Origin of the sequence: Rhizobium sp. G187, from assembly GCF_051549525.1 — a bacterium.
Taxonomy (GTDB): Bacteria; Pseudomonadota; Alphaproteobacteria; order Rhizobiales; family Rhizobiaceae; genus Allorhizobium.
In genome coordinates, this window is sequence record NZ_JBPUGM010000007.1 from 57,672 (window position 1) to 173,014 (window position 115,343).

Genomic DNA, 115,343 nt, shown 5'->3' on the forward strand with positions numbered 1-115,343 from the left:
CTGGTTGCCAGGGTGAATGACGAGACACTGGCGGGTCAGCCGGAGCTCAAGGCCCGGCTTGAGGCTACCGACACGCTGGAGCGCATTTCGGAGGAGCGCCATGGCGCTATCCGCCTTGGAACGGCTGAGGAACTGGCGATGATGCGCCGGATCTTTGCTGTCATGGGCATGTTTCCGGTCGGTTACTATGATCTCTCCACCGCAGGCGTTCCGGTGCATTCCACCGCATTTCGCCCTGTCGGCGAGGAGGCGCTGAAGCGCAATCCGTTCCGCGTCTTTACCTCCCTTCTGCGCCTCGATCTGATCGCCGATGAAGCCTTTCGCGATGAGGCGAAGGCCATTCTCGCGGAGCGCCAGATCTTCACGGATGGTGCCATTGCGCTGACGGAAAAGTCGGAGAACGAAGGTGGCCTCGACAGTGACGATGCCGCACGTTTCGTGTCGGAAGTGCTGGAAACCTTCCGCTGGCACGACAAGGCCAATGTGTCGCTGGCGATGTATCATCGCCTGCATGATGCCCACCGGCTGATCGCCGACGTCGTGTCCTTCAAGGGACCCCATATCAACCATCTGACCCCGCGCACACTGGATATCGACAAGGTGCAGGCGTTGATGCCGGACTATGACATTGCGCCGAAGGCGGTGGTCGAAGGTCCGCCGACCCGCAAGTGCCCGATTTTGCTGCGCCAGACCTCCTTCAAGGCGCTGGAGGAAACTGTGTCGTTCCACGATGGCAAGGGTGGCTGGCAGGCGGGAACGCATACGGCCCGCTTTGGTGAAATCGAACAGCGCGGTGTGGCCCTGACGCCCAAGGGGCGTGCACTTTACGATGCTCTGCTGGACGATACACGCAAGCTCGTGCGGCCTGCGGCCGACGGCTCGAATGCCGTGGCCTATGAGGCAGCTCTGATCGAGACGTTCAAGGCGTTTCCGGATGACTGGGCGGCGATCCGCTCCGCCGGGCTTGGCTACTTTACCTATTCGCTGACCGAGAAGGGCGTGGCGGCTGGTTCGGCCTCCGGTGACATCGAAAGCCTGATCGCCGAAGGCTTCGTCCGCTTCGATCCGATCGTCTACGAAGATTTCCTGCCCGTCAGTGCCGCCGGCATCTTCCAGTCGAACCTCGGCGATGGCGCGCAGCAGGATTTTATCGCGAGCCCTAACCAGAAGCGGTTTGAAGCTGATCTCGGTGCGGTCGTGTTGAACGAATTCGACCATTATGAGGGGATCGAGAAGGCCTCACTCGAAGCCTGCCTCGATGCGCTGCAGACCCGCGCCGCTGCCGAGTGATCGGCCGACCCGACATTTTTCAAGGAGTTTCGACTGATGACTGCCACAACCCTTTCTATCCCCGCTGAAGCCTCTGCCATTCTGGAGCGGCTCGGGGTTCCCTCGTCCGTCTATACAGGCGGCGATCTCAAGGCCTTCTCGCCGGTTACGGGTGAGCAGACCGCAAGCCTCAAGACCGTGTCGGCCACGGAGGCTGCGGCTATGATCGAGCGAGCCGATGCAGCCTTCCGCGAGTGGCGCCTCGTGCCGGCGCCGAAGCGTGGCGAACTGGTGCGCCTGCTCGGTGAAGAGCTTCGGGCCGCCAAGGCCGATCTCGGCCGCCTCGTGTCGATCGAGGCCGGCAAGATCCCATCCGAAGGGCTGGGAGAAGTGCAGGAAATGATCGACATCTGCGACTTTGCCGTCGGTCTGTCGCGTCAGCTTTATGGCCTGACCATTGCAACCGAGCGCCCTGGCCACCGGATGATGGAAACCTGGCATCCGCTCGGCGTGATCGGTATCATCTCCGCGTTCAACTTCCCCGTCGCCGTCTGGGCGTGGAATGCGGCGCTGGCTCTGGTCTGCGGCAATAGCGTTGTCTGGAAGCCGTCCGAGAAGACTCCGCTCACGGCGCTGGCCTCGCAGGCCATTCTGGAACGGGCGCTCAAGCGCTTTGGCGATGCGCCGGAGGGCCTGTCGCAGGTGCTGATCGGTGATCGCGCCATTGGAGAAGTTCTGGTGGATCATGCCAAGGTGCCGCTGGTTTCGGCCACAGGCTCAACGCGCATGGGCCGGGATGTCGGTCCGCGGCTTGCCAAGCGGTTTGCCCGTGCCATTCTCGAACTCGGCGGCAATAATGGTGGTATCGTCTGCCCATCCGCCGATCTTGACATGGCCCTGCGCGCCATCGCTTTCGGTGCCATGGGGACGGCCGGTCAGCGCTGCACAACGCTGCGCCGTCTCTTTGTTCATGACAGTGTCTATGACCAGCTCGTACCGCGTCTGAAGAAGGCCTATGCCAGCGTTTCCGTCGGCAACCCGCTGGATGGCGCAGCCCTTGTCGGTCCGCTGATCGACAAGCTGGCCTTCGACGGCATGCAGAAGGCGCTTGCCGAAGCCAAGGCGCATGGCGGCGTGGTGCATGGCGGCGAGCGTGTCGATACCGGCAGCGCTGGTGCCTACTACGTCAAGCCGGCGCTGGTCGAAATGCCGTCGCATACAGGGCCCGTTCTCGAAGAGACCTTTGCACCCATTCTTTACGTGCTGAAGTACAGCGATTTCGATGCGGTTCTGGCCGATCACAATGCGGTGGGCGCTGGCCTTTCTTCGTCGATCTTTACGCTTGATATCCGTGAGGCGGAGCGCTTCCTGTCAGCTGACGGCTCGGATTGCGGTATTGCCAATGTGAACATCGGCACGTCCGGTGCCGAGATCGGCGGCGCATTCGGCGGCGAAAAGGAAACCGGTGGCGGTCGTGAATCTGGCTCGGACGCTTGGAAGGCCTATATGCGCCGGGCGACCAACACCGTGAATTATTCGCGCTCCCTGCCGCTGGCGCAGGGTGTATCCTTCGACATCGAATAAGGCTTAATGTCATGACCATCATAGCCAATATCGAGGAGGCGGGCTTTCGGCCCGCCGCGCGGATTGCTTCTGTCGGCGTCTCGAAAATCCTGCAGATCGGCGCCAAGGCGGCCGCGATGAAACGCGAAGGCCTGCCGGTCATCATTCTCGGCGCCGGCGAGCCGGATTTCGACACGCCTGACCATATCAAGGAAGCCGCCAAGGCTGCGATCGATGCCGGCGAGACCAAGTATACCGCGCTGGATGGCACGCCTCAGCTCAAGCAGGCGATCTCTGCCAAGTTCCGCCGCGAAAACGGTCTGGATTATGCGGTGGACGAGGTGACGGTGGCCACCGGAGCCAAGCAGATCCTGTTCAACGCCTTCATGGCGACGATCGATCCGGGCGACGAAGTGATTATCCCAACGCCGTACTGGACCTCGTATTCCGATATCGTCGAAGTCTGCGGCGGCACCTCTGTTCTGGTGCCTTGCGACGCCCAGTCGGGGTTTCGCCTTCAGGCCGAACAGCTGGAAAAGGCGATCACGCCGAAAACCCGCTGGGTGTTGTTGAACTCTCCGTCCAATCCATCCGGCGCCGCCTACAGCGCCAAGGACTATCAGCCGCTGATCGACGTGCTGCTCGCCCATCCGCATGTCTGGCTGATGGTCGACGACATGTACGAGCATATCATTTATGACGGTTTCACCTTCGTCACGCCGGTGGCGCTGGAGCCGCGGCTGAAGTCGCGGGCACTCACCATCAATGGTGTTTCGAAGGCCTATGCCATGACCGGCTGGCGTATCGGCTATGCCGGCGGGCCAAAGGCGCTGATCAAGGCTATGGCCGTCATCCAGAGCCAGGCGACATCTTGCCCCTCGTCGGTCAGCCAGGCAGCGGCCGTTGCGGCATTGAACGGGCCGCAGGCGTTCCTCAAGGATCGGCAGGAGAGCTTCAAGCGCCGCCGCGATCTGGTGGTCGGCCGCCTGAACGCCATAGAGGGGCTAGAGTGCCGGACCCCGGAGGGCGCGTTCTACACCTATGCGAGCTGTGCCGGCTTGCTGGACAAGGTGACGCCCAAGGGTCAGAAGATTGCCACGGATGCCAATTTTACCGACTACCTGTTGGAGGAAGCGCATGTCGCCGTGGTGCCCGGTTCGGCTTTCGGTCTGTCGCCCTTCTTCCGCATCTCCTATGCAACCTCGGAGGCGGAGCTAGTGGAGGCGCTCGACCGGATCGAGAAGGCTTGCGCGGCTTTGCAAGGATAAGATCGGCAGTGATACCCCGTCTCGCGCATCCTGCTTCCGTCGAAGCCATCCCGGCAGGTTTTGTCGAACACCTGATCGAGGCCGGTTTCAGGGGGGATATCGAGACGGGCGCTGCCTCACGCACCGTCTACTCGACCGATAACTCGATTTATCAGGTGGAGCCGCAGGCCATCCTCTTTCCCCGCGATGCTGCGGATCTGAAGATCATGGCGTGCCTCGTTTCCGATCCGGCGTACCGCCATGTCGTGATCGCCCCGCGTGGCGGCGGCACGGGGACCAATGGACAATCGCTGACGCATGGCATCGTCGTTGACTGTTCGCGCCACATGAACCGTATCCTGGAGATCGATCCCGTGCGGCGGATTGCACGCGTCGAGGCCGGTGTGGTCAAGGACCAGTTGAACCGGGCGCTGAAGCCGCACGGGCTTTTCTTTGCCCCGGAACTTTCCACCTCCAACCGCGCCACGATCGGCGGCATGATCTCGACGGATGCTTGCGGGCAGGGGTCCTGTCTCTATGGCAAGACCTCGAACCATGTGCTGGCGTTGCGCGTGGTGCTGACGGATGGCACGGATTTCTGGTCGCATCCGCTGGCTCGTGCGGGGCTCGACGAGGTCCTCGCGCGCGACGACAGGATCGGTCATGTCTATCGCACGGTCGAGCGGATCACCCGGGAGAAGCAGGCCCGGATCGGCGAGGTTTTTCCCAACCTCAATCGCTATATGACCGGTTATGATCTGGCGCATGTACGGCGCGACGACGGCGTATTCGATCTGAACGCCATCCTTTGCGGCTCCGAGGGAACGCTGGCGCTGATCGCAGAGGCCGAGGTCAATCTCCTGCCGATCCCGGCTGAGACTGCGCTCATCAACATTCGCTACAACGATTTCAACGCCGCGCTTAAAGATGCCCGTAACCTTGTGGCGCTCAAGGTGGCGTCCGTCGAGACGGTGGACGAAAAGGTGCTGGGGCTCGCCAAGGGGGATATCGTCTGGAATGCGATCAGCCGGTTTTTCCCAGAGGATGCGGCGGGGTCTGCCAACGGCATCAACATTGTCGAGGTGCTGGCCGACGACCGACCTTCGCTCGACTTGAAGGTGGCGCAGGTTATCGCAGCGCTTGAAAGCCTGGCGAATGTGAACCGGCTCGGCCATACGATTGCGCGCGGCCATGATGAGGCCGAAGCGATCTGGGCGATGCGCAAGCGTGCCGTTGGGTTGCTCGGCAATGTCGATGGGGCCGTGCGCCCTGTGCCATTCGTCGAAGACACGGCCGTGCCGCCTGAAAATCTGGCGGCCTATATCCGCGAGTTCCGCGCTCTCCTGGATGGGTTCGGGCTTTCCTACGGCATGTTTGGCCATGTGGATGCCGGCGTCCTGCATGTGCGCCCGGCGCTTGATCTCGTTCGTCCCGATCACGTGCCCCTGGTGCGGCAGATCAGCGATGCCGTTGTCGCGCTGACGCGCAAGCATGGCGGGGTTCTGTGGGGGGAGCATGGCAAGGGTGTGCGATCCGAATATGTGCCGGAGTTCTTTGGCGATCTCTATCCCTGTCTGCAGGAGATCAAGCGCGCCTTCGACCCGGAGAACCGGCTGAACCCGGGCAAGATTGCCAGCGGGAACGATACGCCGCTGATGAAAATCGATGACGTGCCGCTGCGGGGTGAGTTCGACCGCGTTATTGGTGACGAGCTACGCTTGCATTTCGACAATGCCGCCTATTGCAACGGCAACGGCGCCTGTTTCGATTTCAATGAGACAAGCCCGATGTGCCCTTCCTACAAGGCAACGGGTGACCGGCGGCAGTCGCCAAAGGGGCGCGCTTCCCTGATGCGCCAATGGCTGCGGCTTCTGGCGGAAAAGGGTACGGACCCACGTCAGGCGGCGGCGCGTGTGCGGCGTGCCGGTGTGCTTCGGTCGCTTCCTCAAAGGCTGCTGAATTCGTTGAATCCGGCGAATGCCAGTGACTTTTCGCATGAGATCAAGGCGGCGATGGACAGCTGTCTCTCCTGCAAGGCGTGCACCGGGCAGTGCCCGGTCAAGGTCAGCGTGCCGGCTTTCCGGTCTAAGTTTCTCGAAGTCTATCACGGGCGCTATCTGCGGCCGTTGAAAGATCCGCTGGTGGCCTCGATCGAGGTGCTGCTGCCCTGGTTCGCGCGTGTTCGGCCGCTCTACAACGTGGTGGCATCGACCCGCCTCGGCCAGGTGACCACGCGTCTTTTTGGCCTGACAGCGCTGCCGACAATGCCAGCACTTTCTCTCGCCCGTGAGGCAAGACGCATGGGTGTGGCTGTTGCTCGCGCCGAGGATCTTGGCCGACTGACGCCCGAGGAGCGTCGTTCCATCGTGGTCTTCGTGGTGGATGCTTTCACGGCGCATTTTGATCCTGACGTGGCGCTGGCCGCGATCCGGCTTGCCCGCAAGCTTGGCTTCGAGCCGTTGTTGGCCGGCCCACACGTCAACGGCAAGGCATTGCATGTGCATGGTTATCTGGCTCGCTTCGAAGCATCCGCACAGCGGACGGCGCGAGACTTGCAGGAAATCGCCGATCTCGGCATTCCGCTGGTGGGGCTCGATCCGTCGATGACACTCGCCTTTCGCAGCGAATACAGAACGCTTCCCGGCACGCCGCTCAAGGCCGTCGTGTCGCTGCCGCAAGAATGGCTTGTCAGCGTCTTGCCGGCGGCCGCGATCAAGCCTGCATCTTCAACAAAGACCTTCAGGCTGATGGCCCATTGCACCGAAAAGACGAATGCAGCGGCGAGCATGGGCGCGTGGACGTCCATCTTCAGGCGTCTGGGTGTCGATCTCTCTCTGGCGGAGACCGGATGTTGCGGCATGGCCGGTACGTTCGGGCACGAGACCCGCAATCGTGGGCTTTCCGAACAACTCTATGCGCTGAGTTGGAAGCCGGTGATCGACGGCCAGCTTGAGAGCGATGTCGTGATGGCGACGGGTTACTCCTGTCGGTCGCAGGTCAAGACCATTGACCGTCTGGCTGTTCCGCATCCACTGCAGATCCTGGAAACTCTCGTCTCGTGAGACTTGCCTTGACGATCGCTTGGCGCTGCCGACTACTGTTCGCGAAGCCTGTGCCCCCTTTCGCGAACGCAGTCCGACTTTGCAAACCGGTCCAATCCATGCGAATAAAGCGCCCGAAAGGGTAACAATGGATCGATCCTGGTTCAGGCGCGGCGTGCGTTTTCTGCGTGCATTCTCGCCTATCGCGACCTTAACAACCTTCGTTGTCATCTCGCTGCTGGGGCAGTCGGGAGCCGATACCCTGCGCCGCCTGCATCCCGTCGCGTCGGATACCGCATCCTATACACGTGTTCGTGGCGAGGCTTCGGCAGCCGCCGGGCAGCAGGAGAACCGGCTGCTTCTGGCATCGGACAGCTCGACCCGAAACAAGGCGCGGCCGGCCGATAGTTCCGGTGACGGGATTGTCCCGGTCATTTCCCTTTGGTTGCCCGATGGGTCTTCGGCCATTGGCGTAACACGCATTCCGCAGCGCCACGCCTTGCCTGTGCCCAGCGCTTACCGGCCCCGGGCGCCGCCGCTTTCCAGCCTTTGAGACCCGCAGCGGTCATACATTGACCCGAACACATCTCAGCCTGGTCGTCATGGCCAAGGCTTTCATTTGCTGGACCAAACTTATGAAAAACTCACTCTGGAAGGTGGCGGGCTATCTGCTCGTAATCCTTCTCGGTCTCCTGATCGCACTTCCCAACGTCCTTTCGGAGGCCACGCTTTCGAAGTTGCCGTCGTTTTTGCCGCATGAGCGCGTCTCGCTTGGGCTTGATCTCCGCGGCGGCTCGCATCTCGTTCTTGAAGTTGACCGGACGTCCCTTGAGGACGAGTGGCTTCAGAGCCTGACGCAGGAAAGTCGCCTTTCGCTTCGTGAAGCCAAGATCAGCACCCGTTCCGTCCGCCGCGAAGGCAAGGGCGTCGTCGTGGCGCTTGCCGATCCGGCCGGCCTCGATGCGGCCATGGAGGCGCTGGCGCCGCTCAATGGTCAGATCGCAACAGGCCTTGGCGCTGGACGATCCGAACTGGATGTTGCCACGCGCGGCAGCGACACGATCACCCTGACACCAAATGATGCCGGCATCACCGCGCGGATGAGCAATGCCGTCGAGCAGAGCCTTGAGGTCATCCGCCAGCGTGTCGACCAGGTCGGCGTTGCCGAACCCACAATCCAGCGTGTCGGCAGTGACCGTGTTCTCGTCCAGTTGCCGGGCGAGCAGGACCCGTCCAATCTCCGCGCGCTTCTCGGTTCTACAGCCAAGATGAGCTTCCACCTGCTCGGCCAGCAGGGACAGGCCGGCGTGCAGATGATGGAAGATGAGGAGGGGCGCAGCTATCCCGTCGAGAGCCGCATTCTTCTCTCCGGCGATCGCCTGACAGATGCGCGCGTCTCCTTCGAACAACAGTCCGGCCAGCCGGTCGTTTCCTTCCGCTTCGACCAGGCGGGTGCCAGCCGTTTTGCGCAGATCACGCGCGAGAATGTCGGCAATCCCTTCGCCATTGTGCTTGATGGCAAGGTGTTGAGTGCCCCGGTTATTCGCGAGCCGATCACCGGTGGATCTGGCCAGATTTCCGGCTCATTCACGGTTGAAGGCGCCAATACGCTGGCGGCGCTGCTGCGTGCCGGCGCGCTGCCGGCCAAGCTTACTGTCATTGAGGAACGTACGGTTGGTGCGGATCTCGGCGGTGATGCGATCGAGATGGGGATCATGTCGGGCCTCATTGGCTTCGGGCTCGTGGTCCTCTTCATCCTGGCGCTTTATGGCTCCTGGGGCTTGCTTGCGGTTCTTGCGCTGGCGCTCAATGTCATCCTGACCTTTGCCGGCCTGACGATCGTTGGCGCGACCCTGACCTTGCCCGGCATTGCCGGTATCGTGCTTGGCATCGGTCTTGCCGTGGATGCCAACGTTCTGATCAACGAGCGTATCCGGGAAGAAGTGGGCAAGGGCCGCGGCGCCTTTGCCGCGATCGACCACGGTTTTGCCAAGGCCTATTCAACGATTATCGATAGTAACGTGACGGCGCTGATCGCGACCGTGCTCCTCTTCTGGTTCGGCTCAGGCCCGGTGCGCGGCTTTGCCGTCACCATGGGCCTCGGCATCGCCATCTCGATGTTTACGGCGGTTTCCGTTGTGCGTGTCGCCATGGTCGCGATTGCCACACGCCGGAAGCTGAAGACGATCACGATCAAGCCGCTGCTGCCGTTCAAGCTGATCAAGGACGACACCCGCATCGACTTCATGAAGGCGCGGCTCTTCGGCATCGCCGTCTCGGCCTTCCTGTCGATCTCCTCGATCATCCTGTTCATCACCCCTGGCCTTAACTACGGCGTTGATTTCAAGGGCGGTATTCAGCTCGAGGTATCAACGAAAGGCGCGGCCAATCTCGGCGATTTCCGCACCGGACTTGAAACACTCGGCCTGGGTGAGGTTGCCTTGCAGGAGTTTGGCGATAGCAATCACGTCATGCTGCGTCTCGAGCGTCAGCCGGGTGGCGAGCAGGCACAGACCGATGCTGTTACGAAGGTGCGCGAGACGATCCAGAAGATCGATCAGACGGCCAAGATCGAGCGTACCGAAGTTGTTGGCCCGAAGGTCAGCGGCGAGCTGGCGACGGCAGGCATCACCTCCGTTGTTCTGGCCTCGCTTGCGATGCTCGCCTATATCTGGTTCCGCTTCGACTGGCCGTTTGCGGTGGGCGCAATCGCGACACTGATCCTGGACGTCACGAAAACCGTCGGGTTCTTCGCGCTGACTGGGCTCGACTTCAACCTCACGGCAATCGCTGCGCTGCTGACGCTGGTCGGCTATTCGGTGAACGACAAGGTCGTCGTCTATGACCGCATGCGTGAAAACATGCGTCTGTACAAGTCGATGCCTTTCCGGGACCTGATCAACCTCTCGATCAACGAGACATTGGCGCGAAGCCTCTACACCTCGGCGACGGCCTTCCTGGCCATGGTGCCCATGGCAATCTGGGGCGGCAGTGCCGTTGAGAGCTTCGCCATTCCGATGGTGGTCGGAATCTTCATCGCGGCGTCGTCTTCAGTCTTCATTGCCGCACCGATCCTGCTCTTCCTCGGCGACTGGCGCAGCCAGCGCCAGAAGGACCGGGCGCTCGCGGAAGCCCAGCAGGCAGCAGCCTGACGAGCATGGAACGGGCCGGTTTTCCGGCCCGTTCCATGCGGTCATTGATTGTCCTTGGCGGCGTAGACGCCCATGCAGTCGAATTCTTCCTTGGTGAAGGCAAGGCCGGAGCGCTCGAACGCGAGGCGCAACTGTGCCTCCGTCGATCTGTGGACGGGATGACGTCCGCCCTCGAAGTCTCGAATCGTGCTGCGGGATACTCCCGACTGTTCGGCGAGATCTGCCTGAGTCCAGTCCAGATAGCCGCGTGCGGCCCGGCACAGGGCCGGCGACAAAATTGGTCCGTTTACGGGTTGACCCATGTGTCTAAACTGCCCATATAAGTCTTAGTTGGCCATTTAGGGCATTTTTCAATGAATTTCTAGTCCGGCTCTTTTCGCCGCCGGGCCTTTGTCACATCAAGGAGGATGACGGCTTGGGATAACGACCGACGCCTGGATCTTGTTGTTGCTTGTGGCTTTGCCGTTTGTGGGAAGCCTCGCGTCTGCGTTCATCTTGAACACCACATCCCGGGACCTGCCGGTTTTCGTTGCCGGCGCCACGTCGATCTCCACCGTCATTCTGTCGGCTCTGGCCTATCCCTCCGTCACGGATGGAAATGTTCTGCGTTTCCAAGCCGAGTGGTTACCGCAGTTCGGGCTCGACTTCTCCCTGCGGATGGATGGATTTGCGTGGATCTTCTCCATGCTCGTTACCTCGATCGGTTTCCTCGTCGTCATCTATGCCCGGTACTACATGGGCAAGGACGATCCGATCCCGCGCTTCTTCTCCTTTCTGCTGGCTTTCAAGGGGGCGATGCTTGGCATCCTGATTTCAGGCAACGTCATCCTGATCTCGATCTTCTGGGAGCTGACAAGCATCTTTTCCTTCCTTCTGATCAGCTACTGGCACACCAGTGCTGCGGCGCGCGACGGCGCGCGCATGGCCCTGACGATCACCGGCATTGGCGGCTTCTGTCTTCTGATCGGCATGCTGCTCCTCGGCCATGTCGTCGGCAGCTACGATCTCGACAAGATCCTTGCCTCGGGCGACGTTATTCGCAGCCATCCGCTCTATCTGCCGACCCTGATCTTCATTCTGCTTGGGGCGCTTACCAAGAGTGCGCAGTTCCCGTTCCATTTCTGGCTGCCCAATGCCATGGCGGCGCCGACGCCGGTTTCGGCCTTTCTGCATTCGGCCACCCTGGTCAAGGCCGGCGTCTTTCTGCTGGTCCGCTTCTGGCCTGTCCTGTCTGGCACCTATGAGTGGTTCTATCTGCTGGGGCTTGCCGGGATCTCGACCCTGCTGCTCGGCGCCTTCTTCGCGCTCTTCCAACGCGATCTGAAAGGGCTCCTGGCCTATTCGACGATCAGCCATCTCGGTTTGATCGTGACGCTGCTCAGCCTCGGCAGTCCGCTGTCGACGGTGGCGGCGATCTTCCACATGCTGAACCATGCGACGTTCAAGGCCTCGCTGTTCATGGCAGCCGGCATCATCGACCACGAGACGGGTACCCGCGACATGCAGCGGTTGAGTGGGCTGTTCCGCTTCCTGCCTGCTACGGCGACGCTCGCCATGGTGGCAAGTGCAGCTATGGCTGGTGTTCCGCTGCTCAATGGCTTCCTCTCCAAGGAAATGTTCTTTGCCGAGGCGGTAGAGACCCATGCGGACTCGCTGCTGGATCGCGCGCTGCCTTATCTGGCGACGCTTGCTGGCGCCCTAAGCGTTGCCTATTCACTGCGCTTCATTCATGCGGTCTTCTTCGGACCGGCGCCTGTGGGCTTGCCCAAGGAGCATCCGCATGAGCCACCGCGCTGGATGCGGTTCCCAATCGAATTCCTCGTCGTCGTCTGTCTTATTGTCGGTGTCGTGCCGGCGATCTCCATCGGGCCGTTTCTTGATACGGCCGTTTTCAGTGTGCTTGGCGATCGAACACCGGAATACAGCCTCAGCATCTGGCACGGGTTCAACCTGCCGCTGATCATGAGCTTGCTCGCCATGATCGGCGGTGTGGCGCTCTATTTCGGGCTGCGGGACTATCTTTCCCATTGCGATGACGGGCCGCCATTTTTCCGGCGCTTGCGCGGGCAGCGTGTCTTCGAGCGTGTTCTCGTCGCTGTTTCTTGGCGCTGGGCGCGTCTCGCCGAAAGCCGTCTCGGTACCCGCAACCTGCAGCCGCAGTTGCGCTGGATCGTTGCCGTCGGTTTCGCTGCAGGCGTTTTGCCACTCCATCTCGCCGGCTTCGAACAGCGCCCCGTGGAGTTCTCAGCCATCGACCCGGCCTTCGTGTTGATCTGGGTTGCCGGCATCGCGATGGCGATTGGTGCTGCGGTCTCGGCCAAGTATCACCGCCTCGCGGCCTTGGTCATGCTTGGTGGCGTCGGGCTCGTGGTTTGCATGACCTTCGTATGGCTGTCCGCGCCGGATCTTGCGATTACGCAGCTGCTCGTCGAAATCGTTACGACTGTCCTCATCCTGCTGGGTCTCAGATGGCTGCCGAAGCGCAATCCTGATCTGGGCGAGCTCATGTCGTTACGCAGCCGTTTCCGGCGCTTCCGCGATCTGGTGCTGGCCATTGCCTGCGGGATCGGCATGTCGGTTGTTGCCTTCACCGTCATGACCATACCGGTGCCGGATGCGATCGCCACCTATTTCCTGCAGAACGCCTATTCCGAAGGCGGTGGGCGCAATGTGGTGAATGTCATTCTGGTGGATTTCCGTGGCTTCGATACGCTCGGCGAAATCGTGGTGCTGGGCATTGTCGGCCTGACGGTCTACGCGCTGCTACGCCGTTTCCGGCCGGCAGCCGACAGCATGGAGATGCCTGAGCAGCAGCAGATCCAGAACCGCTATGATGAGGAACGCCCCGAGCGTTCACCAGGCGACATGGTGCGCGACTATCTGCTGGTGCCTTCCGTGCTGATGCAGTGGTTGTTCCCGGTTATCCTGACATTCGCGGTCTATCTCTTCATGCGCGGGCACGACATGCCGGGTGGTGGTTTCTCTGCGGGCCTGACGCTTTCCATCGCCTTCCTGCTGCAATATCTGGCCGGCGGAACGCGCTGGGCAGAGGATCGCATTCGCATCCTTCCCCTGCGATGGATGGGAACGGGTATCCTCATTGCTGCTGCGACCGGCATGGGGGCCTGGGTGCTCGGCTATCCCTTCCTGACCTCGCATTTTCGCTATCTGGAGATCCCGCTTATCGGCAAGGTCCCGGCAGCCTCGGCGCTGCTCTTCGATCTCGGTGTCTTCCTGCTGGTCGTCGGTTCGACCGTGCTCATCCTTGTCGCCCTTGCGCACCAGTCCATCCGCATCAACCGTCTGAGGGCGCTGGATGCGGCCAAAGCGGAGGAGCGCTGATGGAACTCGTCCTGTCGATCGCAATTGGCGTGATGACGACCTGCGGCGTCTGGCTGATCTTGCGGCCGCGGACCTATCAGGTGATTGTTGGCCTCTCGCTGCTGTCCTATGCGGTAAACCTGTTCATTTTCGGCGTCGGTGGCGTGAAGAGCAACCGGCCTCCGGTGCTTGAGGATGGCGTGCTGTCCAGCACACTCACCGATCCGGTGCCGCAAGCCTTGGTGCTGACTGCGATTGTCATCGGATTTGCGACGACGGCTCTCTTCCTCGTCGTTCTTCTCGCCGCGCGCGGCCTGACTGGAAACGACCATGTCGACGGGAGGAACGAGAAGCCGTGACGTCGTTCAGCCATCATCTGATCATCACGCCCATACTGCTACCGATGCTGACAGCCGCTTTTCTGCTATTCATCGATGAGCGTAACAGGACAGTAAAGGCACTGATCAGCCTGACCTCGGTCGTGCTGCTCGTCCTCAATGCCGCGATCCTTTTTCGGATCGAGAGCGGGCCGAACGATTTCGACAATGTCTATCTGCTCGGCAATTGGGCAGCCCCCTTCGGCATCGTGCTGGTCATCGATGGATTGTCGGCATTGATGGTGCTTCTGGCCTCGGTTTTGGCGGTGGCGGCGCTGATCTTTTCTCTGGCGCGCTGGCATGCCGTCGGGGCACATTATCACAGTCTGTTCCAGCTGCTGCTCGTCGGCGTCAATGGCGCCTTCCTGACGGGGGATCTCTTCAACCTCTTCGTCTTCTTCGAGGTCATGCTGGCGGCATCTTATGGTCTTCTCCTGCATGGCACGGGCACGTTGCGGGTCAAGGCGGGCATGCACTACATTGCCGTCAACCTGGTGGGAGCCTTGTTCTTCCTGATCGGGGTCAGTCTGATCTATGGCACGGCCGGCACGCTCAACATGGCGGATCTCGCTACGCGCATGCCGGACATCGAGCCAGACCGACTGATACTGATGCAGGCCGGTGCCGCCGTTCTTGGCGTTGCCTTTCTGATCAAGGTCGGCATGTGGCCGCTCTGCTTCTGGCTACCGACTGCCTACAGTGCTGCATCTGCGCCGGTCGCGGGGATGTTCGCGATCCTCAGCAAGGTTGGCATCTATGTCATCCTGCGACTGACCATGCTGCTCTTTGGGGATGGTGTCTCTGCCGGCTTCGGTTCGCAGGTGCTTCTGTTCGGCGGTATCCTGACCCTGATCTTCGGCACGATCGGGGTGCTCGCATCACAGGCGCTCGGCCGGCTTGCCGGATATTCGGTGCTGGTGTCGTCAGGCACGCTCCTCATGGTCCTCGGCATCAATGATGGGATCGTCTCCTCCGGCGCGCTTCTCTACCTCGTGAGTTCGACGCTCACCATTGGCGCCTTCTTCATGCTGATCGAACTGGTGGAGCGGGGACAGGATGCGGGCGCAAACGTGCTGGCCGTGACCATGGAGGCTTATGGCGACGGCGAGGAGCACGACGTTGACGAGGGTGAAGGCGTTGCGATGCCGGGCACGCTTGCCATTCTCGGCATCTGTTTTGCCGCTTGCGGCATCCTTCTGTCCGGGCTCCCGCCGCTGTCCGGCTTCATCGCAAAGTTCGCCATGTTGTCGGCGATGATGGGAACCGGTTCGATTGGTACGACGCCCGGGCCTGCCGTCTGGATGCTGATCGTTCTTGTTATCTTTTCCGGAATTGCAGCCCTGATCTCCATGACGCGTGCGGGAATCCGCACCTTCTGGGGCTCGATCGAAGGCACGGTCCCGCGCGTTCTGGTCGTCGAAGTCGTGCCTGTGATGTTCCTTCTGTTCCTCACGCTGGTGCTGGCGATCCAGGCGGGTCCGGTCATGCACTATATGGACACGACCATTCGGAGCCTCGAGAATCCGAAGCAATACATTGATGCGGTGCGCAATGCGGTGGTTATCGAGAGCTCGGTGCCCGCTTTCGAAACCGAGACGGGCGAAACCGGGACAGGAGGATCGTGATGATACCCCATCCGGTGCTCAGCGCCTGCCTTGTCATCATGTGGCTGCTGCTGAACGACTTTACGCTTGGTCACTTGCTGCTCGGATCAGTCGTCGCCGTATTTGGTGGATGGGCGCTTGCGTCTCTGCGACCTGACAAGCCGAAGATCAGGAAATGGCATCTGATCCCGAAACTGGCTTTTCTCGTTTTTGTCGACATCATTCGCTCCAATGCAGCCGTTGCTCTGCTGATCGTCCAGGGCAAACGTCGGCCGCATACATCAGGCTTCATCCGGCTGCCGCTTGAGATCGAGCACCCGATGGCGCTGGCCGCGATGGCCGTGATCCTGACAAGCACGCCGGGCTCTGCCTGGCTGGCCTATGACAGCCGGAAAAAGACGGTGCTGATCCATGTCCTCGATCTTGTCGACGAGGAGGCCTGGATTGCGACGGTGAAGCATCGATATGAAGCCCTCTTGCTGGAGATCCTCGGATGAGTGTGATCATTCTTTTCACTGCCATATCGATCGCCAAGGTCCTTCTGGCGCTGGCCATGATGATTGCGGCTGTCCGGATCTTTATCGGACCGCGTGCGCAGGATCGGGTCATCGCGCTTGATGCCGTCTATATCATCGCCATGCTGCTTCTGGTGACCTTCGGGATTGGCAGCGGCACGACCATCTATTTCGAGGCAGCATTGGTAATCGGCCTGCTCGGCTTTGTCGCAACGGTGGCGCTCGCGAAGTTTCTCATGCGTGGGGAGGTCATCGAGTGAACATTCCCGTCACGGATCTGCCGCTCTGGCTTGTGATCGCGGTTTCAAGTCTGCTTCTCCTTGGATCCGTTCTAACGCTGATCGGCGCCATCGGGTTCTTGCGTCTCCCAAGCTTCTACGAGCGCATCCATGCACCAACGCTCGGGACCAGTTGGGGCGTTGGCGGGATCATGCTTGCCTCCATCCTCTATTTTTCCGTTATTGGCTCGCGACCTGTGCTGCACGAAATACTGATCGGTATCTTCGTCACCGTCACCACCCCTATCACCCTGATCTTGTTGGCGCGGGCCGCCTTGCATCGGGATCGATCGGAAGGACTTGGTCTGACGCAGGCGGATGAGGATGAGCAGCTGTAATTGTGTTTGGTGGTTGGGCCTGTGAGTGTCTGGCGCTGTCGCTTTGCTCAGAAGCCTCTCCGCGAACAGCAAGTCGCGGAACGGCTCGAGGTTTGTGTTTTCACGCAATTCCCGACGCAAAACCGCTGCGCACTTTTTCTGCAAATATTCTAGCATCGGCCTTTAAAACGAAAAGCCCTGCACGAGGAGCGTGCAGGGCTTGGCCGGGAGGCCCGGGCATGGGGTTGGATGTGACCATGCCCAATGGGGGTAGTGAGATCAGAGATCTGCCAAGAGCTCGTTGATCCGGGTTTCGGCAGAGGTCAGTGCCTCGTCGATCGGCTTGTCGCCGTTAACGGCGGCACCGATTTCTTCGCCGATGATGTCCTGGATCGGGAACTGCCGCTGGACCTCTGCCGGCAGCGAACGTCCGGTCTCCGCAATCTTGGCGATGTTGTCGCGATGCGGCAGGGCCTTGAACTCTGGCATGTCAAAGACCGCCTTGGCCGCCGGCAGGTGACCCGTGCGGGCCCACTGGAAGTCGTTATCGGCGAGGAACTTGAACAGCTTGCCCACGGCTGCGATCTGTTCGGGTGAGCGATCTTTCTTCGGCATCACCCAGCTATGGCCGTCGGCATAGGTGCTGTCCTGGCCGGGGAAGAGCTGAGGGATTGGATAGACGGTGTAACCCTTGGCAAGAGCAGTTCCGTCTTTCTCCGACTGGGCGACATAATCTCCGATCAGCCAGGTACCATTGACTGCGATGCCACCGTCACCGTTTGCAAATGCGGAGACCGCTGCAGCGTAGTCGAGGCCGGTTGTGGTGATGCCTTCGTCCTTGATCTGCTTTAGCAGTTCAACCGCGGCTTTGGCTTCCGGTGTGTTCAGCTTGATAGCGGTCGGATCGGCAAAGAAGTCAGCATTCTGCTGCTGGAGAAGCGTGTAGAGAACGCGGGCATAGGATGCCGTCTCATTGGCGAGGATCTGGACGAGATATGGCTTGCCGGTCTTTTCCTTGAACTGCTTGCCTTGGGCAACCAACTCTTCAGCCGATTTCGGCAGAATGGGCGTGCCGTCTGCGTTGACCAGTCCTGCTTCCTTCATCAGGTTCAGGTTGACGTGGAAGAGCATGGTCCAGTTGTCGAAGGGCAGGCCATAAAGCTTTCCGTCCTTGGTGACGCCGTTGAGGGCAGCATCCGTGAAACTGGCCGATGTAACGCCTTCGGCTGCCAGCACTTCATCAATCGGCTCGATCAGATCGCGGCTCTGGTAATCCGAGATTGCGGAATAGTGCATGGAGACGACATCGGGTGCAGCACCAGAGGCGAGCTGAGCATTGAGCTGGTCATAGCCCGGCCATTCGACCGTCGTGACACTGACGTCGATATCAGGATTGTCAGCTTCGAATTTGTTGACCAGTGCGGTGATGATACCGCATTCGCCGACTGCGGCAGAAACATCCGTTACCGTGCCGTAGTCCGCTTCGCAGGCGCCGAAAAAGCGCTGAAGTTCAATTTTCGTCTGTGCCTGTGCGCCGGCTCCATAGCCCAGCGCAATGACAGCAACAGTTGTCAGTAGAATGCGTTTCATGGTCTCACTCCCTCTAGTCGGGCGTCTTGGCCCTGTTGAACACGGCCGGCCGGCTCCTCCCCGGCCGGGGTAGGCTTTATTTCACTGCGCCACCCGAAACGGCTGTGACGATGTGTTTCTGGAAAATCAGATAGACGATCAGCGCAGGCAGGCTGGCAAAGACCGCCTGAGCCGCCAGGAAGCCGAGGCCTTCGCTTTGGGCAAAGTTCGACTGTGAGGAGGCGATTCCGATCGTCAGCGTGTACATTTCCTTCTTGGTCGCCGAGATCAGAGGCCACCAGTAGTCGTTCCAGGCATGCAGGAAGGTAAAGATGCCAAGAGTCGCCTGGGCAGGCAGTGTCAATGGCAGCATGATCTTCCAGAAGATCCGAAACTGGGAAGCATTGTCGAGCAGGGCTGCCTCGTCGATATCCTTCGGGATCGCCCGGAAGAACTGCGTCATCAGGAAGACGCCGAAGGCCGAAGACATGCCAGGCAGCATCAAGCCGAGATAGGTGTTGTGTAGGCCGAACCAATTGAACATCTGATGGCGGGCGATGATGACGGCCTGTTCCGGAACGGCGAGGCCGAACAGCACGATGACGAACAACGTGCGCCGGAAGGGGAATTCCAGGCGGGCAAAGCCGTAGCCAGCCAGAGAGGCCAGGACGAGCACCATCAATGTCTGGCCTGTCGCGACCACGAAACTGTTGAAGAACCAGCCGAAGACCTGCGAGGATTGCAGGATGTTGAGATAGTTGACGATGGTATAGGGCGCCCGGAAGACCGAGTCCGTACCGATCATCAGTTCCTGGTTGTTCTTGATCGAAAGGCCGACCAGCCAAGCCACCGGCGCCATCATCACGACCGACAGGAAGGCCGCACCCCAGAGAAGTGGCCGGTTTGCCGTCAGGACGTCCGGCTTGTAGGTTTCGTCAGGACGGCTCATGCTCCAGCCTCCGTCTTGCGCGTGGACACGACGTACTGGGCCATGGCCGCGATGAGGATGATCAAGAAGAGAACTTGCGAGGCTGCGGCTGCGCGGCCGACATCCCAGCGGATGAAGCCGACTTCGTAGATATACATGACCAGAGGACGTGAGCTGCCGTTTGGCCCGCCATTGGTCATCTGCTGTGCCTGCCCGAAAAGCTGAAACTGCATGACGATCTGGATGATCGTGACGAGCATGATGGTTCGGGCGATCGAGGGCAGGGTGATCCGTGTCAGCACGCGCCGCGGGCTGGCGTTGTCGAGGGCGGCGGCTTCGTAAAGGTCTTGCGGGACCTGTTGGAGGGCTGCAAGAAAAAGCATCATCGGCAGGCCGATGCACCACCAGACGGTGGCCACGCCGACCGAAAACAGGGACCAGCCCTTGGTCGAGAGAAAGTTGATCTGCTCGAGGCCGGTTTGTTCGAACAACACGGAAAGCAGACCGTCACCCGGGATGAAGACGAAGCGCCAGATCAGCGTCACGATGGTGACAGACAGCACCGAGGAGGAGAAGAACAGTCCCCGGAAGAAGCTGGTCGTGCGGGTGGTCCGATTGAGGGCAAGCGCCAGGAAAAGTCCGAGCGCGACCAGCGATGGCACGCTGAAGAGGACGAATATTACCGTGTTGCGCAGCGCCTGCAGGAAGACCGGATCGCCCAGGACCCGGACATAATTGGTGATGCCGACAAAACGACCGGGACCGAAGAGATCCACTTTATGCAGGCTGAGCCATATGCCCCAGAAAAGCGGAAAGGCCAGCAATGCGACGAAGACGAGCAGATAGGGCAGGATGAAAAGCCCATGGCTCCACTGGCTGCGGCGATAGCTCTCTGCCATGTCAGCCCTCCTGCCTTGCAAGCGCGTGTCCGTCCGCGCCGAAGAGATGGAAGGCATGGGCGTCGGCCTTTATGCTGACCGTGTCACCCGCCTTGACCAGCGACCGGCCGTCCGCTTCAACGACGAGCTTGGTGCCGTCGCCGAGTGCGCCATAGATCAGGGTCCTGTCGCCGAGGCGTTCGATGACGTCTGCCCTCAGGGGAACGCCCGCTTCGCCTGGAGCACAAACCGAAACGTCTTCGGCACGGATGCCGAGCACGGCGCCGTCAGGACCAAGATCGCTCGGGGCGATAAAGCCTGTTTCCACACGCCCTAGGCCTGCAGTCGTGACGACCAGGCCTGACGGACCGCGGGCCCAGCCTGAAACGGGCAGGAAGTTCATCGCCGGTGAGCCGATGAAGCCGGCGACGAAACGGGTCGCCGGGCGCTGATAGACCTCCATCGGCGTGCCGATCTGTTCGATCTTGCGGGCATTCATGATGACGATCCGATCGGCCAGCGTCATCGCCTCGACCTGATCATGGGTTACGAAGACCATTGTCGAGCCAAGCCGACCATGCAGTTGCGCCAGTTCCAGGCGTGTCCTGCCGCGCAGGGCTGCATCCAGGTTTGACAGTGGTTCATCGAACAGGAAGGCTTTTGGCTCCTTGACGATGGCACGCCCGATAGCGACGCGCTGGCGCTGTCCACCTGAGAGCTTCTGAGGCTTTCGATCGAGAAGGTGCCCGATTTCCAGCGTGTCTGCGGCCGCTACGACACGCCGCTCGATCTCATCCTGTGGCATGCGGATGTTTTCAAGCCCGAATGCCATGTTCTGCTTTACTGTCATATGCGGGTAGAGCGCATAGGACTGGAAGACCATGGCCACACCGCGTTTGCCAGGGGGCAGGGTATCCACCCGCTCCCCGGCCACACGGATCGTGCCTTGGGTGACATCCTCAAGCCCGGCGATCATGCGCAGAAGCGTCGACTTCCCGCAGCCCGAGGGTCCGAGGAATACGACGAATTCGCCTGCGTCTATCGAGAGCGAGATCTCGTCCAGAACGGTCAGCGCGCCGTAACGCTTGGTGACATTTTCGATTTCAATCGAAGCCGACATGGTTTCTCCTCCCCGTCGTCGATCGGTTTACTGGCCGAGCCGGATCATCCGATAGCTCAGCGGCGCGATCTCTCCCTTGAGGCGTCCGCTTACGACATCGAGCCCGGTCCCATCAGCGGGTGCGACGGTCTGATCAGCCGGTCCGTTGACTGTCCGAAGTCCATGGCCTGCGATCACCTTGTCCATGATCACGCGGCGGTCGCCGAAGCCTTCAAGCGCGACATCGAGCATGATCGCGTCGCTCTGGTGGCGATTGACGATAAAGAGTGTGAGCGCGCCGTCCTCGTCACTCTCGACGGCGGACACATCGAGATAAGGTACGTTGGCTGCAAAGTCGGTGGCGTAGCCCGGGCAATCCAGTGCCAGCTGATAGGAGGTGCCGCGGCCATAGCGTGAAGCGAAGAGGTAGGGGTAGTATGTCGTCTGGCGCCAGGCCGGGCCGCCCGGTACCGTCATGATTGGCGCGATGACGTTGACGAGCTGGGCAAGGCAGCCAACCTTCACGACGTCAGCGCGACGGATGAACGTGTTGAGAATGCAGCCGACCTGAAGCACGTCTTCGAAATTGTAGATGTCCTCCAGCAGCGCCGGGGCATGAGGCCAGCCGTCATTGCCTTCCAGCACCTTTCGGTCCGCTTCGCGGGAGTGATACCAGACGTTCCACTCGTCGAAGCTGATATAGACATCCTTCTTCGAGCGCTTCTTCGCCTTGGTAACGGTGATGACGCCGGCGATCGTGGCGATATAGTCGTCGAGCCGGGCGTTCTGGGCGAGATAGCTTGCGGTGTCGCCTTCATGATTGTCGAAATACATATGCAGGCTGATGAAATCGACGCTGTCATAGGTGTAGTCGAGGACCGTGGCTTCCCAGGCCGGATAGGTCGGCATCTTCGGTGAGGACGAACCGCAGACCACGAGCTCGATCGACTTGTCGAAAGCCCGCATGGCCTTGGCGGTTTCGAAGGCGATGCGGCCATATTCGTCGGCGGTCTTCTGGCCGATTTGCCAGGGGCCATCCATCTCGTTGCCCAGGCACCACATCTTGACGCCCCAGGGTTCCTCGCGGCCGTTCTTGCGGCGCAGGTCGGACCAGTAGCTGCCGCCGGGATGGTTGACATATTCGAGGAAGGCGCGGGCCTCGTCGAGGCCCCGCGAGCCGAGGTTCACGGCCAGCATCATCTCTGTGTTGGCGGCCTTTGCCCAGTCGGCGAATTCGTGGATGCCGACCTGGTTCGATTCCGATGTGTGCCAGGCGAGGTCTAGGCGCACCGGACGCTCCTCACGCGGGCCGATGCCGTCTTCCCAGTTATAGGCAGAGACGAAGTTGCCGCCGGGATAGCGAACGATCGGCACGTCGAGTTCACGTACAAGGTCGATTACATCCTGACGCATGCCGTTCTCGTCCGCTGTCGGATGATCCGGCTCATAGATGCCGGTGTAGACTGCGCGGCCAAGATGCTCGACGAAAGATCCGTAAAGACGCGGATCGATTTTGCTGATGGTGAAATCGCGGTGAACGGTGCCGACAGCCCGCATGTTTTACGCCTCCCTTGCATATCCGTTTTCCGGATATCTATCATGATTGGCGATATGTTACACGGGATCGACCGGAGGTCAATCCGGCAAAGCGAGGTGTGGAAAAAGAGTTCAATCAGGCCTTGATGCGCAGGACGATGTCCTGGTCATAGTTGCCGAATCCGCGGCCGAAGATATTCACGCCGCCCGGATGTTCAGCCGTATCGGGGATTTCGATCCGGAGGCGGATGGAGCGATGTTCGGTCAGTTCCAGGTCGTCGACGGTCGTTTCCGATACCTTGACGCCGTCGATGAAGGTGCCGCGATCGGTCACCCTGAAGCTCTTCAGCATGCCGTATTGGCTGCCACGCAACTTCCACCAGTCGGGCGTCAGTTTGCCGCGCCGATCGCCAAAGTCACCGGGCGAGGTCCAGACCGCGATCGGCTTGCCGTTGATCGAGATGGTGATGTCGGAAGGCCAGTTTTCCGATGTTCCGGGCACTTCTGAGGAGAGTTCCAGGAGGAGTTCCAGCTCCTTGATCGGGGCGCCTTTGATCTTGGCATTGTTGGGAAACTGATAGTCCACATAGCCACGGGTAAACCACAGAAGGCCGGCCTTCATCCGGTCCGGCGAGAGGAAGGTGTCGGGGTTGTCGAGGTATCCGATGATGGCGTCGTGCGAGCACATTCCGCAGGGGGCGAACACATCATATCCGCTGTAGAGCCCGACGGGCATTGCCACCTCGATCGCCTCATTCGTTTCGTCGTTCGGGCGGGCGAATGTCAGCACGATCTCGTCATGCACGGCATGACAGATCTTCTGGCTGCCTTTGCGCGCCTTCTGCACTTCTGTGCGGATCAGGCCTGCCTCTTCCATCTGATTGATATGGGTGGAGGTGGTCGATTGGGGCAGATCAAGCAGCTCTGCAATCTCGTTGACGTTCAGAGATCCCTTGGCATGCAGGATCTCAAGTATAGAGAGCCGGGCAGGGGCTGCCAAACACTTGAGCACATCCTTGCCGTCTTCCGGCGTGATCATCAGAAAACGGCTGCTCACGTCTCTCTCCCCCTGTTCGTCGATCTATATCGAGATTTTCGATTTAGTTCAATCGCAGTCTCACGCGTTTGTCATATTGAGTTCTTACCGGTTTCCGGATCAGTTGCGGTCGAGCCGACTTGCATCTGCCGAAGGTCGGGCAATGGGGGAGGGGCGGCATGCGTGATGTGCATCAGACGTCATTTGTCAGTGCGAAAATGGTTGCCGAACGCGCAGGCGTGTCGCGCTCTGCGGTGTCGCGGACTTTCACCGATGGTGCCAGCGTTTCGGACGAGACGCGCCGCAAGGTCATCGAGGCCGCTGAGGCTTTGGGTTATCACGTCAATCATCTCGCGCGGCAGCTGCGTGAACGCAGCAACATCGTCTGTCTGATCGTGTCCGACGTGACGACGCCGGTGCGGGCGGCGCTGCTCGACAGTCTGACGCGCAGGCTGCAGGCAGCGGGCAAGATTACGGTTGTCCTCAATACGGAGAGCGACGAGGCGAGTGTCGGTCGCGCGCTGAGACTGACCTTGCATTACCGGGCGGATGCGACCGTGGTCTTATCGGGCACACCATCATCCTCGCTGGTGCAGACGGCGCTTGCCAATGGGCAGCAGGTCATCCTGATCAACCGCGACGACCGGTTGAGCGGTTGCGACAATGTCGGCGTCGATAATGCGCTTGCGGCACGCGAGGCCTTGTTCCTGCTGCGGCGGGCCGGATGCCGGCATATCGGCGTTGTGACATCGAGTGCGAGGACGCCGAGCCTGATCGCCCGGGAGCGCCATTTCGTTGAGGCTGCCGAAGGAGAGGGCCTTTCGGTTGGCGTCTGGGAAGCGGGCCCAGCCTCCCATCGCTCCGGCGTCGAGGTGGCGCGGCGACTGTTTGCCCGATCCAACCAGCCAGATGGAGTCTTCTGCGTCACAGACCTTCTGGCGCTGGGCTTCATGGACGGCGCGCGCCATGAATTCGGACTGAAAATCCCCGAGGATCTCTGCATTGTCGGCTTCGACAACATTGAACAGTCTGGCTGGGAATCCTACCAGTTGACGACATTCGAACAGCCGCTCGACAGAATGGCGGGGCATGTTGTCGAGCTTTTGACCTTGCCGGATCAGTCGCCGAGCGGGCAGACCCGCGAAGCTGTCGTATTTGAGCCGGCGCCGATCTGGCGGCGTTCGGTGCGGCCACAGTCTGCTTGAGCGAATTTCATTGCACATGTGTGCATTGCGCCACTGTCATCAAAGCTTTGCGTTCGAACGGTAGTGAGGAGCGGCCGAGAGGGATTTGTCTGCAATCATGTGCAAGCGCATCCCTGGCTGGTGCCTTCCCTTTGATGTCCGGCCCTGAGCGTCCGGCGGAGGTGAGGTTCGTCGAGAGAAGTTGGCAGTGTCGGTCCGCTGTCATCCTTCGGCCGTCTGCCGTCTCTCCCTGTTTTTTGACCGTCGACCCGTGCCGTGAGCCTTTGCCCGGCCACCCTTGGAGAAGACGATGAAGCGTCGCGCCTTTTTGATCTCTACCGCCGGCTCCGTGGCCGGCATGATGCTCCTGCCGAAACTGTCTTTCGCGGCCGAAGGTCAGATCGACTGGTACACTGGTTCGGACAGCAATGTCCTTGATTTCTGGACCAACACCGTCAAGCCGGCCTTTGAGGCGGCGCATGCGGGCGTCAAGCTCAACCTGGTGGATGCCGGCGATAATGCGGGCGTTCAGGCGATCGCCGAACGTGCTGTTGCGGCCATGCAGACGAATACCGATCCGCAGGCCGACTACTTCGAGCACACCGATCCGCGCCTGCCGAAGGGCGCCATCGAAGCTGGTCTCTACGTCAACATGAAGGAAGCCGGTCTGTCGAATTATTCGAAGGTCAATCCGCTGGCCTTCGACAGCGATTACAGCCTGCCTTATCGCGGTTCGCAGGTTCTGCTTGCCTATGACACCACAAAGCTCTCGGCTGCCGATGCACCAAAGACCTGGGAGGCTCTCGTTTCCTGGATCAAGGCCAATCCCGGTCAGTTCGTCTATAACCGTCCCGACAAGGGCGGCTCCGGCGGCAATTTCGTCCGCCGCGCCATCCATCAGGCCAATGGTCTCGATCCCAAGGCTTTCACGGTCGACAACTATACCGACGCCTTCGGCACGGAAGCGCTCGGCAAGGCCTGGGAGATCCTGAAGGACATCGCGCCATCGCTTTATGACAATGGCGCGTACTCTTCTGGCAATACCCAGTCGATCCAGCTCCTGGCTCAGGGCGTCGTTACCATGACCCCCGTCTGGTCGGATCAGGTGCTGCAGGCGATTGCCCAGGGCGTTCTGCCCGAGACAACCGGCATCGTTCAGCTTCAGGATCTGGCACTGTGCGGAAACTTCTCGCGCGCTGTCGTGCTTGCCAATGGCAAGAACCGTGATGCGGCTCTGAAGCTTGCCGATTTCATCCTCACGGAAGAGATGCAGAATGCCATTTTGACGGAACTCGGTGGCTTTCCGGGTGTCGCCTGGGATTACGTCTCGGCCGATCTGCGCGAAAAATTCGCCGATATCATCCCGGCTTCGATCCCGACCTTCCCGGCGGGCGCCTGGGAAGCTGCCGTCAATGACGGTTGGTATCGTAACGTTGCGCCGACTATCGACCGCAAGGCGTGAGCGGTTCCGTGCCATCATCTCTGTCCGTGCACACTGACGCAGGCAGGAGGCCCATCGGCCTCCTGCTCGTCGCCATTCCGGTGTTGCTCGTCGGCTGGCTGGTCATCTGGCCGATCGTCAGTGCGGTGCTGCGCACCGTCTGGCGACGGCAGGCAGATGGCGCGATGGCCTTCGATCTGTCGAGCTATGCCTTCTTCTTCGGTGATGCCTATAGCCTCAACAATCTGTCGCTGACACTGTGGACTACAGCCCTCTGCGCGATCCTCCTGCTGATCGTCTGTCTGCCGATCGCGCTGTACCTGCGTTTTGCCGAGGGCAAGGTGGCAGCCTATGTGCAGGCGCTTGCCATTCTTCCGATGTTTGTGCCTTCGATCATCCTGGCTTACGCCTTCATCCGCGTGCTTGGGCCGAATGGCATGGTCGATCTTCTCCTCAATTTCGCGGGGCTTCCCAAGATCCGCACGCCCTATCTCACACCATTGGGGCCAGTGATTGGTCTTGTCTGGGACAATATTCCGCTGACCGTTCTCATCCTTCTGTCTGGCCTCGGCTCAGTCAGCAATATGGCGGTCGAGGCGGCGCGAGATGTCGGAGCAAACCGGTTGCAGGTTCTCTGGCACATCATCCTGCCCAGGATCGGCAATTCCATTCTCGTTGCGCTGTCCTTTGCCGTGCTTGGCATCTTTTCGGCCTTCACCCTGCCTTATCTGCTGGGGCCCGCATCGCCGGAGATGATGGGGCCGTTCATGCAGCGCACCTTCCGTGATCTGAACGATCCGGTTGGCGCGATTACGCAGGCGGTGATCACCTTCGGTTTCTGCATCGTCTTCGGGCTGTTCTATGTGCGGTCCGTTGCCCGCAATCAGGGAAAGTAAGCTGTCCATGACCAAGCTTGCTTTTATCCGCCGGCCCATTGATGGCACAGGTCTATTGCTGGCCACCCTGCTGACGATCGTCATCATCATGCCGCTGCTTGTCGTCGGTATCTGGGCCTTTACCGAGGTCTGGCGGTATCCAAACCTCATGCCGCAGCAATTTGGTCTCCGGTTCTGGGAACAGACGCTCAACCGCTCCGATGTCTGGAGCGCGCTGAGGCTCAGCCTTTTGCTCTCGGGCTTTGTTACGCTCGCCTCTGCGGTCATTTGCCTGCCGGCGGCCTATGCCTTTGCCCGGATGCGATTTCCGGGGCGTGACCTGCTGTTCTTCTCCTTCCTTGCCGGTCATGCCTTTCCGAAGTTTGGCTTGCTGGTCGCGATTGCCGCGATCTTCCTGCAGCTCGATCTGATCGGTACCTTCTGGGGCGTGGCGCTGATCCAGTTGGTCAACACGCTGATGTTCATGATCTGGATCCCGGTGGCTGCTTTCCAGGCTGTTGACACGCGGATGGAGGAAGCGGCGCGTGATGTTGGCGCTGGCCCATTTCGCGTGTTCTGGTCGATCACTTTGCCGCAGGCTGCTCCGACGATTGCTGCGGCCGTGCTGCTGACCTTCGTTGGTACATTCTACGAGACCGAAGGCGCCTGGCTGATCGGTGCGCCGGGCATCCGCACCATGCCGGTACTGATGATCAGCTTCATCAATAATCAGATGGTGATCCAGTTCGGTGCCGTGCTTTCGGTCATGCTGTGGGTGCCATCCTTCCTCGCGCTCATTTTTGCCCGCCGCATTATTGGCGGATCATCCTTTGCTCGCGGCTTCGGCGGTTGAATTTTCGGAATCAGGACGTTTCCATGTCACTTCTCAGCATTAAAAGCGTTTCGAAAGTGTTTGCTGGCGGCACGGTCGCTGTCGACGATTTCTCGCTCGACGTCGCGGACGGCGAACTTGTCTGCCTGCTCGGGCCATCCGGTTCGGGCAAATCCACCGTTTTGCGCATGGTGGGCGGCTTCGAGCGTCCGACATCAGGCGTCATCTCGATTGACGGGGAAGATGTGACCGGTCTTTCACCGGATCAACGCCCGACTGGCATGGTGTTCCAGAGCCACGCGCTTTGGAGCCACATGAATGTCTTCAACAATCTTGCCTTCGGTCTCAAGCTGCGGCGGCTGCCGGCTGGTGAAATAGCTGACAAGGTGGCCGGTGTGCTCGAGCTTGTCGGGCTTGCCGGCTATGGCAAACGACTGACCAATCAGCTTTCGGGCGGTCAGCAGCAGCGTGTGGCGCTTGCCCGTTCGCTGGTGCTCGAGCCGAAAATCCTCCTGCTCGACGAACCCTTTGCAAGCCTCGACCAGCATCTGCGCGAGCGGCTTCGGGAAGAGGTCCGTGACATCCAGTTGCGGCTGAAGATCACTACGCTGTTCGTGACGCATGGCCAGGACGAGGCACTGTCTATGGCTGACCGGATCGTCGTGATGCGCAACGGTCGGACCGAGCAAGCTGATCGCCCGGAGATCGTCTATCGCGATCCACAGACACCGTTCGTTGCCGGTTTCATCGGGTCTATGAACTTCATAGAAGGCGTGGTGGAACAGGGGCGGTTTCTGCATGACGATGTCAACGTGCCGCTACCGGTCAGCGATGGGCCTGCGACGCTTGCGGTGCGACCAGAAGCGCTCGATCTGGTCGCAGCAACGCCGGGTCAGGCCAGTGTTCACCGGGTCACCGATTTCGGCACCCACGGGCTTGTCGATCTGATGCTTGATGACGGCACACGGATCAAATCCATGGTGCGTACACCCGATCTTTTCCGCGCCGGCCAAGGGGTCGACCTTCATCCGCGGGCCTTTGCTGTTTTCCGCGACGGTCAGCAACTTTATCGGACCAATGCCCATGTCTGATCCGATTTCGATCGAGTTTGGCGGGCACCGTACCTGGCTCAAATGGCATCGTGCCCGGCGGACAATCACCGACCCGGAGTTTACTGCAACGCGCATTCTTGAGGCCATGCGCCTCGGGGCGAGTGTCGAAGTGGATCTTGTCGTGCATGGCGATCACGGCTTTGCCATCCTCCACGATCTCGATCTTGACCATGGCACAACCGGCAAGGGTCTGGTTGCGCACGCTTCGGCAGAAATGTTGCGTGGTTTGCATCTGCGCGGCAAGGATGGCGCGCCCATCGATGATCGCGTCATGTTGCTTGAGGACCTGTGTGGGCTACTGGCCACCAATCCTGCTCATCCGGAAGCGCTCCTTCAACTCGATTTCAAAGAAGACATGGCCCGGCTTGATGCGTCCAGCATCGCCAATTTTGCCGCAGCCGTCACGCCGGTTGCAGCGACGATGATCCTTTCGGGTGGTGATGCTGCGGCGGTGGCAGCCCTGGCTACTACCACGCCGGGGCTGAAGACGGGATATGACCCGACTTATCCCGGCGTACTGCAGGATCTGAAGACAGCCGCCGATTTTGCCGTCTTCACCAAGCGGGCTCTAGTTACGGCCCCGGCGGCGCAGATGATCTATCTCGCCTACGACCTTATCCTTGCGGCCGCCGATCAGGGCTTCGACATGATCGCGGCGGTGCATGCTGAGGGGCGGCGTGTGGATGCATGGACTCTGCGCGATACCGGCCCTGATGCCGTTGCCGCAGCCTTGCGTCTGCTTGCTCTGAAGGTCGATCAGATCACCACGGACGACCCGGAAACATTGGCAGTCAAGCTTGCAGGAAGCACCGTATGAGCAACATCGACATCAAGTCAGTCCTCGCCGACATGATCGAGGCGGCCCGTCTGGCAGGCGCGCTGACGATGGATTATTTCCACCGGCGCGAGACGCTTGATATCGGGGTCAAAGGACCAGGTGATTTTGTCAGCGAAGCGGATGAACAATCTGAAATGCTGATCCGCAAGCATCTACTGTCGCGCTATCCGGACTGGAGTTTGAGCGGAGAGGAGTTTCCTCCCGTAGAGGGTGTCGACACCCATTATCGGTTTCTCCTTGATCCGATCGACGGCACGACAAATTTCCTCAACGGTCTGGATTTCACCATCACGATTGCGTTGAGGCAGGCGGGCAGGACGGTCTGCGGCCTCGTGTTCAATCCTGTCACAGATGAGATGTTCACCGCGATCGCCGGGGCGGGTGCTTATCTCAACGGACGAAAGCTCGACATGCGGGATACGGGCCTCGTCGGCCAGATGGTGGTCGGTACAGGGTTACCATTGCCGAGCCTGTCGCTGCATGCCGGTGCCTATGCGAGGCTCGATGCGATCCGGGCGCCGATCGGCGCCGTGCGGGTGATCGGCAGTGCTGCCAATTGCTGTGCCTATGTCGCTTGTGGTCGGTTTACCGGCTATTTCGAGCAGACCGGCTTTATCGATACCGCTGCCGGAATCCTGCTGGTTGAGGAAGCTGGCGGAGTTGTGACTGACTGGTGGGGCAGAGGACCGGAGCATTATGAGCGGTCGGGAATCCTGATTGTCGGCAATGCATCGACGCATGCCTATCTGCTCGGTCACCTGAAAGGGGTCACGACACCGGCTACCTCAACAATGCCGTGAGAGAAGCATGAGCGGCCATCTTGATTAGCGGCCAACGCTTTCTGCCAGTTGCATTACCTCCAGCGCGGAGCGTGCCACGACATCGGCGCCGATGTTGTGAAACGAAAGCGGGTCGCGCATGACAGCCGGCCCGCCGATTGCAACTTTCACCTGTTTTGTCGTGCGGCTGGAATGGATGCGACGGATCGCATGAGCGCATTGATCGACTTCGTCGACCTGCCCCACGGAGATCCCAACCAGATTGTAAGGTGAGGCAGACAGTTTCATGTAGAGGCTGTCGTCCAGTTCGAGGTCGGCTCCGCCCTCGACGATCCAGCCCATATCGCGAAAACAGGAGGCGACGATGGAGACGCCGATTGTGTGCAGCGCGCCGCGCGTGCGGGCCAGCAAGATTCGACGATCAATGTCTCGTCGGCCGACGGTATGCCCGTGACCATGGGACAGGTGATTGATGATCATCCCCAAGCGCGTAGAGGCGACGGCTACCTGCATGAAATCGCTCTCGTCGGTGCACCAGAGGTTACCCAAATGCACCGCGACTGGCGAGAAGAGCTGGATGGCGAGTGTGTGCAGGGGAATGCCGCTGCGCACCAGTTCGTCGATGATTTCGCGATGACCTCGGGGATCCATGTCCACAAGGACGCGATAGAGGCTGGTCCTGTAGGCGATCGCCTTTTCAGTTCCAGGCAATTGGCGGGCAAGGGGATCAAGCTCGGGATGTAGATGGAGATCGGGCTCATGCGCTGCCTGATCGGTCCCGGTCGACTTTTGCAATTCCGGGTGGCCGGCGCCGACGAGTCTCGGTACGGCCTGCCGGATTGCCTGTTCAAGAATGCGGTGGTCCCCCGCACTCATGGGCACATCGCATTTGGTCAGGTTAGGCTTACTGTTGCCTGTCGACTGCGATGCGTCAGCATCTCCCGGCGGACCCGGTCTCCTGTCATTGGCCATGTCACCCTCCCGATCCTTGGCCTTGGCGGTCGTCTGTCCGACGGCGGCACAATACCGCATCTGACAAAAGCCGCAAAACACTTAATGGTCGTAGACGCGGCATCATGCACGAAATAGGCGTTAACGATCTTCTGCTCGATGCAGTCGCGCGGACTGCTCCGCAACGCCGCCTCTTGTTTGAGGCAGTATGCGGGTGCCTGGCGCGCGCAGTTGAAGCGCCTTGCGGACCTGTGCTGCGATATGGCGGGCCGACAGTCGCGCCTCGTCATACATGTCATCGGGGCTCGCCTGGGCAATGAAGCTGTCCGGCAAGGTCAGCGTCCGAATGCCGCACCGTCCGTCCAGCATTCCGTGATCCGCGAGGTGGTGCAGTGTCAGTGCCCCAAAGCCGCCTGTTGATCCTTCTTCCACCGTTACGAGCAGAGCATGTTGCTCGACCAGTTCGGTGATCAGCGCGGTATCGAGCGGTTTGGCGAAACGTGCGTCGGCCACCGTCGCCGAAATGCCTTGGGTCGCCAGCAGCAGGCGCGCCCGTAGACAATCCTGCAGCCGTGTACCGAATGACAGGAGGGCGATGTCATGGCCTCTTTCGACAATCCGTCCCTTGCCCAGCGTGAGAATATCTCCGCGGGTGGGGAGGGGTACGCCTCGGCCTTCTCCGCGTGGATAGCGAAAAGCGATCGGACCGATCTGATGGGCGGCGGCCGTCGCCACCATGTGGACGAGTTCCGCTTCGTCGCTCGGTGCCATCACGGTAAAGCCCGGCAAATTTGCAAGATAGGCGACGTCGAAGGCCCCGGCATGCGTTGGTCCGTCGGCACCCACCAGACCGGCTCTGTCTATGGCGAAGCGGACCGGAAGCCCCTGAAGCGCGACGTCGTGGACGATCTGATCGAAAGCGCGCTGCAGGAAGGTCGAGTAAATGGCGCAGAAGGGCTTCATGCCACTTGCCGCGAGACCGGCCGCAAACGTTACGGCGTGCTGTTCCGCAATGCCCACATCGAAGCTTCTATCAGGAAAGCGGCGTTGAAAGAGATCGACACCTGTGCCCGCCGCCATGGCGGCCGTTATGGCGATAATGCGCGGATCCGCTTCGGCCTCGGCGATCAGCGCGTTGGCGAACACCTTTGTATAGCTTGGCGCGTTGGCGGGCTGCTTGACCTGCTTTCCCGACGCGACATCGAAGGGGGACACACCGTGATACTTGTCCTCAGACTTTTCCGCATGTTCATAGCCGGCACCTTTGCGCGTGACGGTATGAACGAGAATGGGGCCGCGGCCCGCGGATGATATTTCTCTGAATAAGGGAAGCAGCGCGCCGAGATTGTGACCGTCGACGGGTCCGTGGTAGCGAAACCCCAAATGCTCGAAGAGATTGGCGGTCTTACGGCCTTCTGTTGCCTCATCGGCTGGCTGCTTGATGTCTGCCAGATGGTGCGACAACGCACCGGTTGACGGCGAGATCGACATGCCGTTGTCATTGAGAACGACGATCAGGCGGTGGCCAAGCGCGCCTGCATTGTTCAACGCTTCATAGGCCATGCCTGCGGACATCGCGCCATCGCCGATAACACAGACGACGTGGCCGGTCTTGCCTGCCAGACCTCGACCGACGGCAAAGCCGAGGCCAGCCGAAATGGAGGTGGAGGAATGCGCGGCGCCAAACGGGTCGTATATGCTCTCCGAGCGTTTGGTGAAGCCGGAGATACCATTCTTTTTGCGCAGGTTTGCCATTTGTTTGCGTCGACCCGTGAGGATCTTATGCGGGTAACATTGATGGCCGACATCCCAGATGAGCGTGTCGTTTGGCGTATCAAAGACCGCATGGATAGCGATACTGAGTTCGATCACGCCGAGGTTCGATCCCAGGTGGCCGCCGGTATTGGAGACAGCGCGCACGGTCTCGCCGCGCAACTCGTCTGCAAGGCAAATGAGTTCGTCATCTCGGAGACGCTTTAGATCGCGCGGTGATTTTACGCGGTCGAGCAAAGGCGTGGCGACGGTATTCGCATAAGTTAGGTTCACAGCGATCTCCTCCCGCGCAAGCATCCGCCCGAGACCGTACCGCCTTCATCGCATTCGAGCGATCCTGCGGTCATTCCTGTAGACGATGTCGCTTACCCATATTCGGAGAAGACTTGCGATATGTAAACTTTTTTTTACACTTGGCCGTCGATTTCCGTCGGCGAAGTCTCGCCGACGGAAACGTCGAGATGATCAAGGAGCCGGCGTATGCTGCTTGAGGAAGGCGATCACATCAGCGATATCCTTCGGCTCCTTCAAGCCGGCAAAGGCCATTTTCGTACCTTTGACGACGCCGCGCGGGTCGGCGAGGTAGGTCGTCAACAATTCATCATTCCAGACCTTGCCGGCGCCAAAGTCGGTCATGGCCTTGGAGTACTTAAAGCCTTCCACGACGCCTGGCTGTCTTCCGATGACACCTTGCAGAGATGGCCCCACCTTGGCCTTGGGGTTGTCGACATTGTGACAGGCCGTGCACTTCTTGAACACGGTTGCGCCGGCCGCTGCGTCGCCCTCCTGCGCTGCAGCTGGTAAGGTAAGTGCTAGTGTTACGGCTGTGAATGCGGCTGCGTATATCCTCGACATGTGTAACCTCCCATGGCATCGCGGATCGGATTCAACTGCAATTCCTGAAATTTATGTGATGCGCGGATCGGATAAACAGGATCGACCCATCCCATGCTTCATACTGCCTCAGCCGCTTTCCTCGTGGCGGTTGTCGTGCAATATGAACCTATACGGAAACGGCACAGGGTTTGGATCATGTCTGCAATCGTATTTGGCGTCATCGTGCTGGCCGCGGCGTCCACCGGCGCCATCTTCAAGCCGGGCGCCTGGTATGAAACCCTGCGCAAGCCCAGCTGGACTCCGCCAAAATGGGCGTTTCCCGTCGTCTGGTCGGTGCTGTATCTGATGATCGGCTATGCCGGGTGGCTGGTATGGACGACGAGCGGCTGGTCGATGGCGATGATCTTCTGGAGTCTTCAGCTCGTTGCGAATGCCGTCTGGTCCTATCTGTTCTTCGGGTTGAGGCGTATGGATATTGCGCTCGCCGACATTGCCATCCTGTGGCTGTCGATTGTCGGTTTCATCCTCACCGCAATGGCAATCTCTACGCTCGCAGCGCTGCTCTTCCTGCCCTATCTGGCCTGGGTAAGCACGGCTGCTGCTCTCAACCATTCCGTCTGGCGATTGAATATCCAGAAGGTCTGAAGCGAGGCGACGCTTCACGTCGGCCAGATAGGCAAGCAGGGATCCGGCAAGCAGCAAGGCCACCCAATGGGTTTCCGCCTGCCGGAGTGCGAGGCCGAGGGCGGCGAGCAGGAAACTGCCAGACAAGGCGTTGGGTGCGAGGCGGCGGAGTCTCTGCCGCGGTCTTTCCGCGACCAAGCAGAGCCCACATGTCACGGACCAGAGTACCGTCACGGCCAAAAGGCTGACCGCTCCGCTCGAGAACAGTTCGTCCAGCCAAGCCGTCATTTCTGACCTGCCAGATTGGCGAACAACTGGGCGGTGTCTTTGAGGAAGACACGTGCATGGGCGAAGGGATCGCTCCTGACGAGCTTCTTGTCGAGATAGGATTGCCAGGTCAGTCGCTGCACATCCGGGTCCGCGCACATACTGACGAACCTTTCCCGCAGCCTGTCGTTGCGGTACCAGATTGTCTGCATGAGGCCGAGGATGAAGAAGACGCGGCCATGGTCGCGCATGAAGCTGCGCCTGGCCTGCTTGAGGGCAGAAGCCTTGTTGGTGGCGAGCGACAGGCTGATCGCATCGGCGCTGAGTTTGCCACATAGCATGGCATAGTAGATGCCCTCACCGGACGAGGGGGCCACGGTGCCTGCGGCGTCGCCGGCGAGCAGAATGCTTCTCCCGTCGTCCCACCGGCGCATGGGTTTTAGCGGCAGGGGCGCGCCTTCGCGGCGTATCACGCGTGCATCATTTAATCCGGCTGCACGACGCAGCTCGCTTGTTGCCTTGCGGAGGTCGTGGCCTTTGACTGCCGAACCGCAGCCGATGCTGGTCTGCCTCCCATGCGGGAAGACCCAGCCATAGAAATCGGGCGAAACATGCCCGTCATAGATCACGTCGCAGCGGTCTGGTCGAAATAATGCCGGATCGGGTTCAGCCGGCGTTTCCACGATCTCGTGATAGGCGAAGACATAGGGTGGTTTCCTTGCTGCCGGGAACATCTGGCGACGAACAGTGGAATTCGCGCCATCGGAACCGACCACCTGGCGGGCCGCGATCCGGCTGGTGCGGTCGCCGGATGGCGAGGAAAGGGTAATTTGCAGGGCGCCATCCGATCGATATTCGAGGCTTTCTGCGCGCGCGCGGATGCGCCTTGCGCCGGCGGCCTCTGCTCGGGCTCGAAGATAGGGGTCGAAAGTGGCGCGATCGACCATCCCGACATAACCGATGTCGCCGATGCGCATTTCCACAGTCTTCCCCGAGGGCGCGATGATGCGTGCGGCATTTGCCTTGGATACGAGCAAGGATTCCGGAATAGCATAATCGGTCAGCAAACGGGACGGGATCGCCCCGCCACAGGGCTTGATGCGATTCTCGGGATCGATCAGCGCAACGCTCAGGCCCTGCCTTGCCAAATGCATTGCGGCAATGGCCCCGCAGGGGCCTCCTCCGACCACGGCGACGTCGAATACTTCGTACATCCTGATCTCCTGGTCCAGGCCCGGGCGGGGCTCATCTGATTGGGTTACTCACCGGGGACGGCCGCAACCGTCGCGGATCGGTGTAGGTCCTGTGGTATCTTGCTGTTTGGGGCCCGCCTCAGCCTGACCGCCATTCCTGTCGCGACCAGGAACAGCGCCGCCTCCAGACCAAACACGGCGCCAAAGGCTATTCCGTTGTCCTGAAACAAGCTGCGTCCCGTATCCAGCGCGACCGTTCCGAGCAAGCCTCCAAGGCCGAAGGCGATGGCCTGTGCAGCACCCCAGATCCCCATCCGCATGCCGTGATCTGCCCGCTTGCCAGCCCCTGCGAGCAGCATCATCGTGCTGATGGCGGCGACCGCAAAGGCACCATTGGCCACACCCAGAACGAAAACGTTGGTTTCAAGCGGCCAGGAAGGGGCATGCAGCGATGAAAGACCAAGGCCGGCCAGCGCGAGGGCCGAAACGAAGCATCCGCCGGCGATGATCAGTTTGGGCATGCCCGGCATGGTCTTGCCAAAAATGGTTCCGGCAATCCCGACCAGCAGCATGCCAAGGAGCACTCCTGCATGCTGGGTTCCGGTCAGGCGGGTGGTCTCGCCGGGAGACATGCCGAACATCAGACCGGCAAAAGGTTCGAGGATGAGATCCTGGGTCGCGTAGGCCAGCATCGAGATGAAGATGAAGAGCGTAAATAGCCGCGCATCGGGGTCATGCCAGACATCGGAGAAGCTCTCTTGGAAGCTGCTGGTCTCCAGCGGTGCACTCTTGCGCGCCGGCTGACGGGATCTGCGTTCGATGCGGCCAACGGCGACCAGCGTGATACAGAAACAAAGCACTCCGGTGATTGCGGTGATCGCAATTAGCCGTGGATGCGAGTAGGGATCGAGTGTGCTGCCGACGAGTACCGAGCTTACGATAATGCCGAAGATCATCAGGATCCAGGTGATGGTCGCGGCTGCCGCCTTGCGCTGTGGGGTGGTTCGCGCGGCGATCAGGGCGAGCAGGGACGTTCCGCAGGCACCAATTCCGATGCCGATCAGACTGTAGGCCAAAACCGCAACGGCCAGTCCGAGGGTCAAGCTTCGTTCGAACAGCAAGGTGGTTGCGGCCGCAAGGGTGGCCGAGACAGCCAGCAAAGCCATGCCCCGCAGGATCCAGGTGGTGCGATCCTGGCCCGCGTCGGATTTGTGCCCCCAGATCGGACGCGTGATCTGTACACCGTAGTGGAGACCGACCAGCGCCCCGGGGATGACTGCGGCAAGCCCCAGTTCGACGATCATGACCCGGTTGAGCGTTGAGGTGGTCAGGACGACAATTGCGCCTAGTGCGGCCTGAACGAGCCCGAGGCGGAAAATCGATATCCAGCCGAGCTCCTGTGAAAGTTCGTGGTTACGCCTTTGGTCCGTCCTCCGCCCCGTTTCATCCTTCATTTTCTGGGGCAGGGAGGGTGGGTGCATCGCAGGTTCCTCAAATGAACTGGATGGCGGTTGCGGCGGTGGTGCCAAAGGCAATGGCAGTGACCATCATGCCGACGACATAGAGTCCGACGCCAACGGCCGAGTACCAAATGGCGTATTTTTGCGGGTCGGCAAGAAATCGCGGCATGCACAGCACCTGTGCAAACAACAGCAGAGTTACCAGACTTGCCCCGGTTCGATGGCCGCCAGACAACAGGATGAGGATGACGCCGGTCTGCGCTGCCGCCATAACGAGGCAGGCAATTCGCGCCGCGCTCCGGGTGCCATGTAAAACAGGCAGTGTTCGCACGCCCATCTCGGTGTCGCCGGCCACGGACTTGAAGTCGTTGAGTGTCAGGATGCCGTGGGCGCCAAGGCCATAGAGAGCAGCCACCCAAGCCACGGGCATGGACGGCGCTGAGCCCAAGGCGGCGGCCATGGCGGTGATCCAGGGCAGTGTTTCATAGCTCAAGCCAACAACTCCATTGCCGATCCAGCCGTTTTGCTTGAAGCGCAAGGGCGGGGCGCTGTAGCCCCAGGCGAGAGCCAGGCCGATGAGGGCGGCGCCGAACACCAGCGGGCCGAGCAGCCAGGCAAGCGCCATCGACAGGGCGGACATGGCTATTGCGATGTAGAGGCCCCAGCGACCCGGCATGCGACCTGAAGGGATCACGCGATCCGGCTCGTTGATTGCATCCACATGGCGATCGAACCAGTCATTGACGGCCTGGCTCATGCCACACAGAAGCGGTCCCGCCAGCAGAACGCCCATCAGTACCGGAAGCGCCCGGTCCTGGAGGCTGGCACCCGAAGCGACCGCGCCGCAAGCATAGGCCCACATTGGCGGAAACCAGGTGATGGGCTTCAACAAAGCCACAACCGCCGCCGGGGACGGATAGGCTGGAAGCGGCGGGTGGGTCGGGGTCATTGCCATGAAGAAAGGCTATGCCTGCCTCGCATGAGTGTCAACTTAAATTGACAGTTCCGTGCTCAGGCGAGGGTGTGCTCTCAGCTTCTTGGACGATAGTCCTCAAGCCCATGACGGCGAAGCTTGATATAGAGGCTCTGGCGCGACAGGCCGAGAATTTCGGCGGCATAGGCGCGATTATTGTTGGTCTGGTCGAGAGCTGCCTCGATGCAAATCTTTTCGATGACGTCCAAAGACTCGCGCATGAGGTCCTTCAGTGGAACCTTGCCGACGAGACTGGAAAAGCCTTCCGCCTGATCGGGAATACCCGGCGAGGGGATTGTCAACCGTTCAACTGTTGTCGTCTGCGGCGTGATGACCAGTTGGACGCTTGCCTGTTCCTGGGAAAGACGAGCGGAAATCTGGACCGCACGATCGCCAGAAAGATTGTCGGTCAGGGTGGAGGAAAATCCTCGAACGACATGTTCATCCGAAAGGCGTGAGTAGAGAACGCGCAAATCGATGGCCGCATTGATAAACCACGTAGCGATGTTGCGACCAACAACCTGGTTCAGCGTGGGGGCGTGGATGAGGTCGAGAAAGAGCGTGTTGGCGGCAGTCACCTTGCCGTCCGCATCGGTCTGAACCACGGCTTCTGGCAGATCGGCAAGGTCGATCGTCGCCCGGCCCTTCAGCGGCTCTGGTCGATGCCTTTGGGTTTCTTCAGTTGCACTGCTCGGCCAGAGCGTCAGGATGAGATTGGTGATGCCGTTTTCGCGATAGGCGCGAATTGTAGCGGACACCTCTTCGTTCTTGGCGCTTTTCAACCCATCCAGCTGAACGGGGTCGGGATTGTGGCGTGCTTCACTCACGCCGTCGCCGAGGCGGTCTCGGTCCTGCTTGTGAAACATTTCCCGCAAGGGCTTGCCGACGATCGCGTTACCATTGGTCGACAGAAGCGCTGTCGCCGCCGCATTTGCCTCCAGCACGGTGCGCTTTTCGCCGTCGACCATCACAGAGGCTGTCGTCGCAATCTTAAATGCGGTGCGATAGCGGGTCTCAGCCTCCTGCAGTTCGCGATAGTCCGCTTCCAGCTCCATCTGGGTTTGTACAAGGCGCTGCTGATCCATCATCTGCTGGCGCATGTCGCGGCCAACAACGATGGAGAAGGGTGACCCCTTATAGGAAAAGGCGGAATAGATGATCGGAAGGTCGTTCTTTTTGCTCAGCGGATGGTTGACCTGATATCCGCGCGCCGGGTGATTGGCGGTGCCCTTATCGAGCATGGAGTTGATCTTGGCGACCGACTCGATTGTCACACAGTCCTGTAACCGCTTGCCGACCATGTCGCTCAACCGGTATTCCGCCAGATCCTTGTTCGGTAAATGCACCTTCGACACTGTGCCGCTGTCATCGACGAGAAGCACGATATCCGCGCCGAGGCCGACGAGTGCAACAATCGAATCCGGGTCAAGGGTATGAAAGAGATGGTCCGCGACCATGAAGCCGGTTGCTTCGCTATGACCGTTTGGTGGCTTCATGGAGTGAGCCAATCAATTCCGCTGGGTGTTACGACTGCCGTACTGCCTGCGGCACGAGACTGCTGGCTGATTCTTTCAAGTTCGTAATAACTCTCGCAGATCCTGGCTGCGGAGTAAATGCTGTCGCATATGCAGTCGACGCCCAATCCGACAAGAAAATCAACGGACTCCAGTGCAGCGGCGCCGCCCACGATGATCGGTAGGTGAATATGTCGTCTATGTGACCTGAGGTTGTGCATCAGTGTGCTCAACTCAGTGCGCAAACGGCTATTGCTCCAGCCTATGCAAGCGATTTGTGCGTGGCGCGCCAATTGCGCAAACCGCCGCCCTTGCAGTTCCGAAGGCTCGAGTACACTTCGATCCCAACCGAGCGTGTCGAGAAGCAGTCCCATGAGATGGGGCGCTAGCGTGTGCTGTTCTCCCAGCGGGCTGACGATAAGGGCGCTTGGCTTCGAGATGTCGCTTGAAAGGCGGAGCTTCTGCGACAACATATTGATCAATTGTTGTAACTTCGCTGTCCCTACCGTGACATCGACGAAATTGCAGCTATCCGTCGTCCATTCCCGCCCCATCATGCGGGCGACCGCTTCCAGGAAAAGAACCTTTACATAATCCGGCCTGCCCGCAGGGAGCTCGTATTCGACGAAGGCGTTGAGAGAGGCAATACGGGTGGATGGTTTTACGATGAGACAGCGGAACTCTTCGACCGCTTTCGTGTAGAGGTGATCGTTCTCAAGGCCAATTTCGTAACGCGCCGACAACTTTGCAGCAGTCATGGACGCCACCGTTCCCTGTATTAGACTCCGGAGCGTTTCTCCGTCGCTATGGTTTAGGTAGGGGCTAAAGCGCCGAGGAACAAGCGTCTTGCTGTTCCAGGCCGCGCCATTGGTGTCCGGCGACCGATCGGTCGCCGTAAAGCCCGCAATGTTTGCTCCCTCCATCATTCCTTGCGCCTCCCGCTGGCTTCGATCGCGGTCGCAGAATCTGGGTTCGGCCCGCCCTCATGCCGTCGCCCACCCACAATGACTCCGGATTGAAATTGTGTAAATCAAAATATACGTCAATCTAAGTTGACACTTTATGTAGTGGAAGCGTAGTCTCACTATCGATCCCGATAGCCCGCGGGGGACCTTGGGAGAGGATCTTGAGAATGGGCAAGTCCGCACAGACTACGGTATCTCGAACCGCACTCTATACATCTGAAGAACGCCGCCGGCGTGACAGCAGCGTGTGGACTTTGGTTCAAGGCGTGCTCGCACCCATCCAGTTTCTCATCTTCATCGTCAGCCTGTTCCTGATCCTCCGCTATCTCATGATCGGGCAAGGACTTGCCGCTGCGCAGGTTTCGGTGGTCGTAAAGACCCTCGCGCTGTACGCGATCATGGTAACGGGTTCGATCTGGGAGAAGGAGGTCTTTGGCCGCTATCTCTTCGCCAGACCTTTCTTTTGGGAAGACGTCTTCTCAATTCTGGTGCTCGCACTGCACACGGCCTATCTCGCGTCGCTCTTCACCAACGCTCTGTCTCCACTGCCGTTGATGCTGCTGGCGCTTGCCGCCTATGTCGCCTACCTCGTCAATGCGGGACAGTTCCTCTGGAAACTGCGGCTTGCCCGTCTCGATCAGGGGCGCTCTTCGAGCGTTGCCGAGGTGACAATGTCCGGCGGCTGCCTTCCGGGGAGCGCGCCATGAACCAATCTCTCGTATCCTGCGGGTCGACCGGCACCATCCGCCAGCGTGGCCAGCATGAAGTCTTTTGCGGCCTGACTTCGATCATATGGCTTCATCGCAAAGTGCAGGACGCGTTTTTCCTTGTCGTTGGGTCGCGCACCTGCGCCCATCTGATCCAGTCGGCCGCTGGGGTGATGATTTTCTCCGAGCCTCGTTTTGCAACGGCGATCATGGAAGAACGCGATCTCGCCGGCATGGTGGACATGCATGATGAGCTTGATCGCGAGGTCGCTCGGTTGCTTGAGCGCCGGCCGGACATTCGCATGTTGGTGCTGGTCGGCTCCTGTCCGTCCGAGGTCATCAAGTTCGACCTGAAACGGGCCGCAGAGCGGCTGGACCGCAAATACGGTGCCGGGCCCCGCGTACTTTGCTATTCCGGTAGCGGCATCGAAACAACGTTCACACAGGGTGAGGACAATTTTCTCGCGGCCCTCGTGCAGGACCAGCCCCGCAATGGTGCGACGGGCAATGTCGCAAAACTTGTCGTCGCCGGTTCCGTCGCGGATGTTGTTGAGGACCAGATCACGCGACTGCTGGCTGAAATGGGCGTCGACGACGTTGTCTTCCTGCCTGGCCGCAACAGCGACCGCTTGCCGAGGATCGGTGCGGGCTCCCGCTATATCCTGGCGCAGCCCTATCTCGGCAGCACTGCTGCCGCGCTGGAAGGGCTTGGGGCAACACGGATCAATGCCATTTTCCCGCTTGGTGAAGAAGGCACGACCGCCTGGCTGAAGGCGATTGCCGACAGTTTCGGGGTGTCGCCTGCCCGTTTCGCTACTGTCACGGAAGCGCCCCGGCGGCGGGCGCTTGAAGCGACCGCTCACTATCGCCGCCTCATCGAAGGCAAGAGGATTTTTCTTTTTCCAGACAGCCAGCTTGAGCCGTCGCTTGCCCGCTATCTGAGCCGCGAACTGTGCGCCGACATCATTGAAGTGGGCAGCCCCTATCTTCACCGCGAACACGTGGCAGGTGAGCTGGCCATGCTGCCGCCCGGCGTCTCAATATCGGAAGGTCAGGATGTCGAGGTCCAGATCGACCGCTGCCGTGCCGCCGCGCCGGATCTCGTCGTCTGCGGTATGGGTCTTGCCAATCCCTTCGAGGCCGAAGGCATCGTCACCAAATGGTCGATCGAATTCGCCTTCACACCGATCCATGGCTATGAGCAGGCCGGTGATCTGGCCGAGCTCTTTGCGCGGCCGCTGATGCGCAAGGCTTTGATTGCTGACGGCCAGGCCTCCTCCCGCAGGAGGATTGCACCATGAAGCTCACCATGTGGACCTATGAAGGACCCCCGCATGTGGGTGCAATGCGCATCGCCGCATCAATGCAAGGTGTACATTATGTGCTGCATGCGCCGCAGGGAGATACCTATGCGGACCTCCTGTTCACCATGATCGAACGTCGCGCTTCGCGCCCGCCGGTCACCTACACCACGTTTCAGGCACGCGACCTCTCGGGCTCGACCGCCGACGTTTTCAAGACGGCATGTCGTGACGCTGTTCAACGTTTCCGGCCGGATGCGCTGCTGGTCGGTGCTTCCTGTACGGCAGAACTGCTACAAGACGATCCCGCAGGTCTTGCCCGCACCCTGAATGTCGGCGTGCCTGTCGTGCCGCTTGAACTTCCGTCCTACCAGAAGAAGGAAAACTGGGGCGCGTCCGAGACCTTCTATCGTTTGGTGCGCAATTTTGCGGGCGGATGTGAGCGTCCTCAGCATGTGGCCCCGAACAGCTGCAACATCCTCGGCCCCTCGGCGCTTGGTTTTCGCAACCGTGACGACGTCACCGAGATCACGCGCCTGCTTGCGGCAAACGGGATCGATGTGCGGGTCGTGGCACCGCTTGGTGCAACCGTCGAAGATCTGGCGCGGCTGCCGGAGGCTGCCTTCAACATCGTGCTGTATCCCGAGATCGGCGATGCCGCCGCGCGCTTCCTTAAAAAGACATTCGGTATGCCCTTTGTCTCCACCGTGCCGATCGGCGTTGGGGCGACACGCATCTTCCTTGCAGAAGTTCGGGCGCTGGCAGGCCTTTCGAATGACGTGCTCGCCGGCGACGACGAGGATCGCGCCACCTGGTATTCCCGTTCCGTCGATAGCAACTACCTGACGAACAAGCGTGTCTTCATATTCGGCGACGCCACGCATGCGATTGCCGCTGCCAGGATCGCTGCCCGAGAACTTGGCTTCAAGGTCTGTGGCCTTGGCACCTATATGCGCGAATTCGCCCGCGAAGTGCGGGAAGCTGCGGAAGAGTTCGGCGTCGAGGCCTTGATTTCCGACGATCATCTCGACGTCGAGGCGGCGATCGTCGAAGCTCGGCCAGAGCTGGTGCTGGGAACGCAGATGGAGCGGCATATTGCCAAGCGGCTCCGTGTGCCCTGCGCTGTTATCTCGGCGCCCGTCCATGTGCAGGATTTCCCCGCGCGTTACTCGCCGCAAATGGGGTTCGAGGGCGCCAACGTCATCTTCGACAGCTGGGTCCATCCGCTAATGATGGGGCTCGAGGAGCATCTGCTGCAGATGTTCCGCGATGATTTCGAGTTTAACGACCGTGCTCAAGCCTCGCATTTGCATGTCCATGCCGCAGGGGCCACTGCCGCGGCCGTCGAAGACGCGTTCGACGGTGAGACGTTGCTGACTGCCGATCAGCCCGCCGTAGACGTCAGCTGGACGCCGGATGCCGAGCGTGAGCTGAAGAAAATTCCGTTCTTCGTGCGCGGCAAGGCCCGCCGCAACACCGAGCTTTTCGCCGCCCGCAAGGGTATCCGCCCCATCACCGTGGAGACGTTGTATGACGCGAAAGCCCATTTCGCCCGCTGACGCGACCCCGGTCCGGGTGGTGTTTGTGACGCTCGATAATCACATTGTCGCGGCTGTCGATGATGCGCGCCGCAGCCTTGCCAGAGACCTGCCTGGGCTGACGCTTTCGGTGCATGCCGCGACCGACTGGAACGACAATCCGGCGAGCCTCGAAGCCTGCCGCGCAGCGATCCGTGCCGGCGACATCATCATTGTCTCGATGATTTTCGTCGAAGAGCATGTGCGCGCCATAGCCGACGTACTGGAAGCACGTCACCTCGAATGCGACGCCATGGTGTGCTGCATGTCTGCTGGCACGGTGATGAAATACACGACCATGGGTCGCTTCAAGATGAGCGAAGAGCAGAAGGGTCCGCTCGCGCTTCTGAAAAAACTCCGGGGAAAAAGCTCGCGCGGTGGCAAGGATAGCGGCCGCACCGCCGGCGAGCGCCAGCTCGCGATGCTGCGCCGCCTGCCGCAGCTGCTGCGCTTCATTCCAGGCACGGCGCAGGACGTGCGCAACTATTTCCTGACGCTGCAATATCGCATTGCGGCTTCGGACGAGAACATCGCCAACATGGTGCGCCTGCTGGTCGGCAAATATGCCCGGGGGGAGCGCAAGGGGCTTCAGGGCCGCGTTACGGTCGGGGATCCCGTCGAATATCCCGACATGGGTCTCTATCATCCGGGCCTCAAGACACGGGTCACGATACAGCTTTCCAGCCTGCCACAGAAGGCTGGTGCGCGCGGTACGATCGGGCTTCTGCTTCTGAGAACCTACATCCTGTCGGGCGATACCGGCCATTACGACCGCGTCATCCGTGAACTTGAAATGCGCGGCTTCAATGTCGTGCCGGTGTTTTCGAGCGGTCTCGACATGCGCGGCGCAATCGAGCGCTTCATGACGCCCGCTGCGGGTGGTTTGCGTATTGATGCACTCTGCTCGCTGACCGGATTTTCGCTGGTCGGCGGACCGGCTTATAGCGATGCCGCCGCCGCCGCCCGCACGCTCGATGGCCTTGATGTCCCCTATTTCTCGGCGATGGTGACCGAGTTCCAGAGCAAGGAAGCCTGGTTCTCGTCATCGCAGGGCCTGACCCCGATCGAAACCACCTTGATGGTGGCAATTCCGGAGCTCGATGGCTCCATCGGCTCTATGGTGATTGGGGGCCGATCCGATGCCACGCACACATCACGCGCTTGCATCTGCTCAAGAGAGCTCGCGTCCTGCCCGTCGGGACGCGCCTGCATGCAGCCGGATGACGAACGTGTCGCGCTGCTTGCCGATCGCCTTGCCGCCATGGTCGACCTGCGCCGCAAGGAGCGGGCTGAGCGTCGCATCGCGATTGCGATGTTCAACTATCCGCCGAACAGCGGCAGTATCGGCACTGCCGCCTATCTCTCCGTGTTTGAGAGCCTGTTCGAGACCATGCGCCGGCTGAAGGCCGAGGGGTACGATGTCGACTTGCCCGTCGCTGCCGAAGCGCTGAAGGACAGCATTCTGGAAGGCAATTCAGCACTTTACGGCGTTGAGGCCAATGTCCATACGGTCATCCCCGTCGACCAGCATGTGCGCCACGAGAAACACCTCGCCGATCTCGAAGCGAAGTGGGGACCGGCACCGGGACGCGTTCTCAGCAATGGCCGCGGCATCTTCGTGCTCGGTCGCCAGTATGGAAACCTGCTGATCGCGATCCAGCCACCTTTCGGTTACGAAGGTGATCCGATGCGCCTGTTGTTCGAAGGCGGCTTTGCCCCGAACCATGCGTTTGCCGCCTTCTATCGCTATCTGCGCGAAACCTATCGCGCCGATGCCGTCCTGCATTTCGGCACCCATGGCGCGCTCGAATTCATGCCTGGCAAGCAGGTTGGCCTGTCTGCAGACTGCTGGCCGGATCGACTCCTGGGCGCGCTTCCCAACTTCTATCTCTATGCCGCCAATAACCCGTCAGAAGGTACGATCGCCAAACGTCGGTCGGCTGCGACGCTGATATCCTATCTGACGCCGCCGATCACGCATTCCGGGCTCTACAAGGGCTTGAGTGAGCTGAAAGGCAGCCTGGACCGTTATCGTGGTACTGCACCCGAGGCGCGTGTCGAACGCGAGAGGCTGTTCCAGCTCATCCAGGTGCAGGCCGAACAACTGGACCTGGGCAAGGATAGTCTCGGGCTTGCCGAAACCGACCTTGTTCTGGCGCTCGTCGCCGAGGTGGCTGAAGTCGAATACGCGCTCATTCCGCATGGTCTCCATATTGCTGGTCGCGGCATGGACGAACGTGAACGCCTGGAAATGCTCGACCATGTTGCCTCGAACATGCCTTCCGTCGTTCGCCCGGACCTCACGGCTGATTTACTTTCAGCGATCGCCAAGGGTGACGGCGCAACGATTGCGCGGGTGACCAAGAATGCTGGAGGCGAGCTCAAGGACAGCATCGGCAAGCTGGTGACGATGAACCGGGAACTGGCGCACAACGGCGAGATCGACGGTCTCGTTCGCGCCCTCGACGGTCGCTATGTGTTGCCGTCTCCTTCCGGCGATCTCCTGCGCACGCCTGAGCTTCTGCCGACCGGCCGCAACATTCACGGTTTCGATCCCTTCGGCATTCCGAGCGCCTTTGCCATTCAGGATGGCGAACGCCAGGCCGCCAAGGTGCTTGAACGCTATCTTGCTGTCGATGGACGCCTGCCGGAAACGGTCGCCGTGGTCCTTTGGGGTACCGATAATCTGAAGACCGGCGGTGCGCCGCTGGCCCAGGCCATGGCACTCATGGGTGCGCGTCCCCGGCTCGATGCCTATAACAGGGTCTGTGGCGCCGTTCTGGTGCCGCTCGAAGCGCTGCAGCGTCCGCGCATCGATGCCGTCATGACTCTATCGGGCATATTTAGAGATCTCCTGCCGATCCAGGCGAGCATGCTCGCCGAGGCGAGCTACCTCGCGGCTGTTGCCGACGAGCCGGTCGAGATGAACTTCATTCGCAAACATGCGCTCGCCTATTGCGAAAGCCATGGCTGCGACATCGAAGCTGCGGCCTATCGGGTCTTCTCGAATGCCGATGGCGCTTATGGATCGAACGTCAACATGCTGGTGGCGTCCTCCTCCTGGAGCGACGATGACGAGATCGCGCAGACCTACAGCAATCGCAAAAGCTTCGCCATCAACCGTCGTGGCAAGACCAGTCCGCAGGCCGAGGTGTTCGATGCGATGATCGGTCAGGTCGACATGGCTTACCAGAATCTCGATTCCGTCGAGATCGGTGTGACCACGATCGAAAACTATTTCGACACGCTGGGCGGACTAACCAAGGCAGTCAACAGGGCCAAGGGTGGCGGTTCTCTGCCGGTCTTCATCTCCGACCAGACGCAAGGCGAGGGGCGTGTGCGCACCCTCGGTGAGCAGGTCGCGCTTGAGACACGTACACGCACGCTGAACCCCAAATGGTTCGAGGGCATGTTGAAGCATGGCTATGAGGGCGTGCGCAACATCGAGACGCAGGTCACCAACACCTTCGGCTGGTCAGCGACCACAGGGGATGTCGACCCATGGATCTACCAGCAGATCACCGAAACCTTCGTGCTCGACACAGAGATGCGCGAACGGCTGGCCACACTCAATCCGGCGTCGGCTGCGAGGGTCGCCAACCGACTAATCGAAGCGCATGAGCGCAATTATTGGCAGCCGGATGCTGAAACGCTCGCCGCGCTGAAACAGGCCGGGGAAGAATTGGAAGACCGTCTCGAGGGGCTGGTCAGGGAGGCTGCCCAATGAACATCTACACCCATGGGAAGATCGCCGAACGCGAGGTCCGCATTGCAGAGAAGCTCCGGGAGCGAGCCGATGGCGAAGGCAGCGTCCAGGTGCATCTCGACCCGACGATGGAAATCGATGGCGCCAAGGTTTTCGCGATTTACGGCAAGGGTGGCATCGGCAAGTCGACCACATCCTCGAACCTTTCGGTCGCCTTTTCAAAGATCGGCAAGCGTGTGCTGCAAATCGGCTGCGATCCGAAGCATGATTCCACCTTCACGCTGACCAAAAGCCTGATCCCGACTGTCATCGACGTTCTCGAAAAGGTCGATTTCCACTCGGAAGAACTCCGGCCGGAAGACTACATGGTCGAGGGCTATAACGGCGTTCAGTGCATCGAGGCAGGCGGTCCGCCGGCTGGCACCGGTTGCGGCGGTTACGTGGTCGGTCAGACGGTCAAGCTCCTGAAGGAGCATCACCTGCTCGATGACACCGATGTCGTCATCTTCGACGTGCTTGGCGATGTCGTCTGCGGAGGATTTGCCTCGCCCTTGCAGCATGCCGAGCGAGCCGTTGTGGTTGCGGCTAATGACTTCGATTCCATCTTCGCGATGAACCGCATCGTTGCGGCCATCAAGGCGAAGTCAAAGAACTACGACGTGCGCCTCGGTGGGGTGATCGCCAATCGTTCCCGCGAGACGGACCAGATCGATCGCTACAATGCAGCGATTGGACTGACACGGCTTGCCCATGTGCCCGACAGCGATCAGGTGCGGCTCAGCCGACTGAAGAAGAGCACGCTCTTCGAAATGGGCGATAGCGCGGAGCTTGTGGCGATCCAGAACGAATATCTGCAACTCGCGGAGCGGCTGTGGGCCGGTGTCCCGGCGCTGGAGGCCGAACCGATGAAAGACCGGGAAATCTTCGAATTTCTCGGCTTTGAGTGAGGACGAAGCCATGAGCCAGACCGACTACCTTCGAAGGACGGGCGAGATCGAGCACTATTTCGATCGCACAGCACTCGATGCGTGGAAGCGCCTTACTGGCGACCAACCGGTCAGCGGCATACGGGCAACTGTGCGCAAGGGACGCGACGATATGCGCCAGGCGCTTGTTTCCTGGTTGCCCGCCGATCTCACCGGTTGGCGCATTCTTGATGCCGGCTGTGGGTCTGGTGTCCTTTCCTTTGAGCTTATGCAACGTGGGGCTGAGGTCGTTGCTGTCGATCTCTCGGCGCAGATGGTCGCCCATGCCCGGCAGCGAGCGCACGAACTGGAACATAGCCATGGTCGGGCAAAGGGTTCCGTGACCTTTCACAGCGGTGACATGCTCGACCCGCGGCATGGCAGCTTCGATGCGGTCGTTTCAATGGATGTGCTGATCCACTATCGTTCAGCTGATGCCGTGCGCGTGCTTCATACGCTTGCCGAACGCTGCTCGCGCAGCATGCTCTTCACGCTTGCCCCGGGCTCCCGCCTGTTGCGGGCGATGCTCGCCGCGGGCCAGATCTTTCCGCGAGGCAATCGCGCGCCCGCCATTTATCCGGTTGAACCCGACCGCGTCGTGTCGGACATGCTGCTGGCTCCAGCGCTTTCCAGCTGGGCAGCCGGGCGCAGCCACAAGGTTTCGGTCGGCTTCTACACCTCCCAAGCGATGGAGGTGATCCGGTCATGAACTTTGCAGGCGCAAACCGGAAGATGATCGCGTTCTGGCAAATGATGGGCACGCGCTTCATGCCCTTTGCCGATGCGGCGACGGTCGAGATGCCCCTGTCTCGGCTCTTGCGACTGTCGCTCTTCCAGGTTTCCGCCGGCTGTGTCCTGGTGCTGCTCACCGGCACGCTTAACCGTGTGCTGATCGTCGAGCTCGGCGTTTCGGTGGCGCTGGTTTCGGCTGTGGTGGCCATCCCCGTTCTTGCAGCCCCTCTGCGTCTGCTCTTCGGATATCGCTCGGATACCTACAAATCCGTGCTTGGCTGGCGGCGGGTACCGTATGTCTGGCTGGGCAGCCTTCTGCAATTTGGCGGGCTTGCCATCATGCCGTTTGCGCTGCTGCTCCTGCAGTCGCAGACGGTTGGGCCTGAATGGGCCGGTGCTGCGGGCGTCAGCCTTGCTTTCATCCTGACCGGATTTGGCATGCACATGGCGCAGACAGCCGGACTGGCCCTTGCGACCGACCTCGTTCCGGAGGCAAAGCGTCCTCGGGTCGTCGCGCTCCTCTATTTCATGCTGCTCGCGGGGATGATCGGGGCATCAAGCTTTTACAGCGTCGTGCTGGTGGATTTCAGCCCCAAGATGCTGATCCAGGTTATCCAGGGCACGGCCCTTCTGACCATCGTGATCAACGTAATCGCCATTTGGAAGCAGGAGGCACGCGATGCCCGCCGTACGGCGGTCGACCGGGATCTTGTGAGCTTCATCGATGCGCTGGACGATTACCGCAGCGCACCGGGCGTGATGCGCCTGCTCCTTGCCGTTGCCATCGGTTCGGCCGCATTTTCGATGCAAGACATCCTGCTTGAACCCTATGGCGGCGAAATTCTCGGGTTGTCTGTCGGCGAAACGACGCGCCTTACAGGTCTCTGGGCGCTTGGAACCATGGCAGGCTTCGGTTGGGCCGCGCATAGTCTGCAGGGTGGCGTACAGGTCTATCGAGTCGCCGCGCGCGGCCTGCTTGCCGGCATCTGTGCCTTCTCAGCGGTTATCTTCGCTTCACCGCTCGGGCTGACGGCGCTGTTCCATATCGGCGCTTTCGGTATCGGTCTCGGGGGCGGTCTTTTTGCGGTCGGCACCATGATTGCGGCGATGGGCATTTCCGAGCGGTCGGACAGCGGGCTTGTGGTGGGTGCCTGGGGCGCGGTGCAGGCAACGGCGATCGGGGCGAGCATGCTCGCTGGCGGCGTTGTCAAGAATACGATCAATGCGTTGGCGCTCAACGGGTCGCTCGGCGAGGCCATGATGACCCCGGCGGCCGGTTATGTCGTCGTCTATCAATTTGAAATCGTTCTTCTCTTCCTGTGCCTGGCGGTGATCGGACCGCTGACCGGGCGGCGTTATCACAGAGATTACCTGAACAACACGCGTTTTGGATTGGCGGAGATGCCCGGCTGATCGTCGGGTGCCACGTCTTACACTGGAGGGTCTGATATGACCGGATCATTGGTAGGAAGTATCGATGTCGCACAGGTGGTGCTCTACGCATTCTGGATCTTTTTTGCGGGGCTGATCTGGTATCTCCGTCAGGAGGATCGCCGCGAGGGCTATCCGCTCGAGGAGGATGTCACGGCCCGTTACAACAAGAGCCCCTGGCTTTTCGTCCCGCCGAAAAAGACCTTTGTTCTTCCGCATGGCCAGGGACTGAAGCAGGTTCCGGACTTCCAACGTGACGAACGCAGCTTTGCCAGCCGCCGGGTCGCACCGGCACCGGGCTATCCGAGTGAACCTGTCGGCAATCCGCTTCTCGCCGGCATTGGTCCCGGTTCCTGGGCAGAGCGTGCCGACAGGCCTGATGTCACGGCGCATGGCGATGCACGGATCGTGCCGCTGCGCGTCGCCGACGGCTTTTCGGTTGTCCCGGGCGCCGTTGACCCGCGGGGGCTTTCCGTTCTCGGCTGCGACCGGCAGGTCGCAGGTATCGTCAAGGATATCTGGGTAGACCGGGCCGAACACCTGGTTCGCTACTATGAGGTCGATCTACCGCTTGCCGATGGTTTACGCACCATTCTCCTACCGAACAATTTCGTTGTTTTCGGCACAGGGCGCGGTGGCGTCCGCCATCTCTACGTCCATGCGATCACCGCTGCCCAGTTTGCGGATGTTCCGGAGACCGCACGCCCCGAACTCGTGACTTTGCTCGAGGAAGACAAGATCGCCGCTTATTTCGGCGCCGGGCTTCTCTACGCGGATCGCGTTCGTCAGGAGCCGCTGCTGTGAACCATTTCGTCACCCGGGAACATGAAATCGAACCACTGCCGGGTCTTCCCGGTGTGCCTCCAGCTGGCGAGGTTGTGCTCTGGCAAGGCCGGCCGTCGTCGGCTCTCGTCGCCCGGCATCTTCTCAAGGTCCGATGGATCTGTGGGTATTTCATCGTGCTGTCCGGTTGGGCAGTAGCCTCCGGGCTCAGTGATGGACGGGCTGTGGGCGGGATCCTCTTTTCCGTCGCGATCCTCACAGCTCTTGCCGCCGTGCTTGTCGGCATGATCGAGCTTTTTGCCTGGGCCGTCGAAAAGACAACGCTTTACACGGTTACCACCGAACGCGTGGTGATGCGGTTCGGCGTGGCGATCTCGATGACGCTCAATCTGCCTTTCCGGCAAATCGATGCTGTTTCCTTCGCAAGGATCGGTCAGTCATCCGGGATGATCGCCATAGCGCTTGTGCCTGGTCAGCGCCTGTCCTGGCTCATCCAGTGGCCGCATGTGCGCGGCTTCCGGGTCGCACACACCGAGCCCAGCCTTGTCTATCTGCCGGATGCTGAAAGGGCGGCAGCCGTACTTGCGGCAGCGATCGGGCAATATCGTACGGCGGATGCCCACCAGTCTCGGTTTGTCGCTCGCGGCGCTGATCTCTCCCACCAACCACCCGCCGTCGTTGCGGCAGAATAGGACAGGGTCATGGGCTCGGCATCACATCTCGGCTATTTTTCTGACCGCAAGGGCAAGACGCCAAACCATCTCCCCAAGGGGGTGTTCTTTGGCCTTGCCGGCCTGATCGCCTTCACGGCCGGAGCGATTGTCTTCGGCCAGGTGACGGGGCTTGGTGTGGTCAAGCAGGAGCTGGGAGCGCCGGTTTCAATCCGAGACCTCATGATCACACGAAACGCATCGGGTCATGTTGTGGTGACTGACGCTGCCACGCGAGAGGATATTGCACTCTATGCGCCGGAAGCCGGTGGCTTCGTCAGTGGATCATTGCGAGCCTTTGAGCGGATGCGCCAAGTTTCCAACGTGCCCTTTGATGCGCCCTATCGACTGATCAAATGGGAATCCAGTGCCGTCAGCCTGTCGGACACCGGTACTGGCGAGCGGATCTTTCTCGATGCCTTTGGCCGCGACAATGCGGCTGCTTTCGAAGCCCTTCTGGGCCCACAGGGAGGAAATAGCCAATGAACCCGGTCTTCGCCTTGATGAGACGAAAGGAGACGGTCGATTGTACCGTCGAGATCAACAACACGTTTGAGGCGCTTGGCGCGCATCTGCGGTTCGACAACGGCGTCATCGTTCATCCCGGTGACGAAGTTCTGGTCCACGGGGCCCCCATCTCGATCCCCTATGGATCGACCAGGAATTTTCGCAGGAAGGCTACCATCACGCGCGCTGGAGTGCTGGAGCGCGCCTGGACACGGGCGACCGGCGATCTCGACATGATGGAATTGTGCGAATTCAGCTTCACCGAGAGGGCACTGTCATGAACAATCATGTTTCGCCGAACGATCTCGCTGACCACGAACCGACGGTCGAGGAGCGTATGGCCGGGGTCAACGACACGACGCGCAGCGCGCTGGTATCGACCATGCTTACGCCGCGCTTCTACACCACCGATTTCGAAGAAATGGACAAGATCAATGTCGAGCCGGTCCGCGCCGAATGGGACGTGCTCATCGCCCAGATGAAAAGCGACCCGAACCGTGGTCATTTCAAGCGCAATGAGGACTGGAACGACATTGACATTGATGCGCTGCCGCACGATTTGCGTGAGGAGTTCATTGATTTCCTCGTCTCCTCGCTCACCTCGGAATTCTCGGGCTGCGTGCTTTACAAGGAGATGAAGCGGCGTGGCAAAAACCAGGAGATCTGCGAACTCTTCGGTTATATGAGCCGTGACGAGTCTCGCCATGCCGGGTTCATCAATGATGCCTTGAAGGAGTTCGGCATCGGCGTGAACATGGGTTTCCTCGCCAAGGCCAAGAAGTACACTTTCTTCAAACCGAAGTTCATCTACTACGCCACCTATCTGTCCGAGAAAATCGGTTATGCGCGTTACATCACGATCTTCCGGCATCTGGAGAAACATCCGGAGCAGCGCTTCCACCCGATCTTCAAGTGGTTCCGGGAATGGTGCAATGATGAGTTTTCACATGGCGAGGCGTTTTCGCTGATCATTCGCTCCGACAAGCGGCTGACGGAGGGATTGAACACCTACTGGATCAAGTTCTTCCTGCTTGCGGTTTTTGCCACCATGTATGTGCGTGACCACATGCGGCCGGCTTTCCATAAAGGCCTCGGCGTCGACATTGACGACTACGACATGAAGGTCTTCCGGCTGACGAGCGAGATCTCGCGGCAGTGCTTCCCCCTCGTGCTCGATCTGGACAATCCGGCGCTGCGTGAAGGCTTCCGCCGGATGGAGCGGATCAACCGGAAGATCATGGCAGCCAATGCGAAGGGCGGGCTCACCGGACGGATCACGAAGGGCTTCTGGTCAGCGGCGGCTGCCGTTAACTTTATCAGGATGTATGTAATCCCGTCAAAGTCGAATGCGATCCCCGCAACCTCCCGCCTGCAGCCGATCTGGTAGGAGATCCGCCATGAGCCTGTCACACCCGCTCGCTGTCGTTCTGGTCGCCATCGCCGTGTGGTGGCTATCGACCGGGCTGGTGCTGGCCGTGGTCAACCGCTCGAACAGCGGCCGTCGTGGCCTTGTCTTGATGATGGTAATGACCGTCGTTGGCGCCGGGGGCTTCGCGCTCATGCTTTTCGGCGCGGGGGAGCGCACACCGGTCGGCTCCTATGCCGGCTTCTTCGGTGCCTTGCTCGTCTGGGCCTGGCATGAAGCGGCATTCCTGACGGGCTTGCTCACAGGGCGCAGCGGGGAATGCCCAGCAGGGCTTGTTGGCTTCGCCCGCTTCAAAGCCGCTTGGGAGGCCGTGCGAGATCACGAGATCGCCATCCTCGTGACTGGGCTTGGCCTCTGGCTGGCACTGGCGGATGCACCGAATATCTTCGGGCTTGCGGCCTTCGGCCTGCTCTGGGGAATGCGGGTTTCCGCCAAGATGCTGATTTTTCTTGGTGCGCCGCATGCCGTCAGCGACTTGATGCCAAAGGGCATCGCGCATCTGAAGACGTATTTCAGGACGGACCGGCTTACGCCATTGTTTCCAATATTTCTGTCAACCGCCGCTGGCCTGTTCGCCATTCTCGCCATCGGCGCAGGTCGCGCGACGCAGGATCATTCGGTCGTCGGCCATACGCTGCTGGCCACCTTTATGGCGCTCGCCATCATCGAACATCTCATTCTTGTCCTTCCGGTCTCGGATACGGCGCTATGGCGCTGGGCGACGACGCGTCAGGACAGGCGCAAGCTGGCCGTACGCCCTCCGCTGGATGGTACGGCAGTTATTCAAGGGGGGGCTCCGCCAGCGCTTCATGCGTCATGGGTGGCCGTTGGACATGATACGATCGGGAAGAGGAAAGACTGATGGATATTCTCCAGCACATGGAAGAGGCGCTCGCCGGCCTGCATACTGCCGGTAACTACCGCGTCTTTGCGGAGTTGGAGCGCCATTGCTCCGCCTTCCCGAAGGCCTCGTTTCACAACGGGGACGGCACGGTTCGGGATGTTAGCGTTTGGTGCTCAAACGACTATCTGGGCATGGGTCAGAACCCGATCGTGACCGAGCGTATGATCGAGGTCGTTCGCAAATGTGGGGCGGGGGCTGGGGGCACCCGCAATATTTCAGGCACCAATCACTATCATGTCGTCCTGGAGCGTGAACTTGCGGACCTGCATGGCAAGGAAGGGGCGCTGATTTTCACATCCGGCTACGTGTCCAACTGGGCGGCGCTCGGCACCCTTCTTGCAAAGATACCCGGGATCATCTGTTATTCCGATAGCCTCAACCACGCCTCGATGATCGAGGGTATCCGCCATTCGCGCTGCATCAAGCGGCAGTTCCGCCACAATGACTACCGTCATCTGCGCGAGTTGATGGCGGCCGACGATCCGGCGGCACCCAAGCTCGTCGCCTTCGAAAGCGTCTATTCCATGGACGGCGATATTTCGCCCATCCGGGAGATCTGCGATGTGGCAGATGAGTTCGGCGCCATGACCTATCTCGACGAAGTGCATGCTGTCGGCATGTATGGGCCGCGGGGCGGTGGCGTAGCGGAACGTGAGGGCCTCATGGACCGCTTGACGGTCATCGAAGGCACGCTGGGCAAGGCCTTTGGTGTCATGGGCGGCTATATTACCGGACCCGCTGTCCTGGTTGACTTTGTCCGCTCCTTCGCCTCCGGCTTCATCTTTACGACGGCCATTCCGCCGGCCGTTGCCGCCGCAGCCACGGCGTCGATCCGCCACCTGAAGGAGAGCAACGTTGAACGGCAATCGCACCAGGCTGCCGTTGCAAAGGTACGGCATGCCCTCGACGTGCGTGGCATTCCCCATATGCGCAATTCGAGCCATATTGTGCCGGTCATGGTCGGCAATGCAGCGAAGTGCAAGTGGATCTCCGACGTGCTGCTTGACGACTTTGGCGTTTATGTTCAGCCGATCAACTATCCGACTGTGCCTGTGGGCAAGGAAAGGCTTCGCATTACCCCGACGCCACTGCACAGCGATGCGGATATCCGCCACCTCGCAGAAGCACTCAGTTCCCTCTGGTCGCAATGTGCGTTGGCCCGGGCTGTTGCCTAACAGGTACAAAGGCCTTATCGGCGGCGTGCCCGATGAGATGGAGTGGACTGCCCATGCGTGACAGCATCGAGATCCCCGCGATCGCGGATGACGGGTCGTTCTTTCCGGTCGACAAGATGCGCGCTCATATCGAGGGGCTGCTGCATCTCGCCGTCTCCGTCTTTGTCTTCGACGGTGATCGTCTTTTGATCCAGAAGCGCGCGGCGACGAAGTACCACTGCGCGGGTCAGTGGGCCAATACCTGCTGTACTCATCCATACTGGGAGGAAGCCGTGGAGGTTTGCGCCGAGCGACGCCTCCAAGAGGAATTGGGCTTTACCCTACCACTCACACGCCATCAGACCGTCGAGTATGAAGCTGATGTTGGCGGCGGGCTGCGCGAGCATGAGCGGGTCACCCTGTTCAGCGCCCAGGCCGATGCGCGCACATTGACGGTTCGTCCTCAGGCCAGTGAGGTCGAGGCCGTGCGCTGGATTGGCTCAGACGAACTGGCTCGGGAAGTCGCGGTGCATCCCGGCCATTTCACGCCCTGGTTCCGGATCTATCTGGAACGGTTTCCGGGCCTCAGTCTATCCCAAGCCGCCTGATATCTTTCATCAATTGCGTCCGCTCACTGCAATCCCGGATCGCTCGTTGCGAGGCTCAGCCTTGTCCTTCATATGATTGCTAACCTCGCATTTCCCCAAGATCCATCAGCGCACGAAAAGAAGGGGAGCCATTGAGCTCCCCTTCCTCTTGCGGCCTGGCCTGGGAGGCCGCTTATCTGTTTCTCATCCTCAGTTTTTGCCCTGGGATGTATCGGCCGGCAGTTCGAGGATCGAGGCTTGCTGGTTCGGCAGCTTTTGGAGTGTGCTGCTCTGCTGTAGCGGCTCCATTTTTTGCGTCGTTCCGGGCTGGTATTTGGTGAAATCCGGAACAGCAGTCGGCCCCTTCTTCGCAAGGGAATCGACGTAGTCTTGCAGCATGGAGACGCCATAGAGCGGCTTTTGCACGCCGGCATGGCATGTGGCGCAGCCGACCTTGAAGACATCGCCTTCGGGACCTTTGCGGTGCTCTGGGAACACGGATGTCAGGCCAACCATGTAGTTTGCATTGATGTCGCGGGCCATACGGATACCATGCCATGCGGTGACCCTCTGCGGAGGGCTTTGGTCCCAGTCATTGAAGGCGCGGCTGTTGTGGCAGGTGGTGCAGTTCACCCCAAGCGATTCCGACATGTGCATCATGAGAGACCATGTGGCTTCCGTCTCTTTGGTGCCGGCCTGCGAGGTGCCAGTGGGCAGAGCGGTGGTCGCGTGGACCCGGATCGGCTTGGCATCCAGGAGATAATCCTTGAGCACATTTTGCGGCAGCGATGCATTGCCACCGAACCGAGCCGCTACGTTCTGGCCTTCGCGATTTTGGGTCATGTTGCCGGCCGGCTTCGGCTCCAGATCCTCGAACCAGTAGTTCGTCGGGATGCCCTGACCGCGGTGACAGGTGTAGCAGGTCGCGCCAACCTGGCCGACATGGCTCTTCCAGTCGACATTGATCGCCTGTGTCATCTGGATCATGCGACGGGCAACGACCTTTTGGTAGACTTCGTCGGAGGCGAGGTTTTCAGGGTTGTGGCAGTAGTTACAGCCTGCCTCCGGCGCCACCCATTCGGTGATCGAGGCCATGAACTGGTTGAACTGGTCGTCGGAGAGATCTCCGAGGATCTGAACGTTTTCATAGAGATCGCGAGCCTTGTCGCCAGCAGGATCGGCTTGCCAGGGTGCCGGCGGCACGACATTCGCCGCTTTCAGGGCTTCCTGCTTTTCGACGTCGCGATGAATGTACATACCGCTGCCGCGATGGCCGATCTGGGTCGTTTCGACCGGGGGCGCATCCCAGCCGGCGCCGACGAAGCTCGCAATGGTGAGCAGTGATCCGGCTGAGATGGCGAATGGAATCCAGAGTTTCATGGTCATTCTCCTCAAAGCGCCGGATCGACGACGCCGGGATAGCCTGGCAATGGCGAGACGATCCCGTGGTTGATGCCCCAGAGGTACCAGTTGTCGACGACAGTGCCCGTGAGCAGGATGCCGATGGCCCCGGTGATCGGTGTCAGGATGGCAAACCACCAGGCCCAGCGGTGGACGGATTCCATGGTGGCGTTAAAGCCCATGGTCCATCTCCAGAAGAGAGCCGCGCGCTCGGAAGCAGTGCCCCGATCTGTAATCTGCTCCAGTTCGCGTTCGCCACCATATTTGCCCACCGCAAGGATTGTCGCGCCATGCATCGCGAACAAAAGGACGGAGCCATAGAGGAAGACGATCGAAAGGCAGTGGAAGGGATTATAGTAGAGATTGCCGTAACGGATCGAGAAGGCAGCGGTCCAGTCAAGATGCGGGAAGATCCCGAAGGGTACGGCCTCAGAGAAATTTCCCATCAGAAGCGGGCGGATGAAGCCGAGCGACAGGAAGAGAAAGATTGCAGCCGCAAAAGCCCAGGCGACATGGGTGCCGAGTTCCAGCTGGCGCGCCCGGCGATAGACCCGAACCCACCATAACAGGACCGATAGTGTCAGGAAGAAGCCGGCGATCAGCCACCAGCCCCCTTCTGCAAGCGGGGGCAGGACCTTCAGGCCGTATTCGGCTCGCGGCGGTTCGAGACCCAGCCAGAACAATTGCCGGACGAACTGAATCGGATCCCAGCCCACCGATGCGAACATGTTGAGCCCAATGATCTCGAAGGCAATGAAGCCGAAGACCAGGGACAGTGTGCCGAGATAGCCGAGATAGATCGGGCCGATCTGAGCATTGCCGATCATTCCGAAGAGACGGACCAGCGTTGGCTTTCCTGCGCGTGGGCTATCGCCTCTGGGAAGTGGCATGCCTTCCTCAAGAGGGCCGCTCACCTGCACCGGCGTGATGATATTCTGATATTGCAACAATAACATGATCCGGTCCCCCTCAGTTCCAGATTGGCAGCGTCAGCCACCAGTTCCACCATTGCGGCCAGCTCTGGTTCCAGAAGGGGCCGCTGATGATGATGCAGACGGCGCTCCAGAAACCTGCGTTCAAGGCGAGGATCAGGCCTAAGCGGTGGATGCCAAGCGTGCCGATCGAGTAGCCGATGATGTCGCGGAAAAATGTGTCTTCATACTCCGGCGTCTTGACCTCGGCCTGCTTGCCGGCTTCCGTGATGGACGCGCCGGGGTTGGCCGCAGACAGGATCAGGCCGCCGTGAAGAGAGAGCGCTAGCGTCGTGGTGAAGAAGAAGGTCACCGCGATCATATGCGCCGGATTATAGTGGAAATGCAGATACTGGTAGCCGACATTCGACACCCAATCGAGGTGGCTGAAGATCCCGTAGGGAAAGCCATGGCCCCAGGCGCCGAGCAGCAGCGGCCGAAAAACAACGAGGGTGGTGTAGGCGAAAATGGCGAAGGAAAAGGCAAACGGCACATGATAGCCCATGCCGAGCTTTCGGCAGATTTCCACCTCGCGCAGGGCCCAGGAGATGAAGGATCCGAGCGCGCAAACCGTGACGATCTGCCAGAGACCGCCCTCTTTTAATGGCGCCAGCGCAAGGCCGTAGGACAGATCGGGCGGCGCGATCGAGATGCGCCAGATGTTCCAGGTCGGGCCAATCGCTGCTCCATAGATGAGCAGGGCCGTGCCTACCGTGGCAAAGAAGGCGGTGGTTACACCGAAGAAGCCGACGTAGAACGGACCAATCCAGAAATCGAAGAGATCGCCTCCGAGCAGCGTTCCGCCTCGTACGCGATATTTGCGTTCAAAACTCAGCAGCGCCATGTTCGTTTCCTCCTCAGGCGTTCAGCCAGGTGGCGATGTCGGGTCGTTGCGGATTGGCGGCGGGCGAGACCTCCTCAGTCGCGCCCGCTGCCGTCTTCAGTTTTCAGCCGATCAGCCTGAAATCCACACCTTCAGAGATGGACTGCTCCAGAGAGCTGGTTTTGAGGGGCTTGCCCTCCAGCCAGTTGAAGCGTTCCGTGCTCAGCAGGATGAAGTGGATCAGGATCGCAAGGGTGAACAGGAATACAGACAGTGCGACCAGCGCTTTGCGCGGATCGAACATAAGCCAGACTCTCCACATATCGCGTCCTCCTCAGGCCAGCATCGGCATAAGCGCGAGGGCCGTCTGGTTGATGCCCTCGAGAGAGCTGTAACCTTCCGGACCTGGGATCCAGGGACGCCACATCCAGACCAAGATATGCGCGACGATGGCTATCGCCGTGAATATCATGAAGCCTTGGATGAAGAATCCATGGACCTCGCGCGCTTCGCTTTCGGTCAGACCCGAAAGTGAAACATTTGATGTTTCAGCCATCAAATTCACCTCCTAGTCTCGAATACCGCGGCGCCCCCGCGGCAGGGTTTCGACAGGGAGCTTTCCGGCTCCTGCCGGGTCTTGCTGATGTCGAGAACATCGGCAAAGGGAGCAGTCACGCCTGGAAGGCGTAACCGGCAGCTGCGTATGCCGAAGCCCGGGCCTCGGCGAAAATGGATTGCGCGGGCTTTGCGGTCGCCGCATCCGAATGGTCGGTCAGACGTGCCGCCACCGCTGCCATGAGGCAAAGCGGGTACATCAGCAGATAAAGACGGCGCATGTTCACGCGTTCCGACTGGCGGTCCTCATGGGTGCGGCGCTCGTGCGGATTGGTTTGCGTTGCAGTGATCATGCCTTCACCTCCAGGTTTCGCAGATCGGGATCGTTTTTTTCGCCATCATGCGTGCGCCCTCGTCAGACGGACGGCATCGTCGACATGCTGGCGGGTGACTTCAGACGCATGGACCCGTCTCGCTTCGCGTTCGGCAGCTTCGCGCAGGCGCTTGGCGGCGGAGATCCGGACGAGGACCGGTTCCTTGTCGATGCATGTTTCAAGTGAGGCTCGCGCCTCCGGCTCCCAGACCATTTCGGTCCGCTGCCTTGCGACCGTTGATTCGATCGCATCGAGTTCGCCTGCCCGCGGCAGAATGTCGAAGAGGATGTCGAACAGGGCGTTGCAGACTTCCTGGATCAGCCAGCTGGCCCCCGAATAGCCCATGACCGGCGTGCCAGGGTGGCGACGGACGATGGCGCCAGGATAGGACAGCTGGATGAACTTGCCGCGCGCACCGCATTCGGCCATGTACATGCGCTCGTTGAACGAACCGAACATGACCATCGGCGGCTTCGTGGCGGTGAGTTCGCAGACCTTGGTATTGTCGGTCTTGGACCCTGCCTTGCGGGGAACGGCGAATGTGCAGGGCAGGCCCATTTCCTCCTCCAGGAAGTGGCGGATGCCGCGCACATAGGTTTCATTCGCGACGATGGCGAAGCTTGCCGTTGCGAAGAAGTCCTGCGTGACCGAGCGCCAAAGATCCCAGAGCGGCTTCAATGTTGTGTGTTTTTCGCGCGCGATAAATGGCTCAGGATCGAGGCCCAGCATGCCGCCGAGCTCCCGCAGGAAGGCCGTCGTCGACTGAATGCCGATCGGTGCCTGCAGGTAGGGGCGTTCGAGCGTTTCGCAGAGCAGGCGGCCGAATTCGCGGTAGAGGCAAATGTTGGCATCGGCGTCTGCGAGCTTGCGGACGTCTTCAAGATGGCTTCCGAGCGGGAAGGTCATGTTGATCTCGGCGCCCAGTCCCTCGACAAGGCGGCGGATTTCAGCCAGATCCGAGGGCATGTTGTAGGTGCCGTAGATCGGGCCGATGATGTTGACCCGCGGTTTTGCGCCGTCGGGGCGGCGGCGTGGGACCGGGACCTTCCCACCCTTTGGGCCGAATTCCGTCCAGAGCCATTTCAAGGCGCGATCAGCACTTTGCCACTGATCCTCGTCGATGGTGCGCGGCAGAAACCGCACAATGTTGGATCCCTCAGGCGTCACGCCGCCACCGATCATTTCGGCGATCGAGCCTGTGACCACCACGGCCGGCAAATCCGGATCGAGCACCTGGCGTGCGCGCTTCATCGCGCCTTCCGTGCCGTGCTGACCGAGTTCGTCTTCGGAGAGACCTGATACGACGATCGGCAGTTCGTGCGGCGGCAGCGCGTCCGTGTAGTGGAGGACGGAGGTGACGGGCAGGTTCTCACAACCGACGGGGCCGTCGATAATGACCTGGAGGCCCTTGATGGCGGTGAAGGCATAGACACTGCCCCAGTAACCACCGGCTCTATCGTGATCGAGGATCAGCATCCGACACTCTCCCCGCTATCGACCGCATTGCGGGACTGCTTGACCTTGGCGGCAAATTTCTTCCGATAGGCGCTGCGGTCTTCAGGGACGTTCTGCCAGATGCCCGCGCTGTCTCCCGCGCCGACACCTTCGAAGAAGGCGTTCATGGCGAGGAAGCGATCCTTGTTGCCGATGGCGGCGTTGATCACGGTCGGCAAGGAGGCAATGCCAGCGGGTCCCATCAAGGGACGAGCGGAAATCAGGTTGGTGAAATAGAGGGCTGGGGTCGCAGCCTCTTTGGCCTTCTGAACCACGGGGGTCGTGCCAATGGCGAGGTCCGGGCGGAATTCCTCGAAGGCTGCCAGATCCTGCTCAAGCGAAGCGCGGAAGCGGAGCTCGACACCATGGGCTGCGAGCCAGTCCGCATCCTCGCTGTTGTAGGGTGTCTTCGGACAGGCTGTGCCGACATAGCGGACGTCCGCGCCGAGTTCGACCAGGAGACGGGCAACGAGAAGCTCCGAACCCTCATAGCCCGAGAGTGTGATGCGCCCCTTGATGCGGTGTTCGGCAAGGGCGGCCGAGATTGCGCCCCGCATGGCATTGCGGCTGATCGCGGTCTTGGCCTCAGCAATGCCGCAGCTTTCACCGATGGCTTTCAACCAGGCATCCGTGCCATCAAGACCGACGGGGGCAGAGCCGACAATGGCGCGGCCCGCGGCCTGGAATTCGCGAAAGCTGGCGGTGTAGAAGGGATGGATGGCGGCGACAACTGCGCAGTCGAGTGCTGCATAGAGGTCACGCCATTCACGAACGGGTACGGTCGGTCCCGCGGCGAGCCCCATTGGTTCCAGCATGCCGCCTATGACGACCGGATCGACGGGGAACATTTCACCAACCAGTGTGACAGTCGGCTTGTCCTTGAGGCCGCTGCGCGGGCGCTGTACCGGACCGTCAGCCACTTCCTGGCGGGCATAGGCGAGCATGGCAGCGGACAGGACGTCTTTTGCCTCTGCATGGGTCGGAACACCGAAGCCGGGCACATCGATGCCGACGATGCGGACGCCATCGATTTCACGCGGCAGCATCCGAAGCGGCACGCCCGAGGCGGAGGGAACGCAGAGGTTGGTCACGACGACGGCGTCGAACTTCTCCGGGTCCGCCATCTGATGAACGGCCTCGACGATGTCTTCGTAGAGCTTGCCGGTGACAAGCGTTTCAGAATTGAAGGGTACGTAGCCGACCGAACGTTTGGCGCCGTAGAAATGCGACGTGAACGTGAGGCCGTAAACGCAGCAGGCCGAGCCGGAGAGGATCGTGCCGACGCGCCGCATGCGCAGTCCGACACGCAAAGAGCCGAAGGCGGGGCACATGGATTGCGGCTGGTCGTGTGGTCCTTTCGGATAGTCGGCTTCCAAGCGGTCCATGAGCGCACCTTGGCCGGCCGCACGCGCCGCTGCTTTGGAGAGCTCAGTACCTCCATGGCAGCCAATGCCAGATGCAGGCTCGTCGGCCATGCCGTCGCGAAGGACGGCGGCATCGGTGCCGACGGGAATAATCCCGTTGGCATCGTCTGGCTCGAATTCCTTGCGCAGGTCATCCATCATGCTCACCCGATCTCATACGTTGTCGTAGATGACTTCCAGCGACGGTCGTTTCAGCGCGCCCGTGGCGCACATGTCTTCCGGCTGGGCTGGCTGGAGCTTGTAATCGGCGCCGGTCTCGCTGGCGTCGAAGAGGCCGAGCAGGCCATCCTGATCGAGCGGTTTCGGCAAGATCGGCGGGGCTTCAGCCAGATTGATCGACAGCGCTTCGAAGAGCGGTCCCCAATGGCTGTCTTGGGTGCCGATGATCTGGTAGTTGGCGCTCTTGCGCCGGATGTCGTCGTCCTGCGGGATCGAGGCCAGCACGGGAATGCCGACAGCCTCGGCAAAGGCCTGGGCTTCACCCGTGCCGTCGTCCTTGTTGATGACGAGGCCGGCGACCCCCACATTGCCGCCGAGATTGCGGAAGTATTTCACCGCCGAACAGACATTGTTTGCGACGTAGAGCGACTGCAGGTCGTTCGAGCCGACCACCACGACCTTTTGGCACATGTCACGCGCAATCGGCAGGCCGAAGCCGCCGCAGACAACGTCGCCTAGAAAATCGAGCAGAATGAAATCGAAGTCCCAGTCGTGGAAGCCGAGTTTTTCCAGCGTTTCGAAGCCATGTATGATGCCGCGGCCACCACAGCCGCGGCCGACTTCTGGTCCGCCGAGTTCCATTGCGAAAACGCCATCCCGTTTGAAGCAAACATCCGAGATAGACACTTCCTGCCCGGCTTCCTTGCGGCGCGAGGCCGTCTGGATGATCGTGGGGCAGGCGCGACCGCCAAAGAGCAGCGAGGTCGTATCGCTTTTCGGATCGCAGCCGATCAAGAGCACCTTCTTGCCGAGCTGTGCCAGCATGTAAGAGAGATTGGCGAGCGTAAAACTCTTGCCGATCCCGCCCTTGCCGTAGATCGCGATGATCTGCGTTTCCTTGGTCACCTTGCCGATAACAGGCGCATCGGGTTCTATGGCTGCTTCGTCGCGGAGCTGTTCCTGGAGACGTTCCAAGCCGTCTGGGGCGAGATCGAGGCTCATGCTGCGTTCCTCCAGTCGATGATCATTTTCAGGCATTCGGGGTCGGAAAATGCGGTCCTGTAGGCCGAAACGGCATATGCAGGGCTAGCATGGTGGGTAATCAGGCCATCGAGCGAGAGAGCGCCAGCTGCGACGAGCGCCTGGACGGCGGAGACGTCGTCGGCCGTGAATTCGGCAGCCGCGACCAACGTGGCCTCACGCATGAAGATGCGCGGAAAATCGAGATTGATCCGGGCGCCGTAGAAGCCGGCGAGCACCAGCACACCCTGACGCTGCAGTTTGGCGATCGCCTCGTCGAGGACCTGGGTATTGCCGCTGGCATCGATAATGGCGGTATGGCGCTGGCCGTCAGCGTCCTCAGGTGACGACACGGCATATCCAAGGCCGCCGGTTCGACGGGCGGGTACTGTCTCCCAGACGATGGGAGCAGGGTGTCCAATTGCGATAATCATGCGGGCGATCAGGCGTCCAAGAACGCCATGGCCGATGACGAGCGATGGCGGGCGGCCAGCGCGCAAGACCGCGTGGTGAGCCGTGGCGGCAAGCGCCAGGAGAACGGCCTGTTCCGGCTGCTCTGCGATCAGCGGCACACTGCGCCTGCCTTCGACGATCAGCATTTCGGCACTCGCGCCGAAGAGGCCAGCGGCATCGCGGTAGCAGTTCGCACCCGGAATGTAGACAAGCTCGCCGACGGAGCGACCCGAGGTCGATCCGGCCTCGACGACCCTTGCAACGGTCTCGTAACCAGGGACCAACGGATACCGCATGCCGGGAAAGCTCGGCATGGTTCCATCAAACAGCATGCGTTCTGTGCCGTTGGAGATACCGCTGAAAAGCGCGCGGGCCACGATGTCGCCCTCGGACGCGGTCTGCAGCGCAAGCTGCTTTATGGCCAGCGTTCCCGGTTTTTCGAAGACTATGGCTGCTGTCTGCATTGTCGTGCCCTCCCCGGACACGGGACGCTGCATGCTCCCGAATGTCATCTTAGTTTTACCATTTAAGGTGTCAACTTATATTTACACTTTGGGGGGGCGTCGTGGGGCGACGCTGTCATCGTGCACCGGTGATCAGCGTGGCGAGCAGAGGATTGACCGTCGAAATGATCTGCGGATTCTGAAAGCCTGAATCGCGCAGCAGGGTGGAGATTTCGCCGGCAGTGCGGCACCGACCAGACCCCATGGCGCGAAAATAGATCCCGAAATACGCGGCTGCGAGCCGTTCACCGGACGAAGGGCCGGCCATGGCTTCCGCGATGACCAGATGTGTTCCTGGGGCGAGACTGCGGTGGAGATTGGCAAGGAGCCGGCGGACCCGATCATCCTCGTGATCACAGAGTACCCGCAGCAACGTCACACAGGCGAAGTCGGACGGGATCATGTCCTCGAAAAAATCGCCGCCATGAATACGGGTGCGATCGGCCATCCCTGCGCGAGAGATCTGCGTCTCGGCTGCGGTGGCGACCGCCGGTAAATCGAATAGGCCGAGCTTCAGCGCATGATAGCGATTGCCGAGGGCGGATAGGAACGCACCGTCTCCGCCGCCAATGTCCAGTACGGACTGGTAGCGAGCAAAGTCGTGTGAGGAGAGGATGCAGTCTGCCAGCATTGCCTGGCTTTCGCGCATCAAAGCGGTATAGGGCGCGACCGCGCTATCGGGGCATTCGGCCGGCGTTTGGGTGCGGACATAGGCCCAATATCTGCGAAGCCCGGTATCGGTCGTTTCGTTCCGCCACAGGGCTACGGGGTCTTGAAGATCGCGATAGAGGATTTCGTGATGGCGGATCATCTCACGCAGCCCGCGGTCACTGGCGAGAACGGCGCCGGCGTCATCAAGCATCCAGCTATTCGGTTGGATTTCGATGACGAGGTTGAGGTGTTGAGCAAGTTCGAGCACTTCTCGCATGCGCGCAGCTTCGAGCTTGCAGGTATGTGCGAGTTGCTCGGTCGTTTGCGCGCAGCCATCCAGATGCGCGAACAGATCCAGGCGCACACAGGTCGTCAGGATCTGCGTTTGGGTAAAGCCCGCGACCAGTTGAAACAGCTGATTGGCCTTTCGCTGTGCCAGCCAGCGGGTCCAGGGAAGGCGGGCCATCCAGTGGCGAAAGCGCTGCGAGCCGATCTGCCGGTTTCGCCACATGCGCCATTGGATCGCCAGCGATCGTGCCGATCCGCCATCACGTGGCTTGTGATTTTCTGGTCGCAGGGCGGTGGCGGCGGCCGGATCGCCGAGCGGCTCGACCCCGTTGGCCATGGCCTCAGGCTGCGCTGGTGGCGAGCGTCTTCGGCATCAGCCGGGTCGCCTCGTTGAGGATCATGTGGCGAAAAGCATCGGCTCCCGGGCAATCGGGAACGTTTGCAACCGCCTCCGAGACCAGGCTGTGCAGCCGCGAAAGGGAGGCGGACAATCCCAGTTCAGCCACGATGTTCGGCTTGCCATTGCGCTTATCCTGCCCTGCGGGTTTGTCGCTGCCGTCTGTCTGGCCGACAGCGTCGTAGAGATCATCCGCTACCTGATAGGCAGCGCCAAGCGCATCGGCGAGACCAAGCCAATCTTGCGGATTGCCGCCGGAGGCGATGGCACCGGTGGATACCGCGCCGCTGAACAGCGAGGCGGTCTTGGCCCGGTGATAGACCGCGATGTTGATTTCCGGCTCGCTCTCCCATGCCTGTCCAGCAACGAGGCCATAGGGCGAGCCGACGGCCTTGGCGATGGTGGCGATGATCGGGGCGGTGAGCAGAGGTGCCATCTGCGTTTCCCGTGCCACGGTTTCAAAGGCTGCCACGATCAGGCCATCGCCTGTCAAAAGTGCAATTTCCTCACCGAATTCCGCATGCACACTGGATCGACCCCGCCGGGTCATAGCGTTGTCGAAACATGGCATGTCGTCATGCACAAGCGAGGCGCAGTGCAGAAGTTCAATGGCCGTTGCAGCCGAGTCGGCGATTGCGGGCTCGCGGTCGCCGCAGGCGGCGGCGACCGCGAGGCAGAGGCGAGGTCTTATGCGGGCGCCGCCTGGAAACACGGCATGTCGCAAGGCATTCGCCAGGATGGGCGGACATCCATTTGCTGTCGCAAAGCGAAGAGAGCGTTGCATTCCGGTCTCGATGCGGTCGGCGACGTCCATAAGATTCACCTCCTGAGAAACGACAGATGTAATCTTTACATTACTCTTCAATCTGTCAATTTAGATTGACACATTTAAAGAGGTTGTCAACTCAAGCGGGAGAGGATTGTGTCCGGTGAACAGGGCGGTCCGGTGCTGATCATCGGGGCAGGTATGGGTGGACTCGCGGCGGCAATTCGTCTGGCTGCCGCCGGCATGCCCGTCTGCGTGGTTGAGGGCCAGGCGGGCGGCGGTGGCAAGCTGCGCCAGGTCGAGGCGGGTGGTCAGGCTTTCGATGCGGGTCCGACGGTTCTGACCATGAAATGGGTTTTCGATGATTTGTTTAAGTGCGGGGACGCCGTGCTGGACGACCAATTGGGCCTGATGCGATCCAAGATCGTCGCTCGGCATTATTGGGAAGGAGGCAATGGCCTGGATCTTGTCTCTGATCCTCTCGAGAATGCCCGGGCGATCCGTGACTTCGCCGGAGCAAAAGCGGCAGAGGGCTACACATCTTTCGCGGCCGACAGCCGTCGGATCTATACGCTTCTGAAGGACAGTTTCATCTCGGCGCAACGGCCAAATCCGATCACGCTGTCGCAACGCATCGGGTTGTCGCGGCCCCAGGATCTCTTTGCTATCCGGCCATTCTCATCCATGTGGTCGACGCTTGGAGGATATTTCGCGGATGTGCGCCTGCGCCAGCTCTTCGCCCGCTATGCGACCTATTGTGGCTCATCACCCTATCTGGCGCCGGCAACCCTGATGCTGGTCGCCCATGTCGAGCAGGAGGGGGTCTGGCTCATCGACGGCGGCATGCGGGCACTTGCGGCGAAACTGGTTGATCTCGCGACGGATCTCGGTGTCGAGTTCCAGTTCGGCGATCCTGTCAGCGAGATCGTCACCGACCCCTCCCGCAATGCTGTCTCGGGTGCCGTGACGCGCAGTGGACGGCGGATTGCAGCGCGACGGGTGATCTTCAACGGCGATGTCGCCGCCCTGCCGCGCCTGCTGGGCCGCCCTTCTCAACCGGCAAAGGCAATTGCCCGACGGTCGCTATCGGCTGTTGTCGCCTGCGGTCCGGCGGAAGCGCGCGGCGTGCCGCTTGCGCACCATACCGTCTTCTTCTCCAGTGACTATGCAGCTGAATTCGATGCGATCTTCCGCTGGAAGATGCCGCCGGCTGATCCGACTGTCTATGTCTGTGCCCAGGATCGTGATGGGGCTGGGAATCCTCCGGATGGGCACGGGTCTGGTCGATCCGAACGCCTGTACAGCCTGATGAATATGCCGGCCGATGGTGACCGGCATCAGTATGACGAAAGCGAGATCGACAGATGCCTGCACCTGATGGAACGCAGATTGGCGTCGAATGGGCTCACGCTCCGCCAAACGGAAGCGAGGCCGAACGTGACAACCCCGGATCGGTTTGCGAGGCTGTATCCGGGCAGCGGCGGCGCCCTTTACGGGATGGCGTCGCATGGCTGTATAGCGTCCTTCGCCCGACCGGGAGCGAAAGGGCCGGTGCCGGGGCTTTACCTGGCGGGCGGCAGCGTGCATCCGGGGCCGGGGGTGCCGATGAGCGCCCTTTCCGGCAAGCTTGCGGCGGACCAGCTGATGCAGGATATGGGTTCGACCCGTCGGTTCCGGCAGGTGGCTATCGCTGGTGGTATGTCGACGCCGTCAGCGATTGCGGACAATTCGCACTGACCGTCATTGCCTTTGTCGGGTCCGTCTTCTCCCCCTACTATCACTGGAGCGGGCGCAACGACCCGGAAAATCATGTTGCGTTCAACGTCGCTCTTTATGGACCGGAGGGCCATGCCTGGGCGATGACGGAAAGAGGGCGAAAGACCCTTGATCGCCGCGGAGAGCGGTTGCAGATCGGCCGGAGTGCGATCCAGCTTGGCAATGATGGTCTGGAGATAGCGTTCGATGAAGTGTTTCTGCCTTGGCCGGGGCAGGCCCTCTTGCCCAAGCGAATGGTGGGGCAAGTCCGGCTGAGGCCCGCCTTCACGGTTCAGTATGCCGTCGCACTGGATCCGTCTGCCTTGCATCATTGGCGGCCGGTCATGCCATCGGCCAGGGTCGACGTGGCGTGCCGGGATTTCTTCGGGGTCCATTGGCTCGGGCATGGCTATCACGACATGAATTGGGGCTCGCGTCCGCTCGAGGCTGACTTCGTCGGCTGGGACTGGGCGCGTGGTCGTGCCGATGGAGGGAGTACGGCCATCCTTTATGATGCCGCTCTGCTTGATGGACAGGGTCGCCGGTTGGGCCTCCTCTTCGACAGTCAGGGAGAATGCCAGACCTTCGATCCGCCGGAACGACGGTTGCTGAATAGAGGGTTCTGGGGTGTGGGTGGCGGGATAGCCTGTGCTGATGGCAGCACGCCACGTGTCTTGCGATCGCTGGAGGACAGTCCGTTTTATCGCCGCTCGCTGGTCGAAACCGTTCTCGGCCAAGAGGAGCCGATCACGATGATGCATGAGACACTCGATTGTTGCAGGCTATCCAAGCCACTGGTTCGCGCCATGCTGCCGTTTCGCATGCCGCGACGGGGTTAGTCGGCCGTGTCGTCGCTCGCCTTGGGGGCTTCGACTTCCGCTTTTGCTTTCGCTTTCGCTTTTTCGTTTTCCTTTTTCAGGTCAGCTCGCTGCCAGACATAGAAGGCGACGGCGAGGCCGAAGACGAATAGGGCCTCGATCAGGCCAAAATAGTTTTCAAGCAAGACGTGCCACCTTCTCCCGGGCTGCGAGGCGGCGATTGTGCAGCTCCTCCCGGGTGTTCGCATGAAGGCTGAGAAGAATTGTTGTCAGGCGCTCGCTGGCGCCTGCGGTCGGTGCAGTTCGTAAAGGTTCCGTCCCACGTCTGCTCTGAAGCGCAGCAGCCGCAATCGAAACAAGGGGTGCCGAGGCCGGCTCGCAAGGGACTGTCATGTCACGAGCTGTCGTTTCCGCCCAACGGGGCTCGGCCCTGCCTGCCCTGACCAGCAAGCGCAGCTTGGTCGGCAGTGATGTCTTGGCTCTGCGGGTGACCGTGTCGAAACCAGCTGCGGCAATCTCGTGTCCGATTGCTTCATAAATCAGAGCGGCGGCGCGTATAGCGCGGCGGCACTCAGGCGGCAGCGCTGCGACACCGGCATGGCCGAGGCGGTAATGGCGTTCTGCCTCTTGCAGGAGCCTTTCGACCAGATGGCCGAGGCCAGGGCTAAAGCTAGGCCTCTTCAGGAAGATGCCTGGATCGATCCCGGCTTCTGCCAGCCAGTCAAGCGGAAGGTAGAGCCTGCCATTGCGGGCATCCTCGCCAACGTCCCGGGCAATGTTTGTCAGTTGCATGGCAATGCCGAGGTCGGCGGCGCGTGCCAGTGCCGCCTGATCTTGGACACCCATGACCATCGCCATCATCACGCCGACGCTCGACGCCACATTTGTTGCATAGACCTTTAGATCATCGATGCTGCGATAGCGGCATCCAGACAGGTCCATCTCAAAACCTTCAAGGAGCGCACTCACTACCGGTTTGGGGATGCAATGGCTCTCGACGACGCGGGCAAAAGCGCGGTCGCAGGCATAGGCTTCGGGTGTGCCGCTATAGATGCGCGCCAATCGATGGCGTAGGCGCATCAGGGCCGGCAAGCCGCTGTTTGGCTCATCTATGAGGTCGTCGGAATGCCGGCAGAACGCGTAGAGCGCGCGGGCGGCGCGACGTGTTGAACGTGGCAGGAGAAGCGAGGCAAGGTGAAACGACCGGGAGCCGTGGCGAATGGCTGTGTTGCAAACCCGTTCGTCTTCAGCCTCGCCTGAAAAGCCGTGGTTGAGGGCAAGTGGCCTTGAAATCAGGGGGCGGGCCAGAAGAGGCTCGATCTCGGCAGAGGAAATGGCGGGCGGTGGGCTCATGTGACGCTCCCTGATCCTGCGTGTCCGTGTGTGGCAAACTCTCTTGGATGGGGGACGAGATCCGCCACGATACGGGCGGAACATATGACGCCCGGCAAGCCGGCACCCGGATGGGTGCCCGCGCCACAGAGGAAGAGATTGTCCAGTTCCTCGCTGCGATTGTGCGGGCGGAACCAGGCGCTCTGAAAGAGTTTGGGCTCCAGCGCAAAAGCGGCACCCTGCCAGGACAAGAGCCGATCGCGAAAATCAAGCGGCGTCGCGATACGGGAGGTAACGAGATGGCGGGAGAGGTCGGGGAGAACCGTTTCCTCCAGCCGCTTTTCAATGCGGGTCCGGTAGACTTCCGCCTCGGCGAGCCAGTCTGTGCTGCTCGCCAGGTGTGGAACAGGGCTCAGCACATAAAAGCTGTCGCGGCCTTCGGGCGCAAGGGACGGATCGCTTGCGGTTGGTCGGTGCAAATAGAGGCTGAAATCATCCGCCAATTTACGATTGCGGAAGATGTCGTCGAGAAGTCCGCGGTAGCGCGGGCCGAAGATCATGGTGTGGTGATCGACGGTCTCGTAGCGACGGTCGGTGCCGAAGTACCAGACGAAGAGGCCCATCGAATAATCACCGCGTTTTATCTTGGCATCCGTCCACCGCTTACGCGGGAAGGCGCGCAGGAGTTTTCCATAAGTGGTGGCCGGATCGGCATTTGAGACGACGATATCGGCGGCGATCCGCTCTCCGGACGTCAGGCGAACGCCTATTGCCCGTCGGCCTTCGGTTTCGATGGCGGCAACGGTTTCGCCGAGGCGAACCTGGCCGCCATTGCGGGTGACGAGCGATGCGATGCCTCGCACGAGCGCATGTGTGCCACCAACAGCATGATGAACGCCGTATTTCCCCTCGAGATGCGCGATGAGGCAATAGAAGGATGTGGCGGAGAATGGATTGCCGCCGATCAGCAGAGGGTGAAACGAAAACAGGGTGCGAAGCTTGTCGTTGCGGAAGTGCCGCGAAACGACGGAATAGACGGATCGATAGCCGCCGAGCCGCACAAGACGGGCGAGGGTCTTTGCGGTAAAGGCCAGGCTGTGGAAGGGTTTCGCCGCCAGTTGCTCGAAGGCGACCTCATAGATGCGGCGGCTTTCGTCGAGGAAACTGCGATAACCCTTGACGTCCTGGGGTTCAATGCGAGCGATCTGGTCTTCCATAGACTGCCGGTCGCCGGAGTAGTCGAAGATGGTGCCATCGTCGAAACGCACGCGATAGAACGGTGTGTTGGGGCGAAGTTCGACGTCTTCGCGGAGTTCCCCACCGCAATCGCGCCAGAGTTCTTCGAATAGCCAGGGCGCTGTGATGATCGTTGGCCCGGCGTCGAAGGTGTAGCCATCCTGATGATAGGCGTAAGCGCGACCACCCGGCAGATCGAGAGGATCGATGATCGTGACGCGATATCCCTTTGCGCCTAGCAGGGCGCCAGTTGCAAGGCCACCGACGCCAGCGCCAATGATCACAGCATGCGGGCGTCCGTCGGGCGCTGCCGGGTGGGCTCGGGAGAAGCGTTCGGACATGTTCATGCGGCGTCCGCTCCCTCCGGCTGTTTGTCCTTGATCACCTCGGCAATCCAGTCCGCGACCTGTTCCGCCCGGCATTCATGCAGGAGGTGTCCGCCGGTTTCGCTGGTGATCAATCGGCTACCGGTCGCGATCCGGGCGGCGTGATAGGCGTTCCGAGGTGGCACCATCGGATCGTCTTTGGCGACGATCAGCGTCATCGGAAAGGCTAGCCGCTGTAGCCGTGTGTCGAAACGGGCGAGATCCCAGTTTGCCATCATGCCTAGCGCGCCACGCACGTGATCCGGTGTGCTGAGCAGCAGCCGGTATACTGCCTTGCCTGCCTCATCGATCGGCGAGCCGGTGGCCGTCAGCAGGTTTCCGCCAAGCGGTGTCGCGCGTGCCAGAAGCGAAAACAGGGCTGGGGTGAAGGGATTGACGAACATGGCCTTTGCCATGGGCGAAAACAGCGCATTGCCGCGGATTGGCAGGAAAGCGCCGTTGATGCCGACCACGTGTCGCGGCACGGTCTGGGCGCTGGCGGAGGTCCGTCCGGCCGCCAGAGCAACAGCGATCGCTGCCCCGGCCGAGTGACCAATGATCATGGCTGGCGCACGGCCCAGATGGCGTTGCAATTCGGAAATGGCCTGCACCATGCCGGGCAGCGAAAGATCGGCGCGGCCGATCGCGCGGGTGAAGCCGTGACATGGCAAGTCGGGAACCACGACGCGAAAGTCCCGCGCCAGGAGTGGTGCAAGGTTGCGCCAGGAGTGTGAGGATGCGCCGGTACCGTGCAGCAGAAGTGCCAAGGGCGCGTCGTCCCGGCCGAAGATCTGCACATGCCAGAGATGGTTTTCCGTGCGCAGGAACTGGCTGGCTTCGCGATGCGGCCAGATGGAACCGTCTCTCTGCCAGTCCAGGCGGTCGCCGATGGGTCTCATGGCCGGGTCTCCCGCAGGGAAGTGTCGACCAGCGTCGATATCCGTTCGGCATCAGCCTGACGGAGACGGTGCAGGTCGGCATTCAAGTCACGGGCGAGCACAGCAACGCTTTCGCGCGGTCGTCTTGCCACGTCGATGCAGACCGTCTTGATGCTCTCTACCCTGTAGGCCCGTGTCATTTTCCCGAGGTCGTCGGCAGCCTTGGCGCGGTCCGCCGTGCCGTCCAGCGCAATATTGCCGCTGCCATCAGTCAGCAGCACGATCACCGGGGTCGTGCCCCTGCGCCTGAGCGAGAGTGCAAGTTCCAGTCCCCGTTGCAGGCCGGAGGCGAGCGGTGTTGCGCCCCCACCGGGCAGGGCGCCGAGTTTGCGCTTCGCAGCAACCAGAGAGCGGGTGGGAGGCAGTAGCGTTTCGGCCGTGGTGCCACGGAAGGCGATGAGCGCCACTTCGTCGCGACGCGCATAACACCGGGACAAAAGATGTTCGATGGCGCCCTTGGCCTCGCCCAGACGGTCGAGCGCGGTGGAACCCGAGGCGTCAACGATGAAGATTGCGGCCGAGGGTGTGGCATGGCGCAGCCGCAGATAGCGAAAGTCATCACGGATGATGAAGGCTTTTGGTTTCCAGGAAGGGGGCTGCGATCCGTCGTTTTCAACCAGTGCCGCTTCAACCTGTCCCGCATGGCTTTGTGCCAGTCGCAGTTTTTGCCAGGGCGCTGCGGCCCTGAGTGTCGCAATCACGTCCGGGCGGGCGTCTGGCTGCGGTGCCGACAGGCTTGTGCCGATGGGCCGGCCGCGCCTTGCGTGTTTCATGGCATGACCGGATTTCCCCGATCGTCTGGCTTGGTTTCGTGGTCGTGTCGAGGCGTCAACAAGCAGATCGCCTGAAATGGCTGCCGCCTGGACTGCGGCCAGCATATCTTTCAGTGTGTCGGTGCCGGGTTGGCTATCATCGTGCGGGGAAAGCGGCGGATCATCGGCGCGATTGGCGCTGCTCTGCCCAGGGTCGGTACCCGGTGTCTTCTCCTCTTCGACGGCCATGCACTCGGTGGATGGAGGCGACAGCCTCAGTCCGAGGCAAAGTCTAAGGGCCGTGATGGCGTCCTGATCCTCAACGCCGGTCCGAGCGTTGAGATGGGCCAGCATCCGGGCAATCCTTGCCAGATGGTGCAGGATACGGATCGACTTGTGTCCGCTCGTGAGGGCCATTGTCGCCAAAAAGCTGAGCCGCCCGTCGTCGATGGAGACCTGGTGCCATCGTCTGTCGAACGCTGGGGGCTGGTCGGTCACGATGTTCTGTGTCTGATTCCAGGCTACTGCGTGCAGATTGAGCCGAAGCCCCAGCCGATCAGCGAGGGCAACCGGAAGCCCTTCGTCGTCATCGACAGATTCGTCCAGCGCGACGAGAACGGTCGGCTGTTCTTCGTCGTCGTCATTCGCTGCAGTAATCATGGCGGTGACGGTTCGGTCCATGCGCTCCGCCATCGGAAGAACGAGGACGCCACCCCTGGATGCCTCGATCAATCCGGCGCGCTCGACACGTCTTCCGCTCTCAGCCGTGGCTGCGATATCGATTGACGCCGATAGGTGATGGGCCGTCGTTCCGGCTGGTAGGCGCAGCCAGGCAAGATCCGGCGGAGCACACTGGCGGAGATGGGCCAAATAGACATCGCGAACGCCGCTGGATCTTGCCCGAAGCCAGATGCCTCCGGTGGCAGCGCCGCCGAGACGGAGAAGGTCGGCGGCAAGAAGCGCGTCGTCCCACTGCTCGCGGCCGTGGTCCCGAAGAGCCTGCTCAAAGGCTTCATGTGGCGCCCGCTCAACCATGTCCGTAGGTGGCGCTGACGGTTGCCAGAGCCCTTTCGATCCTCGGCGCGGAGCCTGCTTCTTCTAGAGGATCGCGCCGCAGGCGGTGGCACAGCACCATTGGGGCGATCTCGCCGACATCGTTCCAGGTCACTTCTGTGCGTCCGGCAAGGGCAGCTGCCGCGCGGCTTGCGCGCATCAGGGTCAGTTCGCCCCGCATGCCGTCGATGCCGAGCCGCAGGCACAGTTGCGACATGCGTGTAACCACGGTGTCGGAAATCTCGACCTGTCGCAGGATCTTTCGGGCGGCAATCACCCGCTTGCCAATGGCTGCGTCACGTTTCGCCCAGGCCGCGCAAAAGGCGTCCCGGTCCGTTTCATAGGCGTCGCGGCGGCGGATGACTTCGACACGCTCGGCGATGTCATCGATGGTTCGGACCTCGACGGAGAGGCCGAAGCGATCAAGGAGCTGCGGCCGTAGGTCGCCTTCTTCCGGGTTGCCGCTGCCGACCAGAACGAACCGGGCATCATGACGGATACTGAGGCCCTCGCGTTCCACCAGGTTGACACCTGATGCCGCTGCATCAAGCAGGAGATCAACGAGATGGTCCTCCAAGAGGTTCACTTCGTCGATGTAGAGAAAGCCCCGGTTCGCGGCGGCGAGCAAGCCGGGCTCAAAACGCTTCTCGCCGGCAATCAGAGCTTTTTCGATGTCGAGCGCCCCGCAGACCCGATCCTCAGTCGCGCCTAAGGGCAAGTCGATCATCGGCGAGCGGATCTTCACGACCGGCGCCAAAGAACCTTGTTTTCCTTGCATTTCCGAAGCGGCATTGCAGACGGGGCAAGAGGGTTGCGGTTCTGCCGGCAGGCAGTTGTAACGACAGCCGGTCCTGACCTCGATCTTCGGCAGAAGTTCTGCCAGCGCCCGAACTGCGGTCGATTTGCCCGTTCCACGGTCCCCGAAAATCAGCACTCCACCAAGTAGCGGCTCGACAGCCGCCATCAGGAGGGCCTTCTTCATATCCTCCTGGGCAACGATTGCGGCGAATGGGAATGGATGGGCCATGGATCCCGCCTCAGCTCTACGTGTAAAATAAAGTTTACACTTTTCTGAGGTGGTTTGAAGAGGGCCCGCGTATTATTTCACGCGGGTCAGGCTGTGGGTCTTCTCACTGTTCCAAATGGGCTGCCGATAGGATCAGTGCGATCGTCAACCCAGTCGGCTGCCAGTCAAACGCGATGCTGCCACCGAGTTGGTGGGTCGCGCTCATTCTGGCAAGCTTGCTGCCGAAGCCTTCCGAGTTCGGCGCCTTCATGGCCGCATGCCCCAGATCCTCGACCCAGCTGACCCGCAGCTCCGCGCCGTCTTCTGCCCAGCGGACGTCGAGCCGGCCGTCTGGTTCGCGGAAGGCGCCATATTTCGAGGCGTTGGTTGCCAGTTCATGAAAGATGAGTGCAAGGCTCGCCGAGGCTTTCGGCCCGACAAGGATGTCTGGACCTGCCATCGAGACGCGATCCGATGCCGGGTCGATATGCGGACTGATGAGCTCCTGGAGGAGGGCTGCGAGGTGCAGTGCTTCGCGGCTCGTCGTATCGTTCGAAATGACTGGCTGAACCAGTTCGTGGGCCTTTGCCAAGGCCTGTAGCCGCCCCTGTAGAGAGGTTGCCATACCGGCGACTGTCGCGGAGTTCCTGGCGGTCATGCTGACCATGCCGGATGTCACTGCGAAAAGGTTCTTCACGCGGTGATTGAGTTCCTTAAGCAACAGCTGGCGGGCTTCCTCCGCAACCTTAAGATCGTGAATGTCGGTGCAGGTTCCGTACCAGCGCGTGATGTCACCGTCGTCATCGCGCACGCACTGGGCTCGGCCGATCACCCAACGGTAAGCGCCGGTGTGATGGCGTAGCCGATATTCGACCTCATAGGGGGCGCCCGTCTCCAGACTTTTTCGCCAGGTATCCCATGTGCGTGGCTGATCTTCCGGATGGAAGACATTGGCCCAGTCTGCACCGTCTGTGGAGCCGCGCGGGACACCGGTAAATTCATACCAACGCTCGTTGAAGTAGTCATGATAACCATCGGCGGTGGTCGACCAGATCATCTGGTCGATCGAATTGACGATCGCTTCGAAGCGTTGCTCGCTCTCCCGCAGTGCAACCAGTGCCGTCGTGGCGTCGGTGACGTCCGTCGCCTGAACGAAGATGCCGCGAGAGCCGCCTTCCGCATTGCTGATCGGCTGGTAGACAAAGTCGACATAGCGCAATTCCGGGGCCGTTCCCTCGCGGGCCAGGCGAATGGGGACAGCTCGGCCAATATGAGGTTTTCCAGTCTCGAAGACCTGATCCAGAAGCTCGATAAAGCCTTGGCCGACCAGTTCGGGGAGGGTCTCGGCCACCGTTCTCTGCAGAACCTCATCACGGCCGATGAGGTCGAGGTAGGCAGGATTGGCCAGAGTAAAGACGTGATCCTTGCCTTCCGTAATGGCAATCGCTGCCGGAGCCTCGGCGAACATGCGTCCAAGACGGGCATTTTCCTCCTGCGCTTTGCGCCTTGCGATGACGGCAGCCGTGGTTTCGTTGCCCTGGTTGAACACGCCGACGATGCGATCGCTCTCATCGCGAATGGCGGTAAAGCTATAGTTCCAGTAGGTTTCTTCCACCACGCCGTTGCGCAGCATCGGCAGAAGCTCATCGAAGCGCGATACGCCCTGACCGGTTTGCTGGACCTGTTCGAATTGGGGTCCGACAACTTCCCAGATATCGAACCAGACTTCGCTTGCGGGCCGCCCAAGTGCCCAGGGGTGACGTTCGCCCGGAATGGGGGCCCAGGCATCGTTGTAGATCAGAATTAAGTCGGGGCCCCAATAGATCGCCGTCGGAAAACTCGAGCTCAGACAAATGGACAAGGCAGCCTTCAGGGCCGCCGGCCAGGCATCCGGCGGGCCGAGGGTTGTAGACCAGTCATGGCTGCGGATGAGATCAGCCATTCCGCCCCCGTGCCTCAGAAAGCCGGGCTTACTCTCGTTCGTCATGAATGGTCGGTTCTCGTGATTTTCACGCTAAAGTTACGGAGAGGGGGTGGGCGGGTCAAGTCGTTCGGGTGCCGCACAGATTGCAATTATCCTTGGCACGTTGCCTCTTGCGGATGCCACACAATTTTTTTCCGGATCGGTGGGAACCATTTCCTCACTGGCTCATTTGCTGTCCACACAAGTGTCAGGATAGTTTTTGCATGAGTGACTTAAATTCCTCGCGACGTGGTGCGCGAGATGCGGCACAGCGCCTCCTGGCGGCGCATCCTTCCGAAGATCCCTTTGCCGCGGCCTTCAAGGCGACGCGCATGCCGATGCTGATTACCGATCCTCGGCAGGACGACAATCCAATCATCTTCTGCAATCAAGCCTTCCTGAAGCTCACGGGTTACACCGAAGATGAAATGTACGGGCGGAACTGCCGGCTTCTGCAGGGGCCTGAGACGGATCCTGACGCCGTGCGTCGCCTTCGCGAAGCAGTGGACAACGCGCATGACGTGTCTCTTGATATCCTCAACTATCGCAAGGACGGATCGACGTTCTGGAATGCGCTCTTTGTCAGTCCCGTGCGCGACGAGAGCGGCGAGGTCATCTATTTCTTTGCCTCCCAGCTTGATTTCACCAACATCAAGAGCAAGGAAACCGAACTGGCCGAAGCGCGCCGTTCAGCCGAGGAAGAGGTTGCCAGGCGGACCAAGGATCTCAGCGATGCCTTGCAGGCAAAGACCATGCTGGTGCATGAGGTCGATCACCGGGTCAAAAACAACCTCCTGACCATCGCCTCGATCGTCAAGTTGCAGGCCCGCCTTTCGGAAGACGAAGTGGTGAAGAGGACGCTGTTTTCGGTGCTCAATCGTGTCGAGGCGCTCAGCACCGTACAGCGCAAGCTATTCACCAGCAGCGATCTCGGTCGCTTTGATGTGGCCGACTTTGCCAAGGATCTGATCCAGGATCTGGTCGGGGCCCTGCATCGTGACGATATCCGCGTGACGACAGATCTCGCGCCAGTGCTTGTGCCCTCCGTCAAGGCGTCGGCGCTGGCATTGATCGTCAACGAGCTCGTCGTTGATGCGGTGCGCCGTGGGCTGAGTGACGGTGGTGGTGAAATCCACCTGCAGGTGAAGCGCAAGAACGGCCATTTCATCATCAGGGTAACCGACACAACCACGCCCGTTTCCGTCAATCCGGAAGAAGAGGCCTTTGGCCGGCTGATGCTCGACACCTGTGCCAAGCAACTCAATGCGTCGATCGAGCGTTACGAGGACGGCCCCCGGACGGACGTGCTCGTGACCATGCCTGTCGAGATTATGAAGGACTGAGAAAAGTGAAGATCATGATTGTCGAAGACGAGGCGCTGCTTGCACTCGAGCTCGAGTTTGAGGTGGAGGCGGCCGGCCATTCAGTGGTTGGGACTGCCCCGTCGCGCAATGCGGCCTTTGATCTGATCGAGCAGGGGCAGCCGGATTTCGCTTTCGTCGACGTCCATCTGAATGATGGGCCGACAGGCATCGAAATCGGGGAGCGGCTCAGTGAGCGCGGCATTCCCTTCATTTTTGTCACGGGCAATGTGAAGCGCATTCCGGAGGGATTTGTCGGTGCAATCGGGGTGATCGAGAAGCCCTACACGATGCATGGCCTGAAGAATGCGCTGACCTATATCGGCGAACGCGTCATGTGCGGTACGGAAGTCGGGCCGCCAGCCGGCCTTATTCTGGCGGGATAACGCTTTAGAAGCTGCGGATTTCGCATGCTTTCCGTGGACCGCCGCCATGGGGCTGATAGGTATTGTCACTGACGCGATAGGACCTGTAGCGCGCGGCGCATTCCTCTATGCTCACTGCATCGACGTGCATACTGTCACGTTCGGCTTCGCTCACCTCGTAGCTGGCAATCGACGAATCTGATGTGTCTGACGAAACCTGCTCCAGTGGTATTGGTGAAGACCTGTCATGGAACTCTGCCGTGTCGAATGGTGACTCGCATGTCCGCCTTGCGCCGCTGAATGACAGATAGGTGTTATCTTCCACCCTATAGGAGCGATACTTCCCTTGGCACCAGTCAAGATGCTCCGGCGCATAACCGATGCTGATCTCGCCTTCTTCCGGCGGGATGCTTTCCTCCAGCGCGGACGTGACCACATAGTCGAGGCCCGACGCTTCGTTGTCAGCTGATAGATCCGGCTTGGTTTCAGGCGGGATGGAGGCGACCATTACCGTGTCTGCTGGCAAACGGGCAGCGATGCGCTGATAACCCTGCGTATCTCTGTTTGCTATTGTGACCGGCCCGCTTGTCCAGAGAGGCGAATTGTCCAGGCCGGTAAAGTGATGCTGACCCTCATCCGGCAGTGCTGCCTGGACCACTGCCAAGCCAGCGATGAGCAGGGTCACCGTCGTGGCGACGCCAGAGAGGAGCAGAAAAGCGGACTTCATGTCATTCTCCATTGATTTGACTGGAGAATGTTTACCTGCCCCCGGATGTTCCCGACCGATCCGAAAACTCTGTTTTGCCCTTGTTACCGGCCCCAGGCGAGGCCGGCTGCGGGTGTCGGTTGAGTGTCAGTGGTTGTGACGCGGTGGTTTTTTTGCGATTTGGCGGAACCTGTCGGCATCACGGATGGTCGCGCCATCCGCGAGCTGCGTCACCGTCTGACGGTACAGCATCTGCCATGGCGTGGCGTCTGCCGGCACGGCAGGAATGCCCTCAGCTTTGCGACGGGCAATTTCCGTGTCATCCACCAGCATGTTGCATTGTCCCTGATTGAGGTCGATGCGGATCGGATCGCCTGATCTGATCCATGCAAGGCCACCGCCAGCTGCACTCTCTGGCGAGGCATTGAGGATGGATGGACTGTCAGCGGTACCGGACTGGCGGCCGTCGCCGATCGTCGGAAGGCTCAGGACCCCACGCTTGATCAAGTGGTCTGGTGGCTGCATGTTGACGACCTCGGCAGAACCCGGCCAACCCAGTGGACCTGCCCCGCGAATGACGAGGATGCAGTTCTCGTCTATGTCGAGGGCGGGGTCGTTGATGCGCTTGTGATAGTCTTCCGACCCATCAAAGACGATGGCGCGGCCTTCGAACACGCCTTCACGTCCCGGCTCCTGCAGGTATCGCTGGCGGAACCCTTCCGAGATGACGCTGGTCTTCATGATGGCGAAGTCGAAGAGATTGCCTTTCAGAACGAGGAAACCGGCGCGCTCCTTCATCGGTTCGGCATAGGATTTGATGACCTCGCGGTCGGTCGCTTCCCGCCCTTCGATGTTTTCCGCCATGGTCTTGCCGGTAACGCTCTGACAGCTGCCGTCGAGTTTGCCCGCCTGGAGCAGTTCCCACATGATCGCCGGAACGCCGCCAGCCCTGTGGAAGCGTTCGCCGAGATAGGCGCCGGCCGGCTGGACATTGGCAAGCAGAGGAATGTCGAAGCCATGGATCTGCCAGTCCTCCGGCAGAAGTTCGACCCCTGCATGCTTGGCCATGGCCATCAGGTGCGGCTGGGCGTTGGTCGAGCCGCCAATTGCTGAATTGACCTTGATGGCATTGAGGAAGGCTTCCCGGGTGAGGATGTTCGAGGGGCGAATGTCTTCAAGCACCAGCTCGACCGCACGGCGCCCGGTGCGATAGGCCATCTGGCCGCGCTCGCGATAGGCGGCTGGAATGGCTGCGCAGCCGGTGAGCGACATGCCGAGGGCTTCTGCGATCGCATTCATGGTCGAGGCGGTGCCCATGGTGTTGCAGTGGCCGATCGACGGGGCGGAATCCAGCGCCCGTTCGAGGAATTCCTCGCGGGTGATTTCGCCAGCGGCATATTTGCGTCGTGACCGCCAGATGACGGTGCCGGAGCCGACGAGTTCGCCATCGTGCCAGCCGTCAAGCATGGGGCCGCCTGACAGAACGATGGCGGGAATGTCGACGGTGGAGGCTGCCATCAGGGCCGATGGCGTGGTCTTGTCGCATCCCGTGGTCAGCACGACCCCGTCAAAGGGATAGCCATAGAGAAGTTCGACCAGACCGAGATAGGCGAGATTGCGATCAAGGGCTGCCGTTGGTCGCTTGCAGTTTTCGAACAGGGGATGCGAGGGGAATTCGATCGGAATGCCGCCGGCATCGCGAATGCCATCGCGAACACGCTTGGCGAGATCGACGTGGTGGCGATTGCAGGGGTTGATGTCGCTGCCAGACTGGGCAATCCCGATGATCGGCTTGCCGGAGCGCAGTTCCTCCGGTGTCGTGCCGTAGTTCATGAAGCGCTCCAGATAGAGGGCCGTCATGTCGAGATGGTCGGGATTGTCGAACCAATCCTGCGAGCGCAGGCGGCGATCATTCTTTTTCGTCTCGCTCATCGGTTCTCCTCCCCGCGATGATTGATCTTTTCCAGGTGCAGCAAAAGGCCGCTATGGTCGGTTTCACCGTGGCCATCGGCAACAAAGGCCTCGAAGGCGCTTCGAACCTCTGCCGTCAGTGGCAGGTCGAGCGACAGGGCGTCTGCCATGGCGACGACTGCGTTCAGGTCCTTCAGCTGCAGTCGCGATGGGCCACCCGGCGCGAAGCTCCGGTCAACCATGCGCTGGCCATGCAGCTCAAGGATACGGCTCTCGGCAAAGCCGCCCCGGATCGCGTCGCGAAATTTTGCACGCGATGCGCCGCCGGCTTCCACCAGCATCATGGCCTCCGCCACCGCGCCGATGGTGATGGCGACAATCTGCTGGTTGGCGAGCTTGCAGATCTGGCCGGCGCCGGAAGGGCCGACATGGGTCACACGGCCGAGCGGCGCGAAGACGTCGGCAAGGCTTTCGACAATCTCGGCATTGCCGCCGGCCATGATGGCAAGCGTGCCTGCCTCTGCACCGACCACGCCGCCCGAAACCGGGGCGTCGAGATGGGCAATGCCACGTTCAGCAAGGCGCGCCGCATGATCGATGGCCATCGGGGGAGCAATGGAGGAGGTATCTACGACGATTGCCCCGTCTTTCAGCGTTTCGGCAACGCCGCCCGCAAACAGCACGTCGGCGACGGCGTTGCCATCCGATAGCATGGTGAAAACGATATCGGCGTTCTTTGCTGCGCCGGCTGCTGTTTCGCAGATCCTGGCGCCATCGGCGGACAGCACTTGGGCTTTTCGTGCGTCACGGTTCCAGACCGATACATCGAAGCCTGCCGAAAGGAGGCGCTTCGCCATGGGCGCGCCCATCAATCCTGTGCCGAGAAAAGCAATGTGTCTGGCGGCTTGGGTGATCACAGCGAACCTCCCAGTTCGTCTTCGATATGAACGCGGATGATGTCGTCGAACGAGCTTTCGGCGGTGAAGCCCAGTTCGCGGGCGCGGGTGGCTTCGAAGCCGGGTGCCCATCCGGCGCACATGCGCATGATCATTTCGTCCGGTTCACGGCGGATGAGTCTGACCGCAGCGTCACCGGCCACGCGACGCAAGGCCTCAATCTGTTCACCGACCGTGGCGCTCAGGCCCGGCATGGAGAGGTTGCGGCGGGGGCCGACCTTTTCGAGGTCGATCGTCGCGCCATGGATCATGAAGCCTACAGCAGAGCGGGGGGAGGCGTGCCAATGGCGAACGTCCTCGCTGACCGGAAGCACGGCTTCCTTGCCAACCAGCGGTTCGCGCAGGATGTTGGAGAAGAAGCCCGAAGCGGCCTTGTTCGGTTTGCCCGGGCGGATGCAGACGGTGGGAAGCCGAATGCCGATGCCGTCGAAGAACCCCTTGCGGGAATAGTCCGAGAGCAGAAGTTCTGAAATCGCCTTCTGGGTGCCGTAGCTCGTCAGCGGCGTGGTGTGGAAATCGTCCGGGATCGGATAGGGCAGGGGCGCGCCGACAACGGCAATCGAGGAGGCGAAGACGAGGCGCGGGCGATAGCCGTCTTTCTGATGGGCCATGCGAATGGCCTCGAAGAGATAGCGTGTGCCGTCGAGATTGATGCGATATCCCTTGTCGAAATCCAGTTCCGCTTCGCCCGATACAATCGCGGCCAGGTGGAAAATCACATCCGGTCGGCCGGTTATAAGGGATTCGGCGGCATCCGGAGCCGACAGGTCGATGGTGCGGATGTTTGTTTTGCCCGTGAAGCCTGCCGGTTCCTCTGGAGCGACGACATCGACCAGTGTCATCGTGTCGATCGCCCGGCCATCAAGCCCACTGTCGCGCACCAGCCGTTCCGCAAGCTTGCGGCCGACCATGCCGGCTGCGCCGATAATCAGAATATGCATGCGTATCTCCTCCTCCAGAAGCATCCGACGGGGTGGTTATCCAAACAAGCCGCCGTTGATAAAAAAAGCATTTGTAAGGTTGTCTGATAACCTTATATCATTCGCTTGGAAACTGAATTGTTGATCATGCCTGCGGCTCCTCCGAAGTCGGCCCCGGCCATGGTCGTAAGGCCAAAGGAAAGAGCGCTATGGTCGCTGAGGGGAAACCGGGTGGTCACGTCGAAGCATTGGAGAGCCTACTTGGGGCTGATCTGGTGCTGTCTGGCCCCGAGGTGGAGCGTTATTGCCGGGATTGGCATGGCGATGTGACGTCCAGTGCCGTCGCGGTCATCCGGCCACGCAGCACGGCTGATGTCTCCGCCGCGGTTCTGGCAATCTCCGGTCTTGGTCTTTCCATCGTGCCGCAGGGTGGCAATACGGGTCTGGTGCTCGGGGCAACGCCTGATGATCCGGCCCGGCAAGTGGTCATCAGTCTTGAGCGGATGACGGCTATCCGTCGGATCGATGCCGATGATTTTTCCGCCACCGTCGAAGCCGGGGCGATCCTTTCCGATTTCAAGGACAAGGTGGAGGCTGCCGGGCTCTATTTCCCGCTGGCGCTTGGTGCCCAAGGATCGTGCCGGATCGGCGGTAACGTCTCGACCAATGCAGGCGGTATCAATGTGCTGCGCTATGGAATGACCCGCGAACTGGTGCTGGGTCTCGAAGTGGTTTTGCCCGATGGTTCCGTCTTCGACGGTCTATCGACCCTGCGCAAGGACAATCGCGGTATCGACCTCAAGCAATTGTTCATCGGCGCCGAAGGGACGCTCGGCATTATCACGGCGGTCTCGGTCAAGCTCCTGCCGCCAGCCGAACAGGTCGCCACGGCACTTGTCGGTCTCAACGCTTTGTCGGACGCCATTGCCCTTTATCGGCGGGCAAGGCGGGATTGCTGCGACCTGATGTCGGCCTTCGAATTCATGCCGCCCGTTGCCTTCACGCTTGCCCGTGAGGCTATGCCGGATCTCCTCATGCCAATTGCGGCTGATTATCCGGCCTATGTTTTGATGGAGATTTCCGGATCCGGGCTGGTCGATGTCGAGGATCTGATGCATCGCTTCCTTGAGGGCGTGATGGAGGAGGGGCTGGTGCTCGATGGTGTCGTCGCCGCATCCAAGGCCCAGTCGCGCAATCTCTGGCTCTTCCGCGAGGGCATGAACGAGGGCCAGGCGAGGCGTGGCGCGCATCTTCGCACCGATGTCTCCGTTCCCCTGTCGCGGCTTGCCGATTTCGTGCATGAGGCCGAAGCGGCTGTCATGGAGCAGTTGCCGGATGCACTCTGTGTTTCCTATGGCCATGTCGGCGACGGCAATGTGCATCTGAATGTCCTGCCGCCGAACGGGCTCACGCGGGAGGAGATCGATGCCTATCTCTACCGAGCGAAGATAGCGATCAACGAAGTGCTCTACCTCTTCGGTGGCTCGATCAGCGCCGAACATGGGGTCGGCCGGTTGAAGAAGGCTGACTTCGTCTCGCGGCTGCCGGATGCGCAGGCACGGCTTCTTGGTGCTATCAAGCGTGCGGTCGATCCGGGATTGATCATGAATCGCGGTTGCCAATTGAATTTCGATCCGGATTGATGAACAACCGGCGGCAGGGCAGGGAGATAAGGCAGACATGTCGACCGAGATCGGGCAGTTCAATATCGGGCAAATCAGGCGCAGCGAGCATTTGCCAGCGCGGATTGCTGCGCATCTTGCATCGGAGATCAGCGAATCCCGGCTGAAGCCTGGCGACAAGCTGCCGACCGAGCATGTTCTGGCAAAGACGTTGGGCGTCAGCCGTTCCGTGATCCGCGAAGCCATTGCCCAATTGCGCAACGAAGGCATGGTGGAAACCCGTCAGGGGGTCGGCGCCTTTGTCAGCGAGCGCTCGGCCCGTCTCATCCGGATCAAGGATGGTGAGCTATTCGACCCGCAAAGTTTCAGGGCGCTGTTCCAGCTTCGCGTGCCGCTGGAAGTCGAGGCCGCTGGGCTGGCGGCCGTGCATCATACGCCGGACGATCTTGCGAGGATCGATGCAGCGCTCGCGCAGATGACCGGTACGGAAAAATGGACAGACCAGGGGATCGTTGCCGATCTTGCCTTCCACCGCGTTGTTGCCGAGGCAACCCATAACGAATACTTCGCGCTGTTCATCGGGTTTATCGCTGAGCGGATCAGCCTGGCCATCAATGCGGCGCGGGCACGAGCGGTGCTTGAGGAGATCGTCGAAGCGACGATTGCCGAGCATGTGGCCCTGCGTGATGCAATTGCCAGTCGCGATCCAGCGGCGGCCCGCGAGGCGATGCGGGCCCATTTGCACGGGGCGGCAAGCCGCATCGCCCTCAGTCTCGACTAGACATGAATGGCCCGAGGGCCTGCTATCCGGGGTAAACTGCAGTCAGTGACTGGATGGGGCTAGACAGGACAGGGATCTGTCCTTAATGATTTGAATGGAGAGTTGTCAGACATCCTGACAATAGGGCGAGGTGACAGGAGGGTGTCCCTTGCCTGAGGAGGAGGAGGCCCGTCTTGGCGCCGAAGCATAACCTGAAGTCCGTCGATATCCTGCCGGAAGACGCCGCTGATGCAATCCTTGTCGGGCGCGTCTGGTCAAACGCAGCAGGTGGTCCGTGCCCGGTGCTTGTGAGGGCCGGCCGCGTGTTCGACCTCAGTAGCCTGTCGCCAACGGTCTCCGGGCTGCTCGAAATTGACGGACTATCCGACCGGCTTCTGGCGACAGCAGAATTCAGTGATCTTGGGGATCTGGATGCCTTCCTGAGTGGTGCATCGGGCCGGTTGCTGGCGCCGATCGATCTCCAGGCCGTGAAAGCGGCCGGTGTGACCTTCGCCGACAGCATGCTGGAGCGCGTGATCGAAGAGCAGGCCAAGGGCGATGCGGCACGTGCTCAGGATATCCGTGCCAAGCTGGCGCCGGTGCTGGGCGACAGCCTGCGCGGGCTCGTGGCCGGGTCCGAACAGGCCGCCAAGGTCAAGGCCCTGCTGCAGGACATGGGCCTCTGGTCGCAATACCTCGAAGTTGGCATCGGTCCCGATGCCGAAATCTTCACCAAGGCGCAGCCGATGTCTTCCGTCGCCTGTGGCGACCTTGTCGGCATTCATCCGATCTCCCATTGGAACAACCCCGAGCCCGAGGTCGTGCTTGCCGTACGCTCGGATGGTCGGATTGTCGGGGCTGCACTCGGCAACGACGTCAATCTGCGTGACGTCGAAGGTCGCTCGGCGCTGCTTCTCGGCAAAGCCAAGGATAACAATGCCTCCTGCTCCATCGGTCCGTTCATCCGCCTGTTTGACGGGCAATTCACGCTCGATGTCCTGAGCAAAGTGCGCGTCTCGCTTCTGGTACAAGGTGAAGACGGCTTTGAGATGACGGGCGAAAGCCCCATGGAGGCGATCAGCCGTTCGCCTGAGAATCTGGTCTCGCAACTGCGCAATCGCAATCACCAGTACCCCGATGGCGCCGTTCTGTTTCTCGGTACGATGTTTGCGCCGGTCAAGGATCGCAGGGGAGCGGGGCTCGGTTTCACCCATGAGGTTGGGGATCGCGTCGAGATCTTCACGCCGAAGCTCGGCCGGCTCGTCAACTGGGTCGATCGCACCGATGCGTGTCCCGAATGGACATTCGGCACGCGCGCTCTGTTTCGCAACCTCGCCGAACGCGGCCTTCTCAACAAGGTGTGAGACGAATGACCAAGATCATCGACCTCTTTTATCGCATTCTCGAATGGCTTCTCATCCTGCTCCTGTCGGGCATGGCCGTGATGGTCTTCGTCAATGTGATCCTGCGATACGCACTCAATTCGGGCCTCACCGTTTCCGATGAATTGGCGCGTTACTTCTTCGTCTGGCTGACCTTCATCGGGGCCGTCGTCGGTTTCCGAGAATACGGGCACCTCGGTGTCGAGTCGCTGGTCGCCGTCCTCGGCCGCCGGGGGCGTGTCGTCTGCATGATCATCAGCAATCTGGTCATTCTCGGCGTGTCCCTGCTGTTCTTCTGGGGCACGTGGAAGCAGTTACCGATCAATGCCAGCATGGCGGCGCCCGTGACCGGTCTGTCGATGGGCTGGGTCTACGGCATCGGCTTCTTCACTGGTGGCGGCTGTGCGCTGATCGCGCTTGAGCGCCTGGTCAGGCTTTTGAGCGGTCGCGCGACAGATGAAGAAATTGCCGCCTTTGCCGGAGAGAACCTTAGCCTCGAAAAACTGTCGGAGCGTGCCTGATGACCCTTATCGTCTTCATCGTCTCGCTTCTCGCTGCCATGGCGGTTGGCGTGCCGGTTGCTTTCTCGCTGATGTTCTGCGGCGTCACGCTCATGTGGTACATGGGCATGTTCAACAGCCAGATCATTGCCCAGAACATGATCGCCGGCGCTGATACCTTCACGCTGCTTGCCATTCCGTTTTTCGTGCTCGCCGGCGAACTGATGAATTCCGGTGGCCTTTCCCGCCGCATCATCGATTTCGCTGTTGCCTGTGTCGGCCATGTCCGCGGCGGCCTCGGCATCGTTGCCATTGTGGCGGCCGTCATCATGGCCAGCATTTCCGGTTCGGCTGCGGCTGATACGGCAGCGCTTGCGGCGATCCTCATTCCGATGATGGCCAAGGCCGGATACAACGTGCCGCGCTCGGCGGGTCTCATTGCGTCTGGCGGCATCATTGCGCCGGTCATTCCGCCGTCCATGGCCTTTATCGTTTTCGGCGTCGCGGCCAATGTCTCGATCACGCAGCTCTTCATGGCCGGCATCGTGCCCGGCATTCTGATGGGCGTAGCGCTGGTCGTGGCCTGGCAGATCACGGTGCGCAAGGACAATATCGTGCCGTTGCTCAAGGCGTCCTCGGCCGAGCGGCTTCGCGTGACAGGCCGTGCAGCCTGGGCTCTCGGCATGCCGGTGATCATTCTGGGCGGCATCAAGGCCGGTGTGGTGACGCCGACCGAGGCGGCCGTCATTGCAGCCGCCTATGCCATGTTTGTCGGCATGGTGATTTACCGCGAACTGAAGCCGAAAGACCTGCCACACGTTATCCTGCAGGCGGCGAAGACCACGTCGATCATCATGTTCCTGGTCTGCGCAGCGCTGGTTTCCGCCTGGCTGATCACGGCTGCCAACATTCCCGGTGAGATCACGGGCTATATCGAACCGTTGATTGACCGCCCGATGCTGCTGATGTTCGTCATCATGCTTCTGGTGCTCGTGGTGGGCACGGCACTCGACCTGACGCCAACAATCCTGATCCTGACGCCGGTGCTGATGCCGATTATCAAGCAGGCAGGCATCGATCCGGTCTATTTCGGCGTCATGTTCATCATGAACTGCTGCATCGGCCTGATCACGCCGCCAGTTGGCGTTGTGCTCAACGTCGTCAGCGGCGTCGGCCGCGTGCCGCTTGGCAAGGTGATTACGGGTGTCACGCCCTTTCTCCTCGCTCAGATCGCCGTGCTGATGCTGCTGGTGGTCTTTCCAGAGATCGTCATCGTTCCAGCTCAATGGCTGAGGTGACGCCCAAGCTTTTCTGCCGTCTCATCGTCAATCCAAGGGAGGATATCTTATGAGGAAGTTTCTACTCGCAACCACCGCAATTGCCTTCGCGGTCTCTGGCGCAGCCCCTGCGTTCGCAGAGTTCAATGAACGCACTATTCGCGTCTCGAACGGTATCAATGCGGACCACCCGGTCGGCAACGGCATTGACGCCATGCAGAAGTGCCTGGATGAAAAGTCCGGCGGCAAGCTGAAGCTACAGGCCTTCTGGGGTGGCGCTCTCGGCGGTGACCTTCAGGCAACCCAGGCCCTGCGCTCGGGCGTCCAGGAAGCAGTCGTCACCTCGTCCTCGCCGCTGGTCGGCATCGAGCCGGCACTTGGCGTCTTCGACCTTCCGTTCTTGTTCTCGTCGGCTGACGAAGCCTACAAGGTTCTCGACGGCGATTTCGGCAACATGATGAACGAGAAGATGGCAGCCGTCGGCCTGGTCAATCTCGCATACTGGGAAAACGGCTTCCGCAACCTGTCGAACTCGGTTCGTCCGGTGACCAAGTGGGAAGACTTCGAGGGCATGAAGGTTCGCGTCATGCAGAACAACATCTTCCTCGATACCTTCCAGAACCTCGGCGCAAATGCCACTCCGATGGCGTTTGGTGAAGTGTTCTCGGCGCTGGAAACCAAGACGATCGACGCGCAGGAAAACCCCTACGTGACGATCGATACCTCGAAGTTCTTCGAAGTGCAGAAATACATCACCGAGACGAACCACGCCTATACGCCGTTCCTCTTCCTCTTCTCCAAGGCGATTTTCGACACCTACACCCCTGAAGAACAGACCGCTCTTCGCGAGTGCGCAGTCGTTGGCCGCGATGTCGAGCGTTCGGTCATTGCCGACCTCAACAAGAAGTCGCTGGAAAAGATCAAGGCCGCCGGTCTTGAGGTGAACGTCCTGTCCGCTGACGAGCAGGCCCGGATCCGCGAGAAGTCCAAGATTGTCTACGAGAAGCACAAGGACGCGATCGGTGCTGATGTCGTCGATCAGATTCTCGCCAAGATCGAGGAAGCCCGCAAGTAAGCCAAAGTCTCCCTGGTCGTGGTCCTGATCCACAACCAGAAGAAGCCCGCAGCGTGTCATTACGCTGCGGGCTTCTGCATTTAAGATCTATCCTCAGAGGAAGCTGGTCTTATTCCGGGATGGCAGGCAGAACTTTGTCGCGCTTCTTCAGCTGCTGTTCGCGGAAGAAGATGAATAGACCGGAGCCCACGATCAGTGATGCGCCAATGACCATGGTCAGGCGTGGCACTTCCCCGAAGAAGAACCAGCCGAAGACAACGGCCCAGAGCAGAAGCGTGTACTGCAAGGGGGCAACGGTCGCAGCGTCCGAGATCTTCAGGGCTCTGTTGACCAGCATATGCGCACCCATTGCGACGATACCCAGGAGACCGAGCATCAGGACCTCGGATATCGAGGTCAGCGGCGTCCAGTCCAACGGCGCCATGACCAGACCGATCAATGCGGCACCTGCGGTCTGGAAAAAGACGAGCGTTTTGTCCGGCGTGCCACGAAGACTGCGGCCGGACAGCATCATGAAGGCGAAGGCGCCTGTGCCGATGATCGAGATGACGGCCGGCATGGTGAACATCGCACTCGACGGTTCGAGTGTGATGATGACGCCGACAAAGCCGATCGCGATCGCCGTCCAGCGTCGCCATCCGACCTTTTCACCGAGCAGGAAGGGGGCGGCGGCGGCCACATAGATCGGGGCTGCGAGCCAGTAGGTCATGACGTCGGCCAAGGGCAGATACATGACCGCATAGTAGAAGCAGAAGAGTTCGAGCGTGGAGAAAACCACGCGAGCAAACTGGAGGGCGGGGCGTTCAGCCTCGACGATTGGCTTCCGACCGGCCATCCAGAGAAAGGGTGCGAGGATGACGAGGGCGGCGATGCTGCGAATGAAGATCACCTGTCCGAGGCCGTAACTGGCGACCAGCCATTTGCCCATGGCATCATTGAGCGCAAAGAGCAGCATGCCGAGAAGCATGACGGCGGGGCCCGCAAAGGCCGCCCATCCTCCGGTCGATGTCGAGGAGGGCGAAGACGAGGTGGAGGTGGTCGACATGAAGGCTCCGGATCGGAAAAGTGGTCCGCTGCGGGCAGACGAAGAACGAAGGGTGGATCGGAATGAGGGGCCGGCGATCCGCGTGTGGTGATGTGAGAAGACCGCAACCGGACCTCTGGCTGGCTTACTTGCCGCCTAAAGCGCCCTGCTGCACTCCTCCCGAAGCGATGTCTGCATCTGTGCGGATACTCTCCCGATGCTGGTGGTTTTCCGATGCTGACTTCGCTGTCACGTTGTCAGACAAACTCGGGATCTTCAACTTCTTTCGGCATAGGTGCGCACGGTCAGAACCGGGCGGTATGGCCTTTTGAAATCCGTGTGCCGGAAGGGAAGGGCTTACGGGTTACCAATTCCCTAACGGCGTAGAACTTTAGCATACTAATCTAGTCGTGATTATTGACGCGAGACCGATTTATGGCAAGAATGTGACAAAGATGGCGAGAGCCACTTGAGGTCCGATAGGGAGAATTGCCATGTCTTATGCAGATATCAAACGGGGCAACGAACATCGGAATTGGCGTGCGGTTGAGGCTTGTCAGTCGCGCATCGCCATGATCGTCGCTGCTGTCAGCATCGGCTTTCTCGCAGTCCTCATCGTCACGCTCTGATCCTTTACGCCCGCGAGGGCTTTTCATTGAAGACCAAACAAAATGCGCCCGGATTGATGGATCCGGGCGCATTTTTTGTGTGTGAATGATCTTGGGGACTTATTCTTCGCGCTGACCGGTCAGGCTCAGCAGCAGCTGGAACAGGTTGACGAAGTTCAGATAGAGCGACAGAGCACCAAACACGGCGAGCTTCTGCTGGCTCTCCTGGTCGACATTTTCCGCATACTGCTGCTTGATGTTCTGGGTATCCCATGCCGTCAGGCCGACAAAGACGAAGACGCCGATGACGGAGATGGCAAACTGCAGGGCGCTGGAGCCCATGAAGATGTTGACCACCGAGGCGATGACGACGCCGATCAGACCCATCATCAGGAAGGAGCCAAACTTCGCCAGGTCACGCTTGGTGGTGTAACCATAGAGGCTCATGGCACCGAACATGGTTGCGGTGATGAAGAAGGTCCGCGCGATCGACGTTCCCGTGAACACCAGAAAGACCGACGAGAGCGAGAGGCCCATGACGGCGCAGAAGGCCCAGAAGGTCATTTGTGCCGTAGATGCCGACATCGTCTGGATGCGGAACGAGAAGAAGAAGACAAATGCAAGCGGAGCCAGCATCACGACCCACTTCAGCGGCGACGAGAAGATCGGCACATAGAGGGCCGGTGTCTGGCTGACGAAGAATGCGACAAGGCCGGTGATGACAAGGCCAAGGCCCATATAGTTGTAGATGCGCAGCATGTGCTGGCGCAGGCCCTCGTCGAAGAGAGCGCCGGACTGCGCCTGGGCGTTGGTGTAGCCCCAGCGGTTCTGAATAGGATCCATAGTCGAGTACCTCCGTGGATGGATCAGTAAAGGGTACGGGCAAGTTTGCGGGCCTGGTCGGCCAGCCTGTCCGTGTTTTCAGTTTCGGAGATCAGCGCGTAAGCGACTTCGCCGATCTGCCAGTAAGCGGCCTGGGTTTCGCCATCCTGCCGGAGCAGGACCTGCTGGACCGCAAAATTTCCGGGGCGCACGGCGAAGAGGGAAAGCCTCTCGCCCGCCTTTGGCTCAACGGCCAGTTCCACACTCGGTCCATAGGCCGAAGGAAAGACCTGCGCATCGCGCACCGCCCAGTCTCCTGGCATGGAGGGCAAGACGATTGCCGTCGCCGAGCGGATTTCAGCCGGGTCGAAGCGGCCGGCTTCGGGCTGGGATCGCATGTTCTCACGCAATTCCGCCGTCTGGTGTGCCCGCATCGCTTCCTCGACGAATTGCGGCGGCGGTACGGACGCGACTACCTCACCGATCCCTCCTGGCGCGATCCAGCCATGGGCGATCCAGCCGGCGCCGACGAGCAGCACGACGGCTGCCGCACGGCGCATTAGGTCCAAAGTCTGGCGACCGTTGAACGCACGCTCCAGCACACGGGCGGCTTCGCGGGTTTCCTGCCGCGCCACGGATGGAAGGCCGGCAAGTGCCAGACGGAGTTCGTCCCGGACCCGAAGATCAGCCATGACCTTCGCCGCAATCGAAGGATTTTCCGACAGATAGGCCTCGACCTCGATGCGACGGGCAACATCGAGCTGGTCGTCGACATAGGCATGCAGATCGGACTCGATGACAGGATCAAGGTTGGTCATCGGGATTTCCTCCAACGATTCTGAGGCGGGGCACGGCTTTTTCGTCCTCGCCGCCTTCCATGGCGCGCAGGCTGGCGCGCGCACGGGAAATGCGGGACATCAGCGTGCCCATAGGAATGTTCAAGACAGTTGCGGCTTCCTGATAGGATAGCTCCTCAATCGCAACGAGATGCAGCGCCTCGCGCTGATCGTCTGGCAAATCGAGGAAGGCTTCACGCACCTGCGACAGGCGAACCGAATGATCCTGGCCAGCAGGCGAAACGAGTTCTGCGATATCGCCGGCTTCACGATGGCGCCGCTCCAGCGAGCGATTGCGCCGCAGCCTGTCGACATGTGTGTTGTGCAATATGGATAGAAGCCAGTTGCGAATGCTGCCGTCGGAGCGAAAGCTCGACTTGCGTTCAAGCGCACGCACCAGCGTGTCATGCACCAGATCCTCGGCATCTTCGGGATTGCGGACGAGCGAACGGGCATAGCGTCGCAGAGCTGCGAGCTGGCCAAGAACATTGAAGGGGTTCGTTTTCGTCGTCATGACCCAGTATACGGTGCCGATGCCGCATTTATTCCAGCTGCGCTCAAAAAAACTTTGCGACCAAAGTCCGGGCGGGGCTGCATGTGTCGTTACGGCGTTTCCGCTCGAAGGGAACCGGCAGGGGTTTCCGGCTGTTACCACTTCCCCAACGGAGGTGAGACATGGACACGCCCACGCACAAGAATGATCAGAGCGAAGGTTCCAAGGCGAAGGATTTGCCGGCGGCCGGACCGCATGACAAGAAGGAGCTTCAGGATGAGATGAAGACTCCCGGGACAGGTGCACTCAACAAGCCTGGCTCCCAGACTGCGGATGTCGGCTCTGACTGATATGAACCTTGGCCAGAATGACAAAGGCCGGCGGTAAACCGCCGGCCTTTTTGTGTAGATTGAGTTCAGTCTCAGATATTGTCCGCGACGTTCTCGCGGGCGAGGCGCTCTTCTTCCTCGCGCTCCTTGCGATTGTACTTGATCGACGACCAGAGGGAGATACCGATCAATGCCGCGCCGCCAAGGCCGGTAATGACTTCGGGGATGTGGACAAGCGTCTGGACATACATGATCACCGAAAGGATCAGGATGGCGTAGAAGGCGCCGTGTTCCAGGTAGCGGTATTCGGCAAGCGTGCCCTTTTCCACCAGCATGATCGTCATCGAGCGAACATACATCGCACCGATGCCGAGGCCGATTGCAATGATGAACAGGTTCTGCGTCAAGGCGAAGGCGCCGATGACGCCATCGAAGGAGAAACTGGCATCGAGCACTTCGAGATAGATGAAAGCGCCGAGGCCGCCCTTGGCCGCTTCGCTCATCGCCTTCTGCGAGGCATCGAGCAGACCGCCCAGCACTTCGACAGCCAGGAAGGTTACCAGGCCGTAGATCGCCGAATAGACGAAGGTCGTGGCTTCCGCGCCTTCCAGCAGGCTGGAGAAGACCAGGATCAGAATCAGGACGAAGGCGATCTCGATGCCCTTGATGGAGGCCGAGCGCGCCATGTGCTTTTCGATCACCTCGATCCAGTGAACATCCTTCTCATGGTTGAAGAAGTAGGTCAGTCCGACCATCATCAAGAAGGTGCCGCCGAAGGCTGCGATCGGCAGATGAGCCTCGTTCATGATGCGGGCATATTCCGCTGGCTCGCGCGCGGCCAGCACGATGGCTTCGATCGGCCCGATCTTCGCTGCGATCACAACGATCAAAAGCGGGAAGACGATACGCATGCCGAAGACGGCGATGACGATGCCCCAGGTCAAGAAGCGATGCTGCCAGAGCGGCGTCATGTCCTTCAGCTTGTTGGCATTGACGATGGCGTTGTCGAAGGAGAGGGAAATCTCAAGGACTGCCAGGACGCAGCAGATGAAGAAGACGGTCGCCATGCCGCCAAGCGTTCCCGACGACTGCCAGCCGAGCGCTGCGCCGAGAACGAGGCCGATGGCCGTAACGATAAAGGCCCAACGGAAGTAACCGAGGGTGGACTGGCCACCCGATGTTGCTGGAGTGCTCACGCCTGCACCTCCGAGACAAAGAAGAGGCAGGGAATTGCGAGGCGGTGCGCGACGCGCGCCTTCGCCCGAAGCAGGATCAAAGTGTTCATTGTATTGAATCCGCCGGCTGATTTGCTGGCGGTACCGACATCACGAGAGCGCCGTAAAACTCTCGCCAGAGGGGCCCGGCACCAGGTTTCGATCGCGTGATTGCTGCAATCACGACATCTCACGAACTAGTTAAACGACACGGGTTGAAGGTCAAGATCTACCGGGCAAAAGGGTCCCGTTTCAAACGATTTCACAACGAATTTCGTTGGTCTGCGGCGCTGTCGTCTTGAGCGGCTGACGGCTGGGACCGAAGAACGCAGGCCCGGCGAAAATTTAGGTCGTCGTGACGATCAGTGTCGGACGCAGGGCAAGGCTGTTGCTGACTGTGCAGATCGTTTCAGCCTTGTGGGCGACGGCGCTCTGTTCGTCTGCAGTGAGGTTGCCCTCGAAGCGCATTGTCACAGTCAGGCTGCCAAACCGGGAAGGCTCATCGGCGGCCTTTTCCCCCTCCACGTTGACGGCGATACCATCGAACCTGTCGGTGAGGCCCAGTTCACGGGCGGCAATGCGGGCACTCATGCTCATGCAGGCAGCAAGCGACGCCAAGAGAAGATCCAGCGGGTTGAAGCCAGGCTGTGTTGGGCCGGTGACGATATCAAGTTCGCCGCCCGTTGCCGAACGGATGGCTGGATAGCCTGCTCTTGCGAGCGTGGCGGTTGCCCCAATCGGGCGGTATCTCAAATCGGCCATGGTGGTTCCCGGTGGTGAAAGGCTCTCAGCCTAGAAGAGCCCTTCACGCGGTGCAAGCCACCGTCAGATACTGCTGCCGATGCGTGCGGTGCCGGTCTCGCCATTGTCGCGGATCCATTTGAGCCGCTTGTCACCGGTCCGGATGAGTTCGAAACACATGGGGGCACCCTTGTACCAGCTGGTAAACTGCTGGCAGAGTTGGTCGCCCTTGATCCACCACCGCCCCTTGTCGTTCGGCTTGGCAAAACGACCGAGGCCGAGGGCCTCGCCAGAGCCATCCACCTGTCCATTGGTCCGGTAATTCAGTGGAAACTCGCCCCCGAGCGGTACGGCAAGGTAGATCCGCTTGCCGATGATCTCGCCCTTGATGTCATTGGCGGTGAAGCGCTCGTTCGCCATTGCGGACGTCGTTGCGACTGCGAGGGTCGAAAGGACGATTAGTCCTGTGCGCAAACTGTTGGTCATTTCGAAGGTCTCCCGTCGGAAAATGGTCACAGGCACAATACGCGTGGAAGGCGTTTTCGGATCATGACGACCCTTGCGAGCTTCGAGTCAATCGCGGACAAAGACGCTGACCGAAGCCGCCCGACCATCGGCGTCGAGGACGGTGAGGGTTGACTGGCCTGTGCCAGCCGGGTGCCATTCTCCTGTTCGCCGACGGGTGATGTCGGCAAAGGGCTTCCCGTCGATCAGCCAGCGGAACGGCGCGCGCCCGGCCTGCATCTTCATCACCACCGGCAGTCGCGCGCCATCCGGGCCCTTGCCAAGCTCCAGTATGGAGCCTTCCGGCGGATAGATGATGTGCGGTGGTTGTTCGCGGGCGCTGGTGGAAGCCAGGCCATTGCCGGCGGTTGAAAAGCGGCGCAGGCCAATCGGCAGATCGGAGGCTGCCAGCCGCATGGCGCCGGCGGGTGCGCGGGGCAGGGGTGTTCCGGACAGGCCGGATTTCGCGAAGGCCTCGAACAGGACGGGAGCTGCCGTCTTGTAACCTGAGATGCCGGGCACGGCGGCATTGTCGGGCCGGCCAATCCAGACCCCCAGCACGTAGCGGCCATCATAGCCGACCGACCAGGCGTCGCGATAGCCGTAGCTGGTGCCGGTCTTGTAAGCGATGCCCGAAGGTGGACTGCCGGTCGGGGGAAGGACTGCGCCCAGTACATCCGCAACAGTCCAGGCCGCTGTCGGCTCGAACAACGGCTGGTCATCGATAAGCTCTGCCTGATCGCGAATACCGTCCCCCAGGCGGACTGGTTGCTCGCGATTGACGAGGCCAGCATAGAGCTGGACCAGATCCTTGAGGGTGATGCCCGCACCTCCAAGTGCAATTGCCAGACCCGGCGCCTCAGATGGCGGCAGCTTCAACGTCACATCCGCGCGCCGTAGCCGGACCATCAGGCGGGCTGGGCCGACAGCATCGAGCAGGCGGACGGCGGGCACGTTCAGCGACAACTGCAGCGCCTGACGGATGCTGACGTCACCCTGATACTGCATGTCGAAATTCTTTGGGCGATAGCCGTAGAAATCGGCCGGACGGTCTTCGACAATGGTTTCCTGGGCAACGAGTCCCTGTTCGAAGGCGAGACCGTAGATAAAGGGTTTCAGCGCCGATCCGGGGGAGCGTTCCGCCCGCGTCATGTCGATCCAGCCGGAGCGGCTGGTGTTGAAATAATCGGCTGCACCGACTTCAGCGACGATCTCGCCGGTCTTCGCATCCGCCATCAGGAGGGCGAGCGAGACCTTCGGGTCGAGTTTGCGTCCCGTTTCCAGCGCCAGTTTTTCCAGTCTCTCCTGCACGCTGCGCAGGATGGTCGTCTGGTGTCGCGTTGCCTGCGGCGCTTTCCGCCTGGCGGCTTCCGCCAGATGCGGTGCGAAAGCCGGCAGTTGGCGGCGAAGGTTTGGCAGCTCGGCTGTGACTGCCTGTGCCACTTCGCCCGGTTCCACAACACCGGCTTCACCTGCTCGGTCGAGGACGCGCTGCCTCGCCTTCAAGGCGTTGTCGCGAAACCGGTCCGGCCGGCGCTTCTCCGGCAGTTGCGGCAGCGCGACGAGGAGGGCAGCTTCCGCTGTCGTCAACCGTTTCGGCTCCTTGCCGAACCAGGCGAGGCTTGCTGCCCGCACACCTTCCAGGTTTCCGCCATAGGGCGCATGCGTCAGGTAAAGGTCGAGGATCTCGCGTTTCGAAAGCCTGCGCTCGATCTGCAGGGCCCTCGCGATCTGGATCAGTTTTGCCGTCAGCGATCGTTCGCGGCGCGGTTCGATGAGGCGCGCGACCTGCATTGAAAGCGTCGATGCGCCGGAGACGATTTGACCATTGGTGACGAGTTGCCAGGCTGCGCGACCGAGCGCCAGCGGATCGACGCCCGAATGGCTCTCAAAGCGCCGGTCTTCATAGGCGACCAGCATGCGAACAAGGGCCGGATCGACGTCATCGGCCGTGGTCTTCAAACGCCAGAGACCGTCGCCGGTTGAAAAGGCACGAAGCAACTGCCCGTCCCGGTCAAGGATTTCCGTCGAGACTTGCCGGGCTGCTTCGAGCGGTGGGGGGAAGCGCTTGTCTGCATAATCAAGCGATGCAACGATGCCGGCGGCGATCAGGACGACCGCCGCCGAAACTGCTGCAATCCGCCGGCCCTTTTTCATCAGGGGGCTGCCGAGACAGTCATGGCACCGGCGGCCGTTCTGGCGGAAAGCTGCGGACGGTACATATCCTCGACGCTTGCTGCCGGAAGGTCGTAGGTGCCTGGTGTGACCGCGCGAACGACATAAGCCAGCGTGATCGGGCTGTTGTCGCCCTCGGCGCGATCGATGGCCGCGACGAAGCGGTCGCTGCGGAACTCAAGATGGGCGGTGTCCGTCTGCGCCAGCCAATCGAAATTGGTCAGCGCCGCACTATCCACCAGGCTCGGATTGTCGATTTCCAGACCCGCCGGCAGAAGATCCGTGATCAGGATCTGTGCCGGCCACTCGGCGTCCTCGGTCACTTCGATCAGAACGACGTAACGCTCGTTCTGGGCCGCTTCGGTGATGTTGGCCTCTTCACCATCCAGGCTATAATAGGTGCGGGTGATGCCAAAACCATCACCCCCTGCAGCCGGTGGTTCCACCGGTGCCGCAACTGTGGTGACGGCTGCGCTGATCGGCTCGAGGCCCTTGTTGGTCAGGGTGACTGGCGACTGCAGGAGTGCTTCGCCGGGAATCGTCGCGGCATAGGCGCCCGTCCGTTCCGCACCGTTGACCTCCACCTTCAGCGCCTTGTCATCCTGCTGCAGAGCACGAGCGGCGAGCAGCATCCAGGTCTGTTCCTGGGTGCTGAGTGTCTGTTTCGCGTTCCACTCTTCCGCAACAACCTTGGCAAGGATCGGCACGACCGGCGGGACCGGTCGGCTTTCGGCGGCGAGGGCAAGCACGCCAGCTGCATCGCGCAGGGACGAGCCATAGTCATTGCGCGAGAAGCTGACGGGTGTCAGGCGCGCCTGCTCACTCATCCCAGCCGCTTCGAGGAACACCGCATTGGCTCTTTCGCTGTCGCCATAGAGCGAAAGGGAGGCTGCCAGATGCGCCTTGGACAGAGGTGTCGGGAAGTCCGCAAGCATCGTGTCGGCATAGTAGCGCAGGTCGCTCAGCGATGCCTTGCGGCTGCGGGCCAGCACATAGAGCGCATAGGCGATCTCGTTGCCGTTGGTCTTGATATCGTTGTTGTAGGCCAGGCGGTTCTGCAGGTTCTGCAGCGCCAGAACGAGGGCCTCTTCGGGCACATCGAACTTCTGTTCGCGGGCGCGGGTGAGGAAGTCGCTGACATAGGCATCGAGCCACAGGCTTTCCGATCCCGGAGCCCAAAGGCCGAAGGAGCCACTCGACGACTGGTAGGCGAGCACGCGCAGGATGCCATCCTGAACCCGCTTGTTGATCGCCTCGTCTTCCGGCAGGCCGGAGAGTTTGGCGAGTTCACCGAAATAGAGGAGCGGCAGGGCGCGGCTCGTCGTCTGTTCGGCACAGCCATAAGGGTAACGGTCGAGCGCCATCAGCAGGCCGGGGATATCCAGACCATCAGCGCGCGCGACGTTGAGGCTGACCGATGCGCCCTGCAAGAGGCTGTCGGCCAGAAGTTCGCCATCGACCGTCAGGCTCTTGCCGGGAGCAAGCGCAATGACCTGTCGCTGGGTGATCGGCAGTGTTGCAGGGCGAACCGGCACGTCCAGAGACTGGCTGATGGCGACACCGTCACCGCCTGCAAGTGCGATATCGATCGTGCCCGCGCCCGGCGTGACACCCTGTATGGGAAGCGTGACCGTGACGGTCTTGCCGGGAACAAGGTCGACCGTTTGGCTGTCGGCACCGCCGACAGTGACCGGGCCGTTGCCGGTGGCGGTCACCGTGTAGCTGCCGGCCGGCGCATCGGTCGCGGCGATATCAAGGCGCAGATTGCTTTCGTCCTCTGGAGCGAGGAACTTCGGCAGGCTTGCAGTCACCACAACCGGGTCGCGGATCACGACGTCGGTCTCGCCGTGGCCTAGGCCATTTTTCGACCAAGCCCAGGCCATCACGCGTGCCGTACCGTTGAATTGCGGAACATCGAAGGAAACCGTCGCCTTGCCATCGGCATCCAGCTTGATTGGGCCGGAGAAGAAGGCGACCAGTTTCTCCTTTGGCGGATTGCCTTGCAGGGCGAGTTCCCCGCCGTCGCCGCCGGTGCGCAGTTTGCCAGTGGCACCGAGCGAGCCGTCAATCAGCCGGCCATAGAGGTCGCGCAGTTCCAGCCCCAGGCGTCTCTGACCGAAATAGTAGGCTTCTGGCTTCGGGGTGTCGTAGCGGGTGAGGTTGAGGATGCCGACGTCAACGGCGGCAACCATAACATAGGCTTCTTCATCCACGCCGGCTCCGCTCACTTCGATCGGGATTTCCAATGCCTGGCGGGGCAGGGTCTTTTCCGGCGGGGACAGCTTGACTGCCAGCTTGTCTGTGCCGGGATCGACGGCCAGCCACGCGATGCCAATCGCACGTGCGGGCATCCGGCTTTCCACGCCGTCGCCCGGCCTGAACAGCGTCGCGGTAATGTAAGTGCCAGCACCGAATTCGGCGGTGACCGGAATGTCGATTTCCGTTCCTTCCGGCGGCACGTCAGCGACCTCTGTGGCGATCAGCGTGTCTGTGCCCGCGGCCACGATGACCTGCCCGGCGAAGCGTGGCGAGATCTTCAGTTTTGCGGTTTCACCGATCGTGTAGGACGCCTTGTCGAGGCCGATTTCAAGCGCGTCCGGCGTTTCAGTCGAGTTTGCCGAAACGAACCAGCCGGCGTCGAAATCGACGCTCGAAACCGAGCCGCCGGCCTCGACTTCCAATCGGTGGCTGCCCCAGGTGACGGGGACGGAGAGTGGTGTGCCGTCTGCGTCGATGTCGAGCGTGCCATCCGCCACCAGCTTGGTGGTGGTAATCGGCTCATAGCGCCAGGACGAGCCTTCGCGATACCATTGATAATTCCGCTCGAGCTTGATCAGTTTCCAGCGTGCTCCGGGCAGGGCCTGCCGGGCGCTGTCGGTGCCTATGGCGATCAGGTTGAAGCTTGCATTGGTGTTTTCGGCAAGTTCGCCTTCAAATTCCGGCTTGATGCCGATGACAGGGCCTTCCGGCATGACGGGGAGCGTCAAGGTGCGTTCCACCGCCCGCCCGCCGCCTTCGCGCAACCGCAGCACCACATCGGCATTCAGAAGACGGGTCGTCGACGGCAGCTCAGTCAGCGAAACGTCGATCGAGCCTTTGCCGTCCTCGTCGAGCGGCTCTAGCTCTTCGAAGGAGACGCGGACGTCTTCAATGCCTTCTTCGTCGGCCAAACCGAAGCTGTAGCGCGCGTAGTCCGGGTGGCTCGTTGTCGGCTTGACCACAAGCTCGCCTTCCAGCGCGAGGCCTGCGGCCGGTGCGCCATAGAGGTAGTTGCCATCGGCAGAGATCGTGACTGCTTCGTCCACGGCAATCGTTTTCGCCTCGGTCGACAGTTTCAAGTCGAGCCGGTCCGGTACGAAGTCGTCGACGAGGAAGGTGGTCTGGGCAATGGCCTGCTTCTTCGGGTCGGTGTGGATCGAGACTGTCCAGCTGCCGCGCATCGCATTGGCGAGAATGGGCAGATCGACGGCGTAGCCGCCAAGCGCCTCGCCACTCACGGCCATGCGGCGGGATTCGACGCCGTCTGGGCGGCTGAAAACGAAGGTGAGGGGCAGGTTTTCAATCGCATCCGCCTCGCTATCGCGTGCGAGTGCCGCGACATGAACAGTCTCGCCGGGGCGGTAGATGCCACGTTCCGTCCAGGCCATGATGTCAACGGGGCCGGGTGCCGGGCGTCCCGTCACGCCGCGGTCCGACAGGTCGAAGCCGGCGCGGGTCATGTCGAGGAAGACATTGTCGTCGTCGCCGCTTCTGGCCGCAATCACGGCAGGGGCCAATGCTGCGCCGCCGCGCAGGAGCCCAGCGTCAAAGCGCGCGCGCCCATCGGCGTCGGTGGTGGCGGTTGCGAGGATTTCGTTGTTCTTCGCAATCAGCTGCAGGCTGATGCCCGAGAGAGGCTCGGCTGCCGCCAGCGAACGAGCAAAGACATGCAGGCCATCGGTTCCGGCGAAAGTCGACAGGCCGATGTCGGAGACGACGAACCACTGGGTGGCTCGGTTGTCCCAGCTCTCTGTCGTCCCTGTGGGCGGAACTGCCGTCATGACATAGATGCCAGGCTTGCGGGTCGGAAGCGCCTCGGCCAGGGGAATGCTGGTGACGACTTCCTTGTTCAGCTCGTTGGCAATGTCGAGCGAACCTTCCCATACCAGTTCACCGATTTCATCGCGCACCCGTGTTGCGGTGTAGCCGTCGAGCTGGGTGAGGAACTGAGAGGCTGAGAGGAGCGGCGCGATGTTGCGGTCGCCGATGCGGTAGAGTTCGAGCTTGGCGCTGTCGGCGTTGATCGAGACGAGCGGGATGCCCTGACGCGCAGAGGAGGGCAGGACAAAGCTATCGCCGGTAAAGCGGACGGTCGAACTGCGGTCGCGGATATAGATGTCAACTTCGGCTGGCGCCTCCAGGTTTTCACCGACGGAGGATGGCAGGCCAGCGCGCACCGCCAGCCGGTAACGGCCACCATGCTCCAGGCCTTCGACGCAAATCTGGTTGTTCTTCGCCTCGATTGCCTTTGGTGCCTTGCCGTCGAGCGTGACGAAGGGGGCATAATCGACGCCGCGTTTGACGAGTTCTTCGGAGAACACAACGCAGGCGCGGGGCGACGCGCTGTCTGAATCGATGGTGTTGGACACGATGCGGAAGCCCTGGCGCGACCGGAGGTCGACAAAGGCGGCCTGAACCTCGGCATTGGAGGCCAGCTCAAGGCTTGCCTTGTAAGCATTCAGGGCGGCGCGCCAGTTCTCGCCATTCTCCAGCGAGCGAGCAAGTGTCGCGAGTGCCTCGGCGCGCGTCGCCGTTCCTCGTGTCAGCAGGTAGCCATTGACGGCGGCCATCGCGCCTTCGCCTGCCATGCTGTAGTTCCCGGTCACCGTATTGGCCATGCGGGCCATTTCGAGCCAGAGGGCCGCGTCATCGGCATCGATGGACAGTGCGCCCTTCATCGAGGCGAGAGCCAGATCGATATTGCCTCCGGTAAAGGCAGCGCGACCGGCTTCGATCAAGGCATCACGACCAAGCCCCTGCTGCTCTGCTGCGACTGCGAGACTGGACCGCTGGTTGCGGGCGTCGGTCTTCAGCTGCTCGGTGATGAAGGCAAGCGCCGGCGGCGCGCCGATATCTTCCTCTGCCGTGGTCATAACGATCCGGCCGGCGACGGCGCCTGGAAAACTGTTGAGCGTGTCGAAGTCAGACTTCAGAAAACACCAGCTGACCTTCGGATTGTAAGTGAAGGCGCGGCAGGAATTGTCGGCGATGCAGCTGGCTTCGCATTCTTCGAGCGACACGTTCTTCTCGGTCCTGAGGTCAAAACCAAAGTAGTCGCCATTGCTCACGCGCTCGATCGTTCTGACGTCTTGTGCGGATGCCGGGAGCGCGACCGAACCGAGAGTGAGGGCGAGTGTTAGTAATTTTAAGATGTGACTTTTGTACATGCTTCTCTCCCGAGCCCGATCACGGCATTTTCATTTTAGTCTTTGCGCATGACACAGGGTTGTCAATCGGCATGCAGCACAGCCCGGTGTGCTATCACAACCGCTTTTTTAGGGGCTGATCGCGTTCCTGTCGCTGAAAGCTCTTGCCGTATCGATGATCCAGTTGGCGAAGAGGCTTGCGGGACCATAGGCCATCTTCGACAGGGGGCGCACAAGGTAGTAGGCGCTCGCGCTTTTTACTTCGTGGTCCCAGGCCCGCACGAGTTGTCCGCTGGACAGTTCCGGCTCGATCAGGAATGTTGGCACGAGTGCGATGCCGAGGCCGGCAAGGCAGGCCTGTACAACGTTGGAAAACTGCTCGAACCGCATACCGCCACCACGGCCTTCTACGATGCCGAGGCTTGCAAACCAGTGTTCCCAGGCGCGAGGTCTCGAGGCCATGTCGAAGAGCGGCTTTGACAGGAGGTCCTGGGGCCGGTTCACCGGGTTCGCGGCAAGAAAGCTTGGACTGCAGACCGGCACGACCATTTCCTGCATCAGAAACTGGCAATCGGTGCCGGGCCAGTTCGGCTCGCCTATATGGATCGCGGCATCGATGCCAGAACCCTCGAATTCGAACTGGCCGATGCGGGTGGCAAAATCGATGATGATCGCCGGGTTGCGGGCCAGGAAATCGGGGATGCGTGGCATGAGCCAGCGGGTGCCGAAGGTTGGCAGGATGGCCAGGCGCAGATGCGTGTCGTCGCGGGTCGCCATGGCTTCAAGCGAGAGCGTCCGGATTGTCGCCAGTGCATCACCGATCCCCTTGGCGTAGGTTTTGCCGATCGCGGTCAGTTCCACGCCGCGATTGGTCCGGTCGAACAGCCTGACGCCGAGCTGCTCCTCAAGAAGGCCGATCTGACGGCTGATGGCCCCCTGGGTCAGGGCCAGCTCGTTGGCGGCAGCCGAGAAGCTCCCGAGCTTGGCCACGGAATCAAAAGCGGCGAGAGCACTGGTTGAAGGCAGGAAGCGGCGTTGATGTGTGAGCATGTGTTATGACTAGACCTAATAGCAGCATGAGTAAACATGGCTTGAATTGCGGGTCGATATGAGCAATCTGGGCATACGAAACAAAGGATGAGACCGATGAGCGAGATGCGACCCTTTTCCTGGAGTGATCCTTTCCTGATGTCCGAGGCTCTCAGCGAAGACGAGCGGATGATCCAGGATGCGGCCGCCGCCTTTGCAAGGACTGAACTCGCGCCACGTATCAGCGACGCCTATCTCGGCGAAACGGTCGAGCCTGAACTGTTCCGATTGATGGGGCAGGCCGGTCTTCTCGGTGTGACCCTGCCAGAGAAGTATGGCGCGGCCGGTGCCAACTATGTGTCCTACGGACTTGTGGCGCGAGAGATTGAACGGGTCGATTCCGGTTATCGCTCGATGATGAGCGTCCAGTCGTCGCTGGTGATCTATCCGATCTATGCCTACGGCTCTGAAGAGCAGAAGGATAAGTATCTGCCAGGGCTCGTTTCCGGGGAGCTGATCGGCTGCTTCGGGCTGACCGAGCCTGATGCGGGTTCCGATCCGGGCGGCATGAAGACGCGTGCGGAAAAGATCGAGGGCGGTTACCGCCTGAAGGGATCCAAGATGTGGATCTCGAATGCGCCGATCGCTGACGTCTTTGTCGTCTGGGCAAAGTCGGAAGCGCATGGCGGCGAGATCCGGGGCTTTGTGCTGGAAAAGGGCATGAAGGGTTTGTCCGCTCCCAAGATTGGCGGGAAGCTTTCTCTGCGTGCGTCTGTCACCGGCGAGATTGTCATGGATGGCGTCGAGGTCGGGGAGGACGCGCTGCTTCCGAATGTTTCGGGTCTTAAGGGACCGTTCGGCTGCCTCAATCGCGCGCGCTACGGCATTTCATGGGGTGTTATGGGTGCGGCGGAAGACTGCTGGCACCGCGCGCGCCAGTACGGTCTTGACCGCAAGCAGTTCGGCAAGCCGCTGGCGGGCACGCAGCTTTTCCAGAAGAAGCTCGCCGACATGCAGACGGACATCGCTCTCGGCCTGCTTGGCTCTTTGCGGGTTGGCCGTCTGATGGATGAACATCAGTTCGCGCCGGAAATGATCTCGCTGGTCAAGCGCAACAATTGCGGAAAAGCGCTAGATGTCGCCCGGATGTCGCGTGACATGCATGGCGGCAACGGCATCCAAATCGAGTATCATGTGATGCGGCACGCGCAGAATCTTGAGACGGTTAACACCTATGAGGGTACTCATGATGTTCACGCCCTCATCCTCGGGCGTGCCCAGACTGGTATTCAGGCGTTCTTTTAAAGCCCCGTGCTGACTTTTTTCGTCCGAACTGTCGCAAGTTTGCGATAGGTCTGGATAGTTGATGCTATATCGGCAAGGCTTGGCTTGCGCCGTCGAGAGATTGGCAGCACAACCACTCCGTTTGGCCGTAGAAAGGCGTGTGCCCTCTCCGGTGTCGCGGATTCCGGGAGAGCAAGCATGCATGACGTCATCGTTCTAGATCAATCTACGCTGTCGGCCTTCCGAACTGAGCATCCGTGGCTTGTCTTTCCCGATGCGATTAACGAGGTCACGATCCATTTCAACGAGGACGGTGGTCCGCGCAAGATGACCGCAGCACGGCGCGGCTCCGATGGGCAGATTGAGGCCGCGGACGTGGATGCTTTGGGTTCGGATGTTATTCTTGCGCTGCTCGCCTATGCCCCTCGCGGCGCCGCTTCGGTCGAGGCGCGGCCAGAGCTCGAGAAGGTTTGGGAGATCATTGAAAATCTGCCGCGCCTGGGAGGCTCATCGAAGACTGACGATGTCGCTGCGATCGAGGCAGAGAGGCGTGCAAGGCTTGAGGAGGCGTTTTCCATCGTCCGCGGGCTTGCTCTGTCGATCATCGGTGAGATGGAGCTCTCATCCACTGGCGAGGGCGGTGCTTGTGGTCGCGAGGCGCTGGCGAAAAGCCTGCCTCTGACCCTGGATGCTGTCCGCACCGAGCAAAAACCCGTCTGGTCTCGGCTTGATCTATGGGGGGTCGTTTCAGTTTTACGCGACGAGTTGGCTTTGCCTGCCGACCACGAGCTCAGTTCTTCCGAGGATAACAGCTATTTTTCGCGCGAAAGTCTCGACCAGGCAGTTGTTGCCGCCATGTCCGGTCCCATTGTGCAGGCCTTGTTTGATTTATCCGTGGGTGCGCTCTGCGTCTCGACCCTCGGAGGAACGCGGTCGCGCTATATTCGTGTCAATCAGGCCTACCTCGACCTCGTCGGCAGGACCTGGGAGGAAATCCAGGGAAGTGAAATGCTGTCAACGGGCATCGTCACGGACGGCGACGCGCGCGGGCGGCGGCTTGATCTCCTGGATCGGGAAGGTGGCTATGTCGGAGAACATGCCGATGTTAGCACGGCGAGCGGGGACAGAATTCGCGTAACGATTTCTGCCCGGCGCATTTCCATCGCCGGGCAGTTGTTTGATTTCGAGATCATGGTGCCTGTTCAGGAGCGCTGAATAAGGTCAGCGCCGCCTGAACAGGGCAAGCGAGCGCGCCTGCATGTGGAAGGGTGCGGCCTCGCTCACGGTGTCACCGGCGCGCTCTACGTCCGACGTCGTGAGTTCCAGGATCCAATCGCCGCCGCCGGTCTTGGGCATGACGAAGTCGATGTCGTCATCGACAGGATTGAACATCAGCATGACTTCCGGCCACACACCGTCGGTGCCTTCGAGATCCTCGCGCCGAAGCTTCAGGGCTAGCGGATTGCCATCCAGCCAATGTTCGGGGCGCTGCGCTCCACCATGCAGATTGTACCAATCGATGATCGTGCCGTCGCGCCAGCTGGATCGGCGCAGCAAGGGTTGGTCCCGCCGGAGGGTGATCAGTCGCGTGGTGAATGCCCGCAGATCCTCGCAGGTGGCGGGGAGGTTTTCCCAGTGCAGCCAGCTGATCTCGCTGTCCTGGCAATAGCCGTTATTGTTGCCCATCTGCGAACGACCAAATTCGTCCCCCGCCAAAAGCATCGGCGTGCCATGCGAGAAGAACAGCGTGGCGAGGAAGTTGCGCTTTTGGCGTTCGCGCAATGCGTTGATGCCTTCGTCGTCTGTTGGTCCTTCGTGGCCGTAGTTATGGCTGCGATTGTCGTTGTGGCCATCGTTGTTGTCTTCGCCATTGGCGTCATTGTGCTTCTGGTCGTAGCTGACGAGGTCGTTCAGCGTGAAGCCGTCATGAGCAGTGATGAAGTTGACGCTGGCCCAGGGGCGGCGTCCCCGCTGGTCGTAAATGTCGCCAGAGCCGAGCAGGCGGGCGGCAAAATCCGGCGCGCAATTGTCACCGTTCAACCAATAGTCACGGGTGGAATCCCGATATTTGTCATTCCATTCTGCCCAACCCGGCGGGAAGCCGCCGACCTGATACCCGCCGGGGCCGATATCCCAGGGTTCGCCGATCAGCTTGACCTTGGACAGGACCGGGTCCTGGGTGACGGCATCGAAAAAGCCGCCGCGCTGGTCGAAGCCTTCCGGCTCGCGCCCGAGGATCGTGCCAAGGTCAAAGCGGAAGCCGTCGACGTCCATCTCCTCGGCCCAGTAGCGCAGACTGTCCATGACCATTTGCAGCACGCGCGGATGAGAGGTGTTCACCGTGTTCCCGGTGCCGGTGTCGTTGATGTAATAGCGGTGATTGTCGGGAAGGGTCCGGTAGTAGGAAAAGTTATCGATGCCCTTTAGAGACAGCGTCGGCCCCAGTTCGTTTCCTTCGGCGGTGTGATTGTAGACCACATCCAGGATCACCTCGATACCTGCATCATGAAAGGCGCGTACCATATCGCGGAAACCGGTCAGTCCCTTGGGGCCGTAATAGCGGCTTGCCGGGGCGAAGAAGCCGATCGAATTGTAGCCCCAGTAATTCTTCAGCTCCTTGTCGACGAGATGGCTATCATCGGGAAAGGCATGGACGGGGAGAAGTTCGATTGAGGTGATGCCCAGGCTTTTGACGTAGTCGACGGCGGCCTTGTGTCCCAGGCCCTCGAACGTGCCGCGCAGATCCTCGGGGATCGCGGGATTGAGCTTGGTAAAGCCCTTTACATGCGTCTCGTAGATGATCGCATCCGGCCAGGCAGTACCCTTAAAGCCGTTGGTCTGCCGGTTTAGGGCTGTATCGACGACGCGGCATTTCGGCGTGACGGGCGCACTGTCGAGATCGTTGAAGGAAAGATCCTTCTCCTCGCTGTCGAGGTCGTAGCCGAAATGGGCGTTCGACCACTGGAAATCTCCGACGATTTCGCGCGCGTAAGGGTCGAGAAGGAGTTTGTTCGGGTTAAAGCGATGGCCGTTGGCGGGGTCATAGGGACCGTGAACCCTATAGCCGTAGAGCTGACCCGGGCCGATGCCGGGAAGGTAGGCGTGCCAGACTTCATTGGTAAATTCGGGAAGTTCGATGCGGGCGGTCTCGATCGTGCCGGTGTCGTCAAACAGGCATAGTTCCACTCGTTCGGCATGGGCCGAGAAGAGCGCGAAATTGGTGCCTTCACCATCATAGTGCGCGCCAAGCTTATGCCATTGCCCTGCCTCGACCGGGTGGAGCTTAAGGGTCATGTCCATGGATACCTCTGGAGATGGAGTTGCGCTGTGTAATCCATGGTTGCCTGCTTTGTTCCATATCGGCGCTCGGAACTTTCCAGCGCATGCCCGGTTTTCGTCTGATCATCAGACCAGACAGGAGGGCTGTCATGCCGGCAAAGGCGAAGTCAAAGGCGCAACAAAAGGCGGCGGGGGCGGCTCTGTCCGCCAAGCGCGGCGAGGTTCCGAAAGGAAAGCTCAAAGGAGCGTCGCGGAGCATGGAGAAAACCATGAGCGAGGCAGAGCTGGAGGCGCTTGCTTCGACCAAGCGCAAGGGCAAGCCTGAGCATGTTGGAGACAGGGCATGACGCGATCCGACTTTGACGGTCGAAAGGCCTTGGTTACCGGGGCAGGCTCCGGGATCGGCAAGGGTGCCGCTCTCCGTTTGGCGGCGGAGGGAGCCTTTGTCGGCTTGCTTGGGCGGACGGAAAGGGAACTTCGGGAGACTTTGGATGAGATCCGGGCTCTGGGTCGTGACGGCATGGTTTTGATTGCCGATGTCAGCCGCGCAGATGAAATGCAGGCTGCTTTCGAAGGCTTCGTCGCGCAGACAGGTGGCCTTGATATCCTTGTTGCGAATGCGGGGATCAATGGAACATGGGCTCCGATCGATGAATTGATGCCGGACGAATTCGATCAGACCGTCGCGATCAATTTGCGTGGCACTTATCTGACCCTGCATTTCGGCGTAGGGCAGATGAAAGAGAACGGAGGCGCCATCGTCGTCGTCTCCTCGATCAATGGGACCCGGACATTCACGACGCCGGGAGCATCTGCCTATTCGGCCACGAAAGCAGCGCAGCTTGCCATGGTGCAGCAACTGGCTGTGGAGCTTGCCAAGCATCGGATCCGGATCAATGCGGTGTGCCCGGGTGCGATCGAAACGAAGATCGAAGACAATACGGCGGTGCGAAACCGTGCCGGCGCCGAAGAGCCGGTGGAGTTCCCGAATGGCGATATCCCTCTGACAGACGGCGAGCCGGGTTCCGTCGAAGCGGTCGCCGAGGCTATCGCATTTCTGGCTTCCGATGCAGCCAGCCATGTGACTGGCAGCCCACTTTGGATCGACGGAGGACAAAGCTTATTGCGGTGAGGGCTTTCAGCCCTCATCATTCCCCGAGAGCTTGCCTTCCAGTCCCCGCAGGATCCAGAGAACCGTCAACGCAAATCCGGTCGCGATAAGCGCGATTGTCCAAAATCCGAGGCCGCAGGCAAGGCCAATGGATCCGGCAAACCAGAGGCCCGCTCCAGTTGTCAGGCCGCGGACCTGTCCTTTCGTGAAGACGATCATGCCGGCCGCCAGGAAGGCGACGCCAGCAGTGACCGCTTCGATCAGGCGAATGGGGTCGAGGCGGACTTCGCTGCGGGTGAAGGCTTCGTGATGGGCGATCTCGATGGTGAGAATGGCGACGATCGCAGCCGACAGACACACAAGGATATGCGTCCGCAGCCCTGCCGCGTGGCTACGCCACTCTCGCTCGAAACCGATTGCGCTGCCGCAAGCCATGGCAAGCAGGAGCCGTAACACGATGGATGTCAGCGCCAGATGGGTTCCGGCGCTGAAGTGGGATATTTCCTCGCTCATTTTCCTCCCGATCGTCCTAGTTAGTGGCGCTGATCAGAGCCAGGCGTCGAGGTGTAGGTTGCGGAGACCGGGTCGCTGGCCGGGAAGGTGTCTTCGAGGCCTTCCTGCAGATCGCTTTTCCTGCTGTCCTGATCCGCTTGCTCCTGACGCAGGCTGTCGACGGCATCGCTAGACTCCGTATTGGTCGGATCTGCCGAGGTACCAAAGCTCGCGGCCTGGAGGAGCATCACCTGCGCCTTCGCCACGGCGTCCTCGCTGGCAAGCCGATCTTCGCCCTGCGCCATGGTGACGGCGATGCGTTCACCGCCATCCCCGCGAAATTCCACGATGGTTGCTGTGCCCGACGTCTCGGTCACTTCTGTCCCGATGATTTGCATTGTAGCCCTCCTTGGCTGTTGGTGTGCACGAAACGCTACGGATGGCGGGTTGTTCCATCGTGTGCATTGTGCGGGAGAGGCATTCCGGGGCATGCGGGTCGCATGGGGCGCAATGTTCCATCTCTGACACGGTTAACGCACTGTTTACCATGATATTTTGAATTTTAGGCAAAGCCGAACTAAGTCCGCTCTCGGGCGTTGAGCAGCCAAAGGAGATTTGTCATGCGGACTGAGAAAGCACTTGCGATCGACACAATCCTCATCGTTGAGGACGATCTTTTCATCTCGATGGATGCAGCCGATGCCGCTGAACGAGCCGGCGTAAATGTCATTACCGCAGAGAGCGTCGAGGAAGCGCTGATTATCCTCGACACCGAACATGTCTCGGCTGCCATTCTTGATTTTCAGGTGCGGGACGGCATGATTACG

The 115,343-nt window shown here is 60.6% G+C and carries 103 protein-coding genes (2 of these 103 cut by a window edge); 52 read left to right on the forward strand and 51 right to left on the reverse strand.

The window, feature by feature from the left end; all coding sequences use genetic code 11:
• The 6 genes from hglS to secD form a co-directional block, all read left to right on the forward strand.
• Positions 1–1,290, forward strand: partial view of a 2-oxoadipate dioxygenase/decarboxylase HglS gene (gene hglS / locus ACSV9I_RS18580; protein WP_438330294.1) — the 3' portion only. Its footprint begins 102 nt before the window's first position; 1,290 of the gene's 1,392 nt are visible here — the last part of the coding sequence; its start codon lies beyond the left edge, outside the window; the stop codon is at positions 1,288–1,290.
• A gap of 36 nt (positions 1,291–1,326) precedes the next feature.
• Positions 1,327–2,853: an L-piperidine-6-carboxylate dehydrogenase gene (gene amaB, locus ACSV9I_RS18585; protein WP_438330296.1), complete on the forward strand. Its 1,527-nt coding sequence runs from the start codon at positions 1,327–1,329 to the stop codon at positions 2,851–2,853.
• A gap of 11 nt (positions 2,854–2,864) precedes the next feature.
• Positions 2,865–4,100, forward strand: coding sequence for a pyridoxal phosphate-dependent aminotransferase (locus ACSV9I_RS18590; RefSeq protein WP_438330298.1), 1,236 nt, complete (start codon positions 2,865–2,867; stop codon positions 4,098–4,100).
• Between the two features lie 8 nt (positions 4,101–4,108).
• A complete protein-coding gene (gene ydiJ / locus ACSV9I_RS18595) occupies positions 4,109–7,141 on the forward strand; it encodes a D-2-hydroxyglutarate dehydrogenase YdiJ (protein ID WP_438330300.1) in 3,033 nt (1,010 codons plus the stop codon).
• Positions 7,142–7,268: 127 nt separating this feature from the next.
• Positions 7,269–7,673: a hypothetical protein gene (locus ACSV9I_RS18600; RefSeq protein ID WP_438330302.1), complete on the forward strand. Its 405-nt coding sequence runs from the start codon at positions 7,269–7,271 to the stop codon at positions 7,671–7,673.
• An 82-nt stretch (positions 7,674–7,755) separates the two neighbouring features.
• The gene (secD, locus tag ACSV9I_RS18605; RefSeq protein WP_438330303.1) at positions 7,756–10,272 is read left to right on the forward strand and encodes a protein translocase subunit SecD; all 2,517 of its coding nucleotides are present in this window, start codon (positions 7,756–7,758) and stop codon (positions 10,270–10,272) included.
• A 41-nt stretch (positions 10,273–10,313) separates the two neighbouring features.
• On the opposite strand, the gene ACSV9I_RS18610 is transcribed toward secD, so the two are convergent.
• Positions 10,314–10,574, reverse strand: a complete 261-nt coding sequence (locus tag ACSV9I_RS18610) for a helix-turn-helix domain-containing protein (RefSeq protein ID WP_438330305.1) — start codon at positions 10,572–10,574, stop codon at positions 10,314–10,316.
• Positions 10,575–10,692: 118 nt separating this feature from the next.
• Between ACSV9I_RS18610 and ACSV9I_RS18615 the strand changes: the two genes are divergently transcribed.
• Genes ACSV9I_RS18615 through mnhG form a run of 6 tightly spaced genes read left to right on the forward strand, consistent with a single transcriptional unit; the run spans position 10,693 to position 16,705 of the window.
• Entirely contained in the window at positions 10,693–13,614 is a 2,922-nt protein-coding gene (locus tag ACSV9I_RS18615) for a monovalent cation/H+ antiporter subunit A (RefSeq protein ID WP_438330415.1), read from the forward strand.
• A complete protein-coding gene (locus tag ACSV9I_RS18620) occupies positions 13,614–13,952 on the forward strand; it encodes a Na+/H+ antiporter subunit C (protein WP_054158877.1) in 339 nt (112 codons plus the stop codon). The genes ACSV9I_RS18615 and ACSV9I_RS18620 overlap by 1 nt, the downstream gene beginning before the upstream one ends.
• A complete protein-coding gene (locus tag ACSV9I_RS18625; RefSeq protein WP_438330307.1) occupies positions 13,949–15,595 on the forward strand; it encodes a monovalent cation/H+ antiporter subunit D in 1,647 nt (548 codons plus the stop codon). Before ACSV9I_RS18620 ends, ACSV9I_RS18625 begins: the two co-directional genes overlap by 4 nt.
• Positions 15,595–16,071: a Na+/H+ antiporter subunit E gene (locus tag ACSV9I_RS18630; protein WP_438330309.1), complete on the forward strand. Its 477-nt coding sequence runs from the start codon at positions 15,595–15,597 to the stop codon at positions 16,069–16,071. The genes ACSV9I_RS18625 and ACSV9I_RS18630 overlap by 1 nt, the downstream gene beginning before the upstream one ends.
• A complete protein-coding gene (locus ACSV9I_RS18635) occupies positions 16,068–16,349 on the forward strand; it encodes a K+/H+ antiporter subunit F (RefSeq protein WP_054158874.1) in 282 nt (93 codons plus the stop codon). Before ACSV9I_RS18630 ends, ACSV9I_RS18635 begins: the two co-directional genes overlap by 4 nt.
• The gene (gene mnhG / locus ACSV9I_RS18640) at positions 16,346–16,705 is read left to right on the forward strand and encodes a monovalent cation/H(+) antiporter subunit G (protein ID WP_438330311.1); all 360 of its coding nucleotides are present in this window, start codon (positions 16,346–16,348) and stop codon (positions 16,703–16,705) included. The genes ACSV9I_RS18635 and mnhG overlap by 4 nt, the downstream gene beginning before the upstream one ends.
• 258 nt (positions 16,706–16,963) lie before the next feature.
• Here the strand turns inward: mnhG and ACSV9I_RS18645 are convergent, their stop codons facing one another.
• From ACSV9I_RS18645 to ACSV9I_RS18670, 6 genes are all read right to left on the reverse strand, one after another.
• Positions 16,964–18,274, reverse strand: coding sequence for an extracellular solute-binding protein (locus ACSV9I_RS18645; protein WP_438330313.1), 1,311 nt, complete (start codon positions 18,272–18,274; stop codon positions 16,964–16,966).
• Between the two features lie 76 nt (positions 18,275–18,350).
• Entirely contained in the window at positions 18,351–19,202 is an 852-nt protein-coding gene (locus tag ACSV9I_RS18650; RefSeq protein ID WP_438330315.1) for a carbohydrate ABC transporter permease, read from the reverse strand.
• Positions 19,199–20,080, reverse strand: a complete 882-nt coding sequence (locus ACSV9I_RS18655) for a carbohydrate ABC transporter permease (protein WP_438330317.1) — start codon at positions 20,078–20,080, stop codon at positions 19,199–19,201. Before ACSV9I_RS18655 ends, ACSV9I_RS18650 begins: the two co-directional genes overlap by 4 nt.
• 1 nt (position 20,081) lies before the next feature.
• Complete coding sequence (locus ACSV9I_RS18660) at positions 20,082–21,179, reverse strand: ABC transporter ATP-binding protein (RefSeq protein WP_438330319.1); 1,098 nt, start codon at positions 21,177–21,179, stop codon at positions 20,082–20,084.
• A gap of 27 nt (positions 21,180–21,206) precedes the next feature.
• Positions 21,207–22,715, reverse strand: a complete 1,509-nt coding sequence (locus ACSV9I_RS18665; protein ID WP_438330321.1) for an alpha-N-arabinofuranosidase — start codon at positions 22,713–22,715, stop codon at positions 21,207–21,209.
• Positions 22,716–22,830: 115 nt separating this feature from the next.
• On the reverse strand, positions 22,831–23,751 hold the full coding sequence (locus ACSV9I_RS18670; RefSeq protein ID WP_054158867.1) for a metalloregulator ArsR/SmtB family transcription factor: 921 nt from the start codon (positions 23,749–23,751) through the stop codon (positions 22,831–22,833).
• 158 nt (positions 23,752–23,909) lie between these two features.
• Between ACSV9I_RS18670 and ACSV9I_RS18675 the strand changes: the two genes are divergently transcribed.
• The 7 genes from ACSV9I_RS18675 to ACSV9I_RS18705 all read left to right on the forward strand — a co-directional run bounded on the left by ACSV9I_RS18675 (position 23,910) and on the right by ACSV9I_RS18705 (position 30,812).
• A complete protein-coding gene (locus ACSV9I_RS18675; RefSeq protein ID WP_438330324.1) occupies positions 23,910–24,935 on the forward strand; it encodes a LacI family DNA-binding transcriptional regulator in 1,026 nt (341 codons plus the stop codon).
• 289 nt (positions 24,936–25,224) lie between these two features.
• The gene (locus ACSV9I_RS18680; RefSeq protein ID WP_438330326.1) at positions 25,225–26,376 is read left to right on the forward strand and encodes an extracellular solute-binding protein; all 1,152 of its coding nucleotides are present in this window, start codon (positions 25,225–25,227) and stop codon (positions 26,374–26,376) included.
• Positions 26,377–26,396: 20 nt separating this feature from the next.
• Positions 26,397–27,251, forward strand: coding sequence for an ABC transporter permease (locus tag ACSV9I_RS18685; RefSeq protein WP_438330416.1), 855 nt, complete (start codon positions 26,397–26,399; stop codon positions 27,249–27,251).
• Positions 27,252–27,258: 7 nt separating this feature from the next.
• Complete coding sequence (locus tag ACSV9I_RS18690; protein WP_438330327.1) at positions 27,259–28,083, forward strand: ABC transporter permease; 825 nt, start codon at positions 27,259–27,261, stop codon at positions 28,081–28,083.
• 23 nt (positions 28,084–28,106) lie between these two features.
• Positions 28,107–29,153 (forward strand): ABC transporter ATP-binding protein, encoded by a 1,047-nt coding sequence (locus tag ACSV9I_RS18695; protein WP_438330328.1) that lies wholly within the window; start codon positions 28,107–28,109, stop codon positions 29,151–29,153.
• The gene (locus tag ACSV9I_RS18700; protein ID WP_438330329.1) at positions 29,146–29,991 is read left to right on the forward strand and encodes a glycerophosphodiester phosphodiesterase; all 846 of its coding nucleotides are present in this window, start codon (positions 29,146–29,148) and stop codon (positions 29,989–29,991) included. Before ACSV9I_RS18695 ends, ACSV9I_RS18700 begins: the two co-directional genes overlap by 8 nt.
• Entirely contained in the window at positions 29,988–30,812 is an 825-nt protein-coding gene (locus ACSV9I_RS18705) for an inositol monophosphatase family protein (protein ID WP_438330330.1), read from the forward strand. Before ACSV9I_RS18700 ends, ACSV9I_RS18705 begins: the two co-directional genes overlap by 4 nt.
• Positions 30,813–30,836: 24 nt before the next feature.
• On the opposite strand, the gene ACSV9I_RS18710 is transcribed toward ACSV9I_RS18705, so the two are convergent.
• The 3 genes from ACSV9I_RS18710 to ACSV9I_RS18720 all read right to left on the reverse strand — a co-directional run bounded on the left by ACSV9I_RS18710 (position 30,837) and on the right by ACSV9I_RS18720 (position 34,370).
• Positions 30,837–31,667: a cobalamin B12-binding domain-containing protein gene (locus tag ACSV9I_RS18710; RefSeq protein ID WP_438330331.1), complete on the reverse strand. Its 831-nt coding sequence runs from the start codon at positions 31,665–31,667 to the stop codon at positions 30,837–30,839.
• Between the two features lie 216 nt (positions 31,668–31,883).
• Complete coding sequence (locus tag ACSV9I_RS18715; RefSeq protein ID WP_438330332.1) at positions 31,884–33,788, reverse strand: 1-deoxy-D-xylulose-5-phosphate synthase; 1,905 nt, start codon at positions 33,786–33,788, stop codon at positions 31,884–31,886.
• A gap of 192 nt (positions 33,789–33,980) precedes the next feature.
• Positions 33,981–34,370: a c-type cytochrome gene (locus ACSV9I_RS18720; protein WP_082352544.1), complete on the reverse strand. Its 390-nt coding sequence runs from the start codon at positions 34,368–34,370 to the stop codon at positions 33,981–33,983.
• Between the two features lie 177 nt (positions 34,371–34,547).
• Here ACSV9I_RS18720 and ACSV9I_RS18725 point away from each other — a divergent pair, with 177 nt between their 5' ends.
• Positions 34,548–34,997, forward strand: a complete 450-nt coding sequence (locus ACSV9I_RS18725; protein WP_438330333.1) for a TspO/MBR family protein — start codon at positions 34,548–34,550, stop codon at positions 34,995–34,997.
• Positions 34,998–35,260: 263 nt separating this feature from the next.
• Here ACSV9I_RS18725 and ACSV9I_RS18730 read toward each other — a convergent pair whose 3' ends face one another.
• From ACSV9I_RS18730 to ACSV9I_RS18750, 5 genes are all read right to left on the reverse strand, one after another.
• Positions 35,261–36,457 carry a geranylgeranyl diphosphate reductase gene (locus ACSV9I_RS18730; RefSeq protein WP_438330334.1) on the reverse strand — a complete coding sequence of 399 codons (1,197 nt, stop codon included), beginning with the start codon at positions 36,455–36,457 and terminating at the stop codon, positions 35,261–35,263.
• Positions 36,458–36,501: 44 nt separating this feature from the next.
• Positions 36,502–37,917 (reverse strand): BCD family MFS transporter, encoded by a 1,416-nt coding sequence (locus ACSV9I_RS18735; RefSeq protein WP_438330335.1) that lies wholly within the window; start codon positions 37,915–37,917, stop codon positions 36,502–36,504.
• 10 nt (positions 37,918–37,927) lie between these two features.
• Positions 37,928–38,851 carry a chlorophyll synthase ChlG gene (chlG, locus tag ACSV9I_RS18740; RefSeq protein WP_438330336.1) on the reverse strand — a complete coding sequence of 308 codons (924 nt, stop codon included), beginning with the start codon at positions 38,849–38,851 and terminating at the stop codon, positions 37,928–37,930.
• A gap of 74 nt (positions 38,852–38,925) precedes the next feature.
• Positions 38,926–40,365 carry a transcriptional regulator PpsR gene (gene ppsR / locus ACSV9I_RS18745; protein WP_438330337.1) on the reverse strand — a complete coding sequence of 480 codons (1,440 nt, stop codon included), beginning with the start codon at positions 40,363–40,365 and terminating at the stop codon, positions 38,926–38,928.
• Positions 40,362–41,141 carry a hypothetical protein gene (locus tag ACSV9I_RS18750; protein ID WP_054158914.1) on the reverse strand — a complete coding sequence of 260 codons (780 nt, stop codon included), beginning with the start codon at positions 41,139–41,141 and terminating at the stop codon, positions 40,362–40,364. Before ACSV9I_RS18750 ends, ppsR begins: the two co-directional genes overlap by 4 nt.
• 374 nt (positions 41,142–41,515) lie before the next feature.
• Here ACSV9I_RS18750 and bchF point away from each other — a divergent pair, with 374 nt between their 5' ends.
• The 15 genes from bchF to ACSV9I_RS18825 are packed head-to-tail and all read left to right on the forward strand — an operon-like array spanning position 41,516 to position 57,859.
• Complete coding sequence (bchF, locus tag ACSV9I_RS18755) at positions 41,516–42,055, forward strand: 2-vinyl bacteriochlorophyllide hydratase (protein WP_438330338.1); 540 nt, start codon at positions 41,516–41,518, stop codon at positions 42,053–42,055.
• Complete coding sequence (locus ACSV9I_RS18760) at positions 42,052–43,356, forward strand: ferredoxin:protochlorophyllide reductase (ATP-dependent) subunit N (RefSeq protein ID WP_438330339.1); 1,305 nt, start codon at positions 42,052–42,054, stop codon at positions 43,354–43,356. The genes bchF and ACSV9I_RS18760 overlap by 4 nt, the downstream gene beginning before the upstream one ends.
• Positions 43,353–44,915: a ferredoxin:protochlorophyllide reductase (ATP-dependent) subunit B gene (bchB, locus tag ACSV9I_RS18765; RefSeq protein ID WP_438330340.1), complete on the forward strand. Its 1,563-nt coding sequence runs from the start codon at positions 43,353–43,355 to the stop codon at positions 44,913–44,915. The genes ACSV9I_RS18760 and bchB overlap by 4 nt, the downstream gene beginning before the upstream one ends.
• The gene (locus tag ACSV9I_RS18770) at positions 44,887–48,660 is read left to right on the forward strand and encodes a magnesium chelatase subunit H (protein WP_438330341.1); all 3,774 of its coding nucleotides are present in this window, start codon (positions 44,887–44,889) and stop codon (positions 48,658–48,660) included. The genes bchB and ACSV9I_RS18770 overlap by 29 nt, the downstream gene beginning before the upstream one ends.
• Positions 48,657–49,586 (forward strand): ferredoxin:protochlorophyllide reductase (ATP-dependent) iron-sulfur ATP-binding protein, encoded by a 930-nt coding sequence (gene bchL, locus ACSV9I_RS18775; protein ID WP_438330342.1) that lies wholly within the window; start codon positions 48,657–48,659, stop codon positions 49,584–49,586. Before ACSV9I_RS18770 ends, bchL begins: the two co-directional genes overlap by 4 nt.
• Before the next feature lie 10 nt (positions 49,587–49,596).
• Entirely contained in the window at positions 49,597–50,313 is a 717-nt protein-coding gene (bchM, locus tag ACSV9I_RS18780; protein ID WP_438330343.1) for a magnesium protoporphyrin IX methyltransferase, read from the forward strand.
• Positions 50,310–51,749 carry a BCD family MFS transporter gene (locus ACSV9I_RS18785; protein WP_438330344.1) on the forward strand — a complete coding sequence of 480 codons (1,440 nt, stop codon included), beginning with the start codon at positions 50,310–50,312 and terminating at the stop codon, positions 51,747–51,749. Before bchM ends, ACSV9I_RS18785 begins: the two co-directional genes overlap by 4 nt.
• Positions 51,750–51,785: 36 nt before the next feature.
• Positions 51,786–52,571 carry a photosynthetic reaction center subunit H gene (gene puhA / locus ACSV9I_RS18790; protein ID WP_438330345.1) on the forward strand — a complete coding sequence of 262 codons (786 nt, stop codon included), beginning with the start codon at positions 51,786–51,788 and terminating at the stop codon, positions 52,569–52,571.
• Positions 52,568–53,242: a photosynthetic complex putative assembly protein PuhB gene (gene puhB, locus ACSV9I_RS18795; RefSeq protein ID WP_438330346.1), complete on the forward strand. Its 675-nt coding sequence runs from the start codon at positions 52,568–52,570 to the stop codon at positions 53,240–53,242. The genes puhA and puhB overlap by 4 nt, the downstream gene beginning before the upstream one ends.
• 9 nt (positions 53,243–53,251) lie before the next feature.
• A complete protein-coding gene (gene puhC, locus ACSV9I_RS18800; RefSeq protein ID WP_438330347.1) occupies positions 53,252–53,746 on the forward strand; it encodes a photosynthetic complex assembly protein PuhC in 495 nt (164 codons plus the stop codon).
• Entirely contained in the window at positions 53,743–54,048 is a 306-nt protein-coding gene (locus tag ACSV9I_RS18805) for a hypothetical protein (RefSeq protein WP_082352543.1), read from the forward strand. Before puhC ends, ACSV9I_RS18805 begins: the two co-directional genes overlap by 4 nt.
• Before the next feature lie 56 nt (positions 54,049–54,104).
• Complete coding sequence (acsF, locus tag ACSV9I_RS18810) at positions 54,105–55,154, forward strand: magnesium-protoporphyrin IX monomethyl ester (oxidative) cyclase (protein WP_438330417.1); 1,050 nt, start codon at positions 54,105–54,107, stop codon at positions 55,152–55,154.
• 10 nt (positions 55,155–55,164) lie between these two features.
• Entirely contained in the window at positions 55,165–56,055 is an 891-nt protein-coding gene (gene puhE, locus ACSV9I_RS18815; RefSeq protein ID WP_438330348.1) for a putative photosynthetic complex assembly protein PuhE, read from the forward strand.
• Positions 56,055–57,272 carry a 5-aminolevulinate synthase gene (gene hemA / locus ACSV9I_RS18820; protein WP_438330349.1) on the forward strand — a complete coding sequence of 406 codons (1,218 nt, stop codon included), beginning with the start codon at positions 56,055–56,057 and terminating at the stop codon, positions 57,270–57,272. Before puhE ends, hemA begins: the two co-directional genes overlap by 1 nt.
• A 53-nt stretch (positions 57,273–57,325) precedes the next feature.
• Complete coding sequence (locus ACSV9I_RS18825) at positions 57,326–57,859, forward strand: isopentenyl-diphosphate Delta-isomerase (protein WP_438330350.1); 534 nt, start codon at positions 57,326–57,328, stop codon at positions 57,857–57,859.
• A gap of 189 nt (positions 57,860–58,048) precedes the next feature.
• On the opposite strand, the gene pufC is transcribed toward ACSV9I_RS18825, so the two are convergent.
• The 12 genes from pufC to ACSV9I_RS18885 form a co-directional block, all read right to left on the reverse strand.
• Positions 58,049–59,218 carry a photosynthetic reaction center cytochrome PufC gene (gene pufC, locus ACSV9I_RS18830; protein ID WP_438330351.1) on the reverse strand — a complete coding sequence of 390 codons (1,170 nt, stop codon included), beginning with the start codon at positions 59,216–59,218 and terminating at the stop codon, positions 58,049–58,051.
• Positions 59,219–59,229: 11 nt separating this feature from the next.
• The gene (gene pufM, locus ACSV9I_RS18835; RefSeq protein WP_156318580.1) at positions 59,230–60,189 is read right to left on the reverse strand and encodes a photosynthetic reaction center subunit M; all 960 of its coding nucleotides are present in this window, start codon (positions 60,187–60,189) and stop codon (positions 59,230–59,232) included.
• 19 nt (positions 60,190–60,208) lie between these two features.
• Entirely contained in the window at positions 60,209–61,054 is an 846-nt protein-coding gene (gene pufL / locus ACSV9I_RS18840) for a photosynthetic reaction center subunit L (RefSeq protein ID WP_438330352.1), read from the reverse strand.
• A 103-nt stretch (positions 61,055–61,157) separates the two neighbouring features.
• Positions 61,158–61,355: a light-harvesting antenna LH1, alpha subunit gene (gene pufA / locus ACSV9I_RS18845; RefSeq protein ID WP_054158838.1), complete on the reverse strand. Its 198-nt coding sequence runs from the start codon at positions 61,353–61,355 to the stop codon at positions 61,158–61,160.
• A 12-nt stretch (positions 61,356–61,367) separates the two neighbouring features.
• Positions 61,368–61,589, reverse strand: a complete 222-nt coding sequence (gene pufB / locus ACSV9I_RS18850; protein ID WP_054158837.1) for a light-harvesting antenna LH1, beta subunit — start codon at positions 61,587–61,589, stop codon at positions 61,368–61,370.
• A gap of 115 nt (positions 61,590–61,704) precedes the next feature.
• Positions 61,705–61,941: a hypothetical protein gene (locus tag ACSV9I_RS18855; RefSeq protein WP_438330353.1), complete on the reverse strand. Its 237-nt coding sequence runs from the start codon at positions 61,939–61,941 to the stop codon at positions 61,705–61,707.
• A gap of 45 nt (positions 61,942–61,986) precedes the next feature.
• On the reverse strand, positions 61,987–63,438 hold the full coding sequence (gene bchZ / locus ACSV9I_RS18860; RefSeq protein ID WP_438330354.1) for a chlorophyllide a reductase subunit Z: 1,452 nt from the start codon (positions 63,436–63,438) through the stop codon (positions 61,987–61,989).
• On the reverse strand, positions 63,432–65,018 hold the full coding sequence (gene bchY / locus ACSV9I_RS18865; protein WP_438330418.1) for a chlorophyllide a reductase subunit Y: 1,587 nt from the start codon (positions 65,016–65,018) through the stop codon (positions 63,432–63,434). Before bchY ends, bchZ begins: the two co-directional genes overlap by 7 nt.
• Positions 65,019–65,033: 15 nt before the next feature.
• The gene (locus tag ACSV9I_RS18870; protein WP_438330355.1) at positions 65,034–66,041 is read right to left on the reverse strand and encodes a chlorophyllide a reductase iron protein subunit X; all 1,008 of its coding nucleotides are present in this window, start codon (positions 66,039–66,041) and stop codon (positions 65,034–65,036) included.
• Positions 66,038–66,976 carry a chlorophyll synthesis pathway protein BchC gene (gene bchC / locus ACSV9I_RS18875; protein ID WP_438330356.1) on the reverse strand — a complete coding sequence of 313 codons (939 nt, stop codon included), beginning with the start codon at positions 66,974–66,976 and terminating at the stop codon, positions 66,038–66,040. Before bchC ends, ACSV9I_RS18870 begins: the two co-directional genes overlap by 4 nt.
• 115 nt (positions 66,977–67,091) lie before the next feature.
• The gene (locus tag ACSV9I_RS18880) at positions 67,092–68,291 is read right to left on the reverse strand and encodes a methyltransferase (RefSeq protein ID WP_438330357.1); all 1,200 of its coding nucleotides are present in this window, start codon (positions 68,289–68,291) and stop codon (positions 67,092–67,094) included.
• Between the two features lie 4 nt (positions 68,292–68,295).
• A complete protein-coding gene (locus ACSV9I_RS18885) occupies positions 68,296–69,165 on the reverse strand; it encodes a polyprenyl synthetase family protein (RefSeq protein ID WP_438330358.1) in 870 nt (289 codons plus the stop codon).
• A 108-nt stretch (positions 69,166–69,273) separates the two neighbouring features.
• On the opposite strand from ACSV9I_RS18885, the gene crtD reads away from it, so the two are divergent.
• Both crtD and ACSV9I_RS18895 read left to right on the forward strand, forming a co-directional pair.
• Positions 69,274–70,854 carry a 1-hydroxycarotenoid 3,4-desaturase CrtD gene (crtD, locus tag ACSV9I_RS18890; protein WP_438330359.1) on the forward strand — a complete coding sequence of 527 codons (1,581 nt, stop codon included), beginning with the start codon at positions 69,274–69,276 and terminating at the stop codon, positions 70,852–70,854.
• A gap of 167 nt (positions 70,855–71,021) precedes the next feature.
• Entirely contained in the window at positions 71,022–71,711 is a 690-nt protein-coding gene (locus tag ACSV9I_RS18895) for a carotenoid 1,2-hydratase (protein WP_438330360.1), read from the forward strand.
• Here ACSV9I_RS18895 and ACSV9I_RS18900 read toward each other — a convergent pair.
• From ACSV9I_RS18900 to ACSV9I_RS18930, 7 genes are all read right to left on the reverse strand, one after another.
• Entirely contained in the window at positions 71,708–71,875 is a 168-nt protein-coding gene (locus tag ACSV9I_RS18900) for a hypothetical protein (protein WP_438330361.1), read from the reverse strand. The genes ACSV9I_RS18895 and ACSV9I_RS18900 overlap by 4 nt on opposite strands.
• Positions 71,868–73,043: a phytoene/squalene synthase family protein gene (locus tag ACSV9I_RS18905; protein ID WP_438330362.1), complete on the reverse strand. Its 1,176-nt coding sequence runs from the start codon at positions 73,041–73,043 to the stop codon at positions 71,868–71,870. Before ACSV9I_RS18905 ends, ACSV9I_RS18900 begins: the two co-directional genes overlap by 8 nt.
• Positions 73,040–74,605, reverse strand: a complete 1,566-nt coding sequence (locus tag ACSV9I_RS18910) for a phytoene desaturase (protein ID WP_438330363.1) — start codon at positions 74,603–74,605, stop codon at positions 73,040–73,042. The genes ACSV9I_RS18905 and ACSV9I_RS18910 overlap by 4 nt, the downstream gene beginning before the upstream one ends.
• A complete protein-coding gene (gene bchO, locus ACSV9I_RS18915; RefSeq protein ID WP_438330364.1) occupies positions 74,602–75,522 on the reverse strand; it encodes an alpha/beta fold hydrolase BchO in 921 nt (306 codons plus the stop codon). The genes ACSV9I_RS18910 and bchO overlap by 4 nt, the downstream gene beginning before the upstream one ends.
• A complete protein-coding gene (locus ACSV9I_RS18920) occupies positions 75,519–77,348 on the reverse strand; it encodes a VWA domain-containing protein (protein WP_438330365.1) in 1,830 nt (609 codons plus the stop codon). The genes bchO and ACSV9I_RS18920 overlap by 4 nt, the downstream gene beginning before the upstream one ends.
• Positions 77,341–78,393, reverse strand: a complete 1,053-nt coding sequence (gene bchI / locus ACSV9I_RS18925) for a magnesium chelatase ATPase subunit I (protein WP_438330366.1) — start codon at positions 78,391–78,393, stop codon at positions 77,341–77,343. Before bchI ends, ACSV9I_RS18920 begins: the two co-directional genes overlap by 8 nt.
• A 103-nt stretch (positions 78,394–78,496) precedes the next feature.
• The gene (locus ACSV9I_RS18930) at positions 78,497–80,314 is read right to left on the reverse strand and encodes a sensor histidine kinase (RefSeq protein ID WP_438330367.1); all 1,818 of its coding nucleotides are present in this window, start codon (positions 80,312–80,314) and stop codon (positions 78,497–78,499) included.
• Between the two features lie 245 nt (positions 80,315–80,559).
• Here ACSV9I_RS18930 and ACSV9I_RS18935 point away from each other — a divergent pair, with 245 nt between their 5' ends.
• On the forward strand, positions 80,560–81,678 hold the full coding sequence (locus ACSV9I_RS18935; protein WP_438330368.1) for a PAS domain-containing protein: 1,119 nt from the start codon (positions 80,560–80,562) through the stop codon (positions 81,676–81,678).
• Positions 81,679–81,683: 5 nt separating this feature from the next.
• The gene (locus ACSV9I_RS18940; RefSeq protein WP_438330369.1) at positions 81,684–82,082 is read left to right on the forward strand and encodes a response regulator; all 399 of its coding nucleotides are present in this window, start codon (positions 81,684–81,686) and stop codon (positions 82,080–82,082) included.
• Positions 82,083–82,086: 4 nt separating this feature from the next.
• On the opposite strand, the gene ACSV9I_RS18945 is transcribed toward ACSV9I_RS18940, so the two are convergent.
• The 4 genes from ACSV9I_RS18945 to denD all read right to left on the reverse strand — a co-directional run bounded on the left by ACSV9I_RS18945 (position 82,087) and on the right by denD (position 86,575).
• Positions 82,087–82,788, reverse strand: coding sequence for a BA14K family protein (locus ACSV9I_RS18945; protein WP_438330370.1), 702 nt, complete (start codon positions 82,786–82,788; stop codon positions 82,087–82,089).
• A gap of 126 nt (positions 82,789–82,914) precedes the next feature.
• Positions 82,915–84,699: an IlvD/Edd family dehydratase gene (locus ACSV9I_RS18950; RefSeq protein ID WP_438330371.1), complete on the reverse strand. Its 1,785-nt coding sequence runs from the start codon at positions 84,697–84,699 to the stop codon at positions 82,915–82,917.
• Positions 84,696–85,595: an NAD(P)-dependent oxidoreductase gene (locus ACSV9I_RS18955; RefSeq protein WP_438330372.1), complete on the reverse strand. Its 900-nt coding sequence runs from the start codon at positions 85,593–85,595 to the stop codon at positions 84,696–84,698. The genes ACSV9I_RS18950 and ACSV9I_RS18955 overlap by 4 nt, the downstream gene beginning before the upstream one ends.
• The gene (gene denD, locus ACSV9I_RS18960) at positions 85,592–86,575 is read right to left on the reverse strand and encodes a D-erythronate dehydrogenase (protein WP_054158906.1); all 984 of its coding nucleotides are present in this window, start codon (positions 86,573–86,575) and stop codon (positions 85,592–85,594) included. Before denD ends, ACSV9I_RS18955 begins: the two co-directional genes overlap by 4 nt.
• Positions 86,576–86,763: 188 nt before the next feature.
• Here denD and ACSV9I_RS18965 point away from each other — a divergent pair, with 188 nt between their 5' ends.
• The 6 genes from ACSV9I_RS18965 (at position 86,764) to ACSV9I_RS18990 (ending at position 93,170) form a co-directional block, all read left to right on the forward strand.
• The gene (locus tag ACSV9I_RS18965; RefSeq protein ID WP_438330373.1) at positions 86,764–88,197 is read left to right on the forward strand and encodes an FAD-binding oxidoreductase; all 1,434 of its coding nucleotides are present in this window, start codon (positions 86,764–86,766) and stop codon (positions 88,195–88,197) included.
• A gap of 37 nt (positions 88,198–88,234) precedes the next feature.
• Positions 88,235–88,957, forward strand: a complete 723-nt coding sequence (locus tag ACSV9I_RS18970) for a FadR/GntR family transcriptional regulator (protein ID WP_054158820.1) — start codon at positions 88,235–88,237, stop codon at positions 88,955–88,957.
• A gap of 173 nt (positions 88,958–89,130) precedes the next feature.
• Positions 89,131–90,300 carry a fumarylacetoacetate hydrolase family protein gene (locus ACSV9I_RS18975; protein WP_438330374.1) on the forward strand — a complete coding sequence of 390 codons (1,170 nt, stop codon included), beginning with the start codon at positions 89,131–89,133 and terminating at the stop codon, positions 90,298–90,300.
• Positions 90,301–90,305: 5 nt separating this feature from the next.
• Entirely contained in the window at positions 90,306–90,839 is a 534-nt protein-coding gene (locus ACSV9I_RS18980; protein ID WP_054158818.1) for a TRAP transporter small permease, read from the forward strand.
• Entirely contained in the window at positions 90,839–92,116 is a 1,278-nt protein-coding gene (locus tag ACSV9I_RS18985; protein ID WP_438330375.1) for a TRAP transporter large permease, read from the forward strand. The genes ACSV9I_RS18980 and ACSV9I_RS18985 overlap by 1 nt, the downstream gene beginning before the upstream one ends.
• A 49-nt stretch (positions 92,117–92,165) precedes the next feature.
• The gene (locus ACSV9I_RS18990) at positions 92,166–93,170 is read left to right on the forward strand and encodes a TRAP transporter substrate-binding protein (protein ID WP_438330376.1); all 1,005 of its coding nucleotides are present in this window, start codon (positions 92,166–92,168) and stop codon (positions 93,168–93,170) included.
• A 109-nt stretch (positions 93,171–93,279) separates the two neighbouring features.
• On the opposite strand, the gene ACSV9I_RS18995 is transcribed toward ACSV9I_RS18990, so the two are convergent.
• Positions 93,280–94,215, reverse strand: coding sequence for a DMT family transporter (locus ACSV9I_RS18995; protein ID WP_438330377.1), 936 nt, complete (start codon positions 94,213–94,215; stop codon positions 93,280–93,282).
• Positions 94,216–94,688: 473 nt separating this feature from the next.
• Here ACSV9I_RS18995 and ACSV9I_RS19000 point away from each other — a divergent pair, with 473 nt between their 5' ends.
• Complete coding sequence (locus ACSV9I_RS19000; protein WP_306765484.1) at positions 94,689–94,823, forward strand: hypothetical protein; 135 nt, start codon at positions 94,689–94,691, stop codon at positions 94,821–94,823.
• Between the two features lie 99 nt (positions 94,824–94,922).
• On the opposite strand, the gene ACSV9I_RS19005 is transcribed toward ACSV9I_RS19000, so the two are convergent.
• The 3 genes from ACSV9I_RS19005 to ACSV9I_RS19015 are packed head-to-tail and all read right to left on the reverse strand — an operon-like array spanning position 94,923 to position 96,974.
• Positions 94,923–95,645, reverse strand: a complete 723-nt coding sequence (locus ACSV9I_RS19005; RefSeq protein ID WP_054158814.1) for a Bax inhibitor-1/YccA family protein — start codon at positions 95,643–95,645, stop codon at positions 94,923–94,925.
• 23 nt (positions 95,646–95,668) lie between these two features.
• Positions 95,669–96,442 (reverse strand): anti-sigma factor family protein, encoded by a 774-nt coding sequence (locus tag ACSV9I_RS19010; RefSeq protein ID WP_054158813.1) that lies wholly within the window; start codon positions 96,440–96,442, stop codon positions 95,669–95,671.
• Positions 96,429–96,974 (reverse strand): sigma-70 family RNA polymerase sigma factor, encoded by a 546-nt coding sequence (locus ACSV9I_RS19015; RefSeq protein WP_438330378.1) that lies wholly within the window; start codon positions 96,972–96,974, stop codon positions 96,429–96,431. The genes ACSV9I_RS19010 and ACSV9I_RS19015 overlap by 14 nt, the downstream gene beginning before the upstream one ends.
• A 161-nt stretch (positions 96,975–97,135) precedes the next feature.
• Here ACSV9I_RS19015 and ACSV9I_RS19020 point away from each other — a divergent pair, with 161 nt between their 5' ends.
• Positions 97,136–97,303: a hypothetical protein gene (locus tag ACSV9I_RS19020; RefSeq protein ID WP_197278346.1), complete on the forward strand. Its 168-nt coding sequence runs from the start codon at positions 97,136–97,138 to the stop codon at positions 97,301–97,303.
• Positions 97,304–97,374: 71 nt separating this feature from the next.
• Here the strand turns inward: ACSV9I_RS19020 and ACSV9I_RS19025 are convergent, their stop codons facing one another.
• From ACSV9I_RS19025 to ACSV9I_RS19050, 6 genes are all read right to left on the reverse strand, one after another.
• On the reverse strand, positions 97,375–98,478 hold the full coding sequence (locus tag ACSV9I_RS19025; protein WP_054158811.1) for a DUF475 domain-containing protein: 1,104 nt from the start codon (positions 98,476–98,478) through the stop codon (positions 97,375–97,377).
• A 363-nt stretch (positions 98,479–98,841) separates the two neighbouring features.
• Positions 98,842–99,258: an OsmC family protein gene (locus tag ACSV9I_RS19030; RefSeq protein ID WP_438330379.1), complete on the reverse strand. Its 417-nt coding sequence runs from the start codon at positions 99,256–99,258 to the stop codon at positions 98,842–98,844.
• 63 nt (positions 99,259–99,321) lie between these two features.
• Positions 99,322–99,723 (reverse strand): hypothetical protein, encoded by a 402-nt coding sequence (locus ACSV9I_RS19035; RefSeq protein WP_054158809.1) that lies wholly within the window; start codon positions 99,721–99,723, stop codon positions 99,322–99,324.
• A gap of 87 nt (positions 99,724–99,810) precedes the next feature.
• A complete protein-coding gene (gene pbpC, locus ACSV9I_RS19040; protein ID WP_438330380.1) occupies positions 99,811–101,898 on the reverse strand; it encodes a penicillin-binding protein 1C in 2,088 nt (695 codons plus the stop codon).
• Positions 101,898–107,342, reverse strand: a complete 5,445-nt coding sequence (locus tag ACSV9I_RS19045; RefSeq protein WP_438330381.1) for an MG2 domain-containing protein — start codon at positions 107,340–107,342, stop codon at positions 101,898–101,900. Before ACSV9I_RS19045 ends, pbpC begins: the two co-directional genes overlap by 1 nt.
• A gap of 108 nt (positions 107,343–107,450) precedes the next feature.
• Positions 107,451–108,371, reverse strand: coding sequence for a LysR family transcriptional regulator (locus ACSV9I_RS19050; protein ID WP_438330382.1), 921 nt, complete (start codon positions 108,369–108,371; stop codon positions 107,451–107,453).
• A gap of 96 nt (positions 108,372–108,467) precedes the next feature.
• Here ACSV9I_RS19050 and ACSV9I_RS19055 point away from each other — a divergent pair, with 96 nt between their 5' ends.
• Entirely contained in the window at positions 108,468–109,655 is a 1,188-nt protein-coding gene (locus tag ACSV9I_RS19055) for an acyl-CoA dehydrogenase (RefSeq protein WP_054158805.1), read from the forward strand.
• A 177-nt stretch (positions 109,656–109,832) separates the two neighbouring features.
• Positions 109,833–110,849, forward strand: a complete 1,017-nt coding sequence (locus ACSV9I_RS19060; protein WP_438330383.1) for a diguanylate cyclase — start codon at positions 109,833–109,835, stop codon at positions 110,847–110,849.
• A 6-nt stretch (positions 110,850–110,855) separates the two neighbouring features.
• On the opposite strand, the gene glgX is transcribed toward ACSV9I_RS19060, so the two are convergent.
• A complete protein-coding gene (glgX, locus tag ACSV9I_RS19065) occupies positions 110,856–112,934 on the reverse strand; it encodes a glycogen debranching protein GlgX (protein ID WP_438330384.1) in 2,079 nt (692 codons plus the stop codon).
• Positions 112,935–113,062: 128 nt separating this feature from the next.
• Here glgX and ACSV9I_RS19070 point away from each other — a divergent pair, with 128 nt between their 5' ends.
• Both ACSV9I_RS19070 and ACSV9I_RS19075 read left to right on the forward strand, forming a co-directional pair.
• Positions 113,063–113,260: a DUF3008 family protein gene (locus ACSV9I_RS19070; RefSeq protein ID WP_054158803.1), complete on the forward strand. Its 198-nt coding sequence runs from the start codon at positions 113,063–113,065 to the stop codon at positions 113,258–113,260.
• A complete protein-coding gene (locus ACSV9I_RS19075; RefSeq protein WP_438330385.1) occupies positions 113,257–114,045 on the forward strand; it encodes an SDR family oxidoreductase in 789 nt (262 codons plus the stop codon). The genes ACSV9I_RS19070 and ACSV9I_RS19075 overlap by 4 nt, the downstream gene beginning before the upstream one ends.
• Before the next feature lie 6 nt (positions 114,046–114,051).
• On the opposite strand, the gene ACSV9I_RS19080 is transcribed toward ACSV9I_RS19075, so the two are convergent.
• Positions 114,052–114,537, reverse strand: coding sequence for an MgtC/SapB family protein (locus tag ACSV9I_RS19080; protein ID WP_438330386.1), 486 nt, complete (start codon positions 114,535–114,537; stop codon positions 114,052–114,054).
• Between the two features lie 20 nt (positions 114,538–114,557).
• On the reverse strand, positions 114,558–114,914 hold the full coding sequence (locus ACSV9I_RS19085; RefSeq protein WP_054158800.1) for a hypothetical protein: 357 nt from the start codon (positions 114,912–114,914) through the stop codon (positions 114,558–114,560).
• A gap of 222 nt (positions 114,915–115,136) precedes the next feature.
• On the opposite strand from ACSV9I_RS19085, the gene ACSV9I_RS19090 reads away from it, so the two are divergent.
• Positions 115,137–115,343 carry the 5' portion of a response regulator gene (locus ACSV9I_RS19090; protein WP_054158799.1) on the forward strand. Its footprint extends 186 nt past the window's final position, so 207 of the gene's 393 nt are visible here — the first part of the coding sequence; the start codon lies at positions 115,137–115,139; its stop codon lies off the right edge, out of view.

Coding starts and splice junctions, on each gene's coding strand:
- amaB (WP_438330296.1), top strand. CDS start 1,327: ATGACTGCCACAACCCTTTCTATCCCCGCTGAAGCCTCTGCCATTCTG.
- ACSV9I_RS18590 (WP_438330298.1), top strand. CDS start 2,865: ATGACCATCATAGCCAATATCGAGGAGGCGGGCTTTCGGCCCGCCGCG.
- ACSV9I_RS18600 (WP_438330302.1), top strand. CDS start 7,269: ATGGATCGATCCTGGTTCAGGCGCGGCGTGCGTTTTCTGCGTGCATTC.
- secD (WP_438330303.1), top strand. CDS start 7,756: ATGAAAAACTCACTCTGGAAGGTGGCGGGCTATCTGCTCGTAATCCTT.
- ACSV9I_RS18610 (WP_438330305.1), bottom strand. CDS start 10,574: ATGGGTCAACCCGTAAACGGACCAATTTTGTCGCCGGCCCTGTGCCGG.
- ACSV9I_RS18620 (WP_054158877.1), top strand. CDS start 13,614: ATGGAACTCGTCCTGTCGATCGCAATTGGCGTGATGACGACCTGCGGC.
- ACSV9I_RS18630 (WP_438330309.1), top strand. CDS start 15,595: ATGATACCCCATCCGGTGCTCAGCGCCTGCCTTGTCATCATGTGGCTG.
- ACSV9I_RS18635 (WP_054158874.1), top strand. CDS start 16,068: ATGAGTGTGATCATTCTTTTCACTGCCATATCGATCGCCAAGGTCCTT.
- ACSV9I_RS18645 (WP_438330313.1), bottom strand. CDS start 18,274: ATGAAACGCATTCTACTGACAACTGTTGCTGTCATTGCGCTGGGCTAT.
- ACSV9I_RS18650 (WP_438330315.1), bottom strand. CDS start 19,202: ATGAGCCGTCCTGACGAAACCTACAAGCCGGACGTCCTGACGGCAAAC.
- ACSV9I_RS18655 (WP_438330317.1), bottom strand. CDS start 20,080: ATGGCAGAGAGCTATCGCCGCAGCCAGTGGAGCCATGGGCTTTTCATC.
- ACSV9I_RS18660 (WP_438330319.1), bottom strand. CDS start 21,179: ATGTCGGCTTCGATTGAAATCGAAAATGTCACCAAGCGTTACGGCGCG.
- ACSV9I_RS18665 (WP_438330321.1), bottom strand. CDS start 22,715: ATGCGGGCTGTCGGCACCGTTCACCGCGATTTCACCATCAGCAAAATC.
- ACSV9I_RS18675 (WP_438330324.1), top strand. CDS start 23,910: ATGCGTGATGTGCATCAGACGTCATTTGTCAGTGCGAAAATGGTTGCC.
- ACSV9I_RS18680 (WP_438330326.1), top strand. CDS start 25,225: ATGAAGCGTCGCGCCTTTTTGATCTCTACCGCCGGCTCCGTGGCCGGC.
- ACSV9I_RS18690 (WP_438330327.1), top strand. CDS start 27,259: ATGACCAAGCTTGCTTTTATCCGCCGGCCCATTGATGGCACAGGTCTA.
- ACSV9I_RS18695 (WP_438330328.1), top strand. CDS start 28,107: ATGTCACTTCTCAGCATTAAAAGCGTTTCGAAAGTGTTTGCTGGCGGC.
- ACSV9I_RS18700 (WP_438330329.1), top strand. CDS start 29,146: ATGTCTGATCCGATTTCGATCGAGTTTGGCGGGCACCGTACCTGGCTC.
- ACSV9I_RS18705 (WP_438330330.1), top strand. CDS start 29,988: ATGAGCAACATCGACATCAAGTCAGTCCTCGCCGACATGATCGAGGCG.
- ACSV9I_RS18710 (WP_438330331.1), bottom strand. CDS start 31,667: ATGAGTGCGGGGGACCACCGCATTCTTGAACAGGCAATCCGGCAGGCC.
- ACSV9I_RS18720 (WP_082352544.1), bottom strand. CDS start 34,370: ATGTCGAGGATATACGCAGCCGCATTCACAGCCGTAACACTAGCACTT.
- ACSV9I_RS18725 (WP_438330333.1), top strand. CDS start 34,548: ATGTCTGCAATCGTATTTGGCGTCATCGTGCTGGCCGCGGCGTCCACC.
- ACSV9I_RS18730 (WP_438330334.1), bottom strand. CDS start 36,457: ATGTACGAAGTATTCGACGTCGCCGTGGTCGGAGGAGGCCCCTGCGGG.
- ACSV9I_RS18735 (WP_438330335.1), bottom strand. CDS start 37,917: ATGCACCCACCCTCCCTGCCCCAGAAAATGAAGGATGAAACGGGGCGG.
- chlG (WP_438330336.1), bottom strand. CDS start 38,851: ATGGCAATGACCCCGACCCACCCGCCGCTTCCAGCCTATCCGTCCCCG.
- ppsR (WP_438330337.1), bottom strand. CDS start 40,365: ATGAAGCCACCAAACGGTCATAGCGAAGCAACCGGCTTCATGGTCGCG.
- ACSV9I_RS18750 (WP_054158914.1), bottom strand. CDS start 41,141: ATGACTGCTGCAAAGTTGTCGGCGCGTTACGAAATTGGCCTTGAGAAC.
- bchF (WP_438330338.1), top strand. CDS start 41,516: ATGGGCAAGTCCGCACAGACTACGGTATCTCGAACCGCACTCTATACA.
- ACSV9I_RS18760 (WP_438330339.1), top strand. CDS start 42,052: ATGAACCAATCTCTCGTATCCTGCGGGTCGACCGGCACCATCCGCCAG.
- bchB (WP_438330340.1), top strand. CDS start 43,353: ATGAAGCTCACCATGTGGACCTATGAAGGACCCCCGCATGTGGGTGCA.
- ACSV9I_RS18770 (WP_438330341.1), top strand. CDS start 44,887: ATGACGCGAAAGCCCATTTCGCCCGCTGACGCGACCCCGGTCCGGGTG.
- bchL (WP_438330342.1), top strand. CDS start 48,657: ATGAACATCTACACCCATGGGAAGATCGCCGAACGCGAGGTCCGCATT.
- bchM (WP_438330343.1), top strand. CDS start 49,597: ATGAGCCAGACCGACTACCTTCGAAGGACGGGCGAGATCGAGCACTAT.
- ACSV9I_RS18785 (WP_438330344.1), top strand. CDS start 50,310: ATGAACTTTGCAGGCGCAAACCGGAAGATGATCGCGTTCTGGCAAATG.
- puhA (WP_438330345.1), top strand. CDS start 51,786: ATGACCGGATCATTGGTAGGAAGTATCGATGTCGCACAGGTGGTGCTC.
- puhC (WP_438330347.1), top strand. CDS start 53,252: ATGGGCTCGGCATCACATCTCGGCTATTTTTCTGACCGCAAGGGCAAG.
- ACSV9I_RS18805 (WP_082352543.1), top strand. CDS start 53,743: ATGAACCCGGTCTTCGCCTTGATGAGACGAAAGGAGACGGTCGATTGT.
- acsF (WP_438330417.1), top strand. CDS start 54,105: ATGGCCGGGGTCAACGACACGACGCGCAGCGCGCTGGTATCGACCATG.
- puhE (WP_438330348.1), top strand. CDS start 55,165: ATGAGCCTGTCACACCCGCTCGCTGTCGTTCTGGTCGCCATCGCCGTG.
- hemA (WP_438330349.1), top strand. CDS start 56,055: ATGGATATTCTCCAGCACATGGAAGAGGCGCTCGCCGGCCTGCATACT.
- ACSV9I_RS18825 (WP_438330350.1), top strand. CDS start 57,326: ATGCGTGACAGCATCGAGATCCCCGCGATCGCGGATGACGGGTCGTTC.
- pufC (WP_438330351.1), bottom strand. CDS start 59,218: ATGAAACTCTGGATTCCATTCGCCATCTCAGCCGGATCACTGCTCACC.
- pufL (WP_438330352.1), bottom strand. CDS start 61,054: ATGGCGCTGCTGAGTTTTGAACGCAAATATCGCGTACGAGGCGGAACG.
- pufA (WP_054158838.1), bottom strand. CDS start 61,355: ATGTGGAGAGTCTGGCTTATGTTCGATCCGCGCAAAGCGCTGGTCGCA.
- pufB (WP_054158837.1), bottom strand. CDS start 61,589: ATGGCTGAAACATCAAATGTTTCACTTTCGGGTCTGACCGAAAGCGAA.
- ACSV9I_RS18855 (WP_438330353.1), bottom strand. CDS start 61,941: ATGATCACTGCAACGCAAACCAATCCGCACGAGCGCCGCACCCATGAG.
- bchZ (WP_438330354.1), bottom strand. CDS start 63,438: ATGCTGATCCTCGATCACGATAGAGCCGGTGGTTACTGGGGCAGTGTC.
- bchY (WP_438330418.1), bottom strand. CDS start 65,018: ATGGATGACCTGCGCAAGGAATTCGAGCCAGACGATGCCAACGGGATT.
- ACSV9I_RS18870 (WP_438330355.1), bottom strand. CDS start 66,041: ATGAGCCTCGATCTCGCCCCAGACGGCTTGGAACGTCTCCAGGAACAG.
- bchC (WP_438330356.1), bottom strand. CDS start 66,976: ATGCAGACAGCAGCCATAGTCTTCGAAAAACCGGGAACGCTGGCCATA.
- ACSV9I_RS18880 (WP_438330357.1), bottom strand. CDS start 68,291: ATGGCCAACGGGGTCGAGCCGCTCGGCGATCCGGCCGCCGCCACCGCC.
- ACSV9I_RS18885 (WP_438330358.1), bottom strand. CDS start 69,165: ATGGACGTCGCCGACCGCATCGAGACCGGAATGCAACGCTCTCTTCGC.
- ACSV9I_RS18905 (WP_438330362.1), bottom strand. CDS start 73,043: ATGAGCCCACCGCCCGCCATTTCCTCTGCCGAGATCGAGCCTCTTCTG.
- ACSV9I_RS18910 (WP_438330363.1), bottom strand. CDS start 74,605: ATGAACATGTCCGAACGCTTCTCCCGAGCCCACCCGGCAGCGCCCGAC.
- bchO (WP_438330364.1), bottom strand. CDS start 75,522: ATGAGACCCATCGGCGACCGCCTGGACTGGCAGAGAGACGGTTCCATC.
- ACSV9I_RS18920 (WP_438330365.1), bottom strand. CDS start 77,348: ATGGTTGAGCGGGCGCCACATGAAGCCTTTGAGCAGGCTCTTCGGGAC.
- bchI (WP_438330366.1), bottom strand. CDS start 78,393: ATGGCCCATCCATTCCCATTCGCCGCAATCGTTGCCCAGGAGGATATG.
- ACSV9I_RS18930 (WP_438330367.1), bottom strand. CDS start 80,314: ATGGCTGATCTCATCCGCAGCCATGACTGGTCTACAACCCTCGGCCCG.
- ACSV9I_RS18935 (WP_438330368.1), top strand. CDS start 80,560: ATGAGTGACTTAAATTCCTCGCGACGTGGTGCGCGAGATGCGGCACAG.
- ACSV9I_RS18945 (WP_438330370.1), bottom strand. CDS start 82,788: ATGAAGTCCGCTTTTCTGCTCCTCTCTGGCGTCGCCACGACGGTGACC.
- ACSV9I_RS18950 (WP_438330371.1), bottom strand. CDS start 84,699: ATGAGCGAGACGAAAAAGAATGATCGCCGCCTGCGCTCGCAGGATTGG.
- denD (WP_054158906.1), bottom strand. CDS start 86,575: ATGCATATTCTGATTATCGGCGCAGCCGGCATGGTCGGCCGCAAGCTT.
- ACSV9I_RS18965 (WP_438330373.1), top strand. CDS start 86,764: ATGGTCGCTGAGGGGAAACCGGGTGGTCACGTCGAAGCATTGGAGAGC.
- ACSV9I_RS18970 (WP_054158820.1), top strand. CDS start 88,235: ATGTCGACCGAGATCGGGCAGTTCAATATCGGGCAAATCAGGCGCAGC.
- ACSV9I_RS18980 (WP_054158818.1), top strand. CDS start 90,306: ATGACCAAGATCATCGACCTCTTTTATCGCATTCTCGAATGGCTTCTC.
- ACSV9I_RS18985 (WP_438330375.1), top strand. CDS start 90,839: ATGACCCTTATCGTCTTCATCGTCTCGCTTCTCGCTGCCATGGCGGTT.
- ACSV9I_RS18990 (WP_438330376.1), top strand. CDS start 92,166: ATGAGGAAGTTTCTACTCGCAACCACCGCAATTGCCTTCGCGGTCTCT.
- ACSV9I_RS18995 (WP_438330377.1), bottom strand. CDS start 94,215: ATGTCGACCACCTCCACCTCGTCTTCGCCCTCCTCGACATCGACCGGA.
- ACSV9I_RS19000 (WP_306765484.1), top strand. CDS start 94,689: ATGTCTTATGCAGATATCAAACGGGGCAACGAACATCGGAATTGGCGT.
- ACSV9I_RS19005 (WP_054158814.1), bottom strand. CDS start 95,645: ATGGATCCTATTCAGAACCGCTGGGGCTACACCAACGCCCAGGCGCAG.
- ACSV9I_RS19010 (WP_054158813.1), bottom strand. CDS start 96,442: ATGACCAACCTTGATCCTGTCATCGAGTCCGATCTGCATGCCTATGTC.
- ACSV9I_RS19015 (WP_438330378.1), bottom strand. CDS start 96,974: ATGACGACGAAAACGAACCCCTTCAATGTTCTTGGCCAGCTCGCAGCT.
- ACSV9I_RS19020 (WP_197278346.1), top strand. CDS start 97,136: ATGGACACGCCCACGCACAAGAATGATCAGAGCGAAGGTTCCAAGGCG.
- ACSV9I_RS19030 (WP_438330379.1), bottom strand. CDS start 99,258: ATGGCCGATTTGAGATACCGCCCGATTGGGGCAACCGCCACGCTCGCA.
- ACSV9I_RS19035 (WP_054158809.1), bottom strand. CDS start 99,723: ATGACCAACAGTTTGCGCACAGGACTAATCGTCCTTTCGACCCTCGCA.
- pbpC (WP_438330380.1), bottom strand. CDS start 101,898: ATGAAAAAGGGCCGGCGGATTGCAGCAGTTTCGGCGGCGGTCGTCCTG.
- ACSV9I_RS19045 (WP_438330381.1), bottom strand. CDS start 107,342: ATGTACAAAAGTCACATCTTAAAATTACTAACACTCGCCCTCACTCTC.
- ACSV9I_RS19050 (WP_438330382.1), bottom strand. CDS start 108,371: ATGCTCACACATCAACGCCGCTTCCTGCCTTCAACCAGTGCTCTCGCC.
- ACSV9I_RS19055 (WP_054158805.1), top strand. CDS start 108,468: ATGAGCGAGATGCGACCCTTTTCCTGGAGTGATCCTTTCCTGATGTCC.
- ACSV9I_RS19060 (WP_438330383.1), top strand. CDS start 109,833: ATGCATGACGTCATCGTTCTAGATCAATCTACGCTGTCGGCCTTCCGA.
- glgX (WP_438330384.1), bottom strand. CDS start 112,934: ATGGACATGACCCTTAAGCTCCACCCGGTCGAGGCAGGGCAATGGCAT.
- ACSV9I_RS19070 (WP_054158803.1), top strand. CDS start 113,063: ATGCCGGCAAAGGCGAAGTCAAAGGCGCAACAAAAGGCGGCGGGGGCG.
- ACSV9I_RS19075 (WP_438330385.1), top strand. CDS start 113,257: ATGACGCGATCCGACTTTGACGGTCGAAAGGCCTTGGTTACCGGGGCA.
- ACSV9I_RS19080 (WP_438330386.1), bottom strand. CDS start 114,537: ATGAGCGAGGAAATATCCCACTTCAGCGCCGGAACCCATCTGGCGCTG.
- ACSV9I_RS19085 (WP_054158800.1), bottom strand. CDS start 114,914: ATGCAAATCATCGGGACAGAAGTGACCGAGACGTCGGGCACAGCAACC.